Below are 115,343 nucleotides of genomic sequence, written 5' to 3' on the forward strand. Positions count from 1 at the left end.
CAAAGTCTGGGCTTTCTGGAGTACAAGTTTATCGACTCCGACAAGAACGAACTGGACATGATGGAAGAGAAAGAAATCAAGTAAAATCAAAAGTCCCCGGGCCTACATAAAAGCTCGGGGATTTTTTCATCTATGCTCCTGACTAAAAGAGAAGAAGCAAAAAGCCTTTCATTTGTTTATATTGACGGTTGACATATGCCGCGATACGTTCATACGCCTTAGCGATATGTATGTTCACCGTCTTCTCGCTAATCCCCAATACATCGGCAATTTCCCGATTCTTCAATTTATCGGAAAGCACAAGGCGAAAAACTTCCCTGCATTTAGGCGGCAAAGAATCGATCGCCTGCTGGACTAACATCCGGTATTCTTCATCCATCAAACTTTTTTCAGGTGTGTCCGAATCCGGAACCAGTTCGATCTCATACAAAGAGTAAGCATCCTTTTCCTGCACATATCCCCTTCTCAGATAATGCAAAGCTTGGTTTTTCACGGATATATACAAATAACGTTCCGGTTCTTTCACATGCGACAGTGCCTCCCGCTTCTGCCAAATGACAGTAAAGACATCCAAAACAGCTTCTTCAGACAGTTCACGGGAGTTCAGATAGTAATAGGCCACATGAAACAGGCACCGGGAATAGGTCTCAAATAATATCCGGAACGCTGCCTCATCTCCCTTCACTACTTTTTCAAAAAGAGATATGATACTCCCCTCTTCCATCTCAGATAAAGTCTTTTTATAATATATTAGCCAGTAAATGTAACTAAAATTTCTTCAAGACATCACCCAAAGACAAAAATGTTTTTTTCATGAAAAACTTTTACCCTTCACCATGATACGGAATTCAGCCCCACTCAGTAGCGGCAGATAGATCAGGTATTCCTTTCTTATTTCAATAAGGAAGTGCGAAGGGGTATAACTCACCCCGGTGACATCTTTATATTTACGGATAACATGGTGTATCCGAAATTCTTTTTCATCACAAAAGAATCCCAACTCCGGAAAATGCCCACCAAAACAAACGGAATAGATAATAAAAAGATTTTGAATCTCATCCATGCTACAAACATCCATACACCATCCTGCTTTAATTAATTACTATTCTAAAGTTGCAAATGGTATATGTGGTTTTATCCAAGAAGTGGCCCATCCATAAAAAAGAAGGGCGGCAGACTGAACTTTACTGAAACGAAGGTTCGGCTAAGACCCATCCACCCATAAAGTCAGCCGCACGCCCCCTTTATCTATATACAATAATTTACCTATACAACATTGCATAGATAACACGTATATCCGGTAAAGGGTTGCGGGGCCTTCTTTGTGCATGAGTAGATAAGAAAATTTAGCCGATTTTCATTTCATCGCACAAATATCGCACGCAACACAGGCTTTCAACTTAAAAGCCTTTTCTTGTCGCAAATATACATATTAATAATATTTCAAACTATGATAATCCATACCTTTTTTAGTTTATCATTACTAATTACTTAATCAAGATTACAAATATAATGTATATAATCTAACAACCTGTTGATTTTGAAATTATTTCTCATATTCAATACGAGGAAATAATGAACCAATTGGATAATGTGACAATATGCCAATAGAGGAAAATGTGAATCATAAATGATGATTTACCGGTATGAAACATGGATGTCAGGGTTATACAAAATGATTGTCATTCCGTAGGGGCAGGGCTCTGCTCTGCCCACAACACATTAAATATTATCCTGTTATCTTCTGGGTGGAGTAGAACCATTTATGCTAATAGGTAAACCAAAATCAGCCGGATTGTTATACTTTTAAACAACCCGGCTGACTTTATTGATAAGCATCGAAGATTTACAAACCGCTAATTTCTTCCACCGACAAACCGGTGCATTGCGCTATCGTTTCGATATTTACTCCCTGTTTCTTAAAATTGGCAGCAATAAGGCGCTGTTCTTCCGCTTTGCCTTCCATTTTACCTTCTATTTTACCTTCCGCTTTACCTTTCTCCATCCCATCTTCAAAACTGGTGTCGAGGGCGGCGGAGAGATCGCGTTCGACGGAAAGGCTCAATTCGTATTCTAAGCGCTGGTCGGGAGTCATGCGCTCTACCTCCACGATGCTTTTCAGCTTCCGGAATATCTGATTGTTCAGTTCTTGGGGTAATCGTTCCATGATCTCGATGTTGTTTAAGACATATAACCACTTCTTATAAAGCGTATCACACTCATGCAAAGGTAATACAAATTTCGGCATTTCAAGATAGATTTCATTAAGCGTTTCACTAAACGGAACCTTCAACTCACGATCCATCCGGACGATGTCCCAGCGGTATTTGTCTGGCAATGACGGTTCCATGATGTAATTCAGGACACAAATGACGTACACTTTATTGATCTGGTAGTTCCAGCGCTTACGAACCACCTCGTCGGGTTCCTTCTCCAACTTTTCCTTTACGATCATCGTCTGTTGCTGGATAGCAAACGAAGCGTAGTATAAAACTCTGTCGGAGAAATACTTCTGACGGCTTTTCTGCATCTCGACAATAAACACTTCGCCTTTTTCGTTCTCACAAAAGATATCGAAGACAGCCCGACGCTGGTCTTGTTTCAGGCCGAGCATCTCGACGTTCCGAAACGTGATGTCGACTATCACTTCTTGCTGGATAACTTCATTGAGAAAACTGATGATAAGATCTTTACTTAATTCACTCCCGAAAATCAACTTCCACCCGTAGTCCGAAAAAGGATTGACAAATTTACTCATAGCTAAAATGTTTTAGTTATGCCCAATAGCAGGCATGCGGTAAATGTAGGCATTATTATTTACATCGAATACATATTGAGGGATTTATTAGGGCAACCGCACCAAATCCAGCAGTAACAATTCTTTATTTCTATGGAGAGAAAAACCCGTTTTTGTCCCGAATAATTCTTTCTTAAGTGCCTGCCAATTCTGTAATCGGTGTCAGTGATTTTATAATCAGTGGTTGTGATTATATAATTGCTGGCACTGATTTTATAATCACTGGCACTGATTACAGAATTTACAGGCACTCCGATGTTTTTTATGCCTATGTAGATAAGTTTTCTTGTAGCAGGGATGGATTATTCCTTATATTATGTAGCCCATAAGATCGTATCGCTTAAAAATGAATTTGGTGTGCCCTAGGGATTTATTTCAGGATCTGCAAGATAGGAACTATAAATGAGGAGTCAAATATGCCAAAAGGTGAGATCGAACAGTCATGTAGTATTTACGGAATCCTTTTTTTATTTTTTTCTTGCATCCCGAGTAGGAGTTTTTCACTTTACCTGTCATCTTTATTTATAAAGGTATCGGAATAAGATGGAAAATAAACAAAACAATAAAGAACTCGAATCACTGACAAAGCGCATACGCTTCAAGTCTTTGCCTTTTGATGAAAAGCAGATGTCCGATCGTTTGACAGACAGAGTCAAACGACCTGTCATCATATCTTATGCCGATAAAGGAAACTCCGCATGGAAATATTTCTCTATAGCGGCTTCCATTGCCCTTCTGTTAGTTACAAGCATCTTGCTGATCGATAAAGAGCCGGAGCAGGAACTTGTTTATTATGAGACAACAGCCGTCCCCGATGCAAAAACCAAAATCACATTGCCGGATAGCAGTGTCGTATGGTTAAATGCGAACGCCTGCCTGCGTTATCCAAGAGAGTTCAGCGAACAAATCCGCCAGGTTGAAATAAAAGGGGAAGCATTCTTTGAAGTCCGGAAAGATGAAAAGAGACCTTTTATCGTTCAAGCCGATGGAATTGGAATACGAGTGTTGGGTACAACCTTTAACGTAGATGCAGAATCGGAAAAAACAGAGATCACTCTTATTACCGGAAAAATCGGGTTGTATAAATACACGAATCAATCGCAAACGGCAGACCGGATATTATCACCCGGCGAACGAGCAGTTTTTCTTAAATCGGATAACAAGCTGAGTATTTCAACTATACGTCCGGAAAATACGATATCATGGGTTACCGGAATATTCAAATTCAAAGACAATTCATTAGCTGATATCATGCAAGAGTTACAACGGGCTTTCCATGTGAAAATACATATTCAAAACGAAAACCTGAAAAAACAGACTTTCAATGCCAACTTCACAGAGAAAGAGACATTGGAAGAAATACTATCAGTTTTGCAAATCTCAGCCAGATACAAAATAGAAAAAAGGAAAGGAGAAATTTTCCTGCAATAAATACAGAATGTTAAACCACAAAGACAAACGATTATGGACAGTACATGAAAAACAAGATTTAATTAATAGAGAGACATACAAAAAGAATTGGGAATGTTGCGACCATTCCCAAATTCTACATTGTTAATCGGCAGATAGCACACCTGCCAATTTTAAAAATTAATACATACAAAATTATGGATAAAATTTTATTTATCAGGCAAAATCCAAAGGATTTTACCTGTGAGGAACATTATTCCTCTTTAAAAAGAATTTTCAAACACGGAATCAATCTTTTAGGACTTCTTTTATTGTTTTTGTTCGTCAATATTACCTTCGTTCATGCACAAGCGGTAAAACTGTCTCTGAATAAGCAGAATGCAACATATGAAGAGATTTTCAAAGAAATAGAGGAAAAGACCGGATACAAATTTGTTTATAACACATCCGAGATCGACCGAAACGAAAAAACCTCTATCCAGGGAACAAATATGGATCTAAACGAGTTGCTGCGAAACTTATTCCGCAGCAAAAGAAATATTTCTTTTGCTGCGAAACTTATTCCGCAGCAAAAGAAATATTTCTTTTCGTATATCAAATAAGCACATTGCCTTGTTCAAAGCACAGATCAAAACTATTTCCGGAACAGTCATCGACACACAAGGAGAATCTGTCATCGGAGCTAACGTCTTAGTAAAAGGTAGCACAACCGGCACTATTACCGATGTCGACGGCAAATTCAGCCTGGAAGCAAGCGAGGGAGATATTTTGCAAATATCTTATATCGGCTACAACACACAAGAAATCACAATTGACAGGAAATCCATCTTAAAAGTGGTTTTGCAAGAAGATCAGCAAGCCTTGGAGGAAGTTGTCGTAATCGGCTACGGAGCTGTAAAGAAAAAAGACCTTACCGGGGCCATCGCCCAGGTAAAAGCCGATAAATATGCCACTCAGCAAAGTACGAACGTATTGGATATGTTGAATGGAACTGTTGCTGGTTTTAACTCTAACATCGGGACTTCTGCTTCCGGAGCTAGTGAAATGGAAATACGAGGTCCCGCTTCACTTTCAGCCAACAATTCACCCTTGATTGTATTGGACGGGGTTATCTTCAATGGTTCTATCAATGACATCAATCCATCGGATATCGAAACTATAGACGTATTGAAAGATGCCAGCTCTGCTGCTGTTTACGGTTCACGGTCTGCCGCCGGTGTTGTAATCATCAATACCAAACAAGGCAAAGGGGAAAAAATGAGTATAAATTTCTCCGCACAACTGGGTTTAACAGATTTTACCAACGAAATCAAACCGAATGATTTATCTGGATTCATCCAACGCAGACAAGATTTCCAACGCAGAATAAATCCAGACAAGCCAGAAGGATATTACAACAATCCTAATCAGTTACCGGAAGGCATTGACGTAGATACTTGGCAAAATTACGATGCTTCATACCAGTCCGATCCAATTCTGACTTGGATGACACGTCTGAATTTGCGTGATATCGAACAACAAAACTATCTGAATGAGAATGCCTATGATTGGTATGGTGAAGCTACACGTCCCGGATTAAGGCAAAACTACAATGTCAACATATCCGGAGGCATTGGCAAAACTAAATATTACTGGTCATTAGGCTATACAGACAATCAAGGTTATATAAAAGGAGATGAGTATAAAACAATCCGTTCCCGTATTAATGCAGATACCAAAGTTGCCGAATTTCTGACTGTGGGAATCAATGCTCAATTTAGCAACAAAGATGAAAGTAATGAAGCCATCAAATTATCGAATATAAGCCGCCAGAGTCCTCTAGGACAACCTTATGATGAAAACGGAGAACTAAAATGGTATCCTCATGACGATTCAGGAATTGAACAAAACCCATTTCTTTTATACAGAAAACGGGACAAATTCAATGTCACCCAAAACCTGTTTGCCACCATGTATGCCGACCTGAAACTGCCATTCGGTTTTAGTTACAAAGTTTCTTATATCAATCGCTATGATTGGCAAAAGAACTATTACTATGATTCGTCAAGTATCCCAAGTGGCAACAAGACAGGCGGCTTCGGGCGGCGTATCAATTATTCGCTTTACGAATGGCAAATAGACAACATCATTTCATGGAAAAAAACTTTTGGAGTTCATGATTTTTATGCAACATTCTTATACAATGCAGAAAAGAAACAAACATGGAAAGATACTGGTGAAAATGTAAATTTTACCCCCAGTGAAGCATTGGGCTTCCATCAATTAGGGACGGGAGGATCACCAACTATTAAAAACGAAGATACTTATTCGACCGGTACCGCAATAATGGGCCGTCTGAATTACACGCTCATGAATCGCTATTTCCTAACTCTATCTATTCGTAGAGACGGATATTCGGCTTTTGGTATGGAAAATCCTTACGCTACTTTTCCATCCGGAGCTTTAGCCTGGAATTTATCAGACGAATCGTTCTTCAATATCAAATGGATAAATAATCTCAAAGTCAGAGCCTCTTATGGAATAAACGGTAACCGGGATATAGGGATTTATGATGCATTGGCAAAACTTGAAACAAACAAATACCTGACTGGAAGCACATTGATCTCAGGTATATACAGTAGTTCACTGGCGAACCAATATCTAAAATGGGAAAAGACTAAAGCTTTAAATTTAGGTCTGGACTTTTCCATTTTAGATAGCCGGTTAAATGGTTCGGTCGATTATTATAGCATGATTACAAATGACTTGTTGTTAAAACGCAGCCTACCGACAATTATTGGATACGACAATGTAATGTCTAATATGGGAGAATTGCAAAACAAAGGGTTTGAAATGACTCTTAATAGCTATAATATCCAAAATAAGGATTTCAGTTGGAACTCGACATTGACGTTCTCATTTAATAGAAACAAGATCAAACATCTCTATGGAGAAACAATCAACATTTTAGACGAAAATGGCAATGTTATCGGACAAAGAGAAGGTGATGATATCGACAATGGATGGTTTATCGGACAATCAATAGATCGGATATGGGATTACAAATTCCTTGGTATTTACCAGCTTGGAGAAGAAGAATTGGCTAAATCATTCGGGAAAGCTCCTGGCGATGTCAAATTATACGATCCTAATGGGGACGGAGTGTCTACTCAGGAAGATAAAGTATTTCAAGGTTATACAAAGCCACGCTTCCGTTTAGGGCTTCGAAATGACTTTACTCTTTTCAAAAACTTCCAGATTTCTTGTTTCCTCCGTGCAGATTTAGGACATTGGAGAGCAAACAGTCTATTGAGCAACACGTCTAATGTCGAGGATAGAGCCAACAGTTATGCATTGCCTTACTGGACTCCGGAAACCCCGACAAACAAATATACACGGTTAAATACGGTAAACACACCTGGATATAACATTTATGAAAGGAGCAGTTTTGTACGTTTGCAAGACTTGTCCATAGCATACAATATCCCGGAAAATATTCTCAAAAATCTGAAAGTAGGACATTGTAAAGTATATTTGAGTGGACGTAACCTGCTAACTTTCACAAAATGGTCTGGTTGGGATCCTGAATCTGGAAACACTCCTATGCCTCGAATCTTTACATTTGGAATTGATGTCACATTATAAATAAACAAGTTATGAAAAACTGGATAAAATATATCATTTGTGCGTCTCTGTTTACAACCGTTTCATGCGGAGACGATTTCTTGGAGATAAAGCCCCTTTCTATCTTCACTCCGGAATCTATTTATACGGATAAGGCCGGATTTGACGGAATACTGGTTAACCTCCGTAAAAACTTACGCCCCGATTTCTATGGAGAAGGAGGGGGCCTGGCTTCTGAATTAATCGCCTCAGATATTGCAATCAGTGCCAATAAAGCAGCTAATGCCATACATAATTTTGATACTCAAGTATTACCGACAGGGACCGGTACGACCTATGACTTCCATGAGATCTGGACAAGAGGATATAACCAGATACGAAATGCGAATGTTATTCTGTCGCGTATCGACAATGGCAAATTCGACACAGAAGAAATCAAAAATGCAATTATTGCCGAAGCATATTTTCACAGAGCCTATTGGTATTATAGATTAGTCCATTTATATGGAGATGTCCCCTTTTTGAATATAGAACATACGGCTCCTAAAATCGACTTCTATACGCACTCACGAAAAACGATACTTGCAAAAATAGAAGAAGATTTAGCATGGGCTGTCCAGTGGCTACCCAAAACAGCTGTTCCCGGAGCAGTCTCTAAGGCTGCCGGCAACCATTTGCTTACAAAAATATATCTGTCAAATGGAAAATTCACAGAAGCTGTCGACGCCTCTTCTGCGGTCATTAACGACGGAATTCACTTTTTAATGACTGACCGCTTCGGGGTAGATGCTTCCGATCCTCAGTTTAATACGATCTGGGATCTCCATCAAAAAGACAATAAAAGCTCATCTTCAAATAAAGAAGGCATCCTTGTCGTACAGGAACGTTACGGATTTCCGGAAGCAGAAATAAGTGGAGGCACCCAGGCTATGCGTCGCTATGTTCCCTCTTGGTGGAATTCGTCCTACATGAAAGATCCCGACGGAAAAAGAGGAACTATCGACACACAAGGAAATGAATTTGTCATAAAAATAGGAAGAGGAGTTGGTTATGTCCGGCCTTGCAGTTATTACAATTATGAAATATGGAATAACTGTAATAAGGACTTGAGGCATGACAATCAAGTAAACTGGTTCTCTGTCGATAAATTCATTTACAACAATCCATCTTCCAAATATTTCGGACAACCCGTACAGATACAATACACAAATCCCAAAGACACCATCCATTGCTGGTATCCTTTCCCTTATTACAAAGTATATGTCGAAGATGAAGAAAGACCCGATCAGCCATATGGAGGACATTCGGACTGGTATTTATTCAGATTGGCCGAGACTTATCTTTTAAGGGCAGAAGCCTACTATTGGCTAAATCAAACAGATAAAGCCGCTGCCGATATAAACTCGGTAAGAGTACGCGCAAAAGCCGATCCTATTGTAGCTTCACAAGTTTCAATAGAGTATATATTAGATGAAAGAGCCAGAGAACTTTTCGCAGAAGAATTCAGAAAAACGGAATTAACCAGAATCGCCTTTATCATGGCAGAAAAAGGGTTAAACGGCTATTCCTTAAAAAATTTTTCCGAAAAAAATTTCTGGTATGACCGGACTGTTGCCAAAAATGAATTTTATAAGGCAGGTGATATCTTATGGGGAACAAACGTATTCAAAATAAGCCCATTCCATGTCCTTTGGCCCATCCCGGCAAATGCCATCGATAGCAACCAAGGAGGAACCATTAACCAGAATAAAGGCTATATCGGGTACGAAAAAAATATTCCTCCATTAACAGCCATAGACGATCAACAATAATTTTCTAAACCTACCGGTTATTATCGACCGGTAGGTTATATTTGTAAATCTTTTGTATTCACATTCAATTTAGATATCATGAAGAAAAATTATCCTTTGCTATCGGTCTGTTTGCTGGCATTGCCTTTTCAAGGCTATGCACAAAAAAAGGCAAACGAGACGAAGCCCAATATACTTTTTATATGCGTAGACGACCTTCGCCGGGAATTAGGTGCTTATGGTTCTGTTGTAAAAACCCCGAACATCGATCGGCTGGCATCACAAGGCAGTTTATTTTTCCAACATTATGTACAAGTTCCGACAAGCGGAGCGTCACGAGCCAGCATGTTGACTGGACATTATCCTAAAGATAAATCGGACCTCTCCAACGAAGCATGCCGGACAAGGCTGTCAGATAAGCCGGAAGGAGAAATCCCGGAAACTATGTTCCACCATTTACGCAGAAATGGCTATTATACTGTCGGCATCGGAAAGATAAGCCACTATGTCGACGGCTGTCTGTATGGCTATGAAGCTCCGAAAACCGAAAAACCGGAACTACCTTATAGTTGGGATGAAATGCTTTTCGATGCCGGAAAATGGGGAAACGGTTGGAATGCCTTTTTCGGATATGCAGATGGAAGTAACCGGCAAAGTCGCAAAAAACAAGTGAAACCATACGAATGTGCAGATGTCGCCGATGAAGGTTATCCGGACGGACTAACGGCAAATCTGGCAGTCAAAAAGCTAAACGAGCTAACAGCTAAGAATGAGCCGTTCTGCTTGGCTGTCGGTTTTTTCAAACCTCACTTACCTTTCACATCCCCTAAAAAATATTGGGATATGTATGATGAAGCCTCCATCCCCATTTCACCTATGCCCGACATTCCAGAAGGATGCAGTACATTTAGTTTACATGAAAGCGCAGAATTTAACGGTTACCAGTTAGGAGAAGAAAAAGCATCCATACAAAAAAGAGTATCAGATGATTATGCCCGAAAACTCAGGCATGCTTATTTTGCCTGTGTTAGTTATATGGATGCCCAAGTTGGAAAAGTATTAAAAGCTCTCGAAGCCAGCGGGCAAGCTGATAATACGATTATTATCCTATGGGGGGATCATGGATGGCATTTGGGAGATCTCCGTGTTTGGGGAAAACATACACTACATGAAACTTCTTTAAGCAGTGCTTTAGTTATAAAAGTTCCCGGATGCAAACAAGGAATAAAGAATGAACGAATCGTCAGTTCCGTTGATATTTATCCGACTTTGATGGACCTTTGCAGAGTTCCTTTACCAGACGGATTAGATGGAAAAAGTTTTGCAAAGCTACTGAACAAACCAAATGATAAAAAATGGGAAGATGCGGCTTACAGCTATTTCCGAAACGGAATTACACTCCGAACTCCGAAATATCGTTTTACCCGTTATAATAAAAAGGGAGAAACGATCACCGAACTTTATCAATATGGCCCGGACCGCATTGAGAGAAAAAATATAGCACAAGAGAATCCCGAAATTGTAAAAAAGTTATTACCTATTTGGGAAAAGGGCGTAAAGTTTGATTATTAGTAGAATATTCAAAGAGAGTGGGTGCCAAATTGTACTCCTGACACCACTCTCTTTCATTTTACGTGAATACATTTACTTCTTCGCTTTCGCCATATCCAAAGCCGAAGTTGTCGTGTAATACTTAGCCAGCATATTAGGCACTTCCCAATCCGGCAGTTTGCCGTCCTTCAGATAGTCAAGGAAATGTTCCGTCACCTGGCCGAAATGGGCTTCATGGCCTACACGGTATTTTGCGGGGATTTCGACCTGCCATACGCCGTCGCCGACCTTATTCAACGCTACACCCGGATATTCTTTCAAAACCTTTTCCATCGAAGCGGTCAGATCCTTTTCGTAAGCGGCCAGATCCACGCCTTTCACTGCTTCGACAAACAATTCAGGCTGGTAGTTCTGCTCCTTGCCCTGGCGGATTACCAGGTCGGCCTTGCTACCCTTCATGACGGAGAAATGGGTATCGCCGCCGCCTTTCGGGAAGGTGTAATTCCAGATTACCGAAACCTTCGCACAAATGCCTTTCAGCCTATAGGTGATATCACCATTGCAATAGACTTTGAGCGTATCGTTTTCGACATCTTTTTGCAGGAAATCAGGATAAGTTTCCGCACCCGTCACCTGGGTAAATTCGGCGGGACTGATAGAAGTAGTCCAACGGTTAGCGTCCAAGAGCTCGATATCTTGAGTATAATCGATGACCTGGTCCGGAAAAGCCTCCCACTGCACAAGATCGACCAAGTGAGTCGTCACATCGACTATGCCTTCGCCCTGTTGATTCACATCAAAAAACCAGGCAGGGCGTTTCAGAGGGTTCCCGGAAACGACTTTAAAGAAATGATGCACACTTTCCTTGACGATTGCCGGTTCTTCGGGAGTTCCTTGCAATTGCTCGCCATAAACAGCCGGAACGCGGGACAGTTCACGTTGTAAAACGGTTGTTATCTCATGACGTTCCGTCATAATATCGTACAACAAAATACCTTTCCGGCTGGCAATATCGAAACATTCTTTGAGTAAACCGAAATTCTCGCTGTTTATAGCCATCGGCTTATCCGCCAAGACATGGATGCCGGCCATAAGCGTTTGTTTGATATACTCGGTTTTTTTCCCATTATTTCCGGCTGTAACCATTACATTCCCTTTCTTTTCAGAAAGCATCTTTTCCAGGAAATCCGGTCCCCGGTAAACGACTTCCCGCCATTTTGTAGGAGAGTCCGAACGCGTATTATAACCATCGATCTTATTCAAATGCTCCTGCACATCGTCCCCTTCCGGAGCATACACATATACTTCGTCCGCAACCTGCTCATAAGAGTTCTTTTGTACAAGAGCTGCATGGAAATGACCTGGATCGAGCGTAATCAGCTTTACTTCGCCCGAAGTTCCGGACAGTTCACCGGACTTTTCTTTCTTTGTCGAACAAGAAGGCATCAGCAAGAGCGACGCCACCGTAAAAATCAAATACTTCTTCATCTTTTTCACACATCTAATTTATTTTATCCGGACTCTCGATCAAAAAACGCTCTATTCCGGTTTGCAAACCATCTATTTCGGCAAGTCCTTTCAGGCGGCCGATCAAAGGATATCCCGGATTGGCACTCCTGCCGTAATCGTCCAATATCCGCAAGCCGTGGTCGGGACGGAAAGGTAACCTTATATCCTTGCGCCCTGCTTTCTTCCGCCGGATTTGTTCTTCCAGCAAGATCTTCACCACGGCAAACATATCGACACTTCCTCCCAAATGCCCGGATTCATAAAAGCCATGATCCGGTAAAAATGCCGTATTCCGCAAATGTACGAAATGAATGCGGGAAGCAAACTCTTTCGCCATTAAAACCAGATCATTATCGGGTCGTGCCGATAAAGAACCGGTACAAAAAGTAAGTCCGTTTGCGATAGATTCACATTGACTGAATATCCACCGGAGATCTTCGACCGTCCCGGCTATCCTCGGCAATCCAAGCAAAGGGAATGGGGGATCGTCCGGATGAATACAAAGGTTCACCCCGGCTTCCTCTGCAACCGGAACCACATCGTCCAGGAACAGAACGAGATTACGGCGCAACTGTTCTTTCCCTATCCGATCATACGTTTTCAAATAATCGAGGAACTGTTTCTTATAATCTTCCCCTTCCCCCACTACGCCATGAATGAACGCCTGTGTCACGATAATAATATTATGTGCCAACTCTTCCTGCTGTTCCGGGGAAAGTCCGGCAGCTATCCCGGCTGCCTTTTCCTGAATATCCGCAGGATAACTTTCACTTGCCCCCTCCCGTTTCAGGATATAAATATCGAAAGCGGCAAAAGTCGGATAATCGAACAACATCGATTCGGCTCCATCCCCGTTTTTATAATGCAAATCCGTTCGCGCCCAATCCAGCACAGGCATAAAATTATAACATACGGTATCTATGCCACAGGCTCCCAGGTTACGCAAAGACTGCCGGTAGTTTTCGATCAGGCGAGGACGGTCGGCCGAACAAATCTTGATGCCTTCCGAAACGGGAAGACTCTCCACTACGCTCCATCTCATACCGTATTTTTCTATTTCCCGCTTGACAGCCCGTATCTCCCCGACCGGCCAAACTTCGCCTGAAGGAATATGGTGAAGGGAGGTAACGACACCTTCCACACCCATCTGCTTTAAATCGGCAAGTCCGACAGAATCTTTCCTGCCGAACCACCTCCATGTTTTTTCCAATGCCATATCTCAGACTCCGCTAAATGAACTGAACCCGCCATCCACCGGAATGATTGCCCCCGTAATGAAACTGGCATGCTCCGAACACAAGAAATGAACCAGCCCGTTCAACTCCTTGATATCCCCAAAACGTTTCATCGGCGTTCGGGCCAACACCTTCCGGCTCCGATCCGTATAAGATCCATCGGGGTTGATCAGCACCGCACGATTCTGGTCGCCGATGAAGAATCCCGGAGCCAAAGCATTCACACGGATTTTCTCACTGAACTTCAAAGCCATCTCCATAGCTAACCATTGGGTAAAGATGCTCACACCGCTTTTAGCGACGGAATAACCCGGCACACGCGTAATAGCCGAATAGGTCGCCATCGACGAGACATTGATAATGCTCCCTTCCCCTTTTTCGGCCATTGCTTTTCCGAATACAAGGCAAGGATAAACCGTTCCGTTCATATTCAGATCCGTTACCCGGTTGAAATCTTCGACCTTCATATCGAACACGGTCTGGTCTTCCCGCAGGGTAGCGCCCGGCAGGTTACCACCTGCGGCATTTATCAGGATATCGACACTTCCCCATCCGGCAAGCAACTTTTCCCTCGCCGCCTCGAGGCTTTGCATATCCAACACATTGCACTGAATACCCATCACATCTCCCAACGGCTGCAACTCCTTCACCCGGTTGTCAAGCTGCTCCTGGCGGATATCCAGGATTGCCACTTTTACACCATTTTCCACGAGACTACGGGAAATACTACCTCCCAAAACTCCACCGCCACCGGTTACAACGGCAACTTTACCTTTCAAATTCAGTTCCATCGGTCTATTCTTTTTTATATTGTTCAAATAACCGGGCGATGTTGGCCTCTCCGGAGTTCCCGGCATGAACCAATACCCGGTATCTTAAATTGATCTTGTCTCCCTTTTTCAACTCTGTCGTTTTCTCGTTCTCCGGCCAGTACATGGGGGTCGGAGACATAAAACCATAATCGCGCGTGAACCAAGGCGACGGATACCATTTATTGGAAGGATGCTGCATGATTGCAATGCCTTCCGTTCCTGTTTTCCTTTTGCCGTAACAATCGATCCAAGACGAACCGACCCCAAACGTTCCTTTTTCCCCTTCTTTACCTTCCGAATTAATCATAACTCCCCCCTGCTTAACCGTCAGATCCGGATCGATACGGGCACTAAACAAAGAATGGTTGGTTTTCTGGATCGTGACATCCATCAGCATTTCCATTTCGATATCGAAATCCAACTGATACAAATCTTTGGACGGGGAGGAGATCGTGATCTTACGGCGGTCGATGATAGGTGCCTGCGCATCCGGACGTTTCCAGATACATTCGTCTTCAATCACCACCTGCTCACCTTTCGCTTCGACAATACGGGCGCCGACCGACACGATTTGTCCGCGCTCGAGCCCTTCCTGCCAATAGTTGCCGCCATTCACCCGGTCGCAACCGAAAAACAAGGAACTGTGGTGAGGATATTCCCCATTGCGCATCGAAGTCGTCGTGGCTCCCGATACAGGCCCGTTGACCGGAAAAAAGAAAGGATATTTTTCATCCGGCTGAAAACGGTAACTGGTAAAAAACTGTTTGCCGATCACGACATCTATACGGTTCCCGACCTTTGTTGCAGAAACTTCCTGTTTCTGCGCCATCATGCTTCCTGCCAAAAAGACCGCTGCGATAGTTACTATTATTTTTTTCATATTTGTTCTATACTTTTGTTTTACTTTTATGTGATATTTATTGAACCGTTACTTTCGGAGGATAAGCAAAATCATTCCACAGACGATCCGCCCTTTCACGGTTCATCTCGCCGTCATAAGAGAAAATACGGTAACGCAATTTATATTGCTTTCCGGGCATCAACTCCCAATCCTTGTTTTTTGTCGGTGCGAAATTGACAAAAGCGTCTCCCCGCCCGCCATTTGCATTTTCATCCCAGATACGAAGGGGTTCGGGCGCATTATAGTTTTCCGGATGTCCCAGGAACAGCATACCCGAACGTCCCTGATTTCCACACTGTCCGGTAACGTAAATCCAGCGGGCTGTCGTCCCGTCTATCTCCTGCCGCGTTTTTCCTTCGGATGTAAACATCTCACAATTCTCTTTCGTCCACTCTTCCGTAGCACGCCATCCGAAACCCGCATAGCGATAGGCCTTTATCAACACCGGCAAATCCGTCGACGGATGCAGCCCCGACTCAAAGTCCCATAAAAAGCCACCCGATACGTTCCAGGCTTTCACATCCCACGACTCATCCATGATCACTTTCTCGCCCTTCGCACCAAAGATACAATGGTCGAGGCGAGCCGTATATCCGGCACAGATATCTCCCTGATACACCTGCTCGATCTTCCGGGCACGGACCGTTCCCTGCTTGTCACCTAAGTTCCAAAGGTCATACATCTTGCCGTCATACTCGATGCGCGTCCACGGATTCCAGATGCCATAATGATGATGATGATCCTTCGGCTGGATAGTGGTCAACACATTGCCGGAAGGAGAATAGGCAGGATGGATAAAACCACTTCGCCCGTAAGCCGGATCAACCCCCGCCGGTGAAGAAACGAATCCATAATTATATTGAAGTACATTCCGGCCGTTCTGTTTCAGGATCAAACCTTTGCCGGTATCTTCCACCCGCATGGTTTCTTCACCGGCATCCGTTTTGGTCAACCGGACAACGAATTCACGGGTAGTGCCTGCCGGTGTAACTCCATCCAAGACCCAGTATAAAACAGGTATTTCGTCCTTTTCCTGAATCAACTGGCATTTAACAGGCTTCCGCTCCTTCCCTGTCTGTTCGAACAAGACAATCCGGGTATTCTTCTTTATTTTCAGTTTGGATATTTCTGTCGAGACGACGCAATCCTGACGATCGAATCGCCCCGCTTCCACTACGATCCTGACCGTTCCCGCCGCCCATAGGGAGGCTGAAAGCAGGCTACATAGAATAATTGAAATTAATTGTCTCATAGCAATCAAAAATTATAAGGAGGACGGTGTGGGCGTGCAATCATCGAATTGGCCTCGTCATCATTTTTGAAACGTTCCAAAATAGGATCCCAATAGAGCTTACGGTTCAATTTCATTGCAATATGCTGCAACAAACAAGCCGAACAAGAACGGTGAGCAACCTCAGCCGGCGTAATATTCTGCTTTCTTGTGCGTACACTCTCCAGCCAGTTGCCGTGGTGATCCGTGCTTTTATACAAATGCACTTCATCTTCTCCGATCACCGATGTCAATATTTTAGGGTCCGAAGCCTGCAACGCCTTCGATGAACCGGCAGTAGCAGGATCGTTGGCAGAAGCAGAATAAGCGCCACGGCTCACAAATATCCATCCTTCTGTTCCGGTAAACAAAACACCGTTCGGTTTTTCCTTCGTATTGGTAGTCCCCCGTACAATAACACCGTTGTCATACAACATTTCCGTCTCGAAATCATCCCCGTGGACGTTCCATAAGCCACCTGAAGCAAACGTCGCACGGCCGGATATTTCAACCGGGCCGGAATATTCCTTGTCCATCGCCCAATGTGCAATATCAAAATGGTGCGCTCCCCATCCGGTAATCATACCGGCTCCAAATTGTTCGCAACGCAACCAGCCCGGACGGCCATAGCCCTGCTGGGGATGCACACGGTCAACCGTATAAGGCACATATGGCGTTTGTCCCAGCCACATATCATAATTGAATCCTTTTGGAACAGGCATTTCCTCCGGGTTACCACCCGACGGATCACCCGGCAGGCGTACCTCGATTTCTTTTAGTTGTCCGATACGTCCATTTCTCACCAGTTCGCAGGCATAACGGAACTGCTCCATCGAGCGTTGCTGGCTGCCGATCTGCAAAATCCTGCCGCTTGCATTCACAGCATCGCTCATCTTCCGGCCTTCCTCTATCGTCAGTGAAGTCGGTTTCTGCAAATAAACATCCTTGCCGGCCCGCACGGCATCGATCGCAATCTTTGCATGCCAATGATCCGGAGTACTGACCAGGACAGCATCGATATCTTTATTCGCCAGCAGTTCCCGGTAATCTCCATACGTGGTCACACAAGTGTAAGGTTTACCCAATTTTTTCGAATAGTATCCTTCCACCAGTTTTTTTGCATCGGCCACCCGGTTGGCATCGAGATCCGCAGCCGCAATAATCCGGACATCGTCATATTTCCAGACTCCGGGCATATCATGGTCCCGTGAAATACGTCCGGTTCCGATCGCACCGATATTGATGCGGTTGGATGGTGCATTGGGCCCAAAGACTGAGGCCGGGACAATTGTCGGTGCAATGAACATACCGACACCGGCTGTCAACGATCTTTTCAGAAATTCTCTTCGTGTTGTACTCATGATAATAGAATTTAGATTTTTCTTTTGACAAAGATACAGAGATTGAACCCGGCAGATATATCTTTTTTTTGCAGATAATTGCACTATCTTGGGAAATAGGGTTAATGACCGCTTGATTTAAAAAAGAAACAAAGGAAAAAGCTATATTTGTCCCTGAAACAAGAACAATACGGAATATGGGAAACAAATTAATGCATGAGCAATTGACGATATATGCCGGGACTCCGATTATAGCCAGGCATTACGACTATGATAAATTCACATTTCCCTGGCATGTTCACAAAGAATTTGAAATCATATTTGTAAAAGAGAGTTCAGGAGAACGTTTTGTGGCCGACAGCATGGAGATCTTCCAACCGTATGACCTGACCCTCGTCGGGCACAGCGTACCCCATTACATGAAAAGCGCGGCCGAATACGAGACCGGAGATCCGTCGAAGCGGGTGAAAGGAACGATCATCCAATTCGAGGAGGAGTTCATGTCGCATGCCATCAACAATTATGCCGATCTGGTCCATATCAAAAAACTGCTCGACGAATCCGGACGGGGAATCCATTTCCCCCACCCTGCCAACCGGGAAATCATCACCTGCATAGAACAGCTTCCGGACAGCAAAGGGACGATGAGAATCATCAATCTATTACACCTGTTGGACCTTATGGCCAACTTCAAGGAAAAACGTTACCTGGGAAGCGTACACTTCTGCCAGTCCATATCGCTGACCATGGACCAACGGATGGAAAAGATACTGACCTACCTCTCCGGCCATTTCAAGGAAGACATAGACCTGAATGAAATATCTTCTTTAGTTGCCATGAATGCCTCTTCTTTCTGCCGCTATTTTAAAGAGAGATCGGGAAAGACATTTACGGAATATATGCTGGACCTCCGTATCGGCTATGCTTGCAAGCTGCTGGTAGAAAACACGATGGATGTGATCCAGATCAGCATCGAATGCGGTTTCAACACGATAGCCCACTTCAATCGCATATTCAAACGGAACACCGGCCTTACCCCCACCGAATACAGAAAACAGTTCTTAAAATAAATCCTGCACCCTACCATTACTGGTTTGATGCAGGATTCGCCCTAAAACTATATGTAAAAGAAAATCTTCCTTATTTTGTCTTCGCTTTCGCCATATCCAAAGCCGAAGTTGTCGTATAATACTTAGCCAGCATATTAGGCACTTCCCAATCCGGCAGTTTGCCGTCCTTCAGATAGTCAAGGAAATGTTCCGTCACCTGGCCGAAATGGGCTTCATGGCCTACACGGTATTTTGCGGGGATTTCGACCTGCCATACGCCGTCGCCGACCTTATTCAACGCTACACCCGGATATTCTTTCGAAACCTTTTCCATCGAAGCGGTCAGATCCTTTTCGTAAGCGGCCAGATCCACGCCTTTCACTGCTTCGACAAACAATTCAGGCTGGTAGTTCTGTTCCTTGCCCTGGCGGATTACCAGGTCGGCCTTGCTACCCTTCATAACGGAGAAATGGGTATCGCCGCCGCCTTTCGGGAAGGTATAATTCCAGATTACCGAAACCTTAGCTGTCACACCTTTTATCTTATAAATGATATCACCATTGCAATATACTTTCAAAGTATCGTTTTCGACATCTTTCTTCAGGAAGTCAGGATAAGCCTCCGTCCCAGTCACCTGTTTGAACTCTTCCGGGCTGATAGAGGTTGTCCAACGGTTAGCATCTATCAGTTCGATATCTTTCTTATAGTCGATAACCTGTTCCGGGAATGCTTCCCACTGAACCAGGTCGACTAAGTGTGTCGTTACATCGACGATGCCTTCGCCCTGTTGAGTCACGTCAAGATACCATACCGGACGAGTCAGCGGTTTATTGTCGACCAGCTTAAACAGATGATGCACACTCTCCTTCACAATAGCCGGTTCTTCGGGTGAACCTTTCAACTGCTCGCCATAAACAGCCGGGATAGTGGAAAGTTCGCGCTGCAGCATCGTAGTGATTTCATTCCGTTCAGTCATGATGTCATACAGCATGATGTTTTTCTGCTTGGCGATAGCAAAACATTCTTCCAGCAATTTAAAGCTCTGGCTATTGATCGCCATCGGTTTGTCGGAAAGCACATTGATTCCGGCTTCAAGCGTTTTCTTAATATATTCGGTCTTCTTACCGTTATTTCCGGCCTGGATCATCACGTTTCCCTTCTTCTCGGCCAACATTTTTTCTAAGTAATCATCCCCCGTATAAACGATTTCATTCCAAGCTGTCGGATTCTCCGCACGTGTGTTGAATCCCTGGATACGTTTCAGGTGCTCATCCACGTCAAAACCAGTGGGTGCGTACACATAAACATCTTTAGAAACTTGCGGATAAGACACTTTTTGCACTAATGCTGCATGGAAATGTCCGGGATCGAGCGTGATGAGCTTAACCTCTCCCGGTGCGCCGGTAAAACCTTCGGCAGCTTTCTCCTGTTTTGTGTTACAGGAAGTTCCGACCAACAGAGCCGCCATAGAAAATACAAGATAGTTTTTCATACTATTATAATTAAATTATTGATAAGCATTTACATTGGACTGTTTGCGGGCACAAAGATAATATAAAAACAAAATCATCTCTATGACTTCGCTATAAAACAAGAAGAATTTATTCAACAATCACAGCAACCGGATTACTTTCGTCCGAAAGATTTGACAAAAGCATCCGCACTGGATTATCTTTTTGAGAGGGATTCTCTTCGATCCATTCTTTCACTTCGGTAACGTTTAACAATCCGGCCAATTCCCCTTTAGCCGTTGCCGTTTGGAGAGATTTGATGAAAAGCCCGTTTGCCGGATCACTGATCTTTCCTTTTTTCATGACCTTGGTCTCTCCGGTTTCTTTGTCATAAAAACCCCAATAAGTTTCATCTTTACCCAATCCTTTGTAGCAGATTTCGTAATAGCTGGTCTGGAAAACGAAAAACAAAACCTTTTTACCTTCCAATACATAATTGAAACCAATCTTGTTTTCATTGCCTTCCGGTTTATGGCGTTCTTCGTAAGGCCAATGCCTGGCACCCAAATCGAAAACATACTGGGGTTCCAACTTATGGTCCGACACGCAGTAGATGGTATCGTTAAAGTTTTCCTTCAAATAGAGTTGCCCATCAAACGCCCAAAGGCATGGTTCTTTGGCATAATCAAAAACGACTTTGCCATTTTTCAACTTCAAAATCGTACAATGAGTAGAGACCGGAATATTGCCATATCCAGTCAAAATGACAGGCATTCCGGATAGATCAAACGCCAACGAATCTTCTTGGCCTGCAATTTCACTCCGTACCTTTTTATTCGGGATATGGTACGAAAACAGTTTATCTTCACTCTTTTTGAACAAAGTCTTTCGATAAAAATACAAATCATCCCCGTTTCCAATCACAGACGATCCTTGCAACCTGGGCAATCCCTCCGGCAAACTGAGGTGTTCCAACGGATTCCCGTCCGCATCAAAACGCAAAATCCGTTGACCTTCCGTCTGGACATAGATGGTACCGGACACGTCGTCCGTCCAAAAAACCGGAAAGCCATCCTGCAACAGATATTCATCCGCCCCTTGCCCGACCTTCCCGATACACCGGATGAATTTGCCGGTCTTGCGATCGAACATTTTTACCGGTTGCTCGCGGGAGCCTACCAGCAACTTATCTTTCAATATCCTGATATAAGCCCTATCTCCTACCAGCGACTCATCTGTTGTTTCCAACGGCACATAATCAATATGGCAGCCAAGATCCTCCACCGAAATTTTTCCGGGCTGCTTGAATGCTTGCCCTAAGGGAATGATTTTTGCCCCCTGTTCCTGCGTGGTATCTGAACAAGCGCAACAGATTGCAGCCAAGACGATAAATACTACTTTCTTCATGGTAATTAACAATTAAGCATAGATTGCAATATAAGGATAAAAAAGAAGCAAAACCAACCTTTTTACCGAAAAACCTTCCCCCTCAACCCCATCATTCTTCCACCGCAAAAGGCAGATTCGCCGTAGAGGCATACCCCGTGTTGTCAAGCACATACAAATGCCCTTTTCCCCATTTTTTTTAAATTCTTATTTTTTCGTTTTTATGATAATCACACCGTTTGCTCCTTTCGCACCATAGCCCAAACCGTCTTTCACCACCTCGATGAGTTCTACGTCATTCACATGGCATCCCTGGTCGGCTGCGGCAAAGGTCGTCTCCGCCCCATCCACGATCACCAGCGGGTCGGTCGACAGGTTCAGGCTCTTCGAGCCTCTGATCAGGATCCTTTCCCCCTCATCCGAATATTCGAAGCTCACCCCAGGTATGCAAGCCTTCACCGCCTCTTTGATGGTCAGGTAGCCGTTGCGTTCGATCATCTGGGCGGTGATGACGGAGCCGCTGCCATACCTTTTGAACACCAACTCGTCCACCGTCACCGTATGGGCGGTGCCTTTGCCATCGCCGACCTCCAAAGCGCCGCTGCTGACTTTCAGCTGCAACCGCCCGGCATCCCCCAACAAGAACTTGGCTCCCTTGCCTTCTTTCAGGTAAACCACCACGCTGTCGGTCGGCAAAACCCCTTTCAGGCGGAACTCGCCTTTCTTGTCCGTCTTCTCCAGGATTTTGGTGTTCACCACCCCGATACGGACATTCTTCACCGGATTGCCGCCCTCATCGGCAACCACCCCTTCAACAACCTTCTTCTGGGCGTACCCATCGAAGACGGCAAAACTCGCCATCAAAATGGCCGACAATAGCAATAGATTCTTTTTCATGGTTCAATCCGTTTTTATATTATAAAGCACCATTTTTCTTCTTTATCGTCCCAAATGGCCCGGACTTTCTTTGCGAGGATTCTCCACCGCCCGCTTCACTTCATTGATTTCGTTGATGAGTTGTTCGGTGGTAGGCAGGTAGAGCTGGTATTTGCTTGCAAGAATCGTCCGGTTGTTTTCCGGCAAAGCCAACTTCACCGCCGTATCGTTCTTATCGGTGCAGAGCAAAATGCCGATAGTTGGATTCTCGTCCTCGGTCTTCACAAAGCGGTCGTAGTAATTGACATACATCTGCAACTGCCCGAGGTCTTGGTGTGTGAGTTTCTGCGTTTTCAGTTCAATCACCACAAACGAGCGCAGCAGACGGTTGTAGAACACAAGGTCGACAAAGTATTCGTCATCTTCCACGAGTATCCGCTTCTGCCTTGCCACGAAAGAGAAACCATTGCCCATTTCAAGCAGGAAGTCGGCGATGTGCGATATGATGGCACTCTCCAAGTCCTTCTCGTAATAAGAGGCACGGCGTTCCAACCCGAGGAACTCCAAGACCATCGGGTCTTTGATGATCTCCGTAGGCGATTCGGGGATTCGTTGCCCCCGCGCCACGGCAAGCACCGCCTCTTTATCATTGCTAAGCAACAGACGCTCGTAAAGCAAGGAATTGATTTGGCGTTCCAACTCGCGCTTCGTCCAACCGTTGTTGATCGCTTCGAGTTGGTAATACTCGCGTTTGTCTGAATCAGGAATGGCGATCAACAACTTGTATTGCGACCAGTTCAATTGCGAACACACTGTATTCGCAATCGGGTAAGTGCGGTAAAACTGACGGCACATTTCAAGTTGTCGCACCGAAAACCCGCTACCATAGTCGGGCGCAATGCGCTTCGAGAGGTTCTTGATAAGGTACGAGCCGTAGTCGGCACGTTCCTTTCCCTGCTGCTCTTTCTTGAAAATGCGCTTGCCAATGTTCCAATACATCTGCACCCGGCAGAAGTCCACACTCCGCACGGCATTGGCACGTGCGCTGTCAATAATCTGTTTGATTTCACCCACGAACCCGTCCAAGGAGTCGTGAGGGACATTTAGCATTTCATTTTTCATATCACCCATTGCAAAAGCTGCCCGATAATAAATGCGAAGATAACGATTTTATCGGTCATTCCATAGCATCGTGCGAAATAAAACCGATCATCGGGTTGGCATCTCTTCCCTCTTCTTCTCCCGTATGTACCGCTCCACCGCCCAGTGCGCCAGGCGGCGGAAGTCGTCTTCGCCCAAAAGCTCCCAAAGGAGAGAAAGGAAACGGGCGTAATAGCTCAGGCGGATGTCATCGCCTTTTTTAGGGCGCTGTAGGCGCGGCTGCCGACAGACAACTCGCCCTTGAAGAAACGTTCGGTGATCTTGAGGCGTGCCATCAGCTCGGAGATGCACGCGCCCATCTTTGGATAGGAAAATGTAGATTTCATGTTATATGTTATTAAATATCAGACTTCCCGTTAACAACTGCTCACAATGCCCCCCGCATACCGGGGGCAAGGTTTCAGAAAGGATGTGCAAATTAGGCAAAAATTACCGGATGTCAAACTTTTAAACCGATTTCACATGGAAAAAACAGAAAACACATTCCGCCCGGCGCGTTTCACCTCGCTGCATTCCACCACGCCCCAACCCACCACATGGGAAGAGGTCGTGCATGAACTCACCGACGGGCGGCACGCCGCCACCACCGCCCTCTACCGTTCCCTCCTCCCCGCAAAAGGGCAAGAGAGCGAAGAACAGAAACGCCGGTTGGGCCGCCTCAAGCAGGAACGGCCCGCCTTCGTCCCCTCCGTCAGCCTCGCGGAAGGGCGCACGCAGGCGCACATCACCGGCTATTCGGGTTTCATCATGGTGGACATCGACGGCATACCCGCCGAGGCGTTCGCCGCCACACTCGCCAAAGTCCGCGAAGACCCGCACTCGTTCCTCGTCTACACCACCCTCTCCGGACGGGGCATACGCGCCATCGCGCAGGTCGGAGGCGAAGTGGGGAAGCACAACTTCGCCCTCGCTTGGCAGACGGTGAACGACTACTACGCCCACCTCACCGGCATCGCCATCGACCGCCAGTGCAAGAACGCCACCCGTATGTCGGTGATCTGCCACGACCCCGATGCGCTCTACCGCCCCGAAGCCACCCCGTTCGCCCTCAAAGCAAAAACTGCACGGCAGGCAGGAGATGCCCCGGCCCGATCTGCCGGGAAAGGAGCGAACGGGCGGAGACCTTCCATCAAGCGGGCGGAAAAGGTCGTGCGCCGGCTGGTCGAAGAAGAGGGCGTGCGCTACGGGCCGGGCAGCCACAACGACTACATCTGCCGGTGCCTCTACCACATGAACCGGTTCGGCGTGCCCGAAGCTGAAGCCGAGGCGTGGGCAGTCGAAGCCTTCGCCGACTATGACGCCTCCTCCGTCCGTGCGACCACGCGGAGCTGCTACGCCCTCACGGCCGAGCACGCCACACTCCGCCTTGCCGATTTCTGCGGCCGAGGCGGGGGGCGGGGCGGCAAGGCGACAGTCGGAGAGATGGAGCAGTTCATCGCCGGGTACATGGAACTGCGCATGAACCGCCTGACGCACCTCCTCGAAGCCCGCCTGCTCGATGAAGGGCGGCCCTCGCCTGAGGGCTGGCAACCCATGAGCGACACACTCGAAAACTCCCTTTGGTGCGCCATGCGCCGGGCAGGGGTCGAAGCGGACCTCTTCCACCTGCGCACGCTCCTGCTCTCCGACTTCGCGCCGCCCTACCACCCATTGGAGGAGTTCCTCGAAAAGGCCGGGCCGTGGGACGGGGTGACGGACCATATCGGCCGCCTCGCCGCGATGGTGCACACCGCCGATGGCGATGCCGCCCGCTTCGACCTCTGCTTCCGCCGCTGGATGGTGGGGATGATGGCCGCTGCCTTGGACGAACGGGTGGTGAACCACGTCATCCTCGTCCTGATCGGGCGGCAGGGCAGCTTCAAGACCTCGTTCTTCCAGAACCTCCTGCCCCCTTCGCTCCGCCTCTACTACACCACGAAGACCAACTCGCAGCGGCTCACCAAGGACGACCTCTTCACCATGACGGCGAACCTCCTCATCAACTTCGAGGAGATCGACTCCATGCTGCGCAGCGAGCTGAACCAGCTCAAGGCGATGACCACCACGCTCTATGTAGACGAACGCCCCGCCTACGGGCGCAACAAGGTGCACCTGCCGCACGTGGCCTCGTTCTGCGCCACCGGCAACAACCTGCAGTTCCTCACCGACGACACCGGCAACCGCCGCTGGCTGCCGTTCGAAGTGACGGCCATCGACAACCCTTGGACGGCACGGATCCCCTACGAGAGGGTCTACGCACAGGCGAAAGCCTTGCTCGACAGCGGTTTCACCTATTGGTTCCAAGACCACGAGATCGAGGAGCTGAACCGCCACAACCGCCGTTTCGAGACGCCCAACCCTGCCCGCGAACTGATCCTGATGCACTACCGCCACCCCGCCGGATTGGAGAAAGGCCGCTACGTCACCGCCAGCCAGATCGTCGCCCGCTTCGGCGGAAGCATCCGGCTGAACCCCGTACAGGTAGGGAAGACCTTGAAAGAGCTTGGATACAAGCAAATACATACGACCAACGGGAACATCTGGGTGGTTGCGGAGCGCACGACCGATGAGATGAACAGCATCCTGCCCGAACCGGACGAAGAGGACACTCCTTCCCCCGCTTTATGAAGGATGAAAGATAAAACGGGGCTTTCTGCAAACTTTCCCGGTTGCATAAAACAAGGGATGCCCCCTTTAAAGGAGGCACCCCTTGTTTTATTTTTCCCTAAACTTTTACAGAAAAGCCCTTTTATCTTTCATCCTTCATATTAACCGACTGATAACCAATCAAGGCTTTTTTCAGAGGGATACATTTCCCCCTCTTATAGCCATAGCAGCGGATGGCGGATGGGGAGGTTGCGGACCACCTCGTCATGGGTGGGGAAATGCTCCAGCCGCTTCCAGGTTTCCAAGTAGGCCTTGTCGGGAGTGTGGGCGATGCTGAACAGAAGGGCGGGCTGGGCGACCGGCCATTCCTCCCAACACATGACATCTTCGGCGAAAGGCCACCCCGCCTTGTCTTCGATGTAGGGATACAGCCAAGCCACGGCTTTCTGCATATTCCGGCCATCCGCGAGCGTAAACGCCCAAAGGTCGTGCTCCCTGTCGGAAAGGAGATGGCAAACCGTTGCCATGGCATCGAGGTTGAACAGGGAATAACCATACGGCTTCGTCCGTTTCAATTCAAGCGGGAAACTGCCATCCGCCGCCATCTGTGAAGGCATCAGGACCGTTTCGAACCGCTCCCTGCAAAAGCCGAGCCACTCTTCATTGCCTGTATACCGGGCGAACATGGCCACCTGCATCACCCAGCACGTCCCGTGGTTGTTCTTCGCTTTCATCTCCTGCACGCCGTATGGATGCGTGGTCAGCCATTCAAGGTAGCTGGCGAACCAAGCCCGCGTGCCCGCCGCGTCTTCAGCCGGGAGGAGCCCGGCTTGCTCCATCCGCATGAGCGACTGCACGACCTCTATGAGGTGGACCGTGTCGATAATGCCGATGCCCCGCCCTGTCGCGATCCCTTTGATGGCCTGGGCATATTGCAGGTTGGGGTTCATCCGCGTTTCCGGATCGGCAAACCAAGCCCGGATATGCCGGAGGGCTTGCCGGGTATATTTCTCATCGCCCGTCACAATATAGGCAGAGACCAGGTCGCCGACCAACGAACTGAAGCGTACCATGGCGTGACGGTGCTCCACGAAGTTATCGGGGTTGGTCTGCCCGTCACGGCGGATATAGGCACTGTCGGGGCTTGCCGGGTTGGGCCACCAGTAATCGCCTTCGGAATAGAAATCATGGATTCCCCCGGCACTCCTTTCGGCCCTGTAGGCCGTAATGGTCAGCGGCTCTTCCGCCAACGCCTTTTCGCCCCGGGCCACCACCTCGCCGCCGAGCAGGCCCGCCACTTCTTCCTTCAATGGAAGTTCCCTCTTGCATTGGCAAAGCAGCAAGAGGGCGAATAACAATAATTTATACATAACCTGATTTTTAGTTTGTCACATAGATCCGGTGGAGTGCATCCCCTTCCCAGCCCCTTCCACCGGGATGTCGCAACCCTATCCTTTACGCCCCGCAACCCTATGGGTAAGGAGGGCTTACCCATAGGGTTGCGGTTCGCCGAGCGCCTCGACGATCTCGCGCACTTGGGCGGGGGTGTAGCAACGGGCACCGGGTTGCTTGCCCAACTCGGCGAGACGCTCCGTAAGGCCGGGGTAATGGCGGATCCACCGGTCCAGCTTCCGTTGGGCCGACTTGGGTAACAACTCTGGGCTGTAGAGCATCGACAACTCCGTCAGCCCATAACTCCTGATGCGAAAATGTTCTTCTCTTTCCATCTCTTCCTTGGTTTGATTTACTTCTGCGAATATACGAAAAAGCACTGATATTCGGAAAGATAAGCACTACTATTTTTCACCCGGAGACCATCAAAAAAGCCACCACGAAAGCAGTGGCTTGTGTGGCAAATATACGCACTATTCACCGCAAAATATGTGGAGATTAGCACTTTTATTCACCGCAAAGGAAGTTAACCATCCTTACATACCTCTATACCGACGCCCGGTGCAGGGATAGGGCTTTAAGGTGTTTTACCGCCCCCTGCCCCACCGTACGCCCCGCTAACGCCCAATGCCCCCGGGGCGCATCGTATCTTTGTGGTACCGGAAAGAGGAAGAGGGTGCACGGCTTCCCACAGACGGTGGCAATTATTTCAATATCATCAACATTTTAAAACGTAAAAAGACATGATCCGTTACAAGAAGTATCAGAATCAGACCAAAGACACCCCGCTGAGCGGAAAGTGGCTGGCACGGGCGGTGGCCGACGAGACGCTCGACACACGCGCCTTGGCCGAACACATGGCCAAACACAACACGCCGTATTCGCCGGGCGTGATCCACGGCGTGCTCAAAGACATGACCTGCTGTATCAAGGAACTGCTCCTCGACGGCAAGAACGTCAAGTTAGACGACCTGGCCATCTTCGGCGTGGGCATCCGGGGCAAACCCGCCGACACGACCAAAGACTGGACAGTCGCCACCAACGTGGTCGGGCTGCGCCTCAAGTGCCGCTCAACCGGCACCCTGGCAGTCAACCAACTGAAGCTTGAAGCCCAACTCAAGGAAATGTCGCCCTACAACGTCGAAGACGGCAACACCGGCGGAGGCGGCGGCGAGGATGATCGGCCGGGAGAACTTTGATCCATCGTCCATAATTCATAAATCATAATTCATCAACCATCATGGAAGAAAAGAGCGAAAAGAAGTCCGTATGGGGAGTCATCCTCAAAGTGGTCATCATCGTGGCCACAGCCTTGGGAAGCGCATTCGGCATCACCGCCTGTATGTAGGGGGGAAAAGCGATTACCGTGTAAAATCCGGAGTTTGGCACTCCGGATTTATATGGGGCGCAATTCCACAGTCAACCCCATAGCTGCCGCAATGCGGTACAAAGTAGAAACGGTTGGGACGGTAAGCCCCCGCTCTATCCTCGAGATATAACCTTTGTCAGCCCCAATACGCTTGGCAAGCTCTGCCTGCGTGAGCCTTGCTTTTTTACGGGCATTCAATAAGATTTGGGCATTATACTCTTCCCATGCCTTTTCGCGGTTCTTTTCACGTTCGGGAGTCCCTTCTTTCCCGAGACCTTCATCCAACCAAGCATCCACATCGTAGATATCTTTACTTATTTCTTTTAGCATTGTAATATTCCTCCTTCAATTTGATTGCTTTTTTAATTTCATTATCAGGTGTTTTTTGCGTTTTTTTCTTGAATGCGTTAAAAAGGACAACTACGATATCGCCGTCATATATGAAAAAGATACGAAACTCATTGCTGCCATAAGTTACGCGGAATTCATAAATTCCATCCCGTATAAACTTTATAAAGTGGCTTGGCATCTTATCTTCCACTTTAAACAAGTCTAACGCACGGCGAATTTTGTTTGTTTCGTCTTTTGACAGTTTTTTTATAAAGTCGAAAAAATAACTTTTGTATGTAATGATCCTTCTCATGATGCAAAGGTATGAAAGTTATATAAAAACACAACCCTGCTGTTTTTTTTTAATAGCGCATTCGGCATCACCGCCTGTATGTAGGGGGGGAAAGCGAGAGGCGCACAGCCCCACCGGGTTTCCCCCGGCCGGCGTGCGCCTCTCTTGCGCTGTTGTTGTCATGTGCGCGCTTGTCTTTATCCCATCCGCTTATTTGACAGGGGCTTCTTCACCGACTTTCAAAGGGGTGATATTGTTTTCTGCTCCCGGATAACCGATGTTCTGGTTCAATATTCCACCAAAGTTCGTATTGATGGCACTTGCCGGAACCGGCCACAAAACATGGTGGACGCTAATCTTATATTCAGCCCATTTATGTTTTACGCCCTTGTTATAGAAATTGTTCTTGGCCACAACCCAGTCATACCAGAAGTTATACCCCTCTTCTTTGACATTCGAGCCTATTCCGCCCGGGCCGGAGAAGTTATCCATTTTGTAAGTCCGCCCACCGAACACCTCACACGGTTTGCCTGTACGTGCATAGATATAAGAAATACGGACTAATTCCAAGTGGCGGTTTTCTTCGTAGTAGAGTTCGCGGGCACGCTCGTCAAGGATGGCTCCTATGTTGATGTCGGCTGCTGTCAAAGGATCTGCACCGGCACGCTGGCGTACGACATTTAACATATTGGCAGCATCCTGAAGCTGGTCTTTCCAATAATAGCATTCGCCCATCATCAGATAAACTTCGGCAGATCGGTAGATATACCAAGGAGTCTCGCCACCTGCCCATTGCTGCTGCAATGGATCCGGAACAAACAATTTATAGTGTGGCCACATAAACCAGCAGCGAATGGTGTCTTCTACAGACATTGCAGGATTCTTCACAAGATTCTTTCCATACCATTCGCTTTTCCCTTTCAGGCTGGGATTGTTATAACGCAACTCTTCCATGCGCATCCAACTGTCGTGGTTGTTAGGGCTGCGCAAATCGTTTTTCTCTTTGTCTGTCCAAATAGTATATTGGAAATAATTGGTCGGACGTGCACGGCCGATGCCACGGCCATAAGTTTTGTTCAAGTCCATCGTGGGATCCGTCTCATCGGCAGCCACGGTCTGGCTTGTACCGACTTGTCCGTCAGGAGTTTTCACTGCACCGCTATTCCAAAACGGGACACCGTTACGCATCGTTTGGACACGGTCGGAGCCATCCACTTCCGGATAAGCTACCACATACATCAACCCTTCCGTGTTGCCCATATCCAACTTCGCTTCCACGCTATGCAGGTCATGCATCAAATTGGTATGTGGCTTTGACTGGTTGACGGTAAAACGGCTGGTCATCAAAGGATGGGCCGCCACGATCTCCTTGCCGATCTCCAAAGCCCGGTCGAAATCGCCCAATGTCATGCAGATCTTCATCAACAAAACTCCACAAGCTGCCTTTGACGTTTTTCCACGGTCTACCTTTTCCGGCACCCACTGATAGGCGAACTCCATATCTTCTTTGATCTTCTCCAAGATGCTCCAACGATCATATGAGTAGAAGTCATATTTGGGAGTCGTCAACTCACCGTCCAGGTAAGGTACATCGCCAAATTGGTGCGTCAATTTGAAATAGCGGTACGAGCGCTGAAAATAAGCTGCGCCTAAAACCGCATTCCTTTCAGCTTCGTTCTTAAAAGTAGCGGCATCAATACGCGATACAACCACATTTGAATATTTGATAGCCTTGTAGCCTTCATACCAATACCAACCGACTTTGGTCTTGTCCCCATGATTCAAGTTCATATCAGGCAATAGCACATTATCCATGTCCATCTGGGGGCCGGCCTTATCCGTCGTTCCTTCTACACAAATATCAGACTGCACCATTTCCGTCACAATGGGAGCTGCATCTCCAAAATATTCGTGCCTCATATTTCGTTCGCAAGAGGTCAAAGCCCCATAAAGACCTTCGGCATTCACGTATGCATTTTCCGGCGTATAGAATGACAGAGGTTTCGGCTCCAACCAAGAGTCGCTGCAGGAAAACAAACCTGCCAAAAGAGCCACGGCACCTACCGAAGCTGTATACTTCTTAAAATCTATCTTTTTCATGTCCATTTCTGATTTAAAATTTACAAAGTGAAGTTCACACTCAAGTTATAAGTTCTCGGAGTAGGTATCGTTGTTTCCGGATCCCAGAAATCCCAATGTGGTGCGAACACGGCGACATTGCGCACGCTCATGGACAAACGCATATTCTGCACATAAAACTTCTTCAAGAAATTCGCCGGGACATTATATGACAATGTTATGTTGTCCAAACGGATGAATGAACGTTCCACATAATTATTACCTATGTTCTTCGAACCGATACGTGCATAGTCGTTAATCGGATTTTCAGGCATCCAGCGGGGTTGTACATACTCGGTACAACGGTCAGGAAAATTAGATACGTTTGCCGCACGGTTGAACGTATTATAATATCCCCAATGGGAGTACATCATGAATGAAAACGTCAAATCCTTCCAGAAAGTAAATTGGTTGCGCAATGACCAGCGGAACTGTGGTGTCTTGTTTTTCTGGAACACCTTGTCTTTGTCAGTCATAACACCATCCTTATCCAAGTCCAAATATTTGAAATCACCGGGCTGGTTGCCATATTTGGCAGCTTCTTCGGCTTCATTTTCCTGCCATACGCCATCACGCACATAATCCCAAATCTGTTCCGTATCATGCCCGATAAACCATCTGTTCTTCACGTCATCAGCTTCCTTTTGGCCTATCACGTTGCCATTGTCGTCCAAAACATCGACCATATCACCATACAGATGTGAGATTTTACGACGGTTCATGGAGAAATTTCCACTTGCTGACCAAGAGAAGTTGTCCTTTTTGATGATATTTGCATTCATAGAGATTTCAAGACCTTTGTTCTTGATTTCCCCCAAATTGGTAGCGACACTGTTAAATCCTGTGATTTCAGGCAGCGCACGGTCAACTAAAAGATCATTGGTCTTTGCTAAATAGAATTCCATAGCCCCACTCAGGATATCGCCCAATACAGAATAATCCAATCCGACATTGTAGGATGTAGTTCTTTCCCATTTCAAAGCGGCGTTAGACATACGGTTTACATATAGTTGTGAAGAATTGTAGAGGTTACCACTCTGGTCAATATAGGGGTGCAAGCCTGAAGTCAAGTCCGAAAGGGCTTCGTACTGGCCGATGTCGCGGTTACCATTCTGCCCCCAAGAGAAGCGCAACTTACCGTAGTTCAACCAAGAGTTCATGCTTTCCATGAATTTTTCGGAACTGAACGTCCATCCCAAAGCAACAGCAGGGAAGACTGCACGCGGGTGCATCTGCCCGAAAGCGGAATAGCCGTCACGACGAACGGAAGCCGTCAACATATAGCGATTCTTGAACGAATAGAACAAGCGTCCCATCAAAGCATCCCCCGTCTTGTAGGTATCGTCACTGCTAACCAAAGGAACGGTACCGGCTTGCAGGCGGTGGTATCCTAAAATATCGCTGGGTGAATAGTTGGATGACATTGATGATTGTTTCCAAGACTGTCCTTTTTCCGCATTGATCAAGAAAGTAGCTTCAACCGTATGCAGTTTGTTGAATTCACGTCTCCAACTGAAAATATTATCGACCTGCCAACTGAATCTCTTGCGGGTCGTACGCTCCGAACTTCCTCCTTTACTTGCCCAATTCTCATTTTCCGCTGATTCATGGCTGTAATATTCATAAAATTCATAATGTGGAATAAAGTTCATCTGATATTCAATCCCGAACGGTAACGACACCTTCGCATACATATTGGCATCCAAAATAGAATACATTTTCTTGCGGTCACGGTACAAATTATCATAGAAAGGGTTCACCGGAGTGGCATCACCTGTCGGGAGGCGACGGTAAGGGCTGTCCGGATCATCCAGATTATTGGAGCCATAAGGGGATATCCGGATCATCTGTTCCCAATCGCAAAGCCAATATTTATCTTTGTCGCTGTTCCCATTCGAATCATAATTGTTCAAGTCTTTCTCATCCCTGGAGGAGAAACTGGATCTCAGACCGACTGTCAGGAAGTCGGTGATCTTCGATTCCAAATTCAAACGTGTACGGAAATTGGTCATGCGGTCGCCGGTAATGATACCTTCACGATCAGAATACCCCAAAGACCAATAATAAGACATATTGTCCGTACGGTTGGAGATGCTGGCTGTATAGTCTTGTTGCAAACCGGTTTGGAAAACCAAGTCGTCCCACGCGGTTTCATTGCCAAGCATATAATTCTCGATTTCAGGAGATTTAAAATCAAGACGGGACAACCACGAACGGACGAGTTCGTCTTCCGTAACGGAAGAGACCGGTGTTTTTTGCGTATAGTTATACCAAGTCAATGGGTCTACACTCTGCAATTTGCGGGGATCGGAAAAGATTTCCGGGTACTTGGCCAGATATTCTGCAGAGTTGCGAGTTGTCTCATAGTCTTGGCGATATTTCACGAAGCCCGGTCCATCCAATATTTCTTGCTGGTTGGCAACCTGCACAAGACCGATATTCGCATTGAAATTAACAACCGGCTTTCCGACTTTTCCCTTCTTCGTTGTCACAACCACAACCCCATTGGCAGCCTTGGCACCATAAACGGCAGCCGAACTGGCATCCTTCAACACGTCGATCGCTTCGATATCGACAGGGTTGATGTCGTTCAATGAACCTTCAAAGATGACTCCGTCCAGCACGATCAACGGGGATGAGCCGGCCTTCAAGGTATTCTTACCACGGATCTGCAAACCCGACTGTTCCTTTGCACCGGTGGACATTCCGATATTCAAACCCGGCAAATTAGCACGCATCAAGTCTTGGATAGAAGACGGAGATTCTGCCGCAAGTTGTTCAGTCTTGATCGTTGAGATGGCACCTGTCAGGTCTTTTTTCTTTGCTGTACCGTAACCGATAACCACGACTTCTTCCAGGTTTTGTGTGTCTTCTTTCATCTTAACATCGATCTTCTTCCGATTGCCGACAGTAACTTCTTCTGTCAAATAACCAATATAAGAAAAAGAAAGAATCGGATTTTTGCCTGAGATTGCAATGGAATACGCTCCATTCATATCCGTAATGGTTCCATTGGTCGTGCCTTTTTGCATGACATTAACACCGGGAAGAGATTCTCCCGAGGTATCAACCACTTTTCCAGTAATCAGAAAACTTTGTGCATACGCACTTCCAAAGTTTATTAGACTAAGGATGAAGATAAGGATGTATTTGTACATCCTTATCTTCGAGTGAGCACTCGAAGATTTTGTTGTCCTTTTTTTCATACTAATATTTTTTTTAGTTTAACATTTTGCAAAAATAATAAGAGAGAACACCTTCAAAGCAGAGTTTTTTTGCAAATTATGATATTTTTTTACCACAAAACCACAAAATGATCAAAAAAAAGCACTGGCACCTGAATGATTCAGGTACCAGTGCTTTTACACGTTATTGCTATATGAATTACAAAATTACTGATTCATTTATAACTTTTCAGGGGCTTCTTCACCGACTTTCAAAGGGGTGATATTATCTTCTGCACCGGAATAGCCGATATTCTGGTTGATCACACCGCCTGTATTGGTTTTGATGGCGTTGTAGGGGACAGGCCATAAAACATGATGGACACTGATGCGATATTTGCCATTGGCGACTTCAGTCCCGTCATGGAAGAAGTTGTTGACCTTCATCAGCCAGTCATACCAGAAATTATAACCGGCTTCCTTCACATTCGAACCGGTTCCACCGGGACCGGAGAAAGTATCCAGTTTATAAACACGGCCACCGAACACTTCGCAAGGTTTGCCCGTCTTGGCAAATGTATAGGCAATCCGGACTAATTCCACATGGCGGTTTTCTTCGTAGTACAATTCACGGGCACGTTCAGCCAACACCTCTCCGATGTTGATATCCGAAGCAAGCAACGGTTCGGCACCGGCACGTTTGCGGACAACGTTCAGCATATCGGCTGCTTCCTGCGCCTGGCCTTTCCAATAATAACACTCGCCCATCAACAGATAGACTTCTGCCGAACGATAGATATACCAAGGTGTTTCGCCACCACTACGGTCCGTGTTTTTCGTTGGGTCCGGGACGAATATTTTATAATGAGGCCATGAGAACCAACAACGTACAGAATCCGAAACACTCATATTCACCGGACGGACCAAATGTTTCCCATACCATTCGGATTTGCCTTTCAATCCCGGAGCGTTGTAATACAGGTCTTCCATACGGCGCCAGCTGCCAAGGCCGTTCGGGCTGCGGAGGTCATTCTTCTCTTTTTCGCCCCAAATGCCATATTGCAGGAAGTTATTCGGACGGCAACTACCAATGCCACGCCCTACATGGAAGTCATTGTCGATTTCCGTTTCCTTATCAGCCGCAGCAGGAGAGATGGCAGTCCCGGATTGCCCATCGGGAGTCACGATAGCTGCCCCCTTCGCCCAATAAGGAGTGGCGTTACGCATACTTTGGATACGGTCGCGCCCTTCCACATCCTGGTAGGAAACGACATACATCAACCCTTCGGTGTTCGACATATCCATTTTGGCCTCCACGCTGTGCAAGTCATGCATCAGGTTCGTGTTCGGCTTCTCCTTGTTGCTCGTGAAACGGCTTACCATCAGCGGATGGTTGGCCACGATCTCCTTGCCGACTTCTATCGCCCGGTCAAACTCGCCCAAGCACATGCTCACCTTCATCAGCAAGACACCGCAAGCGGCCTTGGAAGTCCTACCACGGTCCACCTTTTCAGGCACCCACTGGTAAGCAAATTCCAGATCCTTTTTCAACTGCTCCAAGATGCTCCAACGGTCATAGGAATAGAAATCCAGCTTCGGCCCTGTATATTCGCGGTCCAAGAACGGGACGTTCCCGAACTGGTGGGTCAGCTTGTAATAACGGTAGGCACGCTGGAAATAGGCAGTACCTAAAACCGCATTACGTTCAGCTTCGTCCTTATAAGTCCCGGCATCGATGCGCGACAACACGACATTGGCATATTTGATGCCTTTGAAACCTTCGTCCCAATACCATCCCATCTTGTTCTTGGCATCACTCCTCACTTGGGTCGGGATCATATAATTGTCGAAATCGACCAAAGCCCCGCTTTCATCCGTCTTTCCGTTCACGGCTATGTCAGAAGTATAATATTCCGTCAAAATCGGAGCTTGGTCTCCGAAAAACTCATGCCGCATATTACGCTCGCAAGCGACAATGGCAGAATACATACCCTCGGCATCCACATACGTATTTTCCGGCGTATAGAAAGAAAGCGGTTTGGGTTCCAACCAACTTTCGGAGCAGCCGGTCGTCAGCAATGGCAACAAAGCCAATGCCCCTATCAAACATTTTTGTTTTTTATTCTTCATGATTGTTGTAATTTTCGATTAAAGGGTGAAATTCACACTGATGTTATACGATCTCATGCCATAAGCTGCGTCATCACGGTTCTTCTTCGTTGCTTCCACATCGAAATAGTCCCAACCGGTCAAAGTGAACGGATTGCGGGCACTAACGGAAATACGCATATTCTGTACCTTGAGTCTCTTCAGGAAATCTTTCGGGACTCCGTAAGACAAGGTGATATTGTCCATGCGGAGGAATGTTTTCTTCTTGTAGTAGGAAGCAAAGTTGTAAGAACCGATGCGTCCGTAATCGTTCAACGGGTTTTCCGGTGTCCAACGGGGCTGGTCGTAAGTCGTGAAACGGTCGAACATACCGCCGCTGTTGGAAGCATGGTTATAATAATCATAATGCCCGACATGGGAATAAAGCATGAAAGACAAGCTGAAGTCCTTATAGTTGAATTCGTTTCTCCAGGTCCAATAGAAACGTGGGGTCATATAGCCTTGGAAAGTCCGGTCGTCATTGTCCAGCACGCCGTTCCCATCCTGGTCGATATAACGGAAGTCACCCGGCTTGCAACCATATTTTGCAGCCTCTTCTTCCTGTCCCAACTGCCATACGCCACCGAATTCATAATCCCAGATCTGGTCAGGGTCGTGTCCGATGAACCATTTGTTCTGGGGATCGTCCTTTTCTTTTTGCCCGACCACATTGCCGTTTTCATCCAAAATATCTTCCATGTCGCCATACAGGCTTTTCAGTTTACGGCGGTTGAAAGAGAAAGAACCGGAAGAGGTCCAAGTAAAGTCGTTCGTACGAATGATATCCCCGTTCAATGACAACTCGAAACCTTTGTTCGCCAATTTACCCAAGTTGGCCTTCACGCTGGAGAAACCTAAAATAGAAGGCAAAGCACGGTTGACCAGCAAATCGGTCGTTTCAGTCATATAGGTTTCCATAGAACCCCTCAAACGGTCATTGAGCAAAGAGAAGTCCAAACCGATATTGTAAGAAGCCGTGCGCTCCCATTTCAAATCCTTGTTTGCCATGCGGTCCACATAAATTTGTGAAGTCACATACAGATTCCCGTTTTGGTCGATATAGGGATGCAAGCTGGATTTCAAACTTGCCAACGCGTCATACTGGCCGATATCGCGGTTACCATTCTGTCCCCAAGAAAGACGCAACTTACCATAATTGAGCCAAGAGGAAGCCGACTCCATAAAATCTTCGGAAGTGAACACCCAACCCAAAGCGACAGCCGGGAAGGTGGCACGCGGGTTCAGCTGCCCGAAAGCCGAATAGCCGTCACGGCGGACGGAAGCGGTCAACATATATTTGTCTTTGTAGGAATAGAACAAACGTCCCATCAAAGCATCGCCGGTCTTATAGGTGTCGTTGCTGGAAACGACCGGAACCGTACCGGCGCCGATGTTATGGTAGCCCAAGATATCGCTTGGCGTAAACTGGGAAGATTTGGCAACCGTCTGCCACCATTGGCCTTTTTCTGCATTGACCAAGAACGTCGCTTCGACCTTATGGTCTCCGAAGTTATGCTTCCAACGGAAAATATTATCCAGCAACCAGTTGAATGTCTTCTCCGTCGTACGTTCAGACCTACCGCCATCGCCGGCCCATTCGGGATGCTTCGCGGATTCATGGTTGTAATATTCGTACCACTTATAGTACGGGTTGAAATTCATCTGGTATTCAAAACCGAAAGGAAGTTTGACTATCGCATAGATGTTCGCATTCAAGACATGCTCCATTTTCTTACGGTCCCTGTACAAATTGTCGAAAAACGGGTTCTTCGTGTTGTTGTCGCCCGAAGGATACATCCGGTACGGGCTATCCAAGTCATCGATATCGTTCGTTGTATAAGGCGAGTTGTTCATACGCTGGCCGACATCAGCCGACATGGCACCTCTGTCTTTCGTCCCGAAAGAAGAGTTCAAACCGATTGTCAGGAAATCCGTCACATTGGATTCCAAATTCAAACGGGTACGGAAAGTCTTGAACCGGTCACCGGTCTTGACACCTTCACGGTCGGCGTACCCCATAGACCAAAAATAAGAAAAATCGTCTTTCCGGTTAGAGACACTGGCCGTGTAATCCTGCTGGAAGCCGGTCTGGAAGACAAGGTCGGTCCAATCCGTCTCGACTCCATTCAAATAATGCTCGACTTCAATGTTCTTAAAGTTCAAACGGCCCAACCAAGTGGTCAGCATTTGTTCTTCCGAAGGCAGTGTTGACACCGGAGTACCCTGGTCATAATTATACCAAGTCAACGGGTCTACACCTAAGCTGCCCAATGTCCGAGGGTCATCATACATACCTTTCTTTGCTGCCAATTCGTCTTTTGACAACAAGCCTTTCGCATATTCTTGGCGGAATTTGACGAACCCGGCTCCATCTACCACTTTAGGGATCGAGTTTGCCTGCACCCACCCCATGTTGGCATTGAAGTTGACAACCGGCTTGCCGGTCTTGCCTTTCTTTGTCGTGATGGCAATAACCCCATTGGCGGCCTTGGCACCATATACTGCTACCGAGCTGGCATCCTTCAAGACATCCACCGACTGGATGTCCATAGGGTTGATATCGGTCAAAGACCCATTGAAAATCACACCATCCAACACATACAGCGGGCCGGAACCGGCACTTAATGTGTTCTTGCCACGAATCTGCACGTCAGCCGAACCATCGGCATTCACCGATGCACCGATCGACAAACCGGGAGCATTTGCACGCAACAGGTCCTGTACGGAACGCGGAGTTTCCTTTTCCAAATTTTCAGCCTTGACAGTAGAAATAGCTCCCGTCAAATCTTTCTTCTTGGCCGTGCCGTAACCGATCACGACCACTTCTTCCAACTCTTCCGTGTCTTCTTTCAAAGTCACGTTGACAGATTGCTTGCCGGCTACCGGAATCTCCTGCGAGACATAGCCGATATAAGAGAACACAAGAACGGACTTGTTTCCTTTTACTGAAACACTGTATTTCCCGTCCACATCCGTGATGGAGCCATTGGTCGTCCCTCTTTCCATCACATTCACACCGATCAAGGGTTCACCCGATTGGTCTTTGACGATACCTGTGACCTTTAGTCCTTGGGCGAACGACTGGGTGACGAACAGCCCTAACAGAATCAAAATCAAACAGAATCGTTGTAATAAATTACGTTTTTTCATTTTGATAATAAATATTTAGACAACAAAAAAATATTCGAGAACAAAACAACACACCTAAAATTCATGACTTTATAATTATCTCCACGCAGTTCTGGGAGAACTATGGCATCTTTCTGCTTGATTATACCCATTTTGGAAAGGCGGGTCGAATTTTGTGTTAAATAAAAACGTTTGTATTTGTTTATTCTATAAAAAAGCAATATGTTTGCGGTCACATTTTAAAGTTGTGTATAAAAACGTTAATACAGTCTGCGTGGAACTGGAAAAGATGCCATAGTTCTCCCAGAACTATTCCCCCCATATTATAACCCCACCTATCCTCCCCCCACGCTCCTTCGTATGCCTTTTCCATCCCTTAGCACTGACGTATTGTCACATTTCCTGCCACCTGAACTTTTTCAAACCAATCCTTGTTACTTTGGCATACGATTTGTAGAATAGTTAATGCAACTCGAAAGAGAAAAGCAAATACAAGAAAAATAATAACAATTAAAATAGTAGAAAATTATGGGAAAAATTATCGGAATTGACTTAGGAACAACCAACTCTTGTGTTGCCGTACTGGAAGGTAACGAACCGGTTGTAATTGCTAACAGCGAAGGTAAAAGAACTACACCTTCAATCGTTGCATTCATTGAAGGTGGTGAACGTAAAGTTGGTGACCCTGCAAAACGTCAGGCGATCACAAACCCGGAAAAAACAATATTCTCTATCAAGCGTTTCATGGGTGAAACGTACGATCAGGTAACAAAAGAAATTAATCGCGTGCCTTACAAAGTAGTACGTGGCGATAATAACACTCCGCGTGTAGACATCGAAGGCCGCCTGTACACTCCGCAAGAAATCTCGGCTATGGTACTTCAGAAAATGAAGAAAACAGCTGAAGATTATCTGGGACAAGAAGTAACAGAAGCTGTCATCACCGTTCCTGCATATTTTAGCGATGCACAGCGGCAGGCAACTAAGGAAGCCGGTGAAATCGCAGGTTTGAACGTTCGCCGTATCGTAAACGAACCGACAGCTGCCTCGTTGGCTTACGGTCTGGACAAGACAAACAAAGATATGAAAATCGCCGTTTTCGACTTGGGTGGCGGTACATTCGATATCTCTATCCTGGAACTGGGCGACGGCGTGTTTGAAGTTAAATCGACAAACGGTGATACCCACCTCGGTGGTGACGACTTCGACCATGTGATCATCGACTGGTTGGCAGAAGAATTCCTGCGCGAAGAAGGCGTCGACCTGCGTAAGGACCCGATGGCTTTGCAACGTTTGAAAGAAGCTGCCGAAAAGGCCAAGATCGAATTGTCAAGCACGACAAGCACGGAAATCAACCTGCCGTATATCATGCCGGTAAACGGTATTCCAAAGCACTTGGTCAAGACACTGACACGTGCTAAATTCGAACAATTGGCAGACAACCTGATCCAGGCTTGTATCGAACCGTGCCGCCAGTCTTTGAAAGATGCAGGTTTGAGTACTTCCGACATCGACGAAGTAATCTTGGTAGGTGGTTCGACACGTATTCCAGCTGTACAGGCCATCGTTGAAAAATTCTTCGGTAAGGCTCCGTCAAAAGGTGTCAACCCGGACGAAGTGGTAGCTGTAGGTGCTGCTATCCAGGGTGGTGTATTGACAGGTGAAGTAAAAGACGTACTGTTGCTCGATGTTACTCCGTTGTCATTAGGTATCGAAACAATGGGTGGCGTAATGACCAAGTTGATCGAAGCCAATACGACTATTCCAACCAAGAAGTCTGAAACATTTACAACTGCTGTTGACAACCAGCCTTCTGTTGAAATCCACGTATTGCAGGGTGAACGTTCACTGGCAAAAGACAACAAATCGATCGGTCGTTTCCACCTCGACGGAATTCCTGCCGCACAACGTGGCGTTCCTCAGATCGAAGTTACTTTCGATATCGATGCAAACGGTATCTTGAATGTATCTGCCAAGGACAAAGGCACCGGAAAAGTACAAAGCATACGTATCGAGGCTTCCAGCGGTTTGAGCGATGACGAAGTTAAACGTATGAAAGAAGAAGCTCAGGCAAATGCCGAAGCAGATAAGAAGGAAAAAGAACGTATCGACAAACTGAACCAGGCCGACAGCATGATCTTCCAGACTGAAAAACAATTGAAAGATCTGGGTGACAAACTTCCGGCAGACAAAAAAGCTCCTATCGAAGCGGCCCTGAACAAGCTGAAAGAAGCTCACAAGGCTCAGGATATCGCCGGTATCGATACTGCTATGGCTGAACTGAACAGTGTATTCCAGGCTGCAAGCCAGGAAATGTACAACGCCCAGAACGCCCAGGGTGGCGCACAACCGGGCCCTGACTTCGGTCAGCAGGCTGGTGGCAACGCCGGGAACAGCAACAAGCAGGATGGCGGTGTGACGGATGTTGATTTTGAGGAGGTGAAGTGATTCCGATAAGGAAACAGATAATAAACAATAAGCAAAAGCGTGCAGCTCAATGAGTTGCACGCTTTTCACATTTATGGGGTTCATGGTTGCTATGCGTTTTCTATGGGCTTTTTTATCTCTTATTTGCGACATGTTTGCGACACGTCTTATTTGGCGATAAGGTACAACTTAGATTGATATAAACCATTTAAAACGAGAAGAATATGCCAAGAGGGAATTACATCATTCAAAGAAGTTGCGAGGAGTGCGGTAAAATCTTTACTCCTCCGACATTAGTGTCGAAGTATTGTTGTCCGGCTTGTTCCAAGAGAGCGTATAAGAAAAAAGAAGTCGCAAAAGAGAAAGAGGCGATACGTCAAGCATTGGTTAGGCGAATACCATCCAGCAAGGGGTATCTGACAGTTAAAGAGTCTATGTTGATTTACGGTATTAGCAAAGATGTACTTTATCGTATGATACGGCAGGGCTTGATACCATCATACAATTTTGGCCAGCGTCTGTACGCCTTAGCCGGCAGTATATGGATGAACACTTCTTGGAGTATTCCATCAAAATCGCCAGAATTGAGGCTGTCGTCATCGTCATCTTCGCAGCTTTCATCTTCGGCAACATTTCCGATGCGTCCAGTTGTAATAAAGTCAATGTATGGCGCAATCTTCTCGTCAGAATCTTTGTCGAACATGGCTATAGTCTTCTTCCAACCCGATTGAATGGCAGGAGGAGTAATGACCAATACTTTACGTTCTCGTCCATCGTCTTCTGGTACGGACAAGAAACGCTTGATGATGAGCGTACCAATAATCGTCTTGCCAAGTCCCACCACGTCTGCCAACATAAAGCCACCATGTTCGTGCATAATGCCGATACACCTCTTTACAGCTTCTATTTGATATTCCAGTTTGTGGATGTTCGCTGGCAGATAAGTTTCTATCTGTTGTCCGAGTGATTTGTCTACAATGTATGAAAGATGGTCCCACAAGTTTATTGCTCAGTCTGAGGGTTAACAATTATGCGCCAATAGCCACCATGGTCTGCTCCTTCACGAGACAAAATTCCCATAGAACGAAGCTTTGAAATATGTTTTTCTACGGCTCGGGAGCTTATTCCTATTTTATAGGCCATTGTTTCTGCAGACATTGATGGGTCGGAAATGACGAAATCAATAATCTTTTGTGCGGTTTTCCCAATGCTTTTAGATTTGTTTTTCGAATCTCCGAACTTTTTCTCCGAACCTTTTTGCATTATCTCCGAACCTTTCTCCGAACTTTCTTGCGTATCACCAAAGGTTTTCTCCGAACTTTTGCTGTTTACACCGAACTTTACTACCGAACTCTCTTCATTTACAGGGTACTTTTCGAGGGTACTATTTACCCTGTCGGCTACTTCTTCCACAGGTATTCTTCCGTTTTCGTTCCAGTTCAAATTATAGAACGTGGTGTAGAAAGAGGTCGCTTCCGTTTGATATTGCGGTTCTTTGCCTTGCAGGAAATTGGGCAACTTCTCCGTGAGCTCTCGCATCTTGCGTAAGCCGGAGCCACGTTTCTCCATATAGTCCAACTGTGTGAACATGTCTGCAATGACGGGGTTACGGCGCATGGATGGCACTTTGTATATATCTCAGTCTTGAATCTGCGTACCATCAAGCATTGCACCAGGTGATACCAGTCCTACACGGTCATCGTAAATATCGATATGTACTTCACCGCCCATCACGGTGTAATCCCGATGGATAAGGTGGTTTACCAATCCTTCGAAGATGGCACGGTCTGAATAGTCGGGGAGGTTTAGACGATAGTTCGGCATCTTCACCCAACCACTCATGGTATAGTTCTTGATGAAGTCCATGCCGTATTTCAATAGCAATACAAGGTTAGCCCGATGCTCTACGGAACTGATGGCATCATCTTTATAGAGTCCAGTCCAACGGGTACAGAAAATACGCGATTGGAATACGGTACAATTATCCACAAACAGCAATCCGGCATTGGTAAGTTTACCGTCAGGAGTTACCAGTCCGAATGATTCCAGATACTTGTCATTCCATTCCTGATGGGTTTGCTCACGGAAAGTATTGGCGAGAATGATGAAAGAATGTTTGCTGGCATCCACTTGGGTAGGCAGTGAATCCCAAGTCATGTGCGTACCTTTCAATACCAATGAAAGAAGTTGTTGCGAATTACACTCCACGCTTTCATTGCCAACTCGTACATATGCGGTACGTGTTCCATCCTGATAGTAATAATAAGGTGAAGCGTTCCTGCCTTTACTTTCACTTCAAGCAGGGTATCCCCTTCGTGTTCTATCGGAATAAGCTGAACTTCCGGCACAGGGTCAAGTCGTGCCTTTATCATTTCACTGATAAAATCAGCATCGGCTTGTGGATTCTCCAACCCTACAATTACGCCGTCATCATTCACTCCATAGAACAAACTGCCACCGTCCGTATTGGCAAATGCCGACACGGATTTAAGCCACGACTTCACTTTCTTACGCTCCAGCATTTCCTTGAAATCGTAAGCTGAGCATTCCGCTATCAATGTATTGTTATGTATTTGCATAGTTTCCTTATTGTTGTTTGGGTGTACCCCTCCCCCAATATCATACACAAAAGTAAGGATAAAACCGAAGAATCTGTTAAAAACATCGCTTTCTTTTGATTTTTATGCGTTTACATCTCGTTATTTATGAATAAAAATCGTACTTTTGTGAGCAAGAGCGTGTGTTGCTTATGGATGCTTATTTTCGGGTTTGCGTTATATTTGCAACACGTGTATGCAAGTCGCTGATAGATATATCACGTTGACTTTGAGGAGGTGAAGTAAACAAACATTTTCCACATAAGATCGAAAAGCGATTGTCGGATGAAAGTCTGACAGTCGCTTTTTCTTTTTTATCCGGGAGGTATATGAAAAATATACAAAATACCTTTGATTATCATTGCATATTCACCTACCTTTGTAAAAATTATAAACTTGAATCTGTTCTTGAAATTTACCAGGGTAAAAGAGTTACTGAACTTTATGCAAAAAAGGTTTATTGTACATATTTCCTGCTTTATCGGAATTCTGCTTTTACTGGCTGGGATATCCTGTAAAGACCGTTTATCCGATGAAAAACGAAAGATTCTTATTATCCAATCCTTTGAACCGGAATATATCGGGTATAAAAACAGCGAGGAAAAGATAGATCACGAATTTCACAAACAAAACATTAAGGCTGATATCAAAACTTTTTACCTGGATTGCGACAGTTACCTGGAGAAGGATGAACTTCTTCGGATGTACGGTTTCCTTGACACCATTGCCGGCTGGGCTCCGGAAGCGATCCTTGTTTATGACGACCAGGCAACCTATTCTTTAATGGCTTGCCAACATCCTGTAGCGAAACAAATACCTGTAGTTTTTGCCGGAGTGAACTTTCCAAACTGGAAATTACTGAAGCAGTATCCGAACATCACGGGATTCTGGGACAAACCGGAATACTTAAAAACCATCCATTTTATAGAAGTCCTTTTCGGACCGAGGCGATTGCATTTCTGGACGGACAATACCTATCTGGGACACCAGGCAACCCGGAGCCTGCTTAAAGATCTGCATACGGTAGGAATCGATAAGATAGGAAGTTCATCCTACGTGTTGGAAGAGAACGGATCTTTCTACTTTAAAATCGACAGCATCAAGACCAATACGAAAGTCATGTTCCAAGAACCCTCCAAAATGGAATACAGCCTTATCGACTCGAGGGAATCTTCCTCCAACGACTTGTTATGGGTGCTTTCAAGCTTGGGACGATATTCGAATTTCGTTCAATGTAAGTGGGATTTTTCCTCCCAGCGCCTCGGTTTGCTGGCCAGCAGCCCGACCTGTACCGTCATCAATGAGGGATTCGGGCTTGGACGTGGCATTTTGGGCGGCTACATCACTCCCATTGAAGAGCAATACAAATCATCCGTCAAAGCTGTTTCGAACATACTAAAGGGCAAAAAACGACAGGGCACTCCGGTAGTCGAAGCATCCAAGTTCTATATGGCAGACTGGAAAGAGCTGGAACGTTGGCATATTCCACTGAATAAGCTGCCGGAAGACTGCCTGATTATCAATATGCCTTTTGCAGAGCGATATAAAATGCATCTTATCTTCCTCGGATGCATATTGGCTACAAGCATTATAGTAGTCATCCTTTCCCTTTTGCGCCTTTACCGGAGGGAAAACAAAAACAAACAACAGGCACAGGAGAGTCTGAAAAAAGGGGAAAGATTCCTTTCCCTGGCTCTCGCCGGCGGTAGAGTCTTCGCCTTTCAATTGAAAAACAACTATTTCTATTTCGACAACGATTTCTATTCTGTCGCCGGACTGGAACCGAAACCGCTTTCTATAGATAAATACATTTCTTACCTCCTGCCCGAAGATGCGCAAAAAGTTCTTCATAACGTAGACAGAGCACACCGGGGATTGCTACAGAAAAACATTTCCCAAACCCGCTGCAACTTTAACGGGAAAGGGTATCAATGGTGGGAATACCGGTATACCTATAATATAGAAGAAAACATTTTCAGCGGTCTATGCCTGAATATCCAACAGGTAAAAGAAGCGGAACAGGAGTTGATAGACGCCCGCCGAAAAGCGGAAGAATCCGATAAGATGAAATCGACCTTCCTTGCGAATATGAGCCATGAGATCCGCACCCCACTGAATGCCATTGTCGGATTTTCCAATATCATTGTAAGCGAAGAAGTCGAATTGAATGTTGAAGAAAAACAAGAATTCATAAAACTAATCAATTCCAACTGCGAACTCCTTTTAAAACTTATCAACGATATTCTGGATTTATCGCGTATCGAATCCGGACATATGGACTTCACCTTCGCTTCCATCAATCTGACGGATCTGATAAACGACATCTATCATACCCACCAGCTATTGATGCCCAAGCAGGTAGAGTTGATCAAAGAAACCCCCGAAACTCCCGCTATTATCGAGACCGATCATTGCCGGCTGACGCAGGTTATCACAAACTTCATCAATAATGCCGCCAAATTCACTAAAGAAGGATTTATAAAAATCGGTTACAGCTACAAAACAGGAGATTCCTCCGTTTCCATATTTATAGAAGACACCGGTATCGGCATTCCTGAAAAACAACAGAAAGCCGTATTCGAACGGTTCAACAAACTGAATGAATTCGCGCAGGGAACAGGATTAGGATTGGCTATCTGCCAGGTAATCGTCAAACGTTTCGGAGGAGAAATCGGTCTAAGATCAGAAGAGGGAAAAGGAAGTTGCTTTACGATCGATCTGCCGGTACGTCAGGAGAACAAATAAAAAAGGCTGTTGCTCCTTATTCCTGCAACAGCCTCTTTACCTATCATTCGCTTATAACAAACGCATCCGCATCTTTCCACGCCGGGAATTTAGCCCTTAGTTCCTCGAGATCCGCACGCGTAAGGGTGCAAGTACGGGTTACTTCTTCCCGTTTGCCGGCATCGGCCAGCTTTTTACCTTTCGGAGAGAAGATCATGGAATCGCCCCGGTACACAAACCCCTTACCATCGATCCCGACCCGGTTCACCCCGCAGACGTATGCCATATTCTCCATCGCACGTGCCTGGAGCAATGTCTTCCAAACCTTCTTACGGGCCTCAGGCCAATTGGCGACATAGATCAGCAGATCATATTCATTGTTCGCATTCCGGCTCCAAACCGGGAAACGAAGATCATAGCAAACTTGCAAACAGATGTTCCAGTCCTTATACCGTACGATGGTCCGTTTGTCCCCGGCCGTAAAATGCTGGTCCTCGCCAGCCATCCGGAACAGGTGCCGCTTGTCATACAAATAAGTTTCACCGTCAGGAGTGATAAAGAAAGCGCGGTTAAAATATTTCCCGTCTTCTTTCGCAATGAAACTGCCTGCCACAGCAAGCTTATACTTCTTCGCCCACCCCTTGACGGTAGGGATAGTCGGCCCGTCCATCGTGTCGGCCAGTTTTTCAACTTCCATGGAGAAGCCCGTTGTAAACGTTTCCGGCAAAACAGCAATGTCGGTCTTACCGCTGACACGCCGGAGCAATTCTCCATAATAACCCAGGTTTTCATCTCTGTCCTCCCAGATAATATGGGACTGGACCATACTGATACGCAAATTGTCTGCCATAATATTAAATTTGAACAAAGTTTTCCGGGTGACAAGCTGTCACATCCCTGTAATGCTCACGGATCTCACGGATATCTTTATCCGCATCACCCGTGGGATAGAATACTCCTTTGAAACCGGCCTCTTTCTTTTTGTAGTCGAAATAGGCCATCAGGATAGGCACATTGGCTTTTTGTGCGATATAGTAGAACCCCCTTTTCCAGTCATTCACCCGCTTGCGTGTTCCTTCGGGAGTCACGGCCAGCTGAAATTCTTTCCGGTGATTGAATTGTTCCACCATCTGATCCGTCACCGAGGTCCGTTTATGGCGATCCACAGGCACGCCGCCCAGCCAGTTAAACAACAGGTTGAACGGGAAAAAGAACCATTCCTTCTTAATCAGGAAACTGGCATTACGCCCGATCGAGGTATAAAACAACTTCCCTACGATAAAATCCCAGTTACTGGTATGCGGAGCCACGCATATCACACATTTAGGCACATCCTCGACCAACGGTCCCAGTTTCCAGCCCGCTAAGCGAAGAAGCGCCTTACTTATAGCTTTCTTCATTCTTTACTTTCTATTTGCTCAACTCTCCGATTTCAGTTGCTATTGCGTTTATTTCCGTTTGCAGGTCTGTCCGTAATTTACGGTAGTACTCTTTCACCCGTTTTTTGTTTTCTTTTCCGTCCGGACGGTTGGCACGACGAATAAATTCATCCTGCATATCGAGTATTCTCGCCATCACTACGTCAGCCTTCGCCGAATCGACTCCAGGGATATACAGCATACAGACCAATGCTTCTGAAAACAAATCGCCAGCTACATAGCTGATGTCTTTCTTTAAAATTCTTCTTTTAGCCATAATCGTTTACATTAAAATATCTACAAATCTACATAATTCATTCATTAAACAAGCCCTATCGTTGAAAAAAAGATAAAAATTCGTATCTTTGTCCCCCAAAATATCTGATAATAAACAAAATCGTTTATGGATAATATATCAACAACGCCAGAATATCTTTTCGAGAGCAGTTGGGAAGTATGTAACAAAGTAGGAGGTATCTATACCGTCCTTTCAACGAAAGCGCATACGTTGCAACAATCTTTTAAAGATAAACTGATTTTTATAGGACCTGATGTGTGGGCTAACACAAACGCTCCCGACTTTATTGAAGACGATGTTCTGTTTGCTGACTGGAGAGCTTATACGAAGACCACAGAGAATCTGAAAGTAAAAGTAGGCCGATGGAATGTTCCGGGAAAACCTCCCGTAATCTTAGTAGATTTTAAACCTTTCTTCAAAGAAAGGGATTCCTTTTTCTACTCGATGTGGGAAAGTTTCCGCGTAGACTCGATCCATGCATACGGCGACTACGACGAATCCTGCATCTTCGCTTACGCAGTAGGTAAGGTCATCGAAAGCTTCTACCATTTCTACAAGTTGGAAAACAAAAAAGTTGCAGCTCTGTTTAACGAATGGATGCTGGGAATGGGTGCGCTTTACATCCAAAAGCAAATCCCGGCCATCGCAACGCTCTTCACGACACACGCCACCTCTATCGGCCGTTCCATCGCCGGAAACAACAAAGCCCTGTATGCTTACATGGACGGATATAACGGCGACCAAATGGCGAAAGAGCTGAACATGGAAGCGAAACATTCGCTGGAAAAACAGACAGCCCTGCATGTAGACTGCTTTACAACGGTAAGCGACATCACGGCTCGCGAGTGTAAACAATTGCTGGACAAAGCCCCGGACATCGTCACGCCGAACGGCTTCGAACCCAACTTCGTCCCAGCCAAAAAAGAATACGAGAAAAAGCGTACGGCCGCCCGCCGCGACCTGCTCAACGTCGCAGAGAAACTGCTCGGATGCCCTATTTCGACGGATGCTTTCCTGGTTTCCACCAGCGGCCGCTATGAATACCGCAACAAAGGCATCGATGTCTTTATCGAGGCAATGAACCGGGTACGCACTTCCGGAAGGCTTCAACGCGAAGTCGTCGCCTTCATCATGGTCCCCGCCTGGGTACGCGATGCACGCGCAGACCTGAAAGAAGTCATCGACAAGAATATCCGCACCACTTCACCCATGCAAATGCCATTCGTCACACATTGGCTGAACCTGATGGAGCAAGACAAGGTGCTGAACTATATCTCCCACGCCGGTTTTACCAATTCGGCAACCGACAAGCTGAAAATCATTTTCGTGCCTTGCTATTTAGACGGACGCGACGGTATCCTCAACAAACCCTATTACGACCTGCTGATCGGTATGGATGCCACCGTTTATCCCTCCTATTACGAACCCTGGGGATACACTCCGCTGGAAAGTATCGCATTCGGGATTCCGACCATCACCACCGACCTTGCCGGTTTCGGTTTATGGGCGAAGAAGCATGTGACGGGTAGCAATATCAACGAAGGTGTAGCCGTAGTGAACCGTGACGATTTCAATTATTTCGAAGTTGCAGATGCCATCACCTCCTCGATCCTGACGCTTGCCGGAAAGGATAAAAAGGATGTGGCAGAAATCCGGAAACGCAGTTTCAACCTGGCTGCTAAAGCCGAATGGAGCAAATTCATTGTTTACTATGAAGAGGCTTTCAGGATCGCTTTGGAGCGTGCAAACAAAAGAAATAATTAAAATACGCTCATAATAAAACAGATAATCCCTATCTTTGCAGCATTTTAAACAAAAGAAGAGATTATATAATATTAAAATAGTAATTGAAACATTTTAAACTTCATAATAATGAAAATCAAAGCGAATAACGCAAACAGCCCGATTTGGAAGGATATCTATTCCCATTCTATGCTCCCCGAGCAATTACAGCCTCTATATGAAATGGCTACAAATTTATGGTGGGTATGGAACCATGAAGGAGCCAAATTATTCGGTAAGATCGATCCTGAACTCTGGGCATCAACAGAAGGTAACCCCGTACTTTTACTTCAAAGCCTGTCTTACAAGCGTATTGAGGAAATCCTGGCAGATGACGTCCTGATGGCGGAAATCAAAGCAGTTTACTCGATATTCAAGGATTATGTAAATGTTAAGCCGGATCAGACAAAACCGTCTGTCGCTTATTTCAGCATGGAATATGGTTTGACAAACGTGCTGAAAATCTATTCCGGCGGTCTGGGTGTATTGGCTGGTGACTACCTGAAGGAAGCCAGCGACAGCAACATCGACCTGACTGCGGTAGGTTTCCTGTACCGCTACGGTTACTTTACACAATCTCTGTCTATGGAAGGACAGCAGATTGCCAACTACGAACCGCAAAACTTCAACGCGCTGCCCCTTACCCAGGTCATGCAAGCTAACGGCGAACCGATGGTATTGGAAGTGCCCTACCCCGGCCGCACCGTTTATGCGCACATCTGGAAAGTAAGCGTAGGACGCGTTCCTTTATATTTGATGGATACGGATATTCCTCAGAACAGCGAATGGGACCGTTCCATCACGCACCAGTTGTATGGCGGCGATTGGGAAAACCGCATGAAACAGGAATATCTGTTGGGTATCGGCGGTATCCTGATGCTGAACAAGCTGGGCATCAAGAAACAGATTTACCACTGCAACGAAGGACATGCCGCGTTAATCAACGCACAGCGTCTGGTGGACTACATCCAGAACGACAATCTGTCATTCAACCAGGCTCTGGAAGTTGTACGCGCTTCCGCCTTGTACACCGTCCACACACCGGTTCCGGCAGGTCACGACTACTTCGACGAAGGTCTGTTCGGCCGCTACATGGGTGAATTCCCGGGCAAACTGGGTATCAGCTGGCAGGAATTCATCGATATGGGACGCGAAAACCCGGGATCGAACGAAAAGTTCTCCATGAGCGTATTCGCTTTGAACACTTGCCAGGAAGCAAACGGCGTAAGCTGGTTGCACGGAAAAGTGTCGCAACGTATGTTCGCTCCGGTATGGAAAGGTTACTTCCCTGATGAACTGCACGTTGGATATGTTACCAACGGCGTACACATGCCGACTTGGGCTTCCACCGAATGGAAACGTTTCTTTGCTGAAAACTTCAATAAGAAATTCTTTAAGGATCAGTCAAACAAGTTATACTGGGAGGCCATTCAGAACGTTGCGGACGAAGACATCTGGGCTATCCGCAAGACTCTGAAGAACAAACTGATCAAATACATCAAAAACCAGTATAAGACAAACTGGCTGAAGAACCAGGGTGACCCTGCTAAGGTTGTTTCCATCCTGGACAAGATCAACCCGAACGCCCTGCTGATCGGTTTCGGTCGCCGTTTCGCTACTTACAAACGCGCTCACCTGCTGTTCACAGACCTGGATCGTTTGGCCAAGATCGTAAACAACGAACAATATCCGATCCAGTTCGTATTCACCGGTAAAGCTCACCCGGCCGATGGTGGCGGACAGGGTTTGATCAAGCACATTGTCGAAATCTCCCGCCGTCCGGAATTCTTAGGTAAGATCATCTTCCTGGAAAACTACGATATGCGTCTGGCCCGTCACCTGATCGCAGGTGTCGATGTTTGGCTGAACACTCCGACCCGTCCTCTGGAAGCATCCGGTACATCTGGCGAAAAGGCGGAAATGAACGGTGTTCTGAACTTCTCCGTATTGGACGGATGGTGGTACGAAGGTTACAAGCAGGGCGCAGGCTGGGCATTGACCGACAAGCGTACTTACGAAAACCAGCAGTATCAGGATCAGTTGGATGCCGCTACCATCTACCATACCCTGGAAACAGAGATCATCCCGACTTACTATGCTAAAAACAGTAAGGGCTACTCTCCCGAATGGATCCAGTACATCAAGAACTCGATGTCTGAAATCGCTCCCGACTATACGATGAAACGTATGTTGGACGATTATATCAATCGTTTCTACAATAAGCTGGCAACCCGTTCCGCCCACCTGCGTGAAAACGGCTTCGCCGAAGCCAAAGCAATCGCTGCATGGAAAGAGGAAGTAGCTGAACATTGGGACAGCTTCCAGGTCGAATCATTTACCAGCTCACAGGATTTGGCTCTCGACGGATTGGTTGTAGGCAAAGACTATAAGTTCAACCTGGTTATCGACCGCCACGAGCTGAAAGGTATGTTGGGCGTTGAAATGGTTATCACAAAAGAAAATCCTGAAAACCATCAGTTGGAATACCTGGCATCCGAACAGTTCAAGTTGATGAAGGAAGAAGGTTCCAAATTGTTCTTCGAACTGAAGACTACTCCGAGTGAAGCAGGCCTCCATAAGATGGGCTTCCGCGTTTACCCTGTAAACAAAGAATTGCCTCACCGCATGGACTTCGCATTCGTTCGCTGGATCCAGATGTAATCGACAACAAGCAAACATAATAATAAACAAAAAAGAGGGAGTTTGACGCTCCCTCTTTTTTTATACCGATTACAAAGCTATGCTTTACGATCCCTAAAGCTATTGGTTACGATCCCTAAAGCTATTGGTTACGGGCAGCAACCGATATAGGTATCTTTCAGATTTAAAAAGCGTAATCCAAACTTACGCCAAATACTTTGTTGGTACGGCTATAGACATTCTGTCCCGGAAGTTTCGTACCGCAGTAATCATCCATCTTCTTGGTATAATCGTGGTAAGTTGTCCACATATAGCCCACATTCAATGCCATCTTTTCGCTTAGCATCACCTTGGCCCCAAAGCCTAACGTATAAGAGTCGCAGTAGAAACTGACATCACTTTGGAAATTGTCAGACAAACCATAATCCGTAATTTGGGCGCCACCACTGATGGTCAACCTCTTGATTACGTCCCACTCTATGCCAAAGAGGTACTCGTTCGTGCCTCTTTCCAGTTCTTTCTGTTTTCCACCGGCCATGCCCGCTTTCTTGTCATCGTAGAAATGATACTCCACCGAAGCCTTCAGCATGGGTAAAAACTGATAGGAGGCTGCCACCGAAAGCATGGAAGGAATATCGTTCGGCGTATTCACTCCATGTTTGTACGGACCGACCAAATCTTCCGCACTGTCGGGATAATCCAACTTCTTGGTATTGTTTTCGATGTTCAAGTTCGTCTTGAATTCATATTTAGCCCCGAAGTTGAATTTGCCATATTTGACATCGACCCCCAGGACCGGTGTCAACCCCCAACCTGTCTGGTCGCAATCCAAAGCCAAGTTCATCAAATCCGCTCCACCGAAATCCTTTTTTAACTTTGCATCCAGATACCCGTCGTAGTTTCCCGAGAAATAGTTCATCCGGCCTCCGGCAAAGGCAGAAAGCCAATCGGTGATCCTGTAGCCTAATCCCAATTGCACGGAATAGATATACTGCCTGCCGTCCATCGCACTGTTGATCGTGTACATATCCGGAGTAACGATAGGACTTTTGCCGCCTGACGCCACATATTTCCCCAAGCTTTCCATAAATATACCTGCCATAGCCGCCGATTCGAACATAGGCAAGCCATCGTCAAACGAAGCCTTACCGCCCCCACCCGTAATGGCGAAGAAGCCGGAGATGGTCCAATCTCCTTTTTTATATGCCGCAAAAACACTCGGGATCACAGGAGCGGCCGCCTTACCCTTGTAATACTTTTTATAAGGGGTATCACTTACTGTCGGCACCTTATTCACCGGATCAAAACCATTGTATGTACCGAAAGAGGCATCGATGTCACGGGTCTGGAAAGCACTTTGGATACTCACACCCACACGGAAACCGTCTGTCGGCAAAAAAGATAGGCCTGCCGGGTTAGACAAAGCGCCATCGATATCAATTGCCGCACCTCGCGAAAGTGACCTTAAAAAGGCTGCATGCTGGTTCGTATTCGTCAAATATCCACCAGCAGAAGAAACCAAAGGCATCATCATCAATGCCGCACCTACTACTACTTTTTTATTCATGCTTTACTTTTCTTAATTACAAAACGGAGGCAAAGATATATACTTTTTTTAAATATTGCACACTTTCACCTAAAATGTGCTGCACAAAACCATCCGTATTGTGCAACACTTATTCTTTCCAATTGTCAATCATCAATTGTCTATTGTCAATTTAAAAAGTATCTTTGCATCCGAAAAGGACCGTTTCCTTTTCCGTGTGCTTGCTAAACCACGTATTAAAAACAAGAAAGATATGAAACATCAAGAAGCCGCTTTGGTATGCTTCTCCGGTGGACAAGACTCCACGACCTGCCTGTTCTGGGCAAAGAAGCATTTCTCCCGCGTAGAAGCCGTTTGTTTTACTTACGGACAAAAACATTCCTTGGAAATAGAGGTTGCACGAAAAATAGCAGCCGACGCCCAAGTACCGTTTCACCTGTTGGACGTGTCGTTGATCAGCCAGCTCGATCCGAACTGTTCGCTGACGAATACGGACATTTCGATGGATCAGGAAAAACCGGCGGACAGCTACCCGAACACGTTCGTTCCGGGGCGCAACATGGTATTCCTTACCTTCGCAGCGATCCTGGCGCGCAGCAAAGGAATCTTCAACTTAGTGACAGGCGTGTCGGAAGCCGATTTCAGCGGTTACCCCGATTGCCGCGACACATTCGTCCGCTCCCTCAACGTCACGCTGAACCTGGCGATGGACGAACAGTTCGTGATCCACACCCCCCTCATGAACCGGGATAAGAGCGAAGTATGGGAACTTTCCGACGAATTGGGCGTATTCGACCTCGTACGTACCCAAACCCTCACCTGCTACAACGGCATCATGGCAGAAGGCTGTGGACATTGCCCCGCTTGCAAACTACGCCGCGAAGGATTAGAGAAATATCTAAAGAGACAAAAAAGATAATATGGATACAAGAAAAGAGGAAAATGAGTTGCACCTGTTAGGAGGTTCAACCGTGTACAAGCAGGATTATGCTCCGGAGGTGTTGGAAGCGTTTACAAACAAGCATCCCGATAATGATTACTGGGTACGTTTCAACTGTCCGGAATTCACAAGCCTCTGCCCTATCACCGGCCAGCCGGACTTTGCAACCATCTACATCGATTATATCCCCGATATTAAAATGGTGGAGAGCAAGAGCCTGAAATTATATTTGTTCAGCTTCCGCAGCCACGGAGCCTTCCATGAAGATTGTGTCAATATCATCATGAAAGACCTTATCCGGCTGATGGATCCCAAATATATCGAAGTAACCGGTATTTTCACACCGCGCGGCGGGATCAGCATTTATCCGTATTGCAACTACGGGCGGCCGGGTACAAAATATGAACAACTGGCAGAACAACGGCTTTTCAATCACAAGCCATAAAGGAAGATTTTTAAGGCATTCTGTAAAAAAACGGCAATATAGGAGCTACTGTATTGCCGTTTTTTATACATTTGCAATCAGTAAATTCTAAACCTAATTAAAAAATTTAGACCATGAACAGAAGTATCACGATGAGGACTGCTTTGGCAGCTCTGGCTTGTACAGCTTGTATCAGTGCAAGCGCACAAAAACAGTATCCCGAACAGGAACAAATGAAACCGGGAATGTCCGAATACTGGACTCCGCAACCGAAAGTAGTCACTCCGGGCGACATCAAAACAAACAGCGCTCCTTCCGATGCCATCGTCCTCTTTGACGGCAAAGATCTCTCCGCTTGGCAAAGCGCCAACGGCGGGCCGGCCGAATGGATCGTAAAAGACGGTGTTTTCACTGTAGACAAGAAGAAAGGCGATATCCTGACAAAACAAAAATTCGAGAACTTCCAATTGCATATCGAATGGTGCGTACCTAAAAATATCACAGGCAAGAGCCAAGGACGCGGCAACAGCGGTATCTTCTTGCAGGACATGTATGAAATCCAGGTTTTGGATTGCTACAACAACGAAACATACGTGAACGGACAGACCGGTAGTATCTACAAACAGACGCCTCCTCTGGCAAACGCCATGCGTAAACCGGGCGAATGGAATGTCTACGACATCATCTATTCCGCTCCTATCTTCAAGGAAGACGGCACTTATCGTGTTCCGCCGCGCGTTACGGTGATTCAGAATGGCATCGTATTACAGAACAACACAACTATCCTGGGTACTACGGAATATATCGGTTTCCCGAAAGTCATAAAACATGGTGCAGGCCCGATCCGTTTGCAGTCTCACGGCGACCCCAGCGAGCCGATCAGCTTCCGTAATGTTTGGATCAGAGAAATGTAAATTCAGGTGAAAGGTGAAAGGTGAAAGGTGAAAGTTTAATTTATACATCTTTCCACCTTTCACCTTTCAACTATTTAGTCAAGTGTCAGATTAAACTCATCCTTCAACTTAGCCAGAACCGGATTTATATTCAGCAAATGTTCATACTTCTCCGCCGACGTATAGGCTAAATGCTTCTGATTCGTTTCATCTATACGGACACGCATCTGAATACGGGTATTCTTCAACTGCATCCGCAGAAAGCCCAAGATATCGATACAATTATTCGTCAGCTCATCCTGCTGCCCGGGATTATGCACGCAGACTTCAAAATAATAATTATCCTGCAAGGCCGGCTTGCAATTGATCATCGTATTTTTTAGATATACCTTCTTATCGATCGCAGAGGCATACGCATCCCAGTAATGTACCAATGCATCCTGGCTGAAAGGGCTCTGCATTTCCTGTACCACGTCAGCAGCCTGTGTCGCCGCCTGTGCCTTCGGATGCTCCATTCCTATCTCTTTAATGGAAGTACCGAACTGGGGCGGACGTGCTATTCTCTTGGGAGCCGACGCCGGAGGAGCCTGCGGAATAACAGTCGAAGAAGCCGGAACATGAGTGGAAACCATCTGCTGGCGGGAAGTCGCACCCGTCATTTCCTGCGGAGATTGTACCGGGCGCTGCAAAGGAGGAGCGGATTGTACGGTATATGTCTGAGCCGCTGCAGCCTGTTGCGGTTGGGCAGCAGGAGGCTGGCCCTGCCCGTTTGACGCGATCGGTTCAATCAGCCCTTTTTTTTTATCATCGACCGGTTGTCCGGCACTGCTCAACTGGCAAAGCTGGATAAGCGTCAGTTCCAATAGGAGGCGTTTATTCCGGCTGGCCCGGTAATTCAGGTCACAGGTATTTGCCAATTCGATCGCCTTAAACAAGAGTTGGTCGGAACAGCGTTTCGCCATCTCCTTATACCGTTCACGGATGGAAGCCCCCACCTCGAACAAGATCAAAGTAGACTCATCCCTGCACACCAGCAAATCCCGGAAATGCGATGCCAGGCCGGTTATAATATTCTGCCCGTCAAAACCTTTGCTCAATATATCATTCAGGATCAGGATGGCAGACCTGACGTTGCCCGAAAGCATCGCATCCGTCAGCCGGAAATAATATTCGTAATCCAGGACGTTCAGGTTATCGATAACAGCCTGATACGTAATATTTCCATTTGTGAAACTGACCACCTGGTCGAAGATGGACAGCGCGTCGCGCATACCGCCATCCGCTTTTTGGGCAATCACATTCAAGGCTTCCGGTTCCGCCGTCACCCCTTCGCATGAAGAGACGTATTCCAGATGTTCCACCATATCGGCAATCGAGATACGCGAAAAGTCGTATATCTGGCAGCGGGACAGGATGGTCGGCAAAACCTTGTGCTTCTCGGTCGTAGCCAGGATGAACAAGGCATGATGGGGCGGCTCCTCCAACGTTTTCAGAAACGCATTGAAAGCCGCCGAGCTTAACATGTGAACCTCGTCGATAATAAACACCTTGTATTTTCCGATTGGAGGCGGAATACGCACCTGGTCGATCAGGGCGCGGATATCGTCTACCGAGTTGTTGGAGGCCGCATCGAGTTCGTGTATATTATAAGAACGCTGCTCGTTGAAAGCCTTGCAGGACTCACATTCGTTACAGGCTTCCCCGTCGGCAGTCGGATTCAGGCAATTGATCGTCTTGGCAAAGATACGGGCACAAGAGGTTTTACCCACTCCGCGGGGACCGCAAAAGAGGTAGGCATGAGCCAGCTTGTTACTTTGTATTGCATTTTTAAGTGTAGTAGTCAAGGACTTCTGCCCTACCACACTACGAAAAGTAGAAGGACGGTATTTCCTTGCCGATACAATATAATTATCCATTCTCTGCTTTTTTATTAACAAGACAAAGATAAACAAAATAATTCATTTACCTTTGCAAAAACGAAGTTCCGATGTCACGCATAAAAGACTTTTACAACAAGTATCTATCTAAGATCAATGCCTACTGGCTGGTAACCATAGTGTTCTTCGCTCTGACTTTTGTAATGGGCGATAGTAGTCTGTATAAGCGTTATACCTATGATGAAAAGATTCGCAGCCTGGAAAAAGAGATCAAGCATTACCAGAATGAGATCGAAGTCAACAGCAAAAAGCTGAACGACCTGCATACGGATAAGGAAGGCCTCGAACGCTTTGCCCGTGAAGAATATTTCATGAAAAAGTCGAACGAGGATGTATACATTATTAAGAACAAGTAAATGAACGAAAAAGTAAGAACGATAGTTTTCAATATCTCCGCCCTGCTGTTGCTCGCCGGCGCGGGATTATACCTGGCGTTGCCGGCGGTAGCACCTTACCTGTTTGCCGTAGGTGCTGCCGGTATAGCCGTCAGCTATCTGACGATGCCTACCAAGGAAATGGATTTCCGCAGGCGCAGGTTGCACCGCTACAATATTTTTGCCGGATTGCTGTGCATTTTCGCATCCGCCCTGATGTTCAGCGGGCGGAAAGAATGGGTGATTTGCCTGACCATTTCTGCCTTGCTCCAGTTATACACGGCATTTGTCGCTCCCAAGAAAGAAAACTAATCCAACCTTCCCCTACCCCGGGGAAGGTTAAAGACGAAAAATACCTACATATAGTTAGCGGTATTGTCAAAATCACAATTACGGGAACAATAAAATTACCTAAAATCCGCGATTGATGCGTTTTCCTTTTATAAAGACCTTTGCATCGTTTTACTAACGATATAAAACTCTTTATAAATTGAAAGCGACTATTCTTAAGATTTCCTGTTTACTCATATTCCTGTTCACTGCGATATCCGCCTCAGCATATGAGAGGGCGATGATCTCGGGCAAAATAATATCTACGGAAAAAGAAATTGTAGATTTCGCAACCGTCTACCTGAAAGGCACCACGTATGGAGGGACGACCGACGAACAAGGAATTTACCATCTGAAGGCCCCGGCAGGCGACTATACTTTAGTCGTTTCCGCCATCGGTTACAAGACCGTCGAAACGCCGGTGAAACTCATCGGCGGGGAAAGGGTCAAACAGAACATAACCATTACTCCGCAATCGACGGAGCTGGACGAAGTGGTGGTTGTCTCAAACGGAATAAGCCGCTTGAAACGTTCTGCATTCAATGCCATAGCAGTCGATACGAAAGAGTTGCAGAATTCCACTAAGAACCTGAGCGAAGCGCTCGCCAAAGCACCGGGGATGAAGGTACGTGAATCCGGCGGAGTCGGTTCGGATATGCAACTCACGCTGGACGGCTTCAGCGGCAAGCACGTGAAAATCTTTATCGACGGCGTGCCGCAGGAAGGTGTGGGAAGCTCGTTCGGGTTGAACAACATCCCGGTGAACTTTGCCGAACGCATCGAAATCTATAAAGGGGTGGTCCCGGTCGGCTTCGGTGCGGATGCAATCGGAGGCGTGATCAACATCATCACCAAAAAGAAACGGAACAGATGGTTTTTAGACGCCTCCTATTCCTACGGTTCTTTCAACACGCATAAATCTTACGTCAACTTCGGCCAGACCTTCAAGAACGGCTTCACCTACGAGATCAACGCGTTCCAAAACTATTCGGACAATGACTACTATGTAAACGCCCCGGTAGAAAACTTCGAAACAGGTAGTATCGACAGAAGCAAGAAAGAACGGGTGAAACGCTTCAACGACACCTACCACAACGAAGCAGTTATCGGCAAACTGGGCGTCGTTGACAAGAGCTGGGCGGACCGCCTGCTGCTGGGTTTCACCTATTCCAATATGTATCAGGACATACAGACCGGCGTGCGCCAGGAAATCGTCTACGGACAGAAGCACCGCAAGGGACACTCGCTGATGCCTTCGCTGGAATATGGCAAACGCGACCTGTTCGCCAAAGGCTTAGACATGGTGCTGACCGCCAACTACAATAAAAACCTCACGACCAACGTGGACACCTCTTCTTATGAATATAACTGGCGTGGAGAAAAACATCTGATGAACTCCGCCGGAGAGCAGTCAAGACAATACTCCCGGGCAGACAACAATAACTGGAACGGCACGTTGACTCTCAATTACCGGATCGGCAAGATGCACACATTCACCTTCAACCATGTGCTGAACACGTTCCACCGCTCCAACACCTCCCTGCTTGCAGCCGAAGAGATGACAAATGCCATCGCCAAAGAAACCCGCAAAAACATTTCGGGCCTGTCCTACCGGTTGATGCCATCCGAACACTGGAACTTCTCCGCTTTCGGAAAATACTACAACCAGTTTGTTGCAGGTCCGGTGGCAACCTCGACCACACAGGACGACTATGTGCGCAATACACGTTCCGTCAACTCGTTCGGTTACGGGGCAGCCGGAACCTATTTCATCCTGACCGGCCTGCAGGCAAAGCTATCTTATGAAAAGGCCTACCGCCTGCCGACCATTGAAGAAATGTTCGGCGACGAAGACCTCGAAACGGGTGAACTGAGCATCCGGCCGGAAAACAGCGACAACCTCAACCTCAACCTTAGCTACAACAAAACATTCGGAAAACATACCATATATGTGGAAGGTGGAGTGGTCTACCGCAATACGAAGGATTACATACAGCGCAACATCACGGACTTGAGCGGCGGCAAGCAGGCTGCCACCTATATCAACTACGGTAAAGTCGAAACAAAGGGGTTTAACCTGTCCATCCGCTACAACTTTGCCAACTGGGTGAGCGTAGGCGGCAACTTCACCCAGATGGACGTACGCGACAAGATGAAAACCTCCATCTCCAGCAGTGCCGCAAACCTGGCCTATGGAGAGCGGATGCCGAACCTTCCCTACCGGTTTGCCGATTCGGACGTATCGTTCTACTGGCGTAACCTTTGGGAAAAGGGCAATGTGCTGACGGTGACTTACGACAATCAGTACCTGCATAGCTTTACGTATTATTCGTCCGCTATCGGATCGAAAAATAACGACTATGTCGTGCCGAACCAGTTCTCTCATAACCTATCCCTCTCCTACAGCCTCCGGAACGGGCGTTACAACGTGTCGTTCGAGTGCCGCAACTTCACAAATGAAGACCTGTACGACAACTTCAGCCTGCAGAAAGCAGGACGTGCGTTCTACGGCAAAGTGAGAGTTTATTTCGGAAATTAATTCAATTATCACAGTTACAAAATATAAATACATTTATTGCAAGATGAAAAAGAATCATTTATTAACCGGTATTGCCGCAGCCATGCTGACGGGCGGACTGTTTACTTCATGTAGTGACAACGATATCCCGGCACCGGACGCGGGCGGAGGAACAAGCGATGCAAAAAGCACATTCGTAATCCCCGCTTCTACCACGGCATCCGGAAATACGACCAACGTGCTGCTTACGGCTGAAAGTGTGGACGATGGGACCATCACGACATTAAACAACGGCCTTGTGAATGACGGCGCCACACAGTGGGTGTTCTATAAAGACCGGTATTTGTATGGCCTGACCTACAATCAGGGTAATGCTGGTGATACACGTTCGTATATCCTGAATGCGAACGGCAAACTCGAAACACGCTCACAGAGCTATAAGGTCAAACGGTTCACTACTTACGGCATTTACGACAAATATATCATGACACTTTCCTCCGGCGACGGCCCTACTGAATGGGCGGACGAAAACGGCTATGTTCCCCAGTCGTTCCTGGTTTCCCTCCTGGATGTTGCCGCACAGACAAAGACGGACAACGATACGAAGAATGAAGCCTACCTGTCAGAGAACTTCCTGGGAAACGGCGAGTATGTAACCCTTGCCGGTATCCTGGAACATAACAGCAAGATCTACAGCGTAGCCGTACCGATGGGGTTAAGCCAGTACGGGACAAAAGACGGAAACGGGAAATGGATTCTGCCGGGTAACGAGGACCTGGTTAAAACCGAGTCCGGAGGCTCGAATAGCAGCGCTTACGAAAAAGACGAACTATTGTGGACACAATATCCGAATTCCTGTTGGGTCGCCATCTTCGACGATGCAACATTTACAAATAAGAAAATCATCAAGACTGATAAAATCAGTTACGCCTGCGGCCGTTTCAAATCGCAATATTATCAAATGATCTGGGCTGCCGACAATGGCGACATCTATGTATTTTCTCCATCTTATGCCAAGACGATGTCCGACCCGCGCCAGCAGACCAACTTACCGGCCGGTGTAGTACGCATCCCGAACGGGAGTGAAGATTTCGACGATTACTACTGCAACCTGGAGACACAAAGCAACGGCAACTCCTTCCTGCGCAGCTGGCATATCACAGAAGATTATTTCCTGTTGCTGATGTACGACCGTCCTTTCAGCGAAACCGGCTATACCGCCAATCAGTTGGCCGTATTCAAAGCAGGAGCCGAAAAGTTGACTTACGTGAGCGGACTTCCTTCAACCGACATAATCTCCGGTTTCGGAAACACGATACATGTTGAAAACGGCAAGGCTTACATCGCCGTGACAACAACCGATGGAACCCCGGCCATCTACAAGATCGACCCGGCCAACGTCAATGCAACGAAAGGGGTTACAGTCGAAGCGACCCAGATAACCGGTATCGGAAAACTGACAGCACAATGAAAAAGTTCTTTACGAAAGTACATGTATGGTTATCGATACCTTTCGGTATCATCATCGCGATCGTTTGCCTGACAGGGGCAATCCTTGTATTCGAAACGGAGATACTGGAACTCTGCTATCCTTCCCGTTATTTTGTCAAAGAAGTAAAAGGCGAAGTGCTTTCGCCGGCGGTGCTCATGGACGCCGCCGGCCAGCAACTTCCCGACTCCATCAAAATAAACAGAATACGGGTTTCCTCCGATCCCAAACGGACCTACCAATTAATTTTACCGGGGAAAAAAGCGGCTTGCTTTATCAATCCTTACACCGGAGAAATCACCGGTATAGACGACGGAAAAGGTTTTTTCATGAAGATGATGCGCCTCCACCGCTGGCTGCTCGACGAATATAAGCGGGACGGGAGTTTCGCCTGGGGCAAAGCGATTGTCGGATATTCTACCTTAGTTCTGGCTGTTATTATCATAAGCGGGCTTGTTATCTGGTATCCGAGAAACAAGAAGGTATTGAAAAACCGGCTCAAGATAAAGACGAAAGCCGGCGGGTTCCGTTTCCTGTACGACCTGCATGTATCCGGAGGTTTTTATGCCGCTTTACTCCTGCTTGTCCTGGCATTAACCGGCTTGACCTGGTCGTTCGGCTGGTATCGCGATGCGTTCTATACCGTGTTCGGTGTCAGCACAACGTCTAAACAGGCTCATGCTCCTGCACCTTCCACCCATCAAAAATCATCGGGTGAAAGAGGTTCGAAGAAACATTCCGGAACCGACTATACGCATTGGGCCGGAATCTTAGCCGATCTACAGAGCCGTTATCCGGAATATAATTCAATTGCCATCCAGGACGGATCGGCCACAGTCTCCACGGCCAACTACGGAAATACGAGAGGAAGCGACCGTTACTCTTTTGACCCGGCTACCGGGAAGATCACCGAAACCCAATTATATAAAGATCTTCCCAAATCCGCCAAAATAAGAGGATGGATCTATTCCGTCCATGCCGGGACATGGGGAGGAATAACCACCCGGATATTAAGCTGCCTGGTTTCACTCTTAGGGGCTGTCTTTGCCATAACCGGCTACTATCTCTGGCTCAAAAAGAAGTTCAGGAAACTGAATAAGCCGGGATACATAAAAGACTTGCCCGATAGTCAATAGGGATGGGACAAAGATGTTTTTGTTTGACAACAATTATCTTCCGTACGATAGCATTATTTTGGACGATAGGCATTGATTGTATAGTGGAGAAATCGGGAGAAAGGGGGTATCTATAAAACATGATACATCTTATAGCGATAAGTTCATACATCTTACTCAGGTAAGATGATACGTCTTCTTTTGGAAGATGTATCATCTGTTTATTTTATCCTTTTTGTACCTGGACAGGGGTGCGAAACTACAGTTAGACAATATAACACTATTTAGGGAGCGATTCCCAGAGGGCAAATTTAGAGGGAGCGTCCGCCATTGGCAGCCCGTCTTTACCAAATAAAAAACGGCATTCCATATCTGACGAAAATATGATCCGGTATACAGATGGTACTTTTGTGTAAAAAAAATTCCATACCCATAAATCATAAAAGAATGGGTATGGAATTAAATTATATAACTAATAACTTATCAGGATGCAGATTCCTCTGGTATTACAAATGAGATAACATCAGACTGTCCCTTTTTAGAACTTAAAAAATCTTCACCAACTTCATTAATATAATTAATACGAATGTTTACAGAAGTATTGCCTGCAGCTTTTTCAACAGGACGTTTCCGTGACAAAAATTGACTTAAATCGTATACATTTGGAAAAGGAGTATCTTCTTTTACTTTATCACCATCAGCAACTTTCATCGCACGTAAATAAAAGTCATACACCCTTTTTCCTCCAACAACTACAGGATCAGCACTTGAATCATAAGAAAAATCATATTGAGTTTTCATATCGGAAGGAACATTCTCATGGTAAACAGACATAAAAATATGATTATTTGCCGTAAAGGCATAATCAGCCGAATACATCTGGATAACCAATTTTTGCACAGGCATTTCATTAGAGAATAATGCAGTCGTATCTGTTATTGAACCTTGCGTATAGACTTCTGCATATTTTTCTAACGCAGAAACAGTTGCAACCGTATATTTATTGGAAGTTTGAGCATCCCAATCCACTGAATAAGCATAAGCGACATATTCACCACCGGACAATTGAGTATTGAATGTGCTTGAAGCAACCACACTGCCAAAATCATCTTTTACGACGATTCCACCAGCATCCATGCTTAAAGTAGAATATCCTAATGCCATCCCGCTTGACGTATTACCGCCGCCGTCCAAACAAGAGGTTAACGAAAACATACCTGCAGCGATTGCTGCCAATCCTAAAACTTTAAGTTTCTTCATTTTACTGTTCTTTAATTTTATATTGTTTATTATTTATTTGTTCTTATTCAAAAGCCGAAACGGAAACCCGCCTGCAAATTCACATTAAAGGGTTTTTCGGAACGGATCGTTTCGATATCGCTTCCGTTATCGAAATAATAGTCAGCCCCCACTTCTGCATAAATACTTAAGAAACGGAGTAAGGGATAGCTGGCACCGGCACGGGCATTCACAGACCACAGCCATTCTTTCATACGGATATGCTTCTTCTCGTGACGGATTTCATTCTGTTCCACAAATATTTTGGAATTCAGCTTACCGGCTACATTGACCTCAGTCATGCCACCTGCCGCTGCATAAAATTGGATACGCTTCCATTCCGCAATCTTATAAGACAGAGAAAGAGGAATTCCGATAAAATGTAACTTTTGTTTAGTTTCGCCATGATATACAGCTCCGGTCTCCCATTCGGAAGAAAGGAGAGTATAGTTTAAACCGGATTGGAGAGAAAAACGGTCATTCAAAGAATAACTGACACCCAATCCGACCGAAACCGGTGTCTTATGATGAATATTCGTTTTCGGGAACTGGCTATTGAAATACGGAGAATTCAATTGCAACAACTCCTGATCTGTCATCAACGTATTCTTCAAAGCATAGGCATTTATGGAGTTCGATGTCCCGGCACTCACACTACCGCCTCCCATTCCGAAGCCCCATCTTTTTACCCGCTCCTTCTTTTCTTCTTTTTTCACTGGCGCTGCATCTGCAAGTAAAGAACGTGTTTCAACGGGTACTGCCGTCTCCGCCACTTCGGATGCTTCGGCTGCCTCGGAAGAAACCACAGCGACAGTATCATTGTCTTCCGACGAAAAAGCAATGTCGTCTTCCGTTATATCCGACCGGAATGCAGTGGCAGCCACAACTTGTGCAACGGCACGTTTGGCCACCCGGTTAACCGGCACGGAAGCTGCAACAGCTATTTTATTTGGGGACGGTTGAACAGGGACAGCTGATGTCACAGACTCGGACTGTTCGGTCAATCGGCTCTCTACGGCCTCGGTTTCTTTCAGGATCGTTTCGGCTACAGGTAGACGGTCCTGATCCTGGTTAGAGACATAAACGCCACCCGTTACGACTAATAAAGAAATAACGGCGGCAGCCACCCAATAACGTAAAGTCCGCCGGAAAGGGACAGACTTTTTAACCGGCAGGCGGTTGGCTATCGCCTCCCAATCGTCCGGCATCGTATCCGCTTCAAAGTCCTGCAACTTCGAACGGAACAAATCGTCAAATGTATCTCTTTCCTTATCCATCATTTCTTTTTACTCAATACAATTCATTAATCCTGCGTTGTAATAATTGTTTGGCACGCGTAAACTGCGACCGGGATGTACTCTCTGTGATATTCATCATCTCGCTGATCTCCTTATGCGAATAACCTTCTATCGCGAACAGGTTAAACACCGTACGAAAACCGGCAGGAAGTTCTTGCACTAATTTCATCAACTCGACTGCCGACATATCGGATATGGCTGAACTGTCCGGATGGATCAATTCCGCCGTATTATCCAGATCGGTAGCCTCACGCAAAACATCCGATTTACGCAAATACTCCAACGCACAATTGACAAAGATCTTTCGCATCCACCCTTCAAATGACCCGATTCCCGAATAAGAGTCTATGCTGGTGAAGACTTTTACAAAACCATCCTGTAGCAAATCACGGGCAGTCTCCCTGTCGCTAACATAACGCAGACAAACCCCCATCATTTTGCGGGAATACGTTTCGTACAGCTCCTTCTGAGCCAGCCTTTCCCCCTTCTTACAACCCTCTATCAGTTGTTTCTCCGTCATTTAGTGTGTGTCTTCATGCCCTTTTCAGGGCTGTACATTTATTATGATGTTCAGATTATCCGAAACGCTGCATTCCGGATAAAATATTTTTATTGAAAACGCACAAAGATACTGTATTCTGACAAATAATCAGAACCGGTTCCAATTTTTTTGGCAGGGTCAACCGGGCAGCCTGCCCTTTTATCCACAGGGGTAACTTCCATTCCTATTTTCTTAAAGTCGGAAGTCAATTTCGTTTTGGAAGTCTTATCGGCACGATAGGTAACGACCGCCGTACGGGTAGCCAGATATGTCACAGACTTTTTCATCCGGCACAAAGATATAGCATTCCGGAAGTCTCTTCCACAAACCGTTTATATTATTTAGGAAATTTGGTAAGATAGTAATAGGTTTCTTTCGAAAGCACGCTTTCGATATGGTAGCGGGTGGAAGATGAAACGGAAAATGTATATCCCCGCTCCGAAGCCGTATCGACAGGTAGATAAATGGAAGTATCCCGAATTCCCGTCATCAGGATATTCCGGGCGGATGCGGGGTCGATCGAATCTGTCAGCGAATAATAGACGGTGTAAGTCAACACATCCTTTTCCGAATCCGGTTTCCGCCAGGAGAGTTTCAACTCATCTCCTTCTTTTTCTATCCGTACCTCTTCCGGGGCTGTGGGAACCGTATCGTTCAACCAGGACAAAGGCGGAAGCTGGGCCGGATATTTATAATAGTTATCTTTCAACTCGTCGTATAGCCCTTTTGTATTGTCGAGGATGTTCGCACAACGGAAAAATGTACAGCCAGCGCCTCCATAGTAACGACTGTAGTCGATCTGGTCCGTTATGTCGTTGACGGTCCAGTCCGCCTCTTCTTTCAGCATCCGGTATGCACCCAATCCGGGAACCACCAGGCGCCCGTTGCAGTTATCGACCCAATTATCGACAAAGGGGAAAAAGTTATCATGCAGGTAATACATCATCGGGACGATCATATCCTGCTTTCCGTTCTGCATCCACATTTTCGGATCCTGAAAGACGCTTTCGTAAGCCGTCCATCCGGCGTTCGGGACACGTTCGATGCGATTGTATTTACCGAGCGGGGAACTGCTGACCTGCACCCAAGGCTTTACCGATTTCACCCAGTCGTAAATACGGTAAACCATCTTATTGATATTCTCCCGGCGCCATTCGGCCAACGGGCGTTTTTTACCATATTTATTATAAAGGGATTTATCGGGGAAAGATTTGGCCTGTTCCGGATAACGGATATAATCGAAATGGATTCCGTCGATATCGTATCCGTTCACCAGTTCTTTCACTAAGGACAAAATATAGTCGGAAGTTCCGGGAACACCGGGGTCCAGATACCATTCGCCGTTATGACGCTTGCACAGTTTCGGCTGGCGCTTGACAACAGAGAGTTTTCCCTGTTCTTTTACGCTTTTGTCCGTTCCCAATGGGAAGGTGACGAACCAGGCATGGCATTCCATCCCGCGTTTGTGACATTCGTCGATCACGAAAGCCAGCGGATCATATCCCGGCATCGTTCCGTATTTTCCGGAGAAAGTCTTGCTTGCCGGTTCTATAGCCGAACGCCAGATAACGTCGCCACGCAAACGGACCTGCAGAAAGACTGTATTGAAATTCGCATCCTGCAACCGGTCCAAGATGTCGCAAACGTCGCGTTGCTGTACCCGTCGCCCGGCCTCCGTCGTTGCCGGCTTATGCGGCCAGTCCAAACCATAGACGGTTGTCAGCCACACGCCTCGAATCTCACGCTTGGGAGGTTCGGCCGCATTCGAAACTTGTATCAATAACAGGAGTAATAACGACAGGCAATACTTTCTCATTTCACACATTTATTCAGCGGTACAAATGTACTGCTTTTTGCGCTTCTTCGGGATAGTCTGTAGTCAAAAAGTCTACACGATTTTCGATCATCTCTTTCATTACCAGAGGATCATCTACCGTCCAGACATTGATTTTCAATTTTAGGTCTTTTGCTTCGGTAAACCATTCAGGATGCTTTTGCATAACCTTATAATTATAATCGAGACCGGCAAAACCGAGTTCCTTCAACTGCTTCGGAGACAAGTCGCCGTTCAGGTAGTAGACCGGTGTCTTCGGGGACAGGCGGTGCAGTTCTTTGGCTGCTTCGAGGCTGAAAGCAATATATTCGGTACGCTTCGTCAATTTCTTGCCGTTCACCATGTCGACGGCAATCTTAGCCGCCTCCCGATCCCGCTGGGGAGTCGCATGGGATTTCAATTCGAAAATAAGTTTGGTCTTTTTCAGTTTCTTCGCCCTGTCCAGATATTGCTCCAATGTCGGGAGCGTTTCGCCATTCGGGAGTTTCAGGTCTTTAAGTTCCGCATAAGTAGTCGTCTGGATATGTTTTCCCTGAATCTTGCTATCATGAAACACTACCGGGACATTATCTGCAGTCAGATGCACGTCGAACTCGGAGCCATAGACTTTGATTTCATTCGCCCGTTCCAACGAACGAATAGAGTTTTGGGCGGAACCTTCCGTTTTCCAATAACCGCGATGGGCAATCACCTTTGTCTTTCTTTTAGCCGACACAGGAGCTGCGACCAGCACGCACAAAAGAAGAAGAAGAGAGAATTTTAATTGTTTCATAAAGTAGTATTTTTATCAGTATTATCCTCTATTTTCCAATCTCCGACAAATACCGTTCCGCCTCGATCGCAGCCGCGCAACCGCTACCGGCGGCAGTAATAGCCTGACGATAATGCGGGTCAGCCACGTCACCGGCAGCAAATACCCCCGGCACTCTTGTTTTAGGCGTGCCCGGAATTGTCTTGATGTAGCCGATTTCGTCTGTTTCCACCCAGGGTTTGAATATTTTGGAGTTCGGGGTATGACCGATAGCCAGGAAGAAACCGTCGATTGCGATATCCACTTTTTCTTCGTCCGGTTCGCCCATGCGTTTTACTAAATGTGCGCCTTCCACGCCATCTTCACCGAAAAGACCGATCGTGTTATGTTCGAATAAGACCGTGATATTCGGAGTGTTCAGTACACGTTCCTGCATCACTTTCGATGCACGCAAATACGGTTTACGGACAATCAGATAAACATGTTTTGCCAAGCTGGACAAGTACAGTGCCTCTTCACAAGCCGTATCACCACCGCCAACGACAGCCACCACTTTCTTACGATAGAAGAAACCGTCACACGTAGCACAAGCCGAAACACCCATACCAGCGTATTTTTGCTCATCCGGCAACCCTAAATATTTGGCAGTCGCTCCGGTCGAGATGATCAACGTTTCCGCTTCGATTACTTTCTCACCGTCAATCGTTACCTTATATGGTGCTGCCGACAAGTCTGTTTCAGTCGCAATGCCAATACGGATATCCGCACCGAAGCGGGCAGCCTGTTGTTTCAAATCTTCCATCAATTCCGTACCGGTAACACCTTCAGGATAGCCAGGAAAATTTTCAACTTCGGTTGTAGTCGTAAGTTGTCCGCCCGGCTGAATACCTTCGTAAAGGACAGGAGACAGGTTTGCACGTGAAGCATAGATAGCTGCCGTATAACCGGCAGGGCCCGAACCGATAATCAGGCAACGAACTTTTTCATTCTGAGTTGTATTCATCATCTTATCTTTTAATTTCCAATTTTTAATTTTTAATTCTCCAATCATCTAAGGTCTACGATTTCAGCATCGGGATAGTCTTTTTCGTTAAAAACAAAAAAGCGATCCGGTTGGTTTACTCCCGTTTCCATTTTACCGATACGAATCGTATTACTGATCCCATTCTTTGAAAAAACGGCGATCGAAGCAGGAAGACCGGAAAACTTCTCGATCTGGAGTTCCACCCGTACGATATCGCTTTTCTTTTTGGGAGTCAGCTCAATGTCATAGGCGGCTTTACCGTTCGGGGCCGTACTCTCGCCCTTATATTTGGCGGTAAAACCTTTTTTATAGGAACGGAGCAACAGGGCCGGATTGGTAGCCTGCAACTCTTCGCCGGTCGGATTGGAGATATTGACTTCTTCGTTGCGTTCGAGAAACGACCATTGCGTCGTACCGTCGAACCAGGTAATCATGTCCGGAGTCTTCAGTACGAACTTATCTCCTTTGATATCGACCGTACCGTCAAAACTTTCCGATACTTTCTGCACATCTGAGCGCGTCTGCATCGTAAAATAAGCAGTCAAACCGTTAGAATCTTCATAAGCGGAAGCTGCCTTATCCAGGATGGAAGTGGCGTTCTGCGCCAATACTCGCATTCCGAATGCAGCCCAAATGCACAGGAAGACAGCAACCGAAATGCGGCAAACTTTTATTTTATTTTTTCTTTTCATTCTATTCTTTGTTATCATAATTGATGATTTACCGACATCTCTTGTCAGTTTTCTTTTATTTCAATGAATTCAATAATTGCTCCAAACTGTATTCATCCTGAATCAATACCTGGCGGGCCTTGCTACCCTCGAAAGGACCGACGATGCCCGCGGCCTCCAGCTGGTCCATCAGGCGGCCTGCACGGTTGTAACCGATTGCAAACTTGCGCTGGATGAGCGAGGTCGAACCCTGCTGCTGGATCACGATCAGGCGGGCGGCCTCATCGAACAACGGATCGCGATCCGACAGATCTACCGCTCCGGCGACAGAAGAATCTCCGCCTTCACCTATATATTCAGGCAACAGATAAGCCGTCGGATAAGCCACCTGTGCACCGACATAATTTACGATATCTTCCACTTCTGGCGTATCGACAAACGCACACTGAACACGTGTCGGCTCACTGCTTCCGGTAATCAGGATCAACATATCGCCCTTACCGATCAGGCGGTTAGCCCCCGGAGTATCCAGAATCGTACGGGAGTCGATCTGCGACATCACCTTAAAAGCGATACGGCTCGGAAAGTTACTCTTGATCGTACCGGTGATCACCTTCGTATCCGGGCGCTGGGTGGCCAGGATCATGTGGATGCCGACCGCACGGGCCTTGGCCGCGATACGCGAGATCGGCAACTCGATTTCTTTGCCGGAAGTCGCGATCAGGTCGGCAAACTCATCGACGATCGCCACGATATAAGGCAGGAACCGATGTCCTTTCTCCGGATTCAGGCGACGGGAAATAAATTTCTCATTGTATTCCTTTATATTACGCGCCGAAGCCTCCACAAGCAACTTATAACGGTTCTCCATCTCGATCACCAATGAATTCAGGGTTGCCACGGCATCGCCCGGCTCCGTCACGATCGGTTTGTCGGCATTCGGCAATTTCGCCAAATAATGCCGTTCGATCTTCGAATAAATACTAAATTCCACCTGTTTGGGATCGACCATCACGAACTTCAGTTCGGCCGGGTGCTTCTTATACAGCAAAGAGGTGATAATCGCATTCAAGCCGACCGATTTACCTTGTCCGGTCGCACCAGCCACCAACAGGTGGGGAGTCTTGCACAAGTCGAACATAAACACCTCGTTGACAATCGTCTTTCCGATCGCCACCGGCAAGTCATACGAACATTCCTGGAATTTGCGCGAAGCGACCACCGACTGCATGGAAACAGTCTGCGGTTTATTATTCGGGACCTCGATCCCGATCGTTCCCTTACCCGGCATCGGCGCGATAATACGTATCTGCAAGGCGGAAAGGCTCAAAGCAATATCATCTTCCAGGTTTTTAATCTTAGAAATACGCACACCGGCTTCCGGGACAATCTCATAGAGCGTGACCGTCGGTCCAACCGTCGCCTTGATAGAGGCGATATTGATACCGAAATCTTCCAACGTCTGCTTGATCATCTGCTGGTTTTCTTCCAATTCTTCACGGTTCACCTCGACATTACCCGAATCGTAGAACTTCAACAAATCGAGTGTCGGGAATACATAGCGGGACAAGTCTAAGCGCGGATCGTATTTACCCAATTGGGACTGGTCAAAAGTCTCCTCGTCTTCCGGCACTTCCACTTCAAAAGTCGTACCACCATCGGCGGTTGCCTCGATAACCGGATCATCCCCCCGGGCTACTTCAAATTCAAAATCATTCTTTTGCGGAACATCCTTTTCCACCGGCATTCTCTTTTCTTCCTCGGCTTTCCGCATTTCGGTTTCCGTATCGAAAACATATTCGTCCGGTCGGATCATATCTTCCTCTTCCTCGCGATACGTCGCAGACCGAGGAGCTGCCGCCGGTTTTTCAACCGGAACATAAACTTCCGTTTCCCCTTCCTCTTCCGGAACTTCCGGCGTTTCGCTCTTTTCACGTTTCAAACGGTTCTTCAACCATCCGAAAGAGAAGACATTTTGCAGGAACGGAATCGTCCGTTTGCTGGTAAAGATCGCTATAATCAGGAACAGGCCGATCAATAGCAGGATCGTGCCCGGTATGCCGATATTATTCATCATCACTTCCGATAAATAATATCCGTGCTGCCCCCCCAGATAAATAAATGTATCTTCATATCCGCTGATAAAGACAAAAGCGAAAAACAGCGATCCCCATATCAGCATAGCCGCACTGAACAGAAAACGTTTCAGCAACGACACCCGGCTCAAGTTCATCAACTTTGCCCCGACCGAACCGAGAAAAAACAAGATCAGGAATGAAGAAATCCCAAACCACCGGTTCATCAGCAAATCCGCAAGGTAAGCCCCGCGCACGCCTGTCCAGTTCTCTACCGATCCACGGTTAATCACCAGGTCCGATAGCGGTATATTCTCGATCTTGCTCTGATCCGCTCCTCCCGTGAAGAAGAATGAAATCAAAGCCAGGCCGACATATATGGTAATAATGGAAATCACTAATCCGGTAATAAAACGGGTTCGCTCGCAGGTAAAGAAGTCTCGAATCTTCTTAAACTTACTCTCCCCGTTATTCGTATTTTGTTTTGTAGTCGTCTTTTTAGCCATTACATATTAAATTTACAACTCGCAAATGTACATAGAAAATTTTAAGTTCCCTACGACATTTGCATTTTCCAAACTGTATGTTTCTTTAACCGACTTTTCCTGAAGCCGGTCGTTCCGGTAAAGATTCACTCAATTTTTCCTATTTTTCAAGGCATAATCAGGACAAAGAGGAACTTTCTGATGTTATATCCAAGAGGAATTAGAGTTTATAATTCCGAATATCAAAATATATTTGTTACTTTTGCGAGTTATAAACGCAAGGTATCTACTAAGATAATTAGCATGGAAAAAGAGAACAACCCGATATACGAACGCAACACGCTGGAATTTGTAACAGTTGCATTGGAATTTTGTACGTTTGTCGAGAACGCCGGGAATACAGGTCTTTTCGACTTTTTGGATAAGGCAGTCAAGATTTTGCCGTTGCTGTATCTGAAAGCGACCCTTTTGCCCGAGGCGGAAGAAGACGAAGATGCAGAACCCGAACTGACCGTCACGGAAGATATGTACGAATCGGTCCGTAACCGGATTGCCGGACTGCTTGGCGAGAAAGACTCATACCTCGAAACATTCCATCCGGATATGCAATACAGCGATACGCCGATCGCCGCCTTTATCTCGGAAAATCTGGCAGATGTTTACCAGGATACGGGCAATTTCATTTCTTTATTCCGCCAGGGTAATGAAGATGTTATGCTTGAAGCAATCGTTTTGTGTCGTAAAAACTTCCGCGAATTCTGGGGGCAACAAGTGTTAAACGCATTAAAAGCGCTTCACGCCGTGCGATACAGCGAAGAAGAACTTTTAGAAACCAACGAAGAAGAATGACACAACAATATACACATTCGATAACAAAAGAAGTAATATCCGGACTTCCCTTAGAAGAATTTACCGGACGGATCATCGTGATCGACACATTAAGAGATGTGGAGAAAGCCATCAGCTACCTTTCCGAATTCCAGTCTGTCGGATTCGATACCGAAACCCGTCCGAGTTTCAAAAAAGGACAACGTTACAAAATATCGCTTATGCAGATTTCGACCGACGAGGCGTGTTTCCTGTTCCGCCTGAACCGGATCGACATACCGGAAACTCTGGAAGAATTTCTGGCAAACGAAAAAGTACAGAAAATCGGCCTTTCGTTGCGCGACGATTTCGGAGCGATGCGGAAACGTACGGACATACAGCCGGCCAATTTCCTGGACTTGCAGAATTATGTCGGGCAGTTCGGCATCGAAGACGCCAGCCTGCAAAAGATATACGCCATCCTTTTCAACAAGAAAATTTCGAAAGGACAGCGCCTGAGCAACTGGGAAGCCGATGTCCTCAGCGATGCACAGAAAAAATATGCAGCCCTCGATGCATGGGCTTGCCTGAAAATATACAATCAATTGAAACAGATATAAATGAAGGAGTGTAAAGTATTTCTCAAACCTAAAAAAGAGGAATCGTTGCTGCGTTTCCATCCGTGGGTATTCTCCGGCGCCATCCAGACGATCGAAGGTGAACCGGAAGAAGGCGACTTGGTAGAAGTCTATGGTGCGAACGGGCGTTTCCTGGGTACCGGTCATTATCAGATAGGCAGTATTGCCGTCCGCATATTATCTTTCAAACCGGTCACGATAGATGCCGCTTTCTGGGAAGAACGCATCCGTATTGCTTACACACTGCGCCAGGCCCTGGAGCTTGCCGGAGTGGAGAACAACAATACATACCGGTTGGTACACGGCGAAGGAGATAATCTTCCGGGATTAGTTATCGATATGTATGCCCACACTGCGGTCATGCAGGCGCATTCTGTCGGTATGCACTATGCGCGTCATCAGATTGCCGAGGCCCTGAAAGCCGTGCTGGGAGATTCTTTGCAGAATATATATTACAAATCGGAAGCGACTCTGCCTTACAAGGCTAATTTAGGCAGCGAAGACGGCTACCTGTACGGGGGCGAAGTGGAGGACATCGCACTTGAAAACGGATTGAAATTCTGCGTCGACTGGCAAAAAGGGCAAAAGACAGGTTTCTTTGTCGACCAGCGCGAAAACCGTTCGTTGCTGGAACGCTATGCCAAAGGCCGCTCCGTACTGAACATGTTCTGCTATACTGGCGGATTCTCGTTCTATGCCATGCGCGGAGGAGCCAAGGTCGTTCACTCGGTCGACAGTTCTGCCAAAGCGATCTCGCTGACCAACAAGAACGTGGAACTAAACTTTCTGGGCGATCCGCGTCACGAGGCTTATGCGGAAGACGCTTTCAAGTATCTCGAAAAGATGGGAAGCAACTACGACCTCATCATCCTGGATCCGCCCGCTTTCGCCAAACATAAAAACGTATTGCGCAACGCTCTGCAGGGTTACCGCAAACTGAATGCCATCGCTTTCGAGAAGATTAAACCGGGAGGCATCCTGTTCACCTTCTCCTGCTCGCAGGTGGTAAGCAAGGAAAACTTCCGTCTGGCCGTGTTCAGTGCCGCCGCCCAGTCCGGCCGCAGTGTCCGCATCCTGCATCAACTGACACAGCCCGCCGACCATCCGGTCAACATTTACCACCCGGAAGGGGAATATCTGAAGGGGTTGGTTCTTTATGTGGAGTAAAGCCGAATTATGATTTACAATTTATCCCCGGGCATATATAAATCATAAATCACAATTCATAAATCCATTAGTGATATTTAATAAAGGAAGGTGCAAAATATTTACGGAAATATTTCTTTATTTCGTAATAGGTTGTACCTTTGTCTCGCTTTTAAGAGAGATGGAAATATTATTATAAGTAAAACATATAAAACTTATTATTATGTCTAAAGTAACAGTTGTTGGCGCCGGTAATGTAGGTGCTACTTGCGCAAATGTTCTTGCCTTCAATGAAGTGGCAGACGAAGTTGTAATGCTTGACGTTAAGGAAGGTGTTTCCGAAGGTAAAGCAATGGATATGATGCAGACCGCTCAACTGCTTGGTTTCGATACTACAGTTGTTGGTTGCACAAACGACTACGAAAAAACAGCTAACTCTGACGTTGTTGTCATCACTTCAGGTATTCCTCGTAAACCGGGTATGACTCGCGAAGAACTGATCGGTGTTAACGCTGGTATCGTTAAGAGCGTAGCTCAGAACATCCTGAAATATTCTCCAAACGCAATTCTGGTAGTTATCTCCAACCCGATGGATACAATGACTTATCTGTCATTGAAATCTCTGGGACTGCCAAAAAACCGTATCATCGGTATGGGCGGTGCTTTGGATAGCTCCCGTTTCAAATATTTCTTGTCTCAGGCTTTAGGTTGCAATGCTAACGAAGTTGAAGGCATGGTAATCGGTGGCCACGGCGACACCACTATGATTCCGTTGGCTCGTCTGGCTACTTACAAAGGTATTCCTGTAAGCAAGCTGTTGAGTGCTGAAAAACTGCAGGAAGTTGTTTCTTCCACAATGGTTGGTGGTGCAACACTGACTAAGTTGCTGGGTACTTCTGCATGGTATGCACCGGGCGCTGCAGGAGCATTCGTTGTTGAATCGATCATCCACAACCAGAAAAAGATGGTTCCTTGTTCTGTTTACCTGGAAGGCGAATATGGCGAATCAGACCTTTGCATCGGCGTTCCTGTTATCCTGGGTAAGAACGGTATCGAAAAGATCGTTGAACTGGAACTGACAGCTGAAGAAAAAGAACTCTTCGCCAAGAGTGCAGCCGCCGTTCACAAAACAAACGAAGCTTTGAAAGAAGTTGGCGCTCTCTAATAATCGAAAAAGAGGTTTGATAATATAGAAAAGAGGATAGTCCTTCGGGGTTATCCTCTTTTCTATATTATCAAACCTTCTCCACCATACAAAAAAACAATCTAAATAACCCATAATTTACACCCGATTAAGCATAGCCTGCAAATAACATATTATCTTCTAAAGGATACGATCTTAAATATTAACATTACATTTGCATCTAATAGATAAACAAAGCATGAAAACATCCATCAACTACCTGCCCGAACAGAAACAGGATGACCTCAGAAGAATCGTTAAGTGCATATTGGAAGTACTTCCCGATTGCGAGATGATTATCCTCTACGGAAGTTATGCCAGAAACACATACGTCGATTACGACCAACGCATCGAATATGGTGTACGCACCTGTTTCATGAGTGATTATGATATCCTAGTAGTGACCAATACCCGTTTCCAAAGCCAAATTATCAACCATATCTTGGACAAGGCCGCTAATAATTACTATAAAGGAAAGAACCGTTACGAATCGGCGACCATCCAGTTTATAAATGAAAACATCGACGACCTGAACAAAGCCATCCTAAAAAACCGTTATTTCTATACAGACATCAAACGCGAAGGCGTCATGCTTTACAACAGCGGACGCTATAAGTTGGCCCGCCGCCGAAAACTGAACTATAAGGAAATAAAAGAGCAGGCAGAAGAGTATTACAATGAAAAGTTTAATAGAAGTAGCGAGTTCTTATTGGGGGCAAAATTTTATTATGAACAAGGTCTATATAATATGGCTTCTTTTAATTTGCACCAAGTTTGTGAGAATTTATATAACTCTATCATCTTGACTTTCACACTGTATAGTCCCAAAGAGCACAGCCTGAAAAAGTTGTCGGCCAGAGCCAAAACGTACTCCTTAGAATCATCCAAAGCCTTTCCGCGGGATACGGAAGAAGAAAAACGCCTTTTTGATTTGTTGCAGGATGCATATGTTCAGGCTCGTTATAATAAAAACTTCGACGTAACTAAAGAAGATATTGAAGCGCTCATTCCCAAAGTGGAACTGCTCCGGGATGTCACGAAGCAATGTTGTGAAGAGAGAATTAAATCATATTTATAGCTCAGTCTTTCTTAGATTACCCTCTAAATACCCCTTAGTTATTTTATGTAATTAGAGTTCACATTGTTTTGGTTCTCTATAGGTCAGCATGTTACTGTGAACCCACAGCATTCACAACAAATTACTATCTATTAGCCTTTTATCGCCCGTGAACCCTGTTTTTTATTTTGTCACATAGGGGATCGGATTGGTTCTTGTCTCATAAAATATAGGTTATAGGTTAAAAAAAACAGCCTTTAGGCTGTCCGGGAAAAGCCTATAGGATATCGGGAAAAAGGTAGGTATCTATTCGGCAACCGATGCCTACCTTTTCAGGAAACGACAGGCATCGGTGAATCATCATTTACAGTTCAAATATTACCCCAATTGGCACTTACTTCAATTCCCGGATCTTGATATTGCGGAACCAGATCGGATAGCCATGATCCTGCAAGCCGATATACCCTTCATGGGAGATACCTTCCTGGAACCCCTGGAAATCTTTGAATTTGCTGTTGGCAACCAGATCATCCCATTCCTTGCTCCACAAGGTATACTTGACCACCTTTTTGCCATTCTGGGTATGTGTTACTTTACCGTCTTTCACTTTGATTACGATCGTATTCCATTCGCCGGCAGGTTTTACTGTTTTCGGATCGGCGGGAAGCATGTCATACAAAGAGCCGGCAAGGTGGTTCGCCAACTTATTGTCGGTAGCATCCACATTATCCAAAACCTGCACTTCGGGAGCCGCATAATAGATCGGTTTGCCCGGAACTTCGCGTACATAATAGAAGATACCGGAATTACCCATTTTACTGGTTTTCCAGTCGACAGACAGTTCAAAGTTCTTGTACTTTTTTTCCTTATACAAGATATCTCCACCTGCACCCTGTCCAGGTTTCTTGCCAGGAGCGGTAAAGACCTTCATCGCCTCGTCTTCGATTACCCAGTTCGGAGCCATTCCGGTGTTGTTGCATTGTCTCCAACCGGTAAAATCTTTCCCGTTGAACAACAAGGTCCAGCCTTGTTTCTTTTCTTTTTCAGTCAATGTGTTATTCGCTTTCTGCGCGAAAGAAGGGACAGCAGCCATAACTGCCAGAAGGACCACAAACGATTTAAACAAGTTTTTCATGTTACATTCTTTTTAGATTAGACATTGAGAATATTAAAACGTAACAAAGATAAATAAAAAAGAGCTGCCCCGTAAAGAACAGCTCTTTCTTTTCTATAGGATTATCCTATTTATTTTACGATTCCTAACTTCGAAGCATCGATGAAATCAATGATATGCTGGATTTCGTCACTCATCGGCACCTGGTTCTTAATCATGAGCAAGGCATCGAATATACTTGTATTGCCTTGGTAGATGATACGGTAGGCATGGCTGATGTGCTTGATTACCTTCTCGCTCATACCTTCGTGCATCAGGATAACGGAGTTCACTCCATAGTAAGTCGTAGGTTCCAATGCAGCTACGATATAAGGAGGGATATCCTTGCGGAAGCGGCAGCCGGTCTGTGTCATCGACCAGGTTCCTACGCGGCATCCCTGGCTTACCAACACGTTTCCGCCGAAAATCACATAATCTTCAATCGTGCAATCACCGGAGATCTTGCTTCCGTAGCCAAACACACTATGGTTCCCGATATGCGTATCGTGGGAAATGTGGACGCCTTCATGCAGGAAGTTTCCATTACCGACAACTGTTTTGCCTGCAGCTGTTGTCGCACGATTGATCACCACGTTTTCACGTATCACATTGTCGTCCCCTATTTCAACGATCGTATCGCCTCCCTTATACTGGAAATCCTGGGGTTCGGCAGCGATAACGGCACCATTGAAGATACGGTTTCTTTTTCCCATGCGAGTTCCGCTCATGATACTGGCATGAGGCATGATCTCGCAGTCATCACCTATTTCTACATTCTTATCGATGTATGCAAACGGATGGACGGTTACGTTCGCTCCTAACTTTGCGCTTGCATCTACATAAGCTAACGGACTAATCATAATAATTCAAATTTAAAAGTTATTACTCTCTTCCGCCACCAACGGCACTATATAAATTAATAACAGCCTGCATACGTTGAACGTTGTCGGCAACTTCCGTCAACTGCGCACTGAGCAGACTCTGCTGGGCAGAAAGAATTTCCAGATAAGTGGACTGTCCGGACTGGAACAAAGCATTGGTATAGGTTACCGCCTTTTCCAACTCTTCTATCTGGGCCTGGTCCTGGACAAGCTTTCTATCGGTCGCATCGTAAAGGTGTAAAGCGTCGCTCACTTCCTTTCCCGCTTCCAGGATCGTCTGCTGGTAATTCATCTTGGCAATCTGTTCTTCCGCTTTCGATATCTTAAGATTAGCCACCAGCTTGCCATTGTTGAAGATAGGCTGTGCCAGCGAAGCCAAAGCCTGGAACATGAACTGTCCCGGATTGGAAACCGTAACGCCTGATCCGTTTGTCCAACCGGCTGTCGCCGTAATATTCAGTCCCGGATAAAAGGCGGCACGGGCCTTATTGGTCGTATAATAAGCGCTGGCCAGCGTCATCTCGGCGATCTTCACATCCGGGCGGTTTTCCAACAGTTGCAGCGGAACACCGGCCATCAATTCTTCCGGCATCACCTGGGCGTCGAGCGTACCGCGGTCGATATGCTGCGGTGCTTTTGCAAGCAACACGGATAACGAGTTTTCGACTTCACGCACCTGGCGCTTCAGTTCGATCAATGAGCCGGACACTTGATGGAACACGGCACGCATCTGGACAACAGCGGCTTCGGTAGTCATACCGGCTACTTTCATCGCTTCCATCACCCGTACATTCTCTTTGTAGATATCGACGGTTTTAGATGTGATCTCTACCTGGCGATCCAACATCAACAGGGTAAAATAGGTATTGGCGATGCCACTGATCAACTGCGAACGTATCGCTTGCTGCGTGTACTGGCTCTGCAGGTAAGCGGCTTTCTGTCCGCGGCTTGCGTTCAATAGCTTGCCGAACAAATCCACTTCCCAACTGGCTGCTGCCGGCAAAGTATAGGCTTTCACATAACCCGTATTTTCCATTTTGGTTATGGTTCCTTGCGGAGCCAGATTCAGGGAAGGGAGAAAGGACAAACGGGCGGAAGTCAGTAACAACTTGGCCTCCTCTACACGCAGAATAGCGGCCTGCATATCCACATTGTTTGCCAATCCTTCTTCGATCAAAGCCTGCAATTTCGGGTCACGGAAAACGTCCTGCCAAGGCAGGTTTCCCATATTGGTCGTATCTGTTGCAGACAGTGTATCCGTCGCAGACATCGGATCCCGGTAGATACCGGAAGTTTCGATCGTATCCGGGCGGTCGTATGCTTTATAGATGTGGCAACTGCTCAAAAGAGCGGTTGCACACACCATATATATAATCTGTTTCTTCATTGTCATCTCTTATTTTGTTTTTGCGTACTGTTCTATTTCCGTATTCATATCGCTGTTATCCAGGTCTTCCCATTCGATAGGCTTGAATTTCTCCTGCAAGTACTGGAATACCACAAACAGAACCGGAACGATAAATATCTGGAAGATCATACCGATGAACATACCTCCGATAGCAGCAGTACCCAAAGTACGGTTACCGTGGGCACCGACACCGAACGCGAACATCATAGGCAACAGACCGACAACCATTGCCAGTGATGTCATCAGGATAGGACGCAAACGGGCAGCGGCACCTAAGACGGCAGCCCATGTGATGCTCATACCCATACGGCGGCGTTCGAGGGCGAACTCTACGATCAGAATAGCATTCTTTGCCAACAGCCCCACCAACATGATCAAGGCGATCTGCATATAGATATTGTTGGACATCGTTCCCAGGATCATCTTCAGAGCCGGGATATTTCCTAATGCGGCCCACCCCTGCACGAACAGGAAGCTACCCATCAAACCGAACGGAATAGAAAGCAACACGGCCAACGGCAGGATATAACTTTCATACTGGGCGCTCAACAGCAAGTAAACGAATACGAAACAGAGCAGGAAGATCAAACCGGTCGTACTACCGCTGGTTTCAGCCTCTTCACGTGCCATACCTCCCAACTCATATCCGAAACCGGTCGGCAATGTCGTACCGGCAACCTCTTCGATCGCTTTCAACGCCTGGCCGCTGGTAAAACCGTCTGCCGGGGCAACCATCACTTTGATGGAGGTGTACATATTGAAACGGCTGATGATATCCGGTCCATACACTTTCTTAATGGATACGAACTGCGAAATAGGCGCCATCTCGTTGCCGTTGCGGACCTTGATATTCTTCAATGACTCCAGGTTGGTACGCAACGACGGATCGGCCTGGACCATCACGCGGTACATCTTACCGAAACGGTTGAAATTGGAGGCATACAGACCACCGTAATATCCTTGCATCGTAGCCAGGATGTCGCTCGGGCTGATACCTACCTTCTTACAGGCAGCCGCATCGATATCGATCATATACTGCGGGAAGTTCGGGTTAAAGGTACTCTGTGCAGACTTGATCTCCGGACGGGCGGTCAATGCCGCCGTATATTGCTTCGTCACTTCGAAGAATTTTTCCAGGTCGCCACCTGTCTTATCCTGCATATTCAACTCGATATCGCTGGAAGCGGAATAACCGGGGATCATAGGCGGAGTAAAGAACAAGACCTGTGCATCCTTGATAATCTTCTGGGCACGCATGAACAAACTACCATAGACGATGTCCGAACTCTGCATCATCGAACGTTCTTCCCAATCCTTCAACTTGATGATGAACGAACCGTAAGAAGGTCCCTGGCCACCGATAAAGCTGAAACCGATAACGGCCGTACGTGATTTGACCGCCGGGTCGGCAGCGATCAGGCTATCCACCTTGTTCATCACCTCTATCGTGCGTTCCTGAGAAGTTCCCGGCGGCAGCGTCACTGCACCCATGATCGTACCGGTATCTTCATTCGGGACCATACCTGTCGGCGTCACATTCATCAGGAAGACAAGTAAAACAAGACATCCGGCAACGATACCGAACGAAAGCCATTTCTTCTGGATAAAGAACACGACACGTTTCTTATAGCTGTTCAGCATAGAATCGTATGCCGCATTGAAGGAAGAGTGGAAACGGGAAACAAATGTAGATTTCTTTTCATGTCCTTCTTCATGCGGTTTCAGGAACATCGCACACAGTGCCGGACTCAATGTCAAGGCGTTCAATGCAGACAAACCGATTGCAATAGCCATCGTGAGGCCGAACTGACGATAGAATGTACCGGCCGTACCGCTCATGAAACTTACCGGAATAAACACGGACATCATGACCAATGTGATAGAGACGATAGCACCACCCAATTCGTTCATAGCATCGATAGAAGCCAGTTTGGCCGATTTGTATCCCTGGTCCAGTTTGGCATGAACCCCCTCGACGACCACAATCGCATCATCGACCACAATCGCAATGGCGAGCACCATAGCACAAAGAGTCAACAAGTTCAAACTAAAACCGATCAGCGACAACATAAAGAATGTACCGATCAACGCAACCGGGATAGCAATAGCCGGAATCAAGGTTGAACGTAAATCCTGCAAGAAAATATATACAACGATAAATACCAGGATAAACGCTTCGATCAATGTCTTGAGTACCTCATGAATAGACGCATACAAGAAGTCGTTGGCATTCATACCCACATCTATCTTCAAGCCCGGAGGCAATATCTTTTCTGTTTCTTCCAGCAGGTTCTGGATATTATTGATGGTTTCCGTCGCATTGGTTCCTGCCATCTGATAAACGATACAGGTTACGGCACTATGGCCGTTTACTTTGTTGACAAAGTTATACGTCAGACGTCCCAATTCGATATCGGCGATGTCTTTCATACGAAGGACTTCACCATCCGGCAAGGCTTTTACAACCATGTCTTCGAATTCGTTCACCTCCTGCAAACGTCCCTTATAACGGATCGTATATTGGAAACTCTGATTGCCCTGTTCACCAAACGAACCCGGAGCGGCTTCCACGTTCTGCTCGGCCAATACTCCCGCAACGTCATTCGGAACTAAGTTGTACTGCGCCATCACATCCGGCTTCAACCAGATACGCATGGAGTAGTCGGTTCCTAACACGTTCGCATCCCCCACACCGGGCACACGCTGTACTTCCGGGATCAGGTTGATCTTGGCATAGTTCTCGATAAATCGCTGGTCGTAACGATCCTCGGCGTCATAGACGGAGAACACGATCAGCATGGAGTTCTGACGTTTCTGGGTCGTCACCCCGATCTTGGTTACTTCGGCAGGCAGCAAACCTTGTGCCATGGAAACACGGTTCTGCACGTTTACGGCAGCCATATCGGGATCGGTTCCCTGTTTAAAGTAAATGGAAATATCGGCAGATCCGTTGTTGGAGGCATTAGAGGTCATGTACATCATGTTCTCCACACCATTGATCTGGTCTTCCAGCGGCGCAATCACACTATTCAATACAGTCTGCGCGTTCGCACCCGTATAAGTAGCTCTTACCGAAACGGTTGGAGGGGCGATATCCGGATATTGGGTAATAGGCAAGGATAACAAGCCTAATATACCCAGTATGACAATCAGGATGGAGATCACCGTTGAGAGCACCGGGCGATTTATAAATCTATCTAATTTCATATTTTCTGTTTTTAACGAACAAATGGGAGTTATTAATTAAAAGCGGTCTTCAGATTACCTTCGTTCTGATCTTTCAAGGCCTGATCATATTTCGCTTTCTGCTGTTCCGGGGTGATCGGCTCGATAACCTGGCCGTCACGGAGGTTCTGTACGCCTTCAATCACAATCTTGTCACCGGATTTCAAACCATTCGTCACCAAGTAATTCTTACCGTCATCCAAATTGGAGATCTGAATCTCCGTATTCTTCACAGAATTATCCGCCTGCAGGACGAAAACGAACTTCTTGTCCTGGATTTCAACAGTGGCGGACTGAGGTATAATGATAACTCCGTCCATCGTATACGGGAATACAATATTACCTGTACCACCGCTTCTCAGGATATTTTTATCATTCGGGAAAACAGCGCGCATACTAACCGATCCGGTAGACTGGTCGATCACGCCGCTAACGGCATCAATCTTACCTTCCGACTGGTAAGTGGAACCGTCGGAGAGTTGCAAACGGACAGCCGGCATCTTTTCCAACTGTTCCTTCAATGTACCTCCGGCTTTTGTCAGGCGCAACAATTCTTTCTCAGTCATAGAGAAATAAACGTAGACATCATTAATTTCAGATACGGTTGTCAACGGCTGAGAGACAGAAGGACTGACCAGACTTCCGATACGGTACGGGAATGTACCGACAACTCCATTCGACGGGCTCGTCACCGTACAGAAAGACAAATTCTGATTCGCGCTTACCAAAGAAGCTTCAGCCTGGGCCAGACTTGCCTTTGCAGACATAAGCTGGTTAACCGCTGTCTGATATTCAAAATCACTGATAATCTTTTGATCGAACAATGCCTTTTTGTTCTTTTCGGTCAAAGTCAGCGTACTGACATTTGCTTTTGCCATTTCGACAGCAGCTTTCGCTTGTCCCACAGCAGCAGCATACTGGGTCGGATCAATCTGGAATAAAGCTTGCCCTTTACGGACATTCGCTCCTTCATCCACACATAACTTAACAATAAAACCCGAAACCTGGGGACGAACCTCGATATCCTGCGTACCTCTGATAGTAGCCGGATAAGACGTAGACTGGTCGCTCGTTGTCGAATTGACTGCAAGAACAGCAAATTCATTATCCCCTAATTTCATACCGCCCTGGCTGTTTCCACAAGCGGTTAATAAAGACACCCCCACTGCAAATAATGCAATTTGCCTCAATTGGGTAATAGTAGTTCTCAACATTTGTTTATCCATATTCATTATTTATATATATTCAGTCAATCGTTATTTCGTTTTTTAGCTTTTATCAGGGTCCCCAAAGACCTTCACAACGGGTGAGATCCGCTGCACTATATTAAAAAATCCACAACAGTGCTGTTCTAAATTTATGGGTTTGTAGCCTATTCCTCATAAAAAACGTACAAATGTAGAATCTTTTTATTGTACTTTTCCCGTTTATACAATCTTTTATACTAAAAAATCGCTTATTTTTCATTTCTGTATCAGAGATATATCAGGACTTTGACCAATCGAAAATATATTCGTTTAAATTGCTACACAATTTGAACAAGGAATTTGTTTATTCAATAATTTATCCTAATTTTACGGCATATATAACCTAAATAATCAATTCATATGGAACCAAAGTTTATGATATCGGAAGTGTTTAGCACTTCATGGAAGTACACTAAATCTCAGATCTGGGTACTGGTAGGGCTGTTTATCGGATATTTCATCCTGTCGTCAATCATTAGTATGTTCGGTATGCCGGCTCAAGGTTCGATGGTCGGTAACATCATCGTAAGTCTGATCAGTGCTGTCATATCCTGCGCTTTCATGTTGGGATACATAAAGAATTTGTTCCAGACAATGGATGGAGAAGAGCCACAGTTTTCCGCCTATGGACAGCAATCCCGTAAAATCGTCACCTATTTCATCGCCAGCGTTATTATGGGTATCGTTGTAACTATCGGTATATTCTTACTGATTGTTCCGGGTATTTATCTGGCTATCCGCCTGCAATTCTATTCTGCCTATATTGTAGAGGAAGACTGCGGAATTATAGAATCACTGCAAAAAAGCTGGGACTTGACTAAGGGACAGGCTATGCCGTTGTTCTTATTAGCGTTGGCCATGATAGGCATCGCAATCGTCGGCTGTATCTTGTTCTTCGTCGGACTCTTCGTCGCTATCCCTCTTATTTATATGATGCAGTGCTATGCATTCAGAAAATTAAATACAATTTCTTCCGAAGAAGAAGTACAACAACTATAATAATTAAATCAATAAAACAGGCAACAGCCCGCAAAAATAAAAATTCTGCGGGCTGTATAGCTTTCCGACCTATGGGTAAGACATATAGAATTAAAGACATTGCAGAGATGTCCGGTGTTTCGACCGGAACTGTGGACCGCATATTACACAACCGAGGCAAAGTATCCGAAGAGGCACAGAAAAAAGTAGAAAAGGTTTTAAAAGAAATAGACTATCATCCGAACCTGATAGCCCGTTCCCTTGCACTAAAAAAGAACTATCATTTCATCACGCTAATACCTTCTTTTGCAAAAGGCGAATATTGGGATAAGCTGTGTGAAGGAATAGACAAAGCGGAACAGGAGCTTTTCAGCTACAACGTAGAAGTTGAGCGTATGTGCTTCAACCAATACGACAAGAGCAGCTTCGACGAACTCATTCCCCGGATCGAAGAAGCCGACTGTCAGGGAGTCGTGATCGCAACGCCATTCCGCGACAGCGTTATCAAACTGGCATCCCGGCTGGACCAGTTACAGATACCCTATGTCTTGATCGACGCATTTATTGAAAACACCAATTGCGTGGCCTACTACGGAACCAATTCGTACGACTCCGGATATATTGCCGGCCGCCTGTTATACGAACAAATCAATCCGGCCGAAAACATTGCAATCTTCCGCTTTATCCGCAAAGGAGAAAAGCAGGTAACCCAGGTTATGAAACGCGAAGAAGGTTTCAGAAATTACCTGGCTGAGAAGAACTACGACGGGCGCATCTATTCCGTGCAGTTGCACGCCGACGAGCCGGAAAAGAACATAAGCATCCTGAACAGCTTCCTGGAAGAACACAAGGAAGTGAACGCGGGTATCATATTCAACTCCCGCGCCCACCTGTTGGGAAAATACTTCCGTGACAAGGGTAACAAATTCAGATTGATCGGCTATGATGTGATCGACCCGAATATCACTTGCCTGAATGACGGTTCGATCTCCCATCTGATCGCCCAGCGACCGGAAGTACAGGGATTCAATTGCATACGGGCACTGTTCCGCCATTTAGTCCTCAAGGAAAAAGTCGAACAGATCAATTATATGCCGATCGATATTCTGATGAAAGAGAATATCAAATACTATAACAATTATATTTGAAAACATAAAAAGGTATTTTTTTCCTGTTTTCTTTTTGTTTGATAAATAAATACTATACTTTTGTGCCCGATGTGTGCGCGAGCACAATGGGATAGTAACAATGAAATTATCACAATCATAAACAATAAAAATATGGCTAATTTATTTTGCGTTAAAGACAAAGTTGTCATCATTACCGGCGGAGCCGGAATCCTTGGCAGAGGTATTGCAGGTCACCTGGCTGAAGAAGGTGCTAAAATCGTTATTCTCGACCGTGCAGCCGAAGTGGGTGAACAAATCGTAGACGGCATCAAAGCTAAAGGAGGAGAAGCAAGCTTTTTCCTGACTGACGTATTAAACAAAGAAGTTCTGGAACAGAATAAAAAAGATATCCTGGCCAAGTATGGCCGTATCGACGCGTTGCTGAATGCAGCCGGTGGTAATATGGCAGGTGCGACTATCGGACCGGACAGTACGATTTTCGACCTGAACATAGACGCTTTCCGTAAGGTGGTAGATCTGAACCTGTTTGGAACAGTACTTCCCACAATGGTATTTGCCGATGTGATGGCTAACCAGAAAGAAGGCGCTATCGTCAACTTCTCTTCCGAATCGGCATTGCGCCCGCTTACCCGCGTTGTCGGTTACGGTGCTGCTAAAGCTGCCATCTCCAACCTGACTAAATATCTGGCTGGCGAACTGGCAATCAAATTCGGTGAAGGTTTGCGTGTGAATGCAATCGCCCCGGGATTCTTCCTGACGGAACAGAACCGTACTTTGATGACAAATCCGGACGGATCTTACACTCCGCGTGCCGAATCCGTTATTGCACATACTCCGTTCAGACGTCTGGGTACACCGGATGAATTGTTCGGTACAATCCAGTATCTGATCAGCGACGCCTCCAAATTCGTAACCGGGACGATCGCTATCGTAGACGGCGGTTTTGATGCATTCTCTATTTAATCCTAAAATTAAAAACAAGACATTATGTATTTATGCGAACAAACATGGCGCTGGTACGGACCGAACGATCCAGTTAGCCTTTCCGATATCCGCCAGGCCGGCGCAACCGGAATTGTAAATGCCTTGCACCATATCCCGAACGGGGAAGTATGGACTGTCGAAGAGATCCAAAAACGCAAGGATATGATCGAAGCTGCCGGCTTGCGCTGGAGCGTAGTGGAAAGTGTTCCCGTACACGAACATATCAAGACACAGAGCGGAGATTTTCAGAAATATATCGAGAACTACAAAGAAAGCATCCGTAACCTGGCAGCATGCGACATCCGTGTGATCACTTATAATTTCATGCCGGTTCTGGACTGGACCCGTACAAACTTGGCTTACACCATGCCTGACGGCTCTAAAGCATTACGTTTTGAACGTGCAGCATTCATGGCTTTCGATCTCTACATTCTGAAACGTCCTGCGGCAGAAAAGGAATATACAGACGAAGAAAAGGCAATTGCAAAAGCCCGTCTCGACGAAATGAGCGAAGATGACAAAGCACTGCTGGTACGCAATATGATCGCCGGCCTACCAGGCTCCGAGGAAAGTTTCACATTGGATCAGTTCCGTGCAGAACTGGATCGTTACAAAGATATCGATGCAGAAAGACTTCGCGCGAACCTAATTTATTTCCTGAAAGAGATTACTCCGGTTGCCGACGAAGTAGGAGCACGTATGGTTATCCATCCGGACGATCCTCCCTACTCCATCTTAGGCTTGCCCCGCATCTTGAGTACTGAAGAAGATTTCCGTAAGCTGATCGAAGCCGTACCGAACCAAAGTAACGGTTTATGCCTCTGCACCGGTTCATTCGGTGTACGTGGCGACAATGACCTGGCTGGCATGATGAAACGCTTCGCCGACCGTATCGACTTCGTTCATATACGCAGCACCAAACGCGATGAAGCCGGAAACTTCTTCGAAGCAAACTTGCTGGAAGGTGACGTGGATGTTTACGAAGTAATGAAAGCACTCCTCGAAATCGAGCAGGAACGCGGTTGCTCAATTGCCATGCGTCCGGATCACGGTCACCAGATGATCGATGATTTGCACAAAAAGACCAATCCCGGTTATTCTTGCATCGGTCGCTTACGCAGCCTGGCAGAATTGCGTGGTCTGGAACTGGGAATTGCCCGTTCCCTACTCAAGAAGTAATTCATATCCCTGCATAAACTTATCAACTCACAGCCGTGAGCCGTATGAATCACAATTGTGAGCCGTACGAACCACGGCTGTGAGCCGATCGAATCACAGCCGTGAGCCGATTAATATATGCCATATTGAAAGATAGTTTACCACAGGCTTAAATCTAAAAGAATGATAAAGTAACAAGAGTTTGTGCATTTTTCCCTATTTTTGTACCTCTAACAATTTTATCAGATGTCTAAAATACGCTACAGCATATTGTCAATCATCCTTTTATCAGTGTTAAGCGCATGCCATTCTTTGTGGACAGCCCAAACACAGCCTGCCCCGCAGCAGGAATCGATCTTGGCTCTGCCGACAACGGATATTCCTCTTCCAAACACCGATTTCGCCTTCCTGTTTCCGGAAGAGCCGAAACTGAACGAGCAAACTTCTCCCCGCAAAAATATAACGGAGAACTTCACTAATAGAGAAAAAAGTGACATTGCCGTAACAGATCCTTTATTGATGGCAGAAGACAATTCGATGCTTATCGATTTAAGCCTGATACAAAAAGAGGACTATGCCTTTCCTTTACCCGGAGCTAAAGTTATCTCCCCATATGCCGGACGCAGAAAACACCATTCGGGCGTCGACCTTAAAACCTGCGCCAACGACACGATCGTATCGGCATTCGACGGAATCGTCCGTTTAGCTAAACCTTATTATGCATATGGGAATGTGATTGTCGTACGCCATTACAACGGGCTGGAAACTGTCTACAGCCATAACTCCAAAAATTTAGTCAAACCGGGAGATTATGTAAAAGCCGGTCAACCGATCGCACTGACAGGACGGACGGGCAGGGCAACAACCGAACATCTTCATTTCGAGGTCCGGGTAAACGGACAACATTTCAATCCGAATATAGTATTCAATCTGCAAGAACGGAAACTCAACGACCAATGTCTGGTATTCACCAAAAAGGGCAGCAAAATAGCCGTGAAGTCCGTCGAATTAATGCCTCACCAGCTTGCAGGCGACTACAGTTATTCACCTGCCGCCCGCAAAGACGAAGGACAGATAGAAAACGAAAAGGGAGCTTTGTAATTCCCTTTTCAATGCCCTTGCAGAGCTTCTATCAGAAGATTGATATTAACGGTAAACAAACGTACTGATATCGCCAGCAAAATAATTCCGAAGAACTTCCGGACAATATAGATTCCGCCTTTTCCGAAAAAACGTTCGATACGGGCTGTCATGCGAACGACAAAATAAACCCATATCATATTCAGTATTAAAGCTATTACAATATTGACACTCGCATACTCCGCCCTCAACGATAACAATGTGGTAAACGAGCCGGCACCGGCCAGTAAAGGAAAGACCAACGGAACCAGTGTAGCCTCTTTTATCGGTCCCTGATTTTTAAATATTTCTATATCGAGTATCATCTCCAGCGACAGCAAGAAAATAACAAATGAACCTGCCACGGCAAATGACTCGATATCCACATGGAAAAGCCGTAGCAAAACATCGCCGGCGTAAAAGAACCCGATCATCAACAAAAAAGAGATAACCGTCGCCTTTGTGGCGTTCACATCTTTACCTTTTTCTTTCAAATTGATAATAATTGGAATGGACCCAATAATATCAATCACAGCAAACAACACAATGAATGCACTGATCATCTGCTGAAAATCAAAACTTTCAAACATAATACACCCTTTTTAATTGCTCTAAAGGTACAAAATCTTTCCTAACAACCGGCTGACAAATAGTAACAAATTCTTTAACGAATAACGTTTTTTTGTATTAAATGAGATCCTCATCACGAAAAAATAACGAACTTTGCATACACTTATTGCTGGAAGCAAGAAAGTAAGATTAAATGTTGTCGGGAGATATGGATATAAAAACGATTTTAAAGAAGTATTTGGTTTTTGTCATTGGATTATATTTTTTAGCTGCGGGAATCGTCCTGATTATACATTCCGCTTTAGGGACCACTCCTATTTCAAGTGTAAATTATGTATTAAGCCTCAACAGCCCTCTTTCTTTAGGGACTTGCACTTTTATTGTTAATGTATTGCTGATACTGGGGCAGTTCTGGCTGATCCGGGGTACGAAAAGCCGTCAGGACCAGATATCCATCCTGCTGCAAATCCCATTTTCGTTCATATTTTCAGCATTCATCGATTTCAATATGGCGATTACAGAAGGGCTGCAACCTTCCAATTATATAATGTCAATCGCGTTGTTGCTGTTCGGTTGCCTTATCCAGTCTATCGGCGTCGTCTTGGAGATCAAACCGCAGGTTGCCATGATGAGTGCAGAAGGATTCGTCAACTACGCCGCCCGCCGTTACAATAAAGAGTTCGGCAAGTTCAAGGTCGTTTTCGATTTCACCTTAGTAACGGTAGCCATTCTTTTGTCACTGATATTCACGCAACGGATCGAAGGAGTCAGAGAAGGCTCCCTGATAGCAGCCTGCATCACAGGCTACATCGTGAGCTTCCTCAACAATAAAATTATGACTCGGAAAATGCTTTCCCGGGTTTCCTCCATACTGAGATAGTATTTTTTGCTATTTTTGTATCTTATAAGAAAAGAAGATCTGTTTTTAAGTGAGTAAAATAAGCGAACACGAAGAAGATCCAATCCTGTTATTTTCATTTCTAAAAGGAGACAACAATGCTTTTTCATCGATATATAATAAATATGTTGATGAACTATTCGCGTATGGCATGGGGTTGGGATTCGAACGGGAAACACTCAAAGACGCCATACAAGATACTTTCGTCAAATTTTATACAAACAAGAAACAACTGGAAGGTATCACACATTTGAAATATTACTTATTTCGGATGCTTAAAAACCGTCTGTTCGATATATACAAATCTTCAAACAAAGAAAATATTGTAGACGTAACCGGTTTGCCCTTTTTAATCGAACCGTCCGTCTTAGATGAATTAGTCGCACAAGAAGATAAAGTTGCCATTGAAACAGAAATAAAAAATTTACTGGAAATACTGACCGACAGGCAAAAAGAAGCTGTTTATTTACGTTTTATACAAGAATTGGAGTACGAAGAAGTCGCGAATCTATTGAATATGACCGCTCCCGCAGTAAGAAAACTTATCTCCAGAGCAATAAAACGCATGCGAGACGAAAATTGTTAGAAAAAATGGGAACAAAAAAAATCCAGGATCGTCTATACTATAAAATTGATTTGAAAGTATGTTGTCGAACCAGTGGTTACAAAATAAATCATTTATACAATGGAGACTATTTCCTTCCGATGAAGATAATCTCTATTGGGAGAGGTTTATCCAAGACAACCCGCATTTCCAAAATGAAATAGAAGAAGCTATAAGGATATTAAAATCAATAAAATTGAATACTCAAAAACTTTCTCAGGAAGAGAAACAGGAAATATTTGCATTCATACAAAAAAATATAGAGAAGAAGAGGAACAAACAACGTCGATTCCGGATATATCTGACTGTATCGGCTGTAGCCTGTATCGCACTACTTCTGTTTTTGCTACAACCCTTATTCATTGGAGAGAACGAGATTCCACACGAGGATATGTTTGTTGTTGCGGACACAGCCTCAGTCAATCAAAAAGACATACAATTGGTATTAGCCAATAACAGGACTATCACTTTTGAAGAAGACGCTGATATCAAGTATGATAAAAAAGGAGGCATTACTGCAAAGACAGGAGCCGAACAAATAAAAGTATCAAAAGAGGCAACAAAAGAAACCACCTTGAATACATTGATCGTCCCTAAAGGGAAGCGATCAAGCCTGACTTTGGCTGATGGTTCGAAAGTTTGGGTTAATTCAGGGTCTACACTCAAATTTCCATCTACATTTAAGGCTGATAAAAGAGAGATCTGGGTAGACGGGGAGATTTACATAGAAGTCGAGAAAAATAAAGCACGTCCCTTCTATGTAAACACTTCTCATATGTTGATCAATGTTGTGGGAACTCAATTCAATGTTACAGCCTATGACGAAGATACGGATTACTCAGTCGTATTGGTCGAAGGGTGTGTAGATGTCAGCATCGACAAAGAGAAAGCCCGTTTATTACCCAACCAAATGCTATCAGTATCAACGGACCGGATTTCTGTCAAAAAAATAGATGTCAACAACTATATAAGCTGGAAAGAGGGATATCTCCAATTCACAAGCGAACCTCTATCCAATATATTGAAACGTTTGTCCCGCTATTATGATACACCCATTGATTGCGATCAGAACATTGCACAATTAAAATGTAACGGAAAATTAGTCTTGTTCGATAACATAGAAGATGTCATGAAGACCATATATAACACAATACCGATCAAATATTCACACGAAGCAGACCGGATATTGGTGCAGAAAAAATAAAGAGAGTTATAATTGCTAACTTATAAGTCTAATTTAAAATTGAAGTGCCTATGGAACATGTATCATGAAAAAGAAAAATGCCGGACAATATTGGCGTATTACCCGGCATAAGATTTCAAAGTTATTATTGCGTACTAAACTTTTAAAATCACTACAAATATATGAAAATAAATCATTATCTTGATAGATCGTGGTTTAACGGTCTACGTTATACCTTACATATTATGAAAATCATAATCATTTTACTGGTCTTAAGCATTGGGAATTCCTTTTCTATGACCTACTCTCAAAATACGTTACTTTCGCTTGACATCAATAAGCAATCTATAAAAGAGGTTATTGGCGTCATTGAGAAAAAGTCGGAATATGTTTTCTTCTTTTCGGACAATGTCCGCCAGGATTTAGAGAAAAGAGTTGATATTAAAGTCAATTCTAAAACACTTGATGTGATATTGAATAACCTTTTTGCCGATACGGATCTGGCATATACGATTAATGATCGCCAGGTATCAATCGCTAAAACCAAAAAGGCAGGTTCTTCAATTCAGGTACCACAACAACAGACAAGGACAATTACAGGTACGATTGTCGATAATACGAAAGAACCTTTAATCGGGGTTAACATCGTTGTGAAAGGGACGACGAGTGGAACTGTTACCGACATGAATGGTAAATTTTCTCTGTCTGTTACTGAAGCAAACCCGGTTCTCGTCATATCTTATATCGGTTATAAAGCACAAGAGATAAAAGTTGGCAACCAATCCAGTCTGAATGTTACATTAGAGGCGGAGACCTTAGGATTGGAAGAGATTGTTGTAGTCGGATACGGAACTGTTAAGAAAAAAGACCTTACCGGTTCGGTATCATCCGTTAATTCGGAAACGATCTCCAAATCACCTGTAACAAGTGCAACCCAAGCCATTCAGGGTCGTCTTCCCGGCGTGTTCATTTCCAATTCGACAACGAAGCCGGGTGAAAGTGCCTCGGTTGTTATCAGAGGGAAACGTTCTATCAGCGGCAGCAGTGACCCGCTTTATATAGTGGATGGAATTCCGGTGGTGGGAGGAATAAATGAAATCAGTCCTTCAGACATCGAAACAATAGATATCCTCAAGGACGCTTCAGCTACGGCTATTTATGGTGCACGCGGTTCAAACGGCGTTATCCTGATAACCACCAAAAAGGGAAAAGCCGGAAAAACCCAGGTCGACTATAACGGGTACGTGGGTTTCCAAACAGTCTTGAACCAGTTGGAATACATGGATGGCGCAGCCTATGCCGAAACAGTACGGGAATCTTACCGTTCAACCGGGAAATATCTCTCTGATAAACCGAGTTGGGAAGAAGACCAGAAAATCGGATCTTTTGCCAATGATCCTTATACATTGGAATCCTTAAAAATGGCGTACGATGAAAATGGAAATTACGATCCTTCGAAGGTCCGTTCAGGCAGTAAATGGTGGGAAGCCGTACAGCGTACCGGTATGGTCACCGACCATCAGCTAAGCGTACGCGGAGGTAATGACAAAACCAATTTCACTTTTAGCGGTTCCTATTATGACTATAAAGGTCTTGTTAAAGATGAAGAGTTCTCCCGGTATTCTATTCGTTTGAATCTCGAACATTCCGTAAACAAATATATCAAATTGGGTGCATTTACCGGATATACCCACTCCGTACAGGAAAGAGGGTCTACCCTGTTTAATTCGTGGCGCGTCATGCCTATGGGCCGTTTCTATGATGACAACGGCGATTTATTGGAAAAAGTTTCAGGCACCGACGACCAGTGGCGCAACCCGTTACTTCGGTTAGCTGAAGGGGCCGTTTCCAATCCCTTAAAAATAAACAGATTTATCGGCAGTTATTATGCAGATATCACGTTACCGCTGAAAGGACTCCGGTTCCGTACGAATTTAGGTATAGACTATGAAACCAGACAAGATTACAATTTCCAATCGGCCGAGGCACGCGGGAATACCATGAATTATGCCCGGAACGGTACGGAAAACAGGTCTATGTTTACTTGGGAAAACCTGTTGTTCTATGACAGAACATTCGAGGATCATACCATTGGTGTGACTTTGCTTCAATCTATAAACGAATACCTCCGTGAATACAACAAAATTCCGGTTCAAGGAACACCAGCCGACGAGCTATTATATTATGATGTAGGTTCAGCCTCCAATCCCGAAAAAACGGAAAGCGGTAAAAGCCAGTGGAAGTTAGCCTCCTTCATGGCTCGTTTGAACTATAGCTTCAAAGGGAAATATCTGGCAACCGTTTCTGCCAGATATGACGGTTCCTCACGTCTTGCTGAAGGACATCAATGGGTGGCTTTCCCGGCAGCAGCCTTGGCCTGGCGTATCAATGAAGAATCATTTATGCAAAATGCCCATTTCCTCAGCAATCTAAAATTGCGCTTGGGATATGGTGTAGTTGCCAGCTCGGAAGTTGATCCTTATGAAACAAAAGGAACATTGTCACAAAAACCATATAATTATGGCAGTGAGTCGATCTTCGGTTATGCTCCTAACAAAATGCCTAATACGACGTTAACCTGGGAAACTACAGGACAATGGAATGCCGGCTTTGACTTCGGATTTCTTGGAAACAGACTAAACGGTACAATCGATGTTTATTTACAAAACACAAAAGATTTGCTATTAGACAGACAATTGCCTATCGTTTCCGGCTTCAACCAAATAAAATCGAACGTAGGAAAAACACGTAACAAGGGGCTCGAACTTACCTTGAACTCATTAAATATAAATAATAAGAATTTCACATGGTCTACAGACCTTATGATGTATACAAATAAAGAAGAAATCGTTGAATTATATAACGGTAAGGAAGATGATCCCGGTAGCTCCTGGTTTATAGGTGAAGCGATCAACGTGTTCTATGATTACAAGAAAATCGGCATCTGGCAAGACACGCCGGAAGATCGTGCCGAAATGGAGAAGTTCAACCAGAATGGAAGTAACTTTACTCCCGGAACTATCCGTCTGTGGGATAACGGCGATTACAAGATCACTTCGGAAGACCGCGTTATCCAGGGACAGCAAAGACCCAAAGTAATATTGAGCTTGAATAACACATTCAGATATAAAGACTTTGATTTCAGCTTCTTCTTCGAAGGCAATTTCGGAGCGATGATTAAAAATAACATAAGTTATCTGAACCAGGCACACAGAAACGGCAATGTGAAAGTTGACTACTGGACACCGACAAATCCGACTAATGCTTTCCCACGTCCGATTGAAGGCGTCGACTATCTCCCTTATTACGAAACGTTGCATTATGAGAAAAGCGACTTTATCAAACTTCGTAATGTCACTTTAGGATATACCATTCCAAGCCATATCACAAAGAAATGGGATATATCGCGCTGCCGTGTCTACGTTCAGGCACAAAACTCATGGATGTGGACCAACTTTACCGGAGTGGATCCGGAAAGCGCTCTGAATAAAGATGTTGATGGAACATACGCGGGCTACACACGTCCGACTCCCTCAACTTGGTTAGTCGGTCTTAATATAAGCTTTTAATCTAAAAAATCAGAAACAATGAAAGAATCAAATAACATAAAAACGATTGTTCTTTTTAGCCTGGCAAGCGCATGTATCGGGCTTACAAGCTGTGATGATTATCTGAAGGAGAAAGACCTTCCCCGTTTAACTCCTGACTATTACGGAACTGTCGCCGGTGTGGAATCTGCTGCGACAGCTACATATAGCTTCATGCGTTGGGGAGCAGGGAACGAAAGATATAATGTACTTACGGAATACGGTACGGATCTCTTCACACAGGGAGAAGATCCTGGAAAACAGGCGGATGCTTTTAACAAATATGGGAGCCAACTGAATCCCGATGCGAGTGTTTTATACGAATTCTGGGAAAATCATTATAAAGCGATCAATACAGCAAACCTGGTTATTCAGCAAGTAGAAGGCTCTGCATCGATGTCTGAAACCCAAAAGCAAGTAGCTCTTGCCGAAATGTCCTTTTTACGTGCCTTCTTCTATTTCGAGTTGGTTCAGCAGTTCGGAAACATCCCTTTGGTATTGGATGTATCTTTCGATGTGAGAACAGACTTTCCACGTGCTTCAGTTGCCGATATCTACAATCAGATTATCAAAGACCTGGAATATTCGATACAATATTCTCCTGAAAAACCGGCAAAAACAGGAAAAGCAGCCAAGTATGCTGCCGCCCACCTGTTAGCAAAGGTCTATCTGACCAGGGGAAGTGCCGTGAGTGATCAGCGCGGACAGCAACCTTCAGATATGGAGAATGCTTTGAAATATGCCAAAATGGTTATTGATTGCGGACAATATGAATTACTGGCTGATTTCGCTGATTTGTGGAATATAAATAACCAGGGGAACAAGGAAGTAATCTTCTCCGTTCAATTCACGACAGATCCGGTTTACCGGGGAGACGGCAATTCTTTCCATTTATATTGGGGTTCCTGGTATGAAGATCAGCCGGGCATGACGAGAGATCTCGAAAACGGACGTCCTTACAGAAGACATCTTCAGTCACAAAAAACGATGTTACAACTATTTGATCGCAAAAACGACTCTCGTTTCTATAAGAGTTTCAAATGGGCCTATTATGCTAATCGTGCAGGTGCAGGACTGGAATTGGGAGATACAGCCATTTATTATAGTGTAAACCCGACCACAGAAACGTATCGTTATAAGTACTTTGCGTGGGATAAGGAAGATGTAACTAAAAACAATCGCTATTACCCGCCTCTGCTTAAATATTTCGATCCCCAGCGTTTATCTGTTAATGACGGTCAGGGTGGCCGCGAATGGATAAAAATGCGCTTGGCCGAGACATATCTGATTGCAGCGGAAGCAGCCGGCCGCAATGGTGATTATCAGACTGCAGCCGATTACATCAATATTGTCCGCAAACGTGCCGCATGGCAGGATGGTGAAACCAAAATGCCTCAGTACTGGCGTGAAGAAGGGGGACAAATGGGAAATACCAATAGTACCTTTGCCGATATCCAGGTCACGGCCGCAGATATCCAAAATAATTTTATCGACTTCATATTAGACGAGCGTGGACGCGAGCTATTGGGTGAAACGTGCCGTTGGAATGATCTGGTACGGTGTGAGAAGCTGGAAGAATATGTAAAGAAATGGAATTCAGAAGGAGCTGTTACCTTCAAATCCCATCACAAACTTCGCCCGATTCCTCAAAAGCATATAGACCGTTTGAATCCAAGAGGGACGGATGCAGAGGAACAAAACCCGGGTTATTTCTAATTAAACGATACTTATCCGAAGCTGCCCCATTATAAACGGGCAGCTTCTCATTTATAAACGATATGAAAACAAAATATTTTATTCCAATAATAGGTCTGTTGCTCTTCACCCGATGTTCGACAAATTCCGACGCAGATCTCAAGAACTTTCCAAAAGGCTATACACCGGAAGAGGTAGGGACACAAATAAGCAAACGCTTTATTTCCGGCAAACATATGTTTCACAAGAAAAACGGAAAAGACGGCATTCACTACGCAGAAGTTTGTACATGGTATGGAGCTTTAAAATATGCAGTTGCCGCTGATGACAATGCACTGATCAAGCAACTTAAGGACAAGTTCGAGCCACTCTTTACTACCGAGGCGGATTATCAACCGCGTATGGATCACGTAGATTTGAATATGTTTGGTTGTTTACCGCTCGAGTTTTATCAGATCACGAAAGATAAACGCTATTATGACATGGGCATCCCTTACGCAGACACGCAATGGCAACTACCGGATTCGGCAACTACGGAAGAAAAGGACTGGGCCCGAAAAGGTTTCTCCTGGCAAACCCGCTTGTGGATCGATGATATGTTCATGATCACGATTATCCAGTCGCAAGCATATAAAGCGACAGGGAAACGGGAATATATTGACCGTGCCGCCCGTGAAATGGTGATGTATCTGGATAAACTCCAACACCCCAACGGCCTGTTCTACCATGCACCGGATGTCCCATATTATTGGGGACGCGGAAACGGTTGGATGGCTGCCGGTATGACAGAGCTACTTCGCTACCTGCCTAAAGACAATCAAGATCGCCCCCGGATCCTGGAAGGGTATCGTTTGATGATGAAAAATCTGAAAGACTATCAGATGCCGGACGGCATGTGGAGCCAATTGGTAGACGATCCCGCCTGCTGGGCAGAGACTTCAGGAACAGCTATGTTTACATATGCCATGATTACAGGAGTCAAGCAAGGATGGCTGGATAAAAAAGAATATTCACCGGTAGCGCGTAAAGCCTGGATGGCATTAATTCCCTATATCAATGAAGAGGGAGACGTTACAGAAGTTTGTATCGGAACCAATAAAAAGAATGACAAACAATATTATTATGACCGCCGAAGAATAACAGGGGATTATCATGGACAGGCTCCCATACTATGGTGTTGTTTTGCTTTGATAGAATGATCTATGCCTAAACGAGGCTGCCTTAAAATCAGAGACAGGGCAGCCTCAATAAGATAAGAGGCTGTCAGTTACAGGATTCATTTCCAAATTAATCTTGGGATTCGCCTTCTATACGAATATTAACAGCATTCATTCCTCTCAAACCGCGTTCAAGATCAAAGGTAACGATATCATTTTCCGAAATATCGGTCAGCGTATTATTGCTTACATGAAAAAAGTACTTCTCTGCACCGTCAAGGTCTTTGATAAAACCATAACCTTTTGATTCATTAAAATAGTCTATCCGTCCTCTCAATACGGCTGGCGCCTCCAGTTCTTCTTTTTTAGGAGTTGAGATGAGAATTTCTTCTTGCTTAATCTCTTCTTTATTTGGATTTAATTCGGGAGGAGTTGATGTAATTACACCATTTTCATCCACATAAGCTATCATATCATCAAAACTATTCGTTTTGCCAAGTAGTTTTCTGTCTTCTTTCTTTTTTTGTTTTTCTGCTCGTCGGGCTTGTTTCTTTTTTTCGTTTTCTCGTTTATTGTATGTTACGGATTTTGCCATTTAATCTATATTTATTTATATTAATAATCAACCTATTATGTAAGGATTCAGAGTGGAATGCTAAATTATTTCCGGGATATGGAAACACAGGATATAAAAAACTCCTGCTATTGCATTGAAGAGTAGAAGCTAACTAAGCTATATGGAAATTATAAGACAGAAGGGATAAACCTTCTGCCTTATCAAGAGATCAATATCGTCTGGAATTATTATAACCACCTCTTCTTTCGCGGTATCCGCCGTTTGAAGGTTTTTCTGCACGGGGACGAGCTACGCTTACCGAGATTACCTTTTTCTCAAATTCAGCTCCATTAAGCGCATCGATCGCTTTCTGGCCATCTTCATCGTTTACCATTTCAACAAAACCAAATCCTCTGGATCTTCCTGTTTCTCTGTCCATGATAACTTTTGCAGACGTAATTTCTCCATACTCTGCAAATAAATCATTTAAATCAGCATCATTAATGCTATAATTTAAGCCTGTAATGTAAATGTTCATTTAAAATTTCATTTTTAATAAATACTAATAGGGTATGAGGAGGAAAATTAATGGAAAGGCCTACTTAATAATAAAGAAGAACTATACGCTAATAATACGTAACTCAAACTCTGACTCAAAGATACTACTAATAATCGAATCGGCAACCATTATCACCCTATAAAAAAACAGAAAGCTTCATACAATACCTGAACATTCATCTGTCCTCCCCTATTATCAAGAGATTAAGCAATTCGACAAGTCGAGCCAACATCTGTAAAATAGTTACATTTTCCCGTAATTTATCTACAACCGGAATCCGACAAATCCCGTAGCTTTGCAAGATGAGAATCAAAAGAATAATTATTGCCGTATCGATTGCACTAATCGGCATTGGCAACCTAAATGCGCAGAAAATGAAAACAGAAGTTCCAAAAATCAGTGAATTCCTGGTTGGGAATGAGAACGTAAGATTCGAAACGTATTTTACAGGCAAATCCTGGTTGGCTCCTTTAACGACTAACAAAGATTTGAATGTACCGATGTTCAACGTTACTTTCGAACCGGGATGCCGTAACAACTGGCATAGCCATACCGGAGGTCAAATCCTGATTGCCGTCGGTGGTGTCGGCTACTACCAGGAGAGCGGAAAAACAGCACGGCGTCTTCTTCCTGGCGATATAGTTGAAATAGCGCCGGATGTGAAACATTGGCACGGAGCCGCTCCCGACAGTTGGTTTTCGCATATTGCCGTGGAATGTAATCCGCAGAGTAACAAAAACACATGGTTCGAAGCGGTGAGCGACGAGGAATATAAGGAAGCGGTGAAGTCCATATCTTTTTAAGTTACAAATTGGCACATACCCTACCCCCTTATTGTAAATAATAGATTATCGAAGACGGTGCACTTCACGGGAAAAAAGGTGGAAATATTTTCGGGCATAAATGGGAGACAATCCTATTTTTGTCCGAAAATAATCGATTGTTATCACCTCAGGAACTGCTATGCCGGGCAATCTGTATGGCTCTTTTCTCTACAAAAACATCCTTCCAAATGATCATTCACAAATCCAGCCGCCTGCATATGAGCATAACAAATTGCTTTTTTATCCCCTTCGCGTTTACGAAGAATCGTAATCCAGGCCAATCCAACCTGGACACTTTCCAGAACAAAAAATTCAAATAAGGTTCTGTCATCTGTAATCAATTTTCCCCACTCTTCATCGTAATATTTCACATACAAGTCGTCAGTCCCAGCCCAACCACAACGTTTATCGATAAAGTCTTCCATCTTTTATTATTTATGATACCCAAAGGTATTTATTAAAATATACAAGGGGGAAAGCAAATAAACAGAGTAAAAGTCCCACGAATAAGCCACATGAGAACTACTTTAAACCGCTATTTTTTGCCAAATCAAAAAAAAGAAAAGCTCTGTAATCATTGAATTACAGAGCTTTTCTTTTTTATTTATTTCGAAAGCGGTGCGTACGGAAAATGAACCTTAATTCTATTCCTCACGTAATCAATATCTTAGCAAGCTCTTAATTCTTTCTCCCACTAATAACCCCACGTGTGCAATTCTTTGGATTGCTTGGTGTTGCGGTGGTTGTTTGAGTTGGTGCAAAAATACTAAATATTACTCGCATATCAAACTAATCATTTTCTATTTCTCTATAATTAAGTAAATATGAAGCCGTATTATTATTAACATACATTTCATATTCCTTAATACCTTTACTTCTTGCTATTAAACTCAATTCCTTTTTCTGTTCAAGAGGTAAATATGTACCATAATAGATTGCTGTGGGTTTCTTCACAGTTAGCTCTATATGATTTTCCTGTACCCGATTTTCACAACAACACATAAATCTCCACTCCTTTTCGTAAGCATATGTCTCTTTATCTTTATATAAAAAGGCTTTTATCCAAAACAAAGTATCTGGAAATGGAATATTATTTTGAGATTTAGTTTGTTGTGACATATCCAGTGTAGAATAATAATGTACTATTTCTGTTGCATCATACCTACAATCGGAATAAATTATAGGAAACAAATATGGATGAACCCTGTCTAAACAATCTCTCTTATCACATTTAGCACAAAGACTAAATACATAATCCGAAAAATCATATTCTACAGCAAATCCTTTATAACCATCTGCATATCTATCCCACATAATTTTAGAACACACATCCTCTGTAAAACAAGCTATTTTAGTCATGGGATTTTCTTTTATTAATTTTTCAGTAAGGACAACACTTCTTTTTACAAACTCTTTAATAGGTGTAATGTCCCATGTTGAAATAGCTTTTACTCCGTCAACAATATTATCTGTTGACATTGATAAAATATTTTTTAATACCGATTGACATATTTCATCATTGAAGATTGAAGTAAATAATGGTGGAACCTCTTTTTTTTCATGACAATATTCGATAAATGTTAATAGAGAAGTAGGACTCAACGCATTTTTAATTAAAGATTCAATTTTTTTTGTATCTACATATATTAAAGAATCATACATATCATAAAACATGTCTGGTCTAACCAAAGATATAGTATTGTTTTTTAGAGAATCAACACTATAATCATTATACGCCCTAAATCTATAAAGTTTTGAAGGAACATTAGCTATTATATAACTAATAATATTGTTCCAATCTTTACTACGTTCTTCATCTTTTATATCGCTTGGGAAAATAGTTTTCTCTAACAGTAATTTGAATTCTTCTTTAAATTTCTGATTATTCATTTCTATAAAACTTAAATATCTATAAGACCCATTTTGTATGTAGGAAATTTCCTATTATATTTTCGCAACTACTATTACATTGCAACCTATTAAACTGTAATACAATAAGTTACAAAACATCTCTTTAAAAAGGGTAACGACTTAGCAACGTGCTGCCTACTCTCGTTTTCATTATATTGCATCTTTTAAAATAACGAGGCTACAAAGATAACATATTATTTCTAAATGGCGAGAGAATAGTGGGGCAATATTTTATCGCTACACATAAGCTATTTATTATCAAATAATTAACATTAATTAAAACTGCCAAATTGCCAATGAAATTTGCATAGATAAAAAAAGTTTCTTATAATTGCGTAATTAATTACGTATTTACTTAAATAAAATCAGAAGAATATGGATTTTTTTAATCAAACAGGTAAAATGGCAATTGGTAGTAGGTTACGAATGTTAACCGATAAAATAACTAACGATGCCGAACTTATTCACAAAATGTATGGAATAGATATTCGTGCAAAATGGTTTCCAGTCTTTTTCGTCTTAGCACATGGTGAAGCAAAAACGATTACTGCTATCGCAAAAGAAATAGGGCATTCACATCCTTCGGTTAGTAACATTGTAAAAGAAATGGTTGAAAAAGGGATTGCTAAGGAAACAAAAGATAAGTCCGACGGAAGAAGAAACTTAATAATGCTCTCTTCTAAAGGGAAAAAAATGTCAGAGATACTAATTGAAGAATGTTCTGATATGACTATTACTATAGAAAATATTTCATCTGAAACACATAATGATTTATGGCAAGCCATTGAAGAATGGGAATATTTATTATCAAAGAAATCATTACTGGAACGTGTAAAAGAGGTGAAAAAGCAAAGAGAAAGCAGGGACATTAAAATAACACTTTATGAACCTTGTTATCAGGAAGCCTTCAAATCGCTTAGTGAAGAATGGATAAACGAATATTTCAAAATGGAAGAAACTGATTATGCGGTAGTGAGCAATCCCAAAGAGATAATTTTAGATAAAGGGGGAGAAATTTTTGTTGCGCTTTACAAAAACGAACCCGTTGGTGTTTGTGCCTTGCTTAAAATGAATGATGAACATTATGATTATGAACTATCTAAACTCGCTGTTAGTCCTAAAGTACAAGGAAAAGGCATTGGATTTCTTTTAGGGCAGACTGCTATAAATAAAGCGAGAGAATTAGGGGGAAGAAATCTGTACTTAGAAAGTAACACTATTTTAAAACCTGCAATTCATATATATGAGAAGTTAGGGTTTAAAAAAATTTTTGGGCATAATACATTGTATCAGAGATGCAATATTCAAATGGAATTGGTAATAAAATGAGTAAAATGTTATGGTGAGTAAATTGTTTGTCTTAAATATTGCAGAATTATGCACAAAAAATCATCAAACAGATGATAATAAATCATTTAGTATAAAGTATAAGGAAATGAGAACTACGAAGATTTTTGTTTCAAAAGAAAATGCTTTTAAAAAAAAGTATTTGAGGGCATCTCGTTGAACTCTTTAGCGATTGGTGAAAAGTATATGGTAACAAAAATGAATTATATTAAAGGTAACTTCGTCCCGTCCATCAGCATCCACATGAACAATATGGATATGTTATTTCAGGTGAATATCGTTTGAAAGTAGAAACGCTTATACAAAAAATAGACTTTTGCTTCATGAGAGTGATAGCTATGCAATAACGGGAAACACATCGCATTCCTTAGAAGTTATTATAGGTGTGAAATTGTAGATGTCTTTACTCCGTATAGAGAAAACTATCTGTGATTTTAAATTAAGACAGCGTTAAATGGGAATCATTATCTGCTTAACGCTGTCATTTATAGAATAGTTATCTATATAAAAATGAATGAATTATTACATCAGAGATTTTTTCGGCTATTGTCGGAATACTCGCAGCGTAAAGTTCCTGCATCCGAATTTGCAGAAGCTATTGAAGAACTGGCTACACATTTAGCGGATTTTAGTATCAACGAACAGGATTATAGCGTTTTACTTCGTTATTTTTCCTTTGGTTTGCATCGACTCAAATCGTATCGTGTGCAATTTGAGCAGGGGGAAAAATGCCTTGTTGTTGCTTATAGATGAAGCGATAGAACTAATCAAAACAGAAGTACGCATAGTGAATTTGCGCATCAAATACCCCGAACAGTTCCAGCAACACGCAAATAAGCTATTCCTTTCTCCTCTCCATTTGACAGACAAGACAAGCCTTATTAACGTCATGGAAATTGTCAGCGGCTTGTATCTTTCCAAACGTGTAACATATCAGAATGGAAAACCTGTTCATCTGACGGACTTAGGCAAAGCCTTTGAATGGCTCTTTAATATAAAATTGGGCGATTATCACCAAAAATACATGGATGTCATCAAGCGAAAGCCTGCCAAGTTAAGCGAGTTCCTTGATGAACTGGCAACCCTTATCCGCAAAGAACACGAAAATAAAGGGTATAGATAATCAGGTGTTTAGCATCAATTTATACGGGGTAGCGTATGCTACCCTGTAATTTGTTTGCTTTCCTTTTCTGAACTTTGCTTCATCAATCGATTGAAAATCTTAATGTATAATCAGAAAAATGAAGCAATATGTATGTAGATAATTACGAGTTTAAAGACTGGATGCAGAAACTTCTTGATAAACTGGATGAAGTAGGCAAAGACGTAAAGAGTTTGCAGACCAATCCCGAAGTGATGCCGGGTGATAAGCTATTGGATAATCAGGATTTATGCCTATTGTTCAAAGTCAGTACCCGGACATTGCAGAGATTGAGAAGCAAGAAACTGCTGCCTTTTATGATGATTAGCGGAAAAGCCTACTATAGGGCTTCGGATGTGCGTGAGTTCATAAAGGAACGGTTCGATGTGGGCACGCTCCGAAAATTCGAGAAAGAACACGGAAACGAATAAGTAAGAGTGAAATTCATCCCGAAACTGTACACGTGGCAGTTCCGGGATGTTTTTTTCTTTTGGCAAGTATGTATTTACTTCTCTGCCGATATTATTCCCTCCTCCTTATAAGACGCTTCAAACTGTTTGGTAAGCGCAATAATTTGCTGGTTCGTTTTTACCAGTTCAACAGTATATTGTTCCAATTTGTAAAGCAGGGCAAGTGCTTTCTTTTCCGCAAAATTGGAATGTAGTTCTTTCACCGTTTGGTTATACAGTATGCCTATGCTCCTGAATTGTGAAAACAGTCGGGAGAGCTGGATGTAATAATCAACCTTGCTTTTATCAATCCTAAGCACCTTAAACGATTTCCCGAAAATACAGTTCTTAATGAAATGCGCCTTTACCTTGTAGCCTGACTGGTCGTAAAAGGCTAAGAACTTGGCGTTCTCCACATCGTCCAAATTAAGAGAATAGCGGTGTGTTCGTGGGTCAAGTTTGGGCTTGCGCCCACCTTTGTTAAATGGCTTCTTTTTCTGTTCCATAATGATAATTATTTACTGGTTTTACGACTTCGGAGTAAAACCAACCACCTTTTAAGGTGGCAAGGTTTTGAGGCACAAAAAGCGAAGCGCGGACCTCAAAACACAACTTGCTATGTTCCAATGAACATAAAAATCTTCCCTACGGTCAGATTGCCAAAGCAAACGGTTCGGCTTCCTCCTATGTCTATTTATCGGTTACAAAATTACAGACAGCAGTTTACCCCTGAGAGATGGGCTATTACGTCAAATTGCGACACAAACGGACAAAGTACCCCCATTTTGAAAAGCATCTGTTTTTACCCTTTTCTTTGCTGAAAATTGATTGAATGGTGGCAATATATAAGGCAGTCAAACAAGGTTTGAATATGGCTTTAAAACATGTTTGAAAGGCGTTTAACGATTTGGCAATACTGCCATAAAACTGGCTTGCCATCTTTCAACATTATTAAAAATCAATCAACCTATTCATAAACCATTAAAAATTGAAAGTATGGAAGAAGTAAAACAATCATTACAGGAACCTGCAAGCAAGGAACGGGAAAACTATAAATCGGTGTTCCTTAAAAAGCGGGCGGTTTGCAACCGTCAAAGCGTGTACATAAGTGGAGAAATACAGAAACGTATCATGCAGATTGTAGGTGTGATTACAAACAAACAAGTAAGCATCGGAAGTTTCATTGATAACGTACTGGAAGAGCATTTGAATACGTACAATGATGTCCTTTCGGTTCTCTACCGGGAAGAAATGCAAAAAGGAATATTCAACCAGCCAAAAGAGAATAAAGAATGAATATCGTAACTATTGAGGAACAGACCTTTAAACAGGTATGCAGTCAGTTCGCCAACTTTGCTAATCAGGTGGAACGCATTTGCAGATTGAACAATCATCAGTCCGATAAATGGTTGTCAGGTCGTGAAGTGTGTGCCCTGCTCGGTATCAGCATCCGAAGTTTGCAGAACTATCGGGACAGCGGTAAACTGGGTTACTCCCAAATCGGGAATAAGCTGTACTATAAATCTGCCGATATTGAAAGACTGGTTACCGAATGTACGGCAAGCCATCTTTCAGGAAAGAAAAACAACTATATACCAACCAATAAATAAGTATCGCCTTATGACAAGAAAACAAGATGACAATTCAGAAGCAAACCAATCTTTCACCCTCCCGGCTATTGTGGGTACATGGGAAAGTTTAAATCTTCATCCTACGGTAATAATATACCAAAGCAAAAAAAAATATCTCCTTTCGATGCTCCATGTATCGGATAACGGACAGGCGCAACCTGCCACTTACGAGATACAGAAAGAAGATAGCCGTTACTTTATTGTTTCAGCCTTTAAGCGGCTTTATATCGGCTATGACAAGGCAAAAGACAGCCTTTCCATTTCTTATTATGGCGAGTATCTGCGTAACTGACAGGTGATATATGTCAATCATTCAAACCAATTATAAATCAATAAAACGATATGGCAATATGGAACTGATAAACGGCAACAGTGAACTAATAAAAGAGTTCTTTCAATCTATGGATAGAATGTTAGACGGTATCAGCCGGCTGGCAAAGGAAAGCAGACCGCATTTGAACGGTGAGAAGTTTCTAAGCAACCGGGAAGCAGCCAAATATCTGAAAGTAAGCATCCGTACCCTGCAAGAATGGAGAGATACGGGCGTTATCCCTTACATTCAGATAAAAGGCAAAATAATCTACCGCCAAAGCGATATAGAACGGCTTTTGCAGACCTACTACAACAAGGAACGGCAGGAATAACCTACCTTCCTTTAAAAAACACATTTTTTTCCGAAACTGACTAAGAACATTAACTTTGCCAGTGTAGTAGTCCGTCTGTGCAAGCCTTTTAAAGAAAATACTACCCGAACATCGTGAGGTGTGGAGATTTTCTTTAAAACCCATAGGGCTTGGGCTTGAACGGACGGAATACGGAGCTTATTTTTGTTAATGTCTTATTCAGCTTCGGGAAGTAACATGCAAAATGCTCTTTTATCATTCATCAATATCGTTCGATGGAATTATTTTTATCAATTCTCCATTTATATGGATTCCGTATGAAACCGAAAGTTTAGATATTATAATACCAAATACACCCCTTAATTCTCCTAATGCAGATAAAAATATCCATCCACTAAGAGTAGTAAAGGAGTCACAATTGTGTACTTCATTCTGTATTGGTTGTATTGTATCTAAAAATTTCCTACAAGATGCTCTTAATAATTGTATATCTTGATAAATATTCTGATTTTGAGAAACTTTACATATTTCTTGGGTTAAACATTCTCTAATTTGTAATATAGATTCTATACAATAGTGAGGACATTCTAATTTATAAGGAGAATATAAAACTCGTCTATCTTCTAATTGGTTAATTATTTTTTGAGCAATTTTAATCTCTGATTCATTTGGTTGCCATGATACACCAAAAAGAGGAAAACTGAACCCAGTAATCCTATTCTTAATTTCCTGAAAGGTTAATACTAACTTATTCATTGTTTTTTTGTTTTCAAAGATACGCAAAATAATGAAAATCAACCTCCATAGGAAAAATTCTTTTCTACATTTTCCATATCACGCATAATAGACCTATCTAAAACTTTTGCATAATGCTGTGTCATTCTGATATTGGAATGTCCCAAAATCTTAGATACATTTTCCATTGATACATCGTAAGCATCCGCCCCGGTACATCATCCTTATCCAAATCAGTAGGATCCTGGGCTATAACTTCGCTTGTAAAGACTATATGTATAAAAGCAGCAAGGGTTGCCGCCTGAACCAAGCGACAACCCATCCTACCAATTTTCATAATTAAAGTTTCAAACGTGTACGTGTTTATTTGTGCCCAAAACGTGAAAGAATCCGTCTTTACATATAAACCGCCACCAGTCACCCCTTGATGTTCCCATCGGACAACGTTGCAAAGGAACGCATTTATAACCAGCCATCCTATATTTTAGACGATTATTACTTGCCGTTTTACATGTTTGAGAGCATAAGAAGCAGTGCCTTGGCCTGGTCATGGGAGGGATTACGCTTCTTTCCAGTTGAAAGGCAGCAGGCTCGAGTAGTCGTTAGCCACTGCCAGGCGTTCGTCTTTCACCCTGATGAGCGCGTCCTGCATCCATTTTTCGGGATTGACATTGTTCTCTTTGCAGCAACCGATCAGTGTGAAAAAAATGGCGGCGGCATGGGCGGCTTCGTGGGAACCTGAAAAAAGGGTATTCTTACGGTTCAGGGTTAGGGGACGGATGCTTCTTTCCACTGCGTTGGAGTCGATATGGAAGTCGGCATTAGTCACGTATAGCGATAATTGCTCCATACGGGCATAAGTGTATTGCATGGCTTTGTCCATCGGACTGCCACTTTTCACCTGCCCTATGTTACTCTTGATCCATGCCTCTATTTCCTGCAATACCGGATAAGCCTCCGCCTGGCGGTAAGCCGTTTTCGCATTTCCTTCAAGCTCTTTTTCCCTGATTTCGGATTCGGTTTTGTAAAGTTTTCCGATCAGGGAAAGTATTTCCCCCGCCCGGGGAGGATCGCTGTTCTCGGCTTCTTTGAACTTCCGGCGGGCATGTGCCCAGCAGCACAGATGCAGGTAACCGGGCAGGTCGTCAAAGATGTCGTATACCTGATAACCGTCGCTTTGGACTGCTTTCCCACCCTCCAGCAACAGCCCGATGCAACTTGCCCCCCTTCCCTTATGATACTCGAAAAAAGGGCTCTTCACCTCCGGGCAGTAGAAATTCCACATGTAGCCCTGGTGTAAGCTCCCCTTACGGTCACTTCCCTGGACTTTGTAAGGAGTTTCGTCGGCTATGACATAGCGTGAGGAACGGACTTTTTCACGTAATTCGTTGTAGATTGGTTCCAGTTCCTGGGCTGTGGACAGGCACCAGTCGCTTACCGTCGAGGCCGGCAGGTGAAGGCCGATGCGCGAGAAGATATCTATTTGACGGTACAGAGGCAGGTGGTCGCCATATTTGCCCACTGCGATATGGGATAACACGCTGGCGCCTGCCTTGGCGTGGGCTATGGCTTGGACCGGCAGGGGCGCTATCAGGATACGTCCATCCGGGGTTTTGTATTTGTTGCGGATGATTTGACGGACATACACATTCTTTTCTATCTCCAGTTTTTCCGTGATTTC

93 protein-coding genes and 7 pseudogenes (2 of these 100 only partly in view) are annotated in these 115,343 nt (G+C 45.0%); 48 read left to right on the forward strand and 52 right to left on the reverse strand.

The features are described 5' to 3' along the window. Nucleotides 1–84: the end of an Rne/Rng family ribonuclease gene (locus ACPYIV_RS10360; RefSeq protein WP_293733560.1), read on the forward strand. 1,497 nt of this gene lie to the left of the window's left edge; only the last 84 of its 1,581 coding nucleotides appear in the window; its start codon lies beyond the left edge, outside the window; its stop codon occupies nt 82–84. Nucleotides 85–142: 58 nt separating this feature from the next. Here the strand turns inward: ACPYIV_RS10360 and ACPYIV_RS10365 are convergent, their stop codons facing one another. The 3 genes from ACPYIV_RS10365 to ACPYIV_RS10375 all read right to left on the reverse strand — a co-directional run bounded on the left by ACPYIV_RS10365 (nt 143) and on the right by ACPYIV_RS10375 (nt 2,758). After that, nucleotides 143–724: an RNA polymerase sigma-70 factor gene (locus ACPYIV_RS10365; protein WP_293741069.1), complete on the reverse strand. Its 582-nt coding sequence runs from the start codon at nt 722–724 to the stop codon at nt 143–145. Nucleotides 725–811: 87 nt separating this feature from the next. Next, the gene (locus tag ACPYIV_RS10370; protein WP_293733558.1) at nt 812–1,078 is read right to left on the reverse strand and encodes a hypothetical protein; all 267 of its coding nucleotides are present in this window, start codon (nt 1,076–1,078) and stop codon (nt 812–814) included. Nucleotides 1,079–1,846: 768 nt separating this feature from the next. Next, on the reverse strand, nt 1,847–2,758 hold the full coding sequence (locus tag ACPYIV_RS10375) for an Rpn family recombination-promoting nuclease/putative transposase (protein WP_425886466.1): 912 nt from the start codon (nt 2,756–2,758) through the stop codon (nt 1,847–1,849). A gap of 582 nt (nt 2,759–3,340) precedes the next feature. Here ACPYIV_RS10375 and ACPYIV_RS10380 point away from each other — a divergent pair. From ACPYIV_RS10380 to ACPYIV_RS10400, 5 genes are all read left to right on the forward strand, one after another. Continuing rightward, nucleotides 3,341–4,228: a FecR family protein gene (locus ACPYIV_RS10380; protein ID WP_425886467.1), complete on the forward strand. Its 888-nt coding sequence runs from the start codon at nt 3,341–3,343 to the stop codon at nt 4,226–4,228. 176 nt (nt 4,229–4,404) lie between these two features. Further along, nucleotides 4,405–4,809 (forward strand): hypothetical protein, encoded by a 405-nt coding sequence (locus ACPYIV_RS10385; RefSeq protein ID WP_425886468.1) that lies wholly within the window; start codon nt 4,405–4,407, stop codon nt 4,807–4,809. A gap of 10 nt (nt 4,810–4,819) precedes the next feature. After that, on the forward strand, nt 4,820–7,831 hold the full coding sequence (locus ACPYIV_RS10390; RefSeq protein ID WP_425886469.1) for a SusC/RagA family TonB-linked outer membrane protein: 3,012 nt from the start codon (nt 4,820–4,822) through the stop codon (nt 7,829–7,831). Nucleotides 7,832–7,842: 11 nt separating this feature from the next. Further along, a complete protein-coding gene (locus ACPYIV_RS10395) occupies nt 7,843–9,621 on the forward strand; it encodes a RagB/SusD family nutrient uptake outer membrane protein (RefSeq protein WP_425886470.1) in 1,779 nt (592 codons plus the stop codon). Nucleotides 9,622–9,699: 78 nt separating this feature from the next. Beyond that, nucleotides 9,700–11,172: a sulfatase gene (locus ACPYIV_RS10400; RefSeq protein WP_425886471.1), complete on the forward strand. Its 1,473-nt coding sequence runs from the start codon at nt 9,700–9,702 to the stop codon at nt 11,170–11,172. Nucleotides 11,173–11,244: 72 nt separating this feature from the next. Here the strand turns inward: ACPYIV_RS10400 and ACPYIV_RS10405 are convergent, their stop codons facing one another. The 6 genes from ACPYIV_RS10405 to ACPYIV_RS10430 are packed head-to-tail and all read right to left on the reverse strand — an operon-like array spanning nt 11,245 to nt 18,239. Beyond that, entirely contained in the window at nt 11,245–12,639 is a 1,395-nt protein-coding gene (locus tag ACPYIV_RS10405) for a putative oxidoreductase C-terminal domain-containing protein (RefSeq protein WP_425886517.1), read from the reverse strand. 13 nt (nt 12,640–12,652) lie between these two features. Beyond that, nucleotides 12,653–13,876 (reverse strand): mannonate dehydratase, encoded by a 1,224-nt coding sequence (uxuA, locus tag ACPYIV_RS10410; protein ID WP_425886472.1) that lies wholly within the window; start codon nt 13,874–13,876, stop codon nt 12,653–12,655. Nucleotides 13,877–13,879: 3 nt separating this feature from the next. After that, the gene (locus ACPYIV_RS10415; protein ID WP_293734245.1) at nt 13,880–14,686 is read right to left on the reverse strand and encodes an SDR family oxidoreductase; all 807 of its coding nucleotides are present in this window, start codon (nt 14,684–14,686) and stop codon (nt 13,880–13,882) included. Nucleotides 14,687–14,690: 4 nt separating this feature from the next. Then, nucleotides 14,691–15,587, reverse strand: a complete 897-nt coding sequence (locus ACPYIV_RS10420) for a PmoA family protein (RefSeq protein ID WP_293734244.1) — start codon at nt 15,585–15,587, stop codon at nt 14,691–14,693. A gap of 37 nt (nt 15,588–15,624) precedes the next feature. Further along, a complete protein-coding gene (locus ACPYIV_RS10425; protein ID WP_425886473.1) occupies nt 15,625–16,860 on the reverse strand; it encodes a PmoA family protein in 1,236 nt (411 codons plus the stop codon). A 5-nt stretch (nt 16,861–16,865) separates the two neighbouring features. Next, on the reverse strand, nt 16,866–18,239 hold the full coding sequence (locus ACPYIV_RS10430; protein ID WP_299360541.1) for a Gfo/Idh/MocA family protein: 1,374 nt from the start codon (nt 18,237–18,239) through the stop codon (nt 16,866–16,868). 176 nt (nt 18,240–18,415) lie between these two features. On the opposite strand from ACPYIV_RS10430, the gene ACPYIV_RS10435 reads away from it, so the two are divergent. Continuing rightward, entirely contained in the window at nt 18,416–19,288 is an 873-nt protein-coding gene (locus ACPYIV_RS10435) for an AraC family transcriptional regulator (protein ID WP_293734241.1), read from the forward strand. A gap of 70 nt (nt 19,289–19,358) precedes the next feature. On the opposite strand, the gene ACPYIV_RS10440 is transcribed toward ACPYIV_RS10435, so the two are convergent. The 5 genes from ACPYIV_RS10440 to ACPYIV_RS10460 form a co-directional block, all read right to left on the reverse strand. Continuing rightward, nucleotides 19,359–20,759, reverse strand: a complete 1,401-nt coding sequence (locus ACPYIV_RS10440; RefSeq protein WP_293734240.1) for a putative oxidoreductase C-terminal domain-containing protein — start codon at nt 20,757–20,759, stop codon at nt 19,359–19,361. A gap of 109 nt (nt 20,760–20,868) precedes the next feature. Next, nucleotides 20,869–22,125 (reverse strand): 6-bladed beta-propeller, encoded by a 1,257-nt coding sequence (locus ACPYIV_RS10445; protein ID WP_425886474.1) that lies wholly within the window; start codon nt 22,123–22,125, stop codon nt 20,869–20,871. Between the two features lie 186 nt (nt 22,126–22,311). Next, nucleotides 22,312–23,001: a TonB-dependent receptor plug domain-containing protein gene (locus tag ACPYIV_RS10450; RefSeq protein WP_425886475.1), complete on the reverse strand. Its 690-nt coding sequence runs from the start codon at nt 22,999–23,001 to the stop codon at nt 22,312–22,314. A gap of 42 nt (nt 23,002–23,043) precedes the next feature. Then, nucleotides 23,044–24,102: a PDDEXK nuclease domain-containing protein gene (locus tag ACPYIV_RS10455; protein WP_425886476.1), complete on the reverse strand. Its 1,059-nt coding sequence runs from the start codon at nt 24,100–24,102 to the stop codon at nt 23,044–23,046. Between the two features lie 215 nt (nt 24,103–24,317). Beyond that, nucleotides 24,318–24,467: a hypothetical protein gene (locus tag ACPYIV_RS10460; protein WP_301705043.1), complete on the reverse strand. Its 150-nt coding sequence runs from the start codon at nt 24,465–24,467 to the stop codon at nt 24,318–24,320. A gap of 136 nt (nt 24,468–24,603) precedes the next feature. On the opposite strand from ACPYIV_RS10460, the gene ACPYIV_RS10465 reads away from it, so the two are divergent. Beyond that, the gene (locus tag ACPYIV_RS10465; RefSeq protein ID WP_299361620.1) at nt 24,604–26,748 is read left to right on the forward strand and encodes a VapE domain-containing protein; all 2,145 of its coding nucleotides are present in this window, start codon (nt 24,604–24,606) and stop codon (nt 26,746–26,748) included. 194 nt (nt 26,749–26,942) lie between these two features. On the opposite strand, the gene ACPYIV_RS10470 is transcribed toward ACPYIV_RS10465, so the two are convergent. Both ACPYIV_RS10470 and ACPYIV_RS10475 read right to left on the reverse strand, forming a co-directional pair. Beyond that, complete coding sequence (locus ACPYIV_RS10470; RefSeq protein WP_425886477.1) at nt 26,943–28,097, reverse strand: alginate lyase family protein; 1,155 nt, start codon at nt 28,095–28,097, stop codon at nt 26,943–26,945. A 117-nt stretch (nt 28,098–28,214) separates the two neighbouring features. Beyond that, nucleotides 28,215–28,454 (reverse strand): DUF4248 domain-containing protein, encoded by a 240-nt coding sequence (locus ACPYIV_RS10475; protein WP_425886478.1) that lies wholly within the window; start codon nt 28,452–28,454, stop codon nt 28,215–28,217. Between the two features lie 408 nt (nt 28,455–28,862). On the opposite strand from ACPYIV_RS10475, the gene ACPYIV_RS10480 reads away from it, so the two are divergent. Both ACPYIV_RS10480 and ACPYIV_RS10485 read left to right on the forward strand, forming a co-directional pair. Next, nucleotides 28,863–29,318, forward strand: a complete 456-nt coding sequence (locus ACPYIV_RS10480) for a DNA-binding protein (protein WP_293739646.1) — start codon at nt 28,863–28,865, stop codon at nt 29,316–29,318. Between the two features lie 41 nt (nt 29,319–29,359). Then, a complete protein-coding gene (locus tag ACPYIV_RS10485; protein ID WP_425886479.1) occupies nt 29,360–29,467 on the forward strand; it encodes a smalltalk protein in 108 nt (35 codons plus the stop codon). A gap of 48 nt (nt 29,468–29,515) precedes the next feature. Here ACPYIV_RS10485 and ACPYIV_RS10490 read toward each other — a convergent pair whose 3' ends face one another. The 6 genes from ACPYIV_RS10490 to ACPYIV_RS10515 form a co-directional block, all read right to left on the reverse strand. Further along, nucleotides 29,516–29,818 carry a helix-turn-helix domain-containing protein gene (locus ACPYIV_RS10490; protein ID WP_299361629.1) on the reverse strand — a complete coding sequence of 101 codons (303 nt, stop codon included), beginning with the start codon at nt 29,816–29,818 and terminating at the stop codon, nt 29,516–29,518. Further along, nucleotides 29,799–30,131, reverse strand: coding sequence for a type II toxin-antitoxin system RelE/ParE family toxin (locus tag ACPYIV_RS10495; RefSeq protein WP_299361632.1), 333 nt, complete (start codon nt 30,129–30,131; stop codon nt 29,799–29,801). Before ACPYIV_RS10495 ends, ACPYIV_RS10490 begins: the two co-directional genes overlap by 20 nt. Before the next feature lie 189 nt (nt 30,132–30,320). After that, a complete protein-coding gene (locus ACPYIV_RS10500) occupies nt 30,321–32,210 on the reverse strand; it encodes a RagB/SusD family nutrient uptake outer membrane protein (protein WP_425886480.1) in 1,890 nt (629 codons plus the stop codon). A gap of 20 nt (nt 32,211–32,230) precedes the next feature. Further along, nucleotides 32,231–35,386 (reverse strand): SusC/RagA family TonB-linked outer membrane protein, encoded by a 3,156-nt coding sequence (locus tag ACPYIV_RS10505; RefSeq protein WP_299361645.1) that lies wholly within the window; start codon nt 35,384–35,386, stop codon nt 32,231–32,233. A gap of 246 nt (nt 35,387–35,632) precedes the next feature. Then, complete coding sequence (locus ACPYIV_RS10510) at nt 35,633–37,522, reverse strand: RagB/SusD family nutrient uptake outer membrane protein (protein WP_425886481.1); 1,890 nt, start codon at nt 37,520–37,522, stop codon at nt 35,633–35,635. A gap of 18 nt (nt 37,523–37,540) precedes the next feature. Beyond that, a complete protein-coding gene (locus ACPYIV_RS10515; protein WP_300762773.1) occupies nt 37,541–40,690 on the reverse strand; it encodes a SusC/RagA family TonB-linked outer membrane protein in 3,150 nt (1,049 codons plus the stop codon). A 507-nt stretch (nt 40,691–41,197) separates the two neighbouring features. Here ACPYIV_RS10515 and dnaK point away from each other — a divergent pair. Together dnaK and ACPYIV_RS10525 are read left to right on the forward strand one after the other, a co-directional pair. Beyond that, the gene (dnaK, locus tag ACPYIV_RS10520) at nt 41,198–43,117 is read left to right on the forward strand and encodes a molecular chaperone DnaK (RefSeq protein WP_293739642.1); all 1,920 of its coding nucleotides are present in this window, start codon (nt 41,198–41,200) and stop codon (nt 43,115–43,117) included. A gap of 203 nt (nt 43,118–43,320) precedes the next feature. Continuing rightward, nucleotides 43,321–43,652 (forward strand): annotated as a pseudogene (locus ACPYIV_RS10525) (helix-turn-helix domain-containing protein); the annotation flags it as partial. Nucleotides 43,653–43,832: 180 nt separating this feature from the next. Here ACPYIV_RS10525 and ACPYIV_RS10530 read toward each other — a convergent pair. Continuing rightward, nucleotides 43,833–43,973, reverse strand: a pseudogene (locus ACPYIV_RS10530) (hypothetical protein); the annotation flags it as partial. Nucleotides 43,974–44,098: 125 nt separating this feature from the next. Next, nucleotides 44,099–45,675: pseudogene (locus tag ACPYIV_RS10535) on the reverse strand (RNA-binding domain-containing protein). Nucleotides 45,676–46,137: 462 nt separating this feature from the next. Here ACPYIV_RS10535 and ACPYIV_RS10540 point away from each other — a divergent pair. After that, complete coding sequence (locus ACPYIV_RS10540; protein ID WP_425882920.1) at nt 46,138–48,438, forward strand: ATP-binding protein; 2,301 nt, start codon at nt 46,138–46,140, stop codon at nt 48,436–48,438. Between the two features lie 43 nt (nt 48,439–48,481). Here the strand turns inward: ACPYIV_RS10540 and ACPYIV_RS10545 are convergent, their stop codons facing one another. The 3 genes from ACPYIV_RS10545 to ACPYIV_RS10555 are packed head-to-tail and all read right to left on the reverse strand — an operon-like array spanning nt 48,482 to nt 50,112. Continuing rightward, nucleotides 48,482–49,267 carry an amidohydrolase gene (locus ACPYIV_RS10545; RefSeq protein WP_301705587.1) on the reverse strand — a complete coding sequence of 262 codons (786 nt, stop codon included), beginning with the start codon at nt 49,265–49,267 and terminating at the stop codon, nt 48,482–48,484. A 4-nt stretch (nt 49,268–49,271) separates the two neighbouring features. Next, a complete protein-coding gene (locus tag ACPYIV_RS10550) occupies nt 49,272–49,817 on the reverse strand; it encodes a 1-acyl-sn-glycerol-3-phosphate acyltransferase (protein ID WP_293734097.1) in 546 nt (181 codons plus the stop codon). 10 nt (nt 49,818–49,827) lie between these two features. Further along, nucleotides 49,828–50,112 carry a hypothetical protein gene (locus ACPYIV_RS10555; RefSeq protein WP_293734098.1) on the reverse strand — a complete coding sequence of 95 codons (285 nt, stop codon included), beginning with the start codon at nt 50,110–50,112 and terminating at the stop codon, nt 49,828–49,830. A gap of 126 nt (nt 50,113–50,238) precedes the next feature. Between ACPYIV_RS10555 and ACPYIV_RS10560 the strand changes: the two genes are divergently transcribed. Together ACPYIV_RS10560 and glgP are read left to right on the forward strand one after the other, a co-directional pair. After that, nucleotides 50,239–51,897 (forward strand): glycosyltransferase, encoded by a 1,659-nt coding sequence (locus tag ACPYIV_RS10560; RefSeq protein ID WP_293734099.1) that lies wholly within the window; start codon nt 50,239–50,241, stop codon nt 51,895–51,897. A 108-nt stretch (nt 51,898–52,005) separates the two neighbouring features. Next, nucleotides 52,006–54,576, forward strand: a complete 2,571-nt coding sequence (glgP, locus tag ACPYIV_RS10565; protein WP_293734100.1) for an alpha-glucan family phosphorylase — start codon at nt 52,006–52,008, stop codon at nt 54,574–54,576. 163 nt (nt 54,577–54,739) lie between these two features. On the opposite strand, the gene ACPYIV_RS10570 is transcribed toward glgP, so the two are convergent. Further along, the gene (locus ACPYIV_RS10570; protein WP_425882924.1) at nt 54,740–56,122 is read right to left on the reverse strand and encodes an OmpP1/FadL family transporter; all 1,383 of its coding nucleotides are present in this window, start codon (nt 56,120–56,122) and stop codon (nt 54,740–54,742) included. A 232-nt stretch (nt 56,123–56,354) separates the two neighbouring features. Here ACPYIV_RS10570 and queC point away from each other — a divergent pair, with 232 nt between their 5' ends. The 3 genes from queC (at nt 56,355) to ACPYIV_RS10585 (ending at nt 58,379) form a co-directional block, all read left to right on the forward strand. After that, entirely contained in the window at nt 56,355–57,020 is a 666-nt protein-coding gene (queC, locus tag ACPYIV_RS10575) for a 7-cyano-7-deazaguanine synthase QueC (protein WP_293734102.1), read from the forward strand. Between the two features lies 1 nt (nt 57,021). After that, a complete protein-coding gene (queF, locus tag ACPYIV_RS10580) occupies nt 57,022–57,486 on the forward strand; it encodes a preQ(1) synthase (RefSeq protein ID WP_293734103.1) in 465 nt (154 codons plus the stop codon). A gap of 113 nt (nt 57,487–57,599) precedes the next feature. Beyond that, nucleotides 57,600–58,379 (forward strand): 3-keto-disaccharide hydrolase, encoded by a 780-nt coding sequence (locus ACPYIV_RS10585; protein WP_293734104.1) that lies wholly within the window; start codon nt 57,600–57,602, stop codon nt 58,377–58,379. A gap of 74 nt (nt 58,380–58,453) precedes the next feature. On the opposite strand, the gene ACPYIV_RS10590 is transcribed toward ACPYIV_RS10585, so the two are convergent. Further along, the gene (locus ACPYIV_RS10590) at nt 58,454–60,274 is read right to left on the reverse strand and encodes a DNA polymerase III subunit gamma/tau (RefSeq protein WP_425882927.1); all 1,821 of its coding nucleotides are present in this window, start codon (nt 60,272–60,274) and stop codon (nt 58,454–58,456) included. Nucleotides 60,275–60,345: 71 nt separating this feature from the next. On the opposite strand from ACPYIV_RS10590, the gene ACPYIV_RS10595 reads away from it, so the two are divergent. The 5 genes from ACPYIV_RS10595 (at nt 60,346) to ACPYIV_RS10615 (ending at nt 66,142) form a co-directional block, all read left to right on the forward strand. After that, complete coding sequence (locus ACPYIV_RS10595; RefSeq protein ID WP_425882929.1) at nt 60,346–60,651, forward strand: FtsB family cell division protein; 306 nt, start codon at nt 60,346–60,348, stop codon at nt 60,649–60,651. Beyond that, complete coding sequence (locus tag ACPYIV_RS10600; protein ID WP_293734107.1) at nt 60,652–60,981, forward strand: hypothetical protein; 330 nt, start codon at nt 60,652–60,654, stop codon at nt 60,979–60,981. It begins immediately after the preceding gene. A gap of 259 nt (nt 60,982–61,240) precedes the next feature. Beyond that, on the forward strand, nt 61,241–63,538 hold the full coding sequence (locus ACPYIV_RS10605) for a TonB-dependent receptor (protein ID WP_293734108.1): 2,298 nt from the start codon (nt 61,241–61,243) through the stop codon (nt 63,536–63,538). 43 nt (nt 63,539–63,581) lie between these two features. Further along, nucleotides 63,582–64,988, forward strand: a complete 1,407-nt coding sequence (locus tag ACPYIV_RS10610; RefSeq protein ID WP_293734109.1) for a DUF4374 domain-containing protein — start codon at nt 63,582–63,584, stop codon at nt 64,986–64,988. Further along, entirely contained in the window at nt 64,985–66,142 is a 1,158-nt protein-coding gene (locus tag ACPYIV_RS10615) for a PepSY-associated TM helix domain-containing protein (RefSeq protein ID WP_425882931.1), read from the forward strand. The genes ACPYIV_RS10610 and ACPYIV_RS10615 overlap by 4 nt, the downstream gene beginning before the upstream one ends. Nucleotides 66,143–66,604: 462 nt before the next feature. On the opposite strand, the gene ACPYIV_RS10620 is transcribed toward ACPYIV_RS10615, so the two are convergent. The 9 genes and pseudogenes from ACPYIV_RS10620 to ACPYIV_RS10660 all read right to left on the reverse strand — a co-directional run bounded on the left by ACPYIV_RS10620 (nt 66,605) and on the right by ACPYIV_RS10660 (nt 76,099). Continuing rightward, nucleotides 66,605–67,381: a hypothetical protein gene (locus ACPYIV_RS10620; protein WP_425882933.1), complete on the reverse strand. Its 777-nt coding sequence runs from the start codon at nt 67,379–67,381 to the stop codon at nt 66,605–66,607. Nucleotides 67,382–67,428: 47 nt separating this feature from the next. Continuing rightward, complete coding sequence (locus ACPYIV_RS10625; RefSeq protein WP_425882935.1) at nt 67,429–68,679, reverse strand: porin family protein; 1,251 nt, start codon at nt 68,677–68,679, stop codon at nt 67,429–67,431. 10 nt (nt 68,680–68,689) lie between these two features. After that, nucleotides 68,690–69,217, reverse strand: a complete 528-nt coding sequence (locus ACPYIV_RS10630; protein WP_293734609.1) for an RNA polymerase sigma factor — start codon at nt 69,215–69,217, stop codon at nt 68,690–68,692. 89 nt (nt 69,218–69,306) lie between these two features. After that, a pseudogene (locus tag ACPYIV_RS10635) lies at nt 69,307–69,504 on the reverse strand (hypothetical protein); the annotation flags it as partial. 71 nt (nt 69,505–69,575) lie between these two features. Continuing rightward, nucleotides 69,576–71,054, reverse strand: a complete 1,479-nt coding sequence (locus tag ACPYIV_RS10640) for a glycoside hydrolase family 10 protein (protein WP_425882938.1) — start codon at nt 71,052–71,054, stop codon at nt 69,576–69,578. A gap of 13 nt (nt 71,055–71,067) precedes the next feature. Next, nucleotides 71,068–71,844: a glycerophosphodiester phosphodiesterase gene (locus ACPYIV_RS10645; RefSeq protein WP_293739631.1), complete on the reverse strand. Its 777-nt coding sequence runs from the start codon at nt 71,842–71,844 to the stop codon at nt 71,068–71,070. A 28-nt stretch (nt 71,845–71,872) separates the two neighbouring features. Then, nucleotides 71,873–72,826, reverse strand: a complete 954-nt coding sequence (gene trxB, locus ACPYIV_RS10650) for a thioredoxin-disulfide reductase (protein WP_293734612.1) — start codon at nt 72,824–72,826, stop codon at nt 71,873–71,875. Nucleotides 72,827–72,870: 44 nt separating this feature from the next. Beyond that, nucleotides 72,871–73,539 carry a LolA family protein gene (locus tag ACPYIV_RS10655; protein WP_293734613.1) on the reverse strand — a complete coding sequence of 223 codons (669 nt, stop codon included), beginning with the start codon at nt 73,537–73,539 and terminating at the stop codon, nt 72,871–72,873. Nucleotides 73,540–73,594: 55 nt separating this feature from the next. Further along, nucleotides 73,595–76,099 carry an FtsK/SpoIIIE family DNA translocase gene (locus ACPYIV_RS10660; protein WP_299362992.1) on the reverse strand — a complete coding sequence of 835 codons (2,505 nt, stop codon included), beginning with the start codon at nt 76,097–76,099 and terminating at the stop codon, nt 73,595–73,597. 282 nt (nt 76,100–76,381) lie between these two features. On the opposite strand from ACPYIV_RS10660, the gene ACPYIV_RS10665 reads away from it, so the two are divergent. From ACPYIV_RS10665 to ACPYIV_RS10685, 5 genes are all read left to right on the forward strand, one after another. Continuing rightward, nucleotides 76,382–76,927, forward strand: coding sequence for a DUF5063 domain-containing protein (locus tag ACPYIV_RS10665; RefSeq protein ID WP_293734615.1), 546 nt, complete (start codon nt 76,382–76,384; stop codon nt 76,925–76,927). Further along, entirely contained in the window at nt 76,924–77,505 is a 582-nt protein-coding gene (locus ACPYIV_RS10670; RefSeq protein WP_293734616.1) for a 3'-5' exonuclease, read from the forward strand. Before ACPYIV_RS10665 ends, ACPYIV_RS10670 begins: the two co-directional genes overlap by 4 nt. After that, on the forward strand, nt 77,506–78,690 hold the full coding sequence (locus ACPYIV_RS10675) for a class I SAM-dependent rRNA methyltransferase (protein WP_425882942.1): 1,185 nt from the start codon (nt 77,506–77,508) through the stop codon (nt 78,688–78,690). It begins immediately after the preceding gene. 202 nt (nt 78,691–78,892) lie between these two features. Then, nucleotides 78,893–79,834, forward strand: a complete 942-nt coding sequence (mdh, locus tag ACPYIV_RS10680) for a malate dehydrogenase (protein ID WP_293739627.1) — start codon at nt 78,893–78,895, stop codon at nt 79,832–79,834. A gap of 217 nt (nt 79,835–80,051) precedes the next feature. After that, a complete protein-coding gene (locus tag ACPYIV_RS10685) occupies nt 80,052–80,930 on the forward strand; it encodes a HEPN domain-containing protein (protein ID WP_293739626.1) in 879 nt (292 codons plus the stop codon). Between the two features lie 373 nt (nt 80,931–81,303). Here ACPYIV_RS10685 and ACPYIV_RS10690 read toward each other — a convergent pair whose 3' ends face one another. From ACPYIV_RS10690 to ACPYIV_RS10710, 5 genes are all read right to left on the reverse strand, one after another. Continuing rightward, a complete protein-coding gene (locus ACPYIV_RS10690) occupies nt 81,304–82,044 on the reverse strand; it encodes a 3-keto-disaccharide hydrolase (RefSeq protein WP_293739625.1) in 741 nt (246 codons plus the stop codon). 110 nt (nt 82,045–82,154) lie between these two features. After that, entirely contained in the window at nt 82,155–82,922 is a 768-nt protein-coding gene (lpxA, locus tag ACPYIV_RS10695; RefSeq protein ID WP_293739624.1) for an acyl-ACP--UDP-N-acetylglucosamine O-acyltransferase, read from the reverse strand. A gap of 22 nt (nt 82,923–82,944) precedes the next feature. Continuing rightward, nucleotides 82,945–84,336, reverse strand: coding sequence for a TolC family protein (locus ACPYIV_RS10700; RefSeq protein WP_425882945.1), 1,392 nt, complete (start codon nt 84,334–84,336; stop codon nt 82,945–82,947). 3 nt (nt 84,337–84,339) lie between these two features. Then, nucleotides 84,340–87,558, reverse strand: coding sequence for an efflux RND transporter permease subunit (locus tag ACPYIV_RS10705; RefSeq protein ID WP_293739622.1), 3,219 nt, complete (start codon nt 87,556–87,558; stop codon nt 84,340–84,342). A 32-nt stretch (nt 87,559–87,590) separates the two neighbouring features. Then, nucleotides 87,591–88,802 carry an efflux RND transporter periplasmic adaptor subunit gene (locus tag ACPYIV_RS10710; protein ID WP_293739621.1) on the reverse strand — a complete coding sequence of 404 codons (1,212 nt, stop codon included), beginning with the start codon at nt 88,800–88,802 and terminating at the stop codon, nt 87,591–87,593. Nucleotides 88,803–89,183: 381 nt separating this feature from the next. Between ACPYIV_RS10710 and ACPYIV_RS10715 the strand changes: the two genes are divergently transcribed. The 5 genes from ACPYIV_RS10715 to ACPYIV_RS10735 all read left to right on the forward strand — a co-directional run bounded on the left by ACPYIV_RS10715 (nt 89,184) and on the right by ACPYIV_RS10735 (nt 94,174). Next, nucleotides 89,184–89,822 (forward strand): hypothetical protein, encoded by a 639-nt coding sequence (locus ACPYIV_RS10715; RefSeq protein WP_293739620.1) that lies wholly within the window; start codon nt 89,184–89,186, stop codon nt 89,820–89,822. Between the two features lie 71 nt (nt 89,823–89,893). Beyond that, a complete protein-coding gene (locus ACPYIV_RS10720; protein ID WP_293739619.1) occupies nt 89,894–90,949 on the forward strand; it encodes a LacI family DNA-binding transcriptional regulator in 1,056 nt (351 codons plus the stop codon). Between the two features lie 132 nt (nt 90,950–91,081). After that, nucleotides 91,082–91,894: an SDR family oxidoreductase gene (locus ACPYIV_RS10725; protein WP_425882948.1), complete on the forward strand. Its 813-nt coding sequence runs from the start codon at nt 91,082–91,084 to the stop codon at nt 91,892–91,894. Nucleotides 91,895–91,918: 24 nt separating this feature from the next. Continuing rightward, a complete protein-coding gene (gene uxuA, locus ACPYIV_RS10730) occupies nt 91,919–93,094 on the forward strand; it encodes a mannonate dehydratase (protein WP_293739617.1) in 1,176 nt (391 codons plus the stop codon). Nucleotides 93,095–93,319: 225 nt separating this feature from the next. Then, nucleotides 93,320–94,174 (forward strand): M23 family metallopeptidase, encoded by an 855-nt coding sequence (locus tag ACPYIV_RS10735; protein ID WP_299360954.1) that lies wholly within the window; start codon nt 93,320–93,322, stop codon nt 94,172–94,174. A gap of 8 nt (nt 94,175–94,182) precedes the next feature. On the opposite strand, the gene ACPYIV_RS10740 is transcribed toward ACPYIV_RS10735, so the two are convergent. Continuing rightward, a complete protein-coding gene (locus ACPYIV_RS10740) occupies nt 94,183–94,782 on the reverse strand; it encodes a MarC family protein (protein WP_186928758.1) in 600 nt (199 codons plus the stop codon). A 188-nt stretch (nt 94,783–94,970) separates the two neighbouring features. Between ACPYIV_RS10740 and ACPYIV_RS10745 the strand changes: the two genes are divergently transcribed. The 6 genes from ACPYIV_RS10745 to ACPYIV_RS10770 all read left to right on the forward strand — a co-directional run bounded on the left by ACPYIV_RS10745 (nt 94,971) and on the right by ACPYIV_RS10770 (nt 103,928). Beyond that, nucleotides 94,971–95,642: a YczE/YyaS/YitT family protein gene (locus tag ACPYIV_RS10745; RefSeq protein WP_293739615.1), complete on the forward strand. Its 672-nt coding sequence runs from the start codon at nt 94,971–94,973 to the stop codon at nt 95,640–95,642. A gap of 49 nt (nt 95,643–95,691) precedes the next feature. After that, nucleotides 95,692–96,246, forward strand: a complete 555-nt coding sequence (locus tag ACPYIV_RS10750) for an RNA polymerase sigma factor (protein ID WP_425882951.1) — start codon at nt 95,692–95,694, stop codon at nt 96,244–96,246. A gap of 58 nt (nt 96,247–96,304) precedes the next feature. Further along, the gene (locus ACPYIV_RS10755; protein WP_425882953.1) at nt 96,305–97,468 is read left to right on the forward strand and encodes a FecR family protein; all 1,164 of its coding nucleotides are present in this window, start codon (nt 96,305–96,307) and stop codon (nt 97,466–97,468) included. 161 nt (nt 97,469–97,629) lie between these two features. Further along, nucleotides 97,630–101,016, forward strand: coding sequence for a SusC/RagA family TonB-linked outer membrane protein (locus ACPYIV_RS10760; RefSeq protein WP_301704155.1), 3,387 nt, complete (start codon nt 97,630–97,632; stop codon nt 101,014–101,016). Between the two features lie 18 nt (nt 101,017–101,034). Next, the gene (locus ACPYIV_RS10765) at nt 101,035–102,750 is read left to right on the forward strand and encodes a RagB/SusD family nutrient uptake outer membrane protein (RefSeq protein ID WP_301704154.1); all 1,716 of its coding nucleotides are present in this window, start codon (nt 101,035–101,037) and stop codon (nt 102,748–102,750) included. A 62-nt stretch (nt 102,751–102,812) separates the two neighbouring features. Continuing rightward, nucleotides 102,813–103,928, forward strand: a complete 1,116-nt coding sequence (locus ACPYIV_RS10770; RefSeq protein ID WP_301704153.1) for a glycoside hydrolase family 88/105 protein — start codon at nt 102,813–102,815, stop codon at nt 103,926–103,928. Nucleotides 103,929–104,016: 88 nt separating this feature from the next. On the opposite strand, the gene ACPYIV_RS10775 is transcribed toward ACPYIV_RS10770, so the two are convergent. Then, entirely contained in the window at nt 104,017–104,481 is a 465-nt protein-coding gene (locus ACPYIV_RS10775) for a cold-shock protein (protein WP_293739609.1), read from the reverse strand. 190 nt (nt 104,482–104,671) lie between these two features. After that, nucleotides 104,672–104,980: an RNA recognition motif domain-containing protein gene (locus ACPYIV_RS10780; RefSeq protein WP_293739608.1), complete on the reverse strand. Its 309-nt coding sequence runs from the start codon at nt 104,978–104,980 to the stop codon at nt 104,672–104,674. A 323-nt stretch (nt 104,981–105,303) separates the two neighbouring features. On the opposite strand from ACPYIV_RS10780, the pseudogene ACPYIV_RS10785 reads away from it, so the two are divergent. Next, nucleotides 105,304–105,789, forward strand: a pseudogene (locus tag ACPYIV_RS10785) (cupin domain-containing protein); the annotation flags it as partial. 227 nt (nt 105,790–106,016) lie between these two features. On the opposite strand, the pseudogene ACPYIV_RS10790 reads toward ACPYIV_RS10785, so the two are convergent. Both ACPYIV_RS10790 and ACPYIV_RS10795 read right to left on the reverse strand, forming a co-directional pair. Beyond that, a pseudogene (locus tag ACPYIV_RS10790) lies at nt 106,017–106,250 on the reverse strand (DNA-3-methyladenine glycosylase I); the annotation flags it as partial. 364 nt (nt 106,251–106,614) lie between these two features. Further along, entirely contained in the window at nt 106,615–107,715 is a 1,101-nt protein-coding gene (locus ACPYIV_RS10795) for a DUF2971 domain-containing protein (protein ID WP_425882957.1), read from the reverse strand. A gap of 396 nt (nt 107,716–108,111) precedes the next feature. On the opposite strand from ACPYIV_RS10795, the gene ACPYIV_RS10800 reads away from it, so the two are divergent. From ACPYIV_RS10800 to ACPYIV_RS10815, 4 genes are all read left to right on the forward strand, one after another. After that, nucleotides 108,112–109,065, forward strand: a complete 954-nt coding sequence (locus tag ACPYIV_RS10800) for a bifunctional helix-turn-helix transcriptional regulator/GNAT family N-acetyltransferase (RefSeq protein WP_425882959.1) — start codon at nt 108,112–108,114, stop codon at nt 109,063–109,065. A gap of 528 nt (nt 109,066–109,593) precedes the next feature. Further along, the gene (locus tag ACPYIV_RS10805) at nt 109,594–109,836 is read left to right on the forward strand and encodes a hypothetical protein (RefSeq protein ID WP_281816961.1); all 243 of its coding nucleotides are present in this window, start codon (nt 109,594–109,596) and stop codon (nt 109,834–109,836) included. Next, nucleotides 109,820–110,206 (forward strand): RteC domain-containing protein, encoded by a 387-nt coding sequence (locus ACPYIV_RS10810; RefSeq protein WP_425886518.1) that lies wholly within the window; start codon nt 109,820–109,822, stop codon nt 110,204–110,206. The genes ACPYIV_RS10805 and ACPYIV_RS10810 overlap by 17 nt, the downstream gene beginning before the upstream one ends. A 128-nt stretch (nt 110,207–110,334) precedes the next feature. Next, nucleotides 110,335–110,655, forward strand: a complete 321-nt coding sequence (locus tag ACPYIV_RS10815) for a helix-turn-helix domain-containing protein (RefSeq protein ID WP_425882961.1) — start codon at nt 110,335–110,337, stop codon at nt 110,653–110,655. Between the two features lie 74 nt (nt 110,656–110,729). Here the strand turns inward: ACPYIV_RS10815 and mobA are convergent, their stop codons facing one another. Further along, entirely contained in the window at nt 110,730–111,179 is a 450-nt protein-coding gene (gene mobA, locus ACPYIV_RS10820) for a conjugal transfer protein MobA (RefSeq protein WP_425882963.1), read from the reverse strand. 490 nt (nt 111,180–111,669) lie between these two features. Between mobA and ACPYIV_RS10825 the strand changes: the two genes are divergently transcribed. The 4 genes from ACPYIV_RS10825 to ACPYIV_RS10840 are packed head-to-tail and all read left to right on the forward strand — an operon-like array spanning nt 111,670 to nt 112,948. Then, entirely contained in the window at nt 111,670–111,969 is a 300-nt protein-coding gene (locus tag ACPYIV_RS10825) for a DUF3408 domain-containing protein (RefSeq protein WP_032575399.1), read from the forward strand. Continuing rightward, complete coding sequence (locus tag ACPYIV_RS10830) at nt 111,966–112,283, forward strand: helix-turn-helix domain-containing protein (protein ID WP_032575398.1); 318 nt, start codon at nt 111,966–111,968, stop codon at nt 112,281–112,283. Before ACPYIV_RS10825 ends, ACPYIV_RS10830 begins: the two co-directional genes overlap by 4 nt. Before the next feature lie 10 nt (nt 112,284–112,293). After that, nucleotides 112,294–112,596 carry a DUF3876 domain-containing protein gene (locus ACPYIV_RS10835; RefSeq protein ID WP_032575397.1) on the forward strand — a complete coding sequence of 101 codons (303 nt, stop codon included), beginning with the start codon at nt 112,294–112,296 and terminating at the stop codon, nt 112,594–112,596. A gap of 58 nt (nt 112,597–112,654) precedes the next feature. Beyond that, on the forward strand, nt 112,655–112,948 hold the full coding sequence (locus ACPYIV_RS10840; protein ID WP_135186497.1) for a helix-turn-helix domain-containing protein: 294 nt from the start codon (nt 112,655–112,657) through the stop codon (nt 112,946–112,948). Nucleotides 112,949–113,182: 234 nt separating this feature from the next. Here ACPYIV_RS10840 and ACPYIV_RS10845 read toward each other — a convergent pair whose 3' ends face one another. The 3 genes and pseudogenes from ACPYIV_RS10845 to tnpC form a co-directional block, all read right to left on the reverse strand. After that, nucleotides 113,183–113,683 carry a DUF6650 family protein gene (locus ACPYIV_RS10845; protein ID WP_195668325.1) on the reverse strand — a complete coding sequence of 167 codons (501 nt, stop codon included), beginning with the start codon at nt 113,681–113,683 and terminating at the stop codon, nt 113,183–113,185. Between the two features lie 38 nt (nt 113,684–113,721). Further along, a pseudogene (locus ACPYIV_RS10850) lies at nt 113,722–113,865 on the reverse strand (site-specific integrase); the annotation flags it as partial. 356 nt (nt 113,866–114,221) lie between these two features. Next, nucleotides 114,222–115,343: the 3' portion of an IS66 family transposase gene (gene tnpC / locus ACPYIV_RS10855; protein WP_425882967.1), read on the reverse strand. Its footprint extends 459 nt past the window's final position; only the last 1,122 of its 1,581 coding nucleotides appear in the window; its start codon lies off the right edge, out of view — the gene reads right to left on this strand; its stop codon occupies nt 114,222–114,224.

The sequence above is a fragment of the Parabacteroides vesiculifaciens genome (genome assembly GCF_049860805.1).
Taxonomy (GTDB): Bacteria; Bacteroidota; Bacteroidia; order Bacteroidales; family Tannerellaceae; genus Parabacteroides.

Coding starts and splice junctions, on each gene's coding strand:
- ACPYIV_RS10365 (WP_293741069.1), bottom strand. CDS start 724: ATGGAAGAGGGGAGTATCATATCTCTTTTTGAAAAAGTAGTGAAGGGA.
- ACPYIV_RS10370 (WP_293733558.1), bottom strand. CDS start 1,078: ATGGATGTTTGTAGCATGGATGAGATTCAAAATCTTTTTATTATCTAT.
- ACPYIV_RS10375 (WP_425886466.1), bottom strand. CDS start 2,758: ATGAGTAAATTTGTCAATCCTTTTTCGGACTACGGGTGGAAGTTGATT.
- ACPYIV_RS10380 (WP_425886467.1), top strand. CDS start 3,341: ATGGAAAATAAACAAAACAATAAAGAACTCGAATCACTGACAAAGCGC.
- ACPYIV_RS10385 (WP_425886468.1), top strand. CDS start 4,405: ATGGATAAAATTTTATTTATCAGGCAAAATCCAAAGGATTTTACCTGT.
- ACPYIV_RS10395 (WP_425886470.1), top strand. CDS start 7,843: ATGAAAAACTGGATAAAATATATCATTTGTGCGTCTCTGTTTACAACC.
- ACPYIV_RS10400 (WP_425886471.1), top strand. CDS start 9,700: ATGAAGAAAAATTATCCTTTGCTATCGGTCTGTTTGCTGGCATTGCCT.
- ACPYIV_RS10405 (WP_425886517.1), bottom strand. CDS start 12,639: ATGAAGAAGTATTTGATTTTTACGGTGGCGTCGCTCTTGCTGATGCCT.
- uxuA (WP_425886472.1), bottom strand. CDS start 13,876: ATGGCATTGGAAAAAACATGGAGGTGGTTCGGCAGGAAAGATTCTGTC.
- ACPYIV_RS10415 (WP_293734245.1), bottom strand. CDS start 14,686: ATGGAACTGAATTTGAAAGGTAAAGTTGCCGTTGTAACCGGTGGCGGT.
- ACPYIV_RS10420 (WP_293734244.1), bottom strand. CDS start 15,587: ATGAAAAAAATAATAGTAACTATCGCAGCGGTCTTTTTGGCAGGAAGC.
- ACPYIV_RS10425 (WP_425886473.1), bottom strand. CDS start 16,860: ATGAGACAATTAATTTCAATTATTCTATGTAGCCTGCTTTCAGCCTCC.
- ACPYIV_RS10430 (WP_299360541.1), bottom strand. CDS start 18,239: ATGAGTACAACACGAAGAGAATTTCTGAAAAGATCGTTGACAGCCGGT.
- ACPYIV_RS10435 (WP_293734241.1), top strand. CDS start 18,416: ATGGGAAACAAATTAATGCATGAGCAATTGACGATATATGCCGGGACT.
- ACPYIV_RS10440 (WP_293734240.1), bottom strand. CDS start 20,759: ATGAAAAACTATCTTGTATTTTCTATGGCGGCTCTGTTGGTCGGAACT.
- ACPYIV_RS10445 (WP_425886474.1), bottom strand. CDS start 22,125: ATGAAGAAAGTAGTATTTATCGTCTTGGCTGCAATCTGTTGCGCTTGT.
- ACPYIV_RS10450 (WP_425886475.1), bottom strand. CDS start 23,001: ATGAAAAAGAATCTATTGCTATTGTCGGCCATTTTGATGGCGAGTTTT.
- ACPYIV_RS10455 (WP_425886476.1), bottom strand. CDS start 24,102: ATGAAAAATGAAATGCTAAATGTCCCTCACGACTCCTTGGACGGGTTC.
- ACPYIV_RS10460 (WP_301705043.1), bottom strand. CDS start 24,467: ATGAAATCTACATTTTCCTATCCAAAGATGGGCGCGTGCATCTCCGAG.
- ACPYIV_RS10465 (WP_299361620.1), top strand. CDS start 24,604: ATGGAAAAAACAGAAAACACATTCCGCCCGGCGCGTTTCACCTCGCTG.
- ACPYIV_RS10470 (WP_425886477.1), bottom strand. CDS start 28,097: ATGTATAAATTATTGTTATTCGCCCTCTTGCTGCTTTGCCAATGCAAG.
- ACPYIV_RS10475 (WP_425886478.1), bottom strand. CDS start 28,454: ATGGAAAGAGAAGAACATTTTCGCATCAGGAGTTATGGGCTGACGGAG.
- ACPYIV_RS10480 (WP_293739646.1), top strand. CDS start 28,863: ATGATCCGTTACAAGAAGTATCAGAATCAGACCAAAGACACCCCGCTG.
- ACPYIV_RS10485 (WP_425886479.1), top strand. CDS start 29,360: ATGGAAGAAAAGAGCGAAAAGAAGTCCGTATGGGGAGTCATCCTCAAA.
- ACPYIV_RS10490 (WP_299361629.1), bottom strand. CDS start 29,818: ATGCTAAAAGAAATAAGTAAAGATATCTACGATGTGGATGCTTGGTTG.
- ACPYIV_RS10495 (WP_299361632.1), bottom strand. CDS start 30,131: ATGAGAAGGATCATTACATACAAAAGTTATTTTTTCGACTTTATAAAA.
- ACPYIV_RS10500 (WP_425886480.1), bottom strand. CDS start 32,210: ATGAAAAAGATAGATTTTAAGAAGTATACAGCTTCGGTAGGTGCCGTG.
- ACPYIV_RS10505 (WP_299361645.1), bottom strand. CDS start 35,386: ATGTACAAATACATCCTTATCTTCATCCTTAGTCTAATAAACTTTGGA.
- ACPYIV_RS10510 (WP_425886481.1), bottom strand. CDS start 37,522: ATGAAGAATAAAAAACAAAAATGTTTGATAGGGGCATTGGCTTTGTTG.
- ACPYIV_RS10515 (WP_300762773.1), bottom strand. CDS start 40,690: ATGAAAAAACGTAATTTATTACAACGATTCTGTTTGATTTTGATTCTG.
- dnaK (WP_293739642.1), top strand. CDS start 41,198: ATGGGAAAAATTATCGGAATTGACTTAGGAACAACCAACTCTTGTGTT.
- ACPYIV_RS10540 (WP_425882920.1), top strand. CDS start 46,138: ATGCAAAAAAGGTTTATTGTACATATTTCCTGCTTTATCGGAATTCTG.
- ACPYIV_RS10545 (WP_301705587.1), bottom strand. CDS start 49,267: ATGGCAGACAATTTGCGTATCAGTATGGTCCAGTCCCATATTATCTGG.
- ACPYIV_RS10550 (WP_293734097.1), bottom strand. CDS start 49,817: ATGAAGAAAGCTATAAGTAAGGCGCTTCTTCGCTTAGCGGGCTGGAAA.
- ACPYIV_RS10555 (WP_293734098.1), bottom strand. CDS start 50,112: ATGGCTAAAAGAAGAATTTTAAAGAAAGACATCAGCTATGTAGCTGGC.
- ACPYIV_RS10560 (WP_293734099.1), top strand. CDS start 50,239: ATGGATAATATATCAACAACGCCAGAATATCTTTTCGAGAGCAGTTGG.
- glgP (WP_293734100.1), top strand. CDS start 52,006: ATGAAAATCAAAGCGAATAACGCAAACAGCCCGATTTGGAAGGATATC.
- ACPYIV_RS10570 (WP_425882924.1), bottom strand. CDS start 56,122: ATGAATAAAAAAGTAGTAGTAGGTGCGGCATTGATGATGATGCCTTTG.
- queC (WP_293734102.1), top strand. CDS start 56,355: ATGAAACATCAAGAAGCCGCTTTGGTATGCTTCTCCGGTGGACAAGAC.
- queF (WP_293734103.1), top strand. CDS start 57,022: ATGGATACAAGAAAAGAGGAAAATGAGTTGCACCTGTTAGGAGGTTCA.
- ACPYIV_RS10585 (WP_293734104.1), top strand. CDS start 57,600: ATGAACAGAAGTATCACGATGAGGACTGCTTTGGCAGCTCTGGCTTGT.
- ACPYIV_RS10590 (WP_425882927.1), bottom strand. CDS start 60,274: ATGGATAATTATATTGTATCGGCAAGGAAATACCGTCCTTCTACTTTT.
- ACPYIV_RS10595 (WP_425882929.1), top strand. CDS start 60,346: ATGTCACGCATAAAAGACTTTTACAACAAGTATCTATCTAAGATCAAT.
- ACPYIV_RS10600 (WP_293734107.1), top strand. CDS start 60,652: ATGAACGAAAAAGTAAGAACGATAGTTTTCAATATCTCCGCCCTGCTG.
- ACPYIV_RS10605 (WP_293734108.1), top strand. CDS start 61,241: ATGATCTCGGGCAAAATAATATCTACGGAAAAAGAAATTGTAGATTTC.
- ACPYIV_RS10610 (WP_293734109.1), top strand. CDS start 63,582: ATGAAAAAGAATCATTTATTAACCGGTATTGCCGCAGCCATGCTGACG.
- ACPYIV_RS10615 (WP_425882931.1), top strand. CDS start 64,985: ATGAAAAAGTTCTTTACGAAAGTACATGTATGGTTATCGATACCTTTC.
- ACPYIV_RS10620 (WP_425882933.1), bottom strand. CDS start 67,381: ATGAAGAAACTTAAAGTTTTAGGATTGGCAGCAATCGCTGCAGGTATG.
- ACPYIV_RS10625 (WP_425882935.1), bottom strand. CDS start 68,679: ATGATGGATAAGGAAAGAGATACATTTGACGATTTGTTCCGTTCGAAG.
- ACPYIV_RS10630 (WP_293734609.1), bottom strand. CDS start 69,217: ATGACGGAGAAACAACTGATAGAGGGTTGTAAGAAGGGGGAAAGGCTG.
- ACPYIV_RS10640 (WP_425882938.1), bottom strand. CDS start 71,054: ATGAGAAAGTATTGCCTGTCGTTATTACTCCTGTTATTGATACAAGTT.
- ACPYIV_RS10645 (WP_293739631.1), bottom strand. CDS start 71,844: ATGAAACAATTAAAATTCTCTCTTCTTCTTCTTTTGTGCGTGCTGGTC.
- trxB (WP_293734612.1), bottom strand. CDS start 72,826: ATGAATACAACTCAGAATGAAAAAGTTCGTTGCCTGATTATCGGTTCG.
- ACPYIV_RS10655 (WP_293734613.1), bottom strand. CDS start 73,539: ATGAAAAGAAAAAATAAAATAAAAGTTTGCCGCATTTCGGTTGCTGTC.
- ACPYIV_RS10660 (WP_299362992.1), bottom strand. CDS start 76,099: ATGGCTAAAAAGACGACTACAAAACAAAATACGAATAACGGGGAGAGT.
- ACPYIV_RS10665 (WP_293734615.1), top strand. CDS start 76,382: ATGGAAAAAGAGAACAACCCGATATACGAACGCAACACGCTGGAATTT.
- ACPYIV_RS10670 (WP_293734616.1), top strand. CDS start 76,924: ATGACACAACAATATACACATTCGATAACAAAAGAAGTAATATCCGGA.
- ACPYIV_RS10675 (WP_425882942.1), top strand. CDS start 77,506: ATGAAGGAGTGTAAAGTATTTCTCAAACCTAAAAAAGAGGAATCGTTG.
- mdh (WP_293739627.1), top strand. CDS start 78,893: ATGTCTAAAGTAACAGTTGTTGGCGCCGGTAATGTAGGTGCTACTTGC.
- ACPYIV_RS10685 (WP_293739626.1), top strand. CDS start 80,052: ATGAAAACATCCATCAACTACCTGCCCGAACAGAAACAGGATGACCTC.
- ACPYIV_RS10690 (WP_293739625.1), bottom strand. CDS start 82,044: ATGAAAAACTTGTTTAAATCGTTTGTGGTCCTTCTGGCAGTTATGGCT.
- lpxA (WP_293739624.1), bottom strand. CDS start 82,922: ATGATTAGTCCGTTAGCTTATGTAGATGCAAGCGCAAAGTTAGGAGCG.
- ACPYIV_RS10700 (WP_425882945.1), bottom strand. CDS start 84,336: ATGACAATGAAGAAACAGATTATATATATGGTGTGTGCAACCGCTCTT.
- ACPYIV_RS10705 (WP_293739622.1), bottom strand. CDS start 87,558: ATGAAATTAGATAGATTTATAAATCGCCCGGTGCTCTCAACGGTGATC.
- ACPYIV_RS10710 (WP_293739621.1), bottom strand. CDS start 88,802: ATGGATAAACAAATGTTGAGAACTACTATTACCCAATTGAGGCAAATT.
- ACPYIV_RS10715 (WP_293739620.1), top strand. CDS start 89,184: ATGGAACCAAAGTTTATGATATCGGAAGTGTTTAGCACTTCATGGAAG.
- ACPYIV_RS10720 (WP_293739619.1), top strand. CDS start 89,894: ATGGGTAAGACATATAGAATTAAAGACATTGCAGAGATGTCCGGTGTT.
- ACPYIV_RS10725 (WP_425882948.1), top strand. CDS start 91,082: ATGGCTAATTTATTTTGCGTTAAAGACAAAGTTGTCATCATTACCGGC.
- uxuA (WP_293739617.1), top strand. CDS start 91,919: ATGTATTTATGCGAACAAACATGGCGCTGGTACGGACCGAACGATCCA.
- ACPYIV_RS10735 (WP_299360954.1), top strand. CDS start 93,320: ATGTCTAAAATACGCTACAGCATATTGTCAATCATCCTTTTATCAGTG.
- ACPYIV_RS10740 (WP_186928758.1), bottom strand. CDS start 94,782: ATGTTTGAAAGTTTTGATTTTCAGCAGATGATCAGTGCATTCATTGTG.
- ACPYIV_RS10745 (WP_293739615.1), top strand. CDS start 94,971: ATGGATATAAAAACGATTTTAAAGAAGTATTTGGTTTTTGTCATTGGA.
- ACPYIV_RS10755 (WP_425882953.1), top strand. CDS start 96,305: ATGTTGTCGAACCAGTGGTTACAAAATAAATCATTTATACAATGGAGA.
- ACPYIV_RS10760 (WP_301704155.1), top strand. CDS start 97,630: ATGAAAATAAATCATTATCTTGATAGATCGTGGTTTAACGGTCTACGT.
- ACPYIV_RS10765 (WP_301704154.1), top strand. CDS start 101,035: ATGAAAGAATCAAATAACATAAAAACGATTGTTCTTTTTAGCCTGGCA.
- ACPYIV_RS10770 (WP_301704153.1), top strand. CDS start 102,813: ATGAAAACAAAATATTTTATTCCAATAATAGGTCTGTTGCTCTTCACC.
- ACPYIV_RS10775 (WP_293739609.1), bottom strand. CDS start 104,481: ATGGCAAAATCCGTAACATACAATAAACGAGAAAACGAAAAAAAGAAA.
- ACPYIV_RS10780 (WP_293739608.1), bottom strand. CDS start 104,980: ATGAACATTTACATTACAGGCTTAAATTATAGCATTAATGATGCTGAT.
- ACPYIV_RS10795 (WP_425882957.1), bottom strand. CDS start 107,715: ATGAATAATCAGAAATTTAAAGAAGAATTCAAATTACTGTTAGAGAAA.
- ACPYIV_RS10800 (WP_425882959.1), top strand. CDS start 108,112: ATGGATTTTTTTAATCAAACAGGTAAAATGGCAATTGGTAGTAGGTTA.
- ACPYIV_RS10805 (WP_281816961.1), top strand. CDS start 109,594: ATGAATGAATTATTACATCAGAGATTTTTTCGGCTATTGTCGGAATAC.
- ACPYIV_RS10815 (WP_425882961.1), top strand. CDS start 110,335: ATGTATGTAGATAATTACGAGTTTAAAGACTGGATGCAGAAACTTCTT.
- mobA (WP_425882963.1), bottom strand. CDS start 111,179: ATGGAACAGAAAAAGAAGCCATTTAACAAAGGTGGGCGCAAGCCCAAA.
- ACPYIV_RS10825 (WP_032575399.1), top strand. CDS start 111,670: ATGGAAGAAGTAAAACAATCATTACAGGAACCTGCAAGCAAGGAACGG.
- ACPYIV_RS10830 (WP_032575398.1), top strand. CDS start 111,966: ATGAATATCGTAACTATTGAGGAACAGACCTTTAAACAGGTATGCAGT.
- ACPYIV_RS10835 (WP_032575397.1), top strand. CDS start 112,294: ATGACAAGAAAACAAGATGACAATTCAGAAGCAAACCAATCTTTCACC.
- ACPYIV_RS10840 (WP_135186497.1), top strand. CDS start 112,655: ATGGAACTGATAAACGGCAACAGTGAACTAATAAAAGAGTTCTTTCAA.
- ACPYIV_RS10845 (WP_195668325.1), bottom strand. CDS start 113,683: ATGAATAAGTTAGTATTAACCTTTCAGGAAATTAAGAATAGGATTACT.